At 62.8% G+C, this 113304-nt stretch carries 102 protein-coding genes, 1 tRNA gene and 3 pseudogenes (2 of these 106 only partly in view); 39 read left to right on the forward strand and 67 right to left on the reverse strand.

Annotated features, from left to right (window positions below):
- The 9 genes from QAZ47_RS27685 to QAZ47_RS27725 form a co-directional block, all read right to left on the reverse strand.
- Positions 1 to 245, reverse strand: the 5' portion of a protein-coding gene (locus tag QAZ47_RS27685; protein WP_278231477.1) for a hypothetical protein. 85 nt of this gene lie to the left of the window's left edge; only the first 245 of its 330 coding nucleotides appear in the window; its start codon is at positions 243 to 245; the stop codon falls past the left edge of the window.
- 2 nt (positions 246 to 247) lie between these two features.
- Positions 248 to 607: a hypothetical protein gene (locus tag QAZ47_RS27690; RefSeq protein ID WP_278204020.1), complete on the reverse strand. Its 360-nt coding sequence runs from the start codon at positions 605 to 607 to the stop codon at positions 248 to 250.
- Entirely contained in the window at positions 607 to 1827 is a 1221-nt protein-coding gene (locus tag QAZ47_RS27695) for a divalent metal cation transporter (RefSeq protein ID WP_278231478.1), read from the reverse strand. Before QAZ47_RS27695 ends, QAZ47_RS27690 begins: the two co-directional genes overlap by 1 nt.
- Positions 1824 to 2255, reverse strand: a complete 432-nt coding sequence (locus QAZ47_RS27700) for a hypothetical protein (RefSeq protein ID WP_278231479.1) — start codon at positions 2253 to 2255, stop codon at positions 1824 to 1826. Before QAZ47_RS27700 ends, QAZ47_RS27695 begins: the two co-directional genes overlap by 4 nt.
- A 116-nt stretch (positions 2256 to 2371) precedes the next feature.
- A complete protein-coding gene (locus QAZ47_RS27705) occupies positions 2372 to 3346 on the reverse strand; it encodes an alpha/beta hydrolase (protein WP_278231480.1) in 975 nt (324 codons plus the stop codon).
- 318 nt (positions 3347 to 3664) lie between these two features.
- Positions 3665 to 3919 (reverse strand): hypothetical protein, encoded by a 255-nt coding sequence (locus QAZ47_RS27710; protein WP_278231481.1) that lies wholly within the window; start codon positions 3917 to 3919, stop codon positions 3665 to 3667.
- Positions 3920 to 4030: 111 nt separating this feature from the next.
- A complete protein-coding gene (locus tag QAZ47_RS27715) occupies positions 4031 to 4270 on the reverse strand; it encodes a hypothetical protein (protein WP_278204026.1) in 240 nt (79 codons plus the stop codon).
- A gap of 800 nt (positions 4271 to 5070) precedes the next feature.
- The gene (locus tag QAZ47_RS27720) at positions 5071 to 5307 is read right to left on the reverse strand and encodes a hypothetical protein (protein ID WP_278231482.1); all 237 of its coding nucleotides are present in this window, start codon (positions 5305 to 5307) and stop codon (positions 5071 to 5073) included.
- Entirely contained in the window at positions 5307 to 5474 is a 168-nt protein-coding gene (locus QAZ47_RS27725) for a hypothetical protein (RefSeq protein WP_278204028.1), read from the reverse strand. Before QAZ47_RS27725 ends, QAZ47_RS27720 begins: the two co-directional genes overlap by 1 nt.
- Before the next feature lie 1124 nt (positions 5475 to 6598).
- Here QAZ47_RS27725 and QAZ47_RS27730 point away from each other — a divergent pair.
- The gene (locus QAZ47_RS27730) at positions 6599 to 6949 is read left to right on the forward strand and encodes a hypothetical protein (RefSeq protein WP_278231483.1); all 351 of its coding nucleotides are present in this window, start codon (positions 6599 to 6601) and stop codon (positions 6947 to 6949) included.
- Between the two features lie 463 nt (positions 6950 to 7412).
- Positions 7413 to 7748, forward strand: a complete 336-nt coding sequence (locus tag QAZ47_RS27735; RefSeq protein ID WP_278231484.1) for a hypothetical protein — start codon at positions 7413 to 7415, stop codon at positions 7746 to 7748.
- A gap of 27 nt (positions 7749 to 7775) precedes the next feature.
- On the opposite strand, the gene QAZ47_RS27740 is transcribed toward QAZ47_RS27735, so the two are convergent.
- The 4 genes from QAZ47_RS27740 to QAZ47_RS27755 all read right to left on the reverse strand — a co-directional run bounded on the left by QAZ47_RS27740 (position 7776) and on the right by QAZ47_RS27755 (position 13213).
- Positions 7776 to 9392 (reverse strand): ABC transporter ATP-binding protein, encoded by a 1617-nt coding sequence (locus QAZ47_RS27740; RefSeq protein WP_278231485.1) that lies wholly within the window; start codon positions 9390 to 9392, stop codon positions 7776 to 7778.
- A 12-nt stretch (positions 9393 to 9404) separates the two neighbouring features.
- On the reverse strand, positions 9405 to 10529 hold the full coding sequence (locus tag QAZ47_RS27745) for an ABC transporter permease subunit (RefSeq protein ID WP_278231486.1): 1125 nt from the start codon (positions 10527 to 10529) through the stop codon (positions 9405 to 9407).
- Positions 10522 to 11445, reverse strand: a complete 924-nt coding sequence (locus QAZ47_RS27750; RefSeq protein WP_095813150.1) for an ABC transporter permease subunit — start codon at positions 11443 to 11445, stop codon at positions 10522 to 10524. The genes QAZ47_RS27745 and QAZ47_RS27750 overlap by 8 nt, the downstream gene beginning before the upstream one ends.
- Before the next feature lie 175 nt (positions 11446 to 11620).
- Entirely contained in the window at positions 11621 to 13213 is a 1593-nt protein-coding gene (locus QAZ47_RS27755) for a peptide ABC transporter substrate-binding protein (RefSeq protein ID WP_278231487.1), read from the reverse strand.
- Between the two features lie 168 nt (positions 13214 to 13381).
- On the opposite strand from QAZ47_RS27755, the gene QAZ47_RS27760 reads away from it, so the two are divergent.
- Together QAZ47_RS27760 and QAZ47_RS27765 are read left to right on the forward strand one after the other, a co-directional pair.
- Positions 13382 to 13951 (forward strand): TadE/TadG family type IV pilus assembly protein, encoded by a 570-nt coding sequence (locus tag QAZ47_RS27760; protein WP_278231488.1) that lies wholly within the window; start codon positions 13382 to 13384, stop codon positions 13949 to 13951.
- A complete protein-coding gene (locus QAZ47_RS27765) occupies positions 13948 to 15717 on the forward strand; it encodes a pilus assembly protein TadG-related protein (protein ID WP_278231489.1) in 1770 nt (589 codons plus the stop codon). Before QAZ47_RS27760 ends, QAZ47_RS27765 begins: the two co-directional genes overlap by 4 nt.
- 8 nt (positions 15718 to 15725) lie before the next feature.
- Here QAZ47_RS27765 and QAZ47_RS27770 read toward each other — a convergent pair whose 3' ends face one another.
- The 10 genes from QAZ47_RS27770 to QAZ47_RS27815 form a co-directional block, all read right to left on the reverse strand.
- Positions 15726 to 17369: an alpha-glucosidase family protein gene (locus QAZ47_RS27770; RefSeq protein WP_278233891.1), complete on the reverse strand. Its 1644-nt coding sequence runs from the start codon at positions 17367 to 17369 to the stop codon at positions 15726 to 15728.
- Complete coding sequence (glgX, locus tag QAZ47_RS27775; RefSeq protein WP_278231490.1) at positions 17369 to 19369, reverse strand: glycogen debranching protein GlgX; 2001 nt, start codon at positions 19367 to 19369, stop codon at positions 17369 to 17371. The genes QAZ47_RS27770 and glgX overlap by 1 nt, the downstream gene beginning before the upstream one ends.
- A gap of 367 nt (positions 19370 to 19736) precedes the next feature.
- Complete coding sequence (locus QAZ47_RS27780) at positions 19737 to 21365, reverse strand: alpha-D-glucose phosphate-specific phosphoglucomutase (RefSeq protein WP_278231491.1); 1629 nt, start codon at positions 21363 to 21365, stop codon at positions 19737 to 19739.
- Positions 21366 to 21368: 3 nt separating this feature from the next.
- Positions 21369 to 22814: a glycogen synthase GlgA gene (gene glgA / locus QAZ47_RS27785; RefSeq protein ID WP_278231492.1), complete on the reverse strand. Its 1446-nt coding sequence runs from the start codon at positions 22812 to 22814 to the stop codon at positions 21369 to 21371.
- 117 nt (positions 22815 to 22931) lie between these two features.
- Entirely contained in the window at positions 22932 to 24197 is a 1266-nt protein-coding gene (gene glgC, locus QAZ47_RS27790) for a glucose-1-phosphate adenylyltransferase (protein WP_278073157.1), read from the reverse strand.
- Positions 24198 to 24247: 50 nt separating this feature from the next.
- A complete protein-coding gene (gene glgB, locus QAZ47_RS27795; RefSeq protein ID WP_278231493.1) occupies positions 24248 to 26470 on the reverse strand; it encodes a 1,4-alpha-glucan branching protein GlgB in 2223 nt (740 codons plus the stop codon).
- A gap of 306 nt (positions 26471 to 26776) precedes the next feature.
- The gene (locus QAZ47_RS27800) at positions 26777 to 29239 is read right to left on the reverse strand and encodes a glycogen/starch/alpha-glucan phosphorylase (RefSeq protein ID WP_278231494.1); all 2463 of its coding nucleotides are present in this window, start codon (positions 29237 to 29239) and stop codon (positions 26777 to 26779) included.
- 145 nt (positions 29240 to 29384) lie between these two features.
- Complete coding sequence (locus QAZ47_RS27805; protein WP_278204054.1) at positions 29385 to 30167, reverse strand: ATP-binding cassette domain-containing protein; 783 nt, start codon at positions 30165 to 30167, stop codon at positions 29385 to 29387.
- 2 nt (positions 30168 to 30169) lie between these two features.
- Positions 30170 to 31234, reverse strand: a complete 1065-nt coding sequence (locus QAZ47_RS27810; RefSeq protein ID WP_278231495.1) for an ABC transporter permease — start codon at positions 31232 to 31234, stop codon at positions 30170 to 30172.
- Between the two features lie 163 nt (positions 31235 to 31397).
- Positions 31398 to 32414: a sugar ABC transporter substrate-binding protein gene (locus QAZ47_RS27815; protein WP_278233892.1), complete on the reverse strand. Its 1017-nt coding sequence runs from the start codon at positions 32412 to 32414 to the stop codon at positions 31398 to 31400.
- Positions 32415 to 32643: 229 nt separating this feature from the next.
- On the opposite strand from QAZ47_RS27815, the gene QAZ47_RS27820 reads away from it, so the two are divergent.
- The 4 genes from QAZ47_RS27820 (at position 32644) to QAZ47_RS27835 (ending at position 36705) form a co-directional block, all read left to right on the forward strand.
- Positions 32644 to 33870, forward strand: a complete 1227-nt coding sequence (locus tag QAZ47_RS27820) for an ROK family transcriptional regulator (protein WP_278231496.1) — start codon at positions 32644 to 32646, stop codon at positions 33868 to 33870.
- A gap of 2 nt (positions 33871 to 33872) precedes the next feature.
- Positions 33873 to 34319, forward strand: a complete 447-nt coding sequence (locus QAZ47_RS27825) for an RbsD/FucU domain-containing protein (protein ID WP_278073163.1) — start codon at positions 33873 to 33875, stop codon at positions 34317 to 34319.
- Positions 34316 to 35239: a carbohydrate kinase gene (locus QAZ47_RS27830; protein ID WP_278204063.1), complete on the forward strand. Its 924-nt coding sequence runs from the start codon at positions 34316 to 34318 to the stop codon at positions 35237 to 35239. Before QAZ47_RS27825 ends, QAZ47_RS27830 begins: the two co-directional genes overlap by 4 nt.
- A 296-nt stretch (positions 35240 to 35535) precedes the next feature.
- Positions 35536 to 36705: a DegT/DnrJ/EryC1/StrS aminotransferase family protein gene (locus QAZ47_RS27835; protein WP_278204065.1), complete on the forward strand. Its 1170-nt coding sequence runs from the start codon at positions 35536 to 35538 to the stop codon at positions 36703 to 36705.
- A 223-nt stretch (positions 36706 to 36928) separates the two neighbouring features.
- Here the strand turns inward: QAZ47_RS27835 and cysQ are convergent, their stop codons facing one another.
- From cysQ to cysD, 3 genes are read right to left on the reverse strand one after another with little or no spacing between them, the layout of a single operon-like run.
- Positions 36929 to 37711, reverse strand: a complete 783-nt coding sequence (cysQ, locus tag QAZ47_RS27840; protein WP_278233893.1) for a 3'(2'),5'-bisphosphate nucleotidase CysQ — start codon at positions 37709 to 37711, stop codon at positions 36929 to 36931.
- Positions 37712 to 37721: 10 nt separating this feature from the next.
- Positions 37722 to 39659, reverse strand: coding sequence for a sulfate adenylyltransferase subunit CysN (gene cysN / locus QAZ47_RS27845; protein WP_278231497.1), 1938 nt, complete (start codon positions 39657 to 39659; stop codon positions 37722 to 37724).
- Positions 39660 to 39661: 2 nt separating this feature from the next.
- Positions 39662 to 40567 (reverse strand): sulfate adenylyltransferase subunit CysD, encoded by a 906-nt coding sequence (gene cysD, locus QAZ47_RS27850; RefSeq protein WP_278073167.1) that lies wholly within the window; start codon positions 40565 to 40567, stop codon positions 39662 to 39664.
- Positions 40568 to 41013: 446 nt separating this feature from the next.
- On the opposite strand from cysD, the gene QAZ47_RS27855 reads away from it, so the two are divergent.
- On the forward strand, positions 41014 to 42306 hold the full coding sequence (locus QAZ47_RS27855) for an O-antigen ligase (RefSeq protein ID WP_278231498.1): 1293 nt from the start codon (positions 41014 to 41016) through the stop codon (positions 42304 to 42306).
- Positions 42303 to 43235 carry an NAD-dependent epimerase/dehydratase family protein gene (locus tag QAZ47_RS27860; protein WP_278231499.1) on the forward strand — a complete coding sequence of 311 codons (933 nt, stop codon included), beginning with the start codon at positions 42303 to 42305 and terminating at the stop codon, positions 43233 to 43235. The genes QAZ47_RS27855 and QAZ47_RS27860 overlap by 4 nt, the downstream gene beginning before the upstream one ends.
- On the opposite strand, the gene QAZ47_RS27865 is transcribed toward QAZ47_RS27860, so the two are convergent.
- The 3 genes from QAZ47_RS27865 to QAZ47_RS27875 form a co-directional block, all read right to left on the reverse strand.
- The gene (locus QAZ47_RS27865) at positions 43214 to 43717 is read right to left on the reverse strand and encodes a sugar transferase (protein ID WP_278233894.1); all 504 of its coding nucleotides are present in this window, start codon (positions 43715 to 43717) and stop codon (positions 43214 to 43216) included. The genes QAZ47_RS27860 and QAZ47_RS27865 overlap by 22 nt on opposite strands.
- 45 nt (positions 43718 to 43762) lie before the next feature.
- Positions 43763 to 44623: a glycosyltransferase family 2 protein gene (locus tag QAZ47_RS27870; RefSeq protein ID WP_278231500.1), complete on the reverse strand. Its 861-nt coding sequence runs from the start codon at positions 44621 to 44623 to the stop codon at positions 43763 to 43765.
- 137 nt (positions 44624 to 44760) lie between these two features.
- On the reverse strand, positions 44761 to 46809 hold the full coding sequence (locus QAZ47_RS27875) for a nucleoside-diphosphate sugar epimerase/dehydratase (RefSeq protein WP_278231501.1): 2049 nt from the start codon (positions 46807 to 46809) through the stop codon (positions 44761 to 44763).
- 287 nt (positions 46810 to 47096) lie between these two features.
- On the opposite strand from QAZ47_RS27875, the gene QAZ47_RS27880 reads away from it, so the two are divergent.
- The gene (locus QAZ47_RS27880) at positions 47097 to 48890 is read left to right on the forward strand and encodes a capsular polysaccharide synthesis protein (protein WP_278231502.1); all 1794 of its coding nucleotides are present in this window, start codon (positions 47097 to 47099) and stop codon (positions 48888 to 48890) included.
- Here the strand turns inward: QAZ47_RS27880 and QAZ47_RS27885 are convergent.
- The 8 genes from QAZ47_RS27885 to QAZ47_RS27920 form a co-directional block, all read right to left on the reverse strand.
- A complete protein-coding gene (locus QAZ47_RS27885; protein ID WP_278231503.1) occupies positions 48787 to 50340 on the reverse strand; it encodes an ABC transporter ATP-binding protein in 1554 nt (517 codons plus the stop codon). The genes QAZ47_RS27880 and QAZ47_RS27885 overlap by 104 nt on opposite strands.
- A complete protein-coding gene (locus tag QAZ47_RS27890; protein ID WP_278231504.1) occupies positions 50330 to 51112 on the reverse strand; it encodes an ABC transporter permease in 783 nt (260 codons plus the stop codon). The genes QAZ47_RS27885 and QAZ47_RS27890 overlap by 11 nt, the downstream gene beginning before the upstream one ends.
- Positions 51113 to 51224: 112 nt before the next feature.
- A complete protein-coding gene (locus tag QAZ47_RS27895) occupies positions 51225 to 54872 on the reverse strand; it encodes a rhamnan synthesis F family protein (protein ID WP_278231505.1) in 3648 nt (1215 codons plus the stop codon).
- Positions 54869 to 55777 (reverse strand): dTDP-4-dehydrorhamnose reductase, encoded by a 909-nt coding sequence (gene rfbD, locus QAZ47_RS27900; RefSeq protein ID WP_278231506.1) that lies wholly within the window; start codon positions 55775 to 55777, stop codon positions 54869 to 54871. The genes QAZ47_RS27895 and rfbD overlap by 4 nt, the downstream gene beginning before the upstream one ends.
- Positions 55774 to 56916: a dTDP-glucose 4,6-dehydratase gene (rfbB, locus tag QAZ47_RS27905; RefSeq protein ID WP_278231507.1), complete on the reverse strand. Its 1143-nt coding sequence runs from the start codon at positions 56914 to 56916 to the stop codon at positions 55774 to 55776. The genes rfbD and rfbB overlap by 4 nt, the downstream gene beginning before the upstream one ends.
- Positions 56917 to 56930: 14 nt before the next feature.
- Positions 56931 to 57485, reverse strand: coding sequence for a dTDP-4-dehydrorhamnose 3,5-epimerase (rfbC, locus tag QAZ47_RS27910; RefSeq protein ID WP_278231508.1), 555 nt, complete (start codon positions 57483 to 57485; stop codon positions 56931 to 56933).
- On the reverse strand, positions 57478 to 58368 hold the full coding sequence (gene rfbA, locus QAZ47_RS27915; protein ID WP_278231509.1) for a glucose-1-phosphate thymidylyltransferase RfbA: 891 nt from the start codon (positions 58366 to 58368) through the stop codon (positions 57478 to 57480). The genes rfbC and rfbA overlap by 8 nt, the downstream gene beginning before the upstream one ends.
- 218 nt (positions 58369 to 58586) lie before the next feature.
- Positions 58587 to 59180: a biotin transporter BioY gene (locus QAZ47_RS27920; protein WP_278231510.1), complete on the reverse strand. Its 594-nt coding sequence runs from the start codon at positions 59178 to 59180 to the stop codon at positions 58587 to 58589.
- A 201-nt stretch (positions 59181 to 59381) separates the two neighbouring features.
- On the opposite strand from QAZ47_RS27920, the gene QAZ47_RS27925 reads away from it, so the two are divergent.
- Positions 59382 to 60287, forward strand: coding sequence for an MBL fold metallo-hydrolase (locus QAZ47_RS27925; protein ID WP_278231511.1), 906 nt, complete (start codon positions 59382 to 59384; stop codon positions 60285 to 60287).
- Positions 60288 to 60343: 56 nt separating this feature from the next.
- On the opposite strand, the gene QAZ47_RS27930 is transcribed toward QAZ47_RS27925, so the two are convergent.
- The gene (locus tag QAZ47_RS27930; RefSeq protein ID WP_278231512.1) at positions 60344 to 61129 is read right to left on the reverse strand and encodes a DUF1499 domain-containing protein; all 786 of its coding nucleotides are present in this window, start codon (positions 61127 to 61129) and stop codon (positions 60344 to 60346) included.
- An 80-nt stretch (positions 61130 to 61209) separates the two neighbouring features.
- On the reverse strand, positions 61210 to 62838 hold the full coding sequence (locus tag QAZ47_RS27935) for a fatty-acid--CoA ligase (protein WP_278231513.1): 1629 nt from the start codon (positions 62836 to 62838) through the stop codon (positions 61210 to 61212).
- Between the two features lie 194 nt (positions 62839 to 63032).
- Here QAZ47_RS27935 and QAZ47_RS27940 point away from each other — a divergent pair, with 194 nt between their 5' ends.
- Both QAZ47_RS27940 and QAZ47_RS27945 read left to right on the forward strand, forming a co-directional pair.
- A complete protein-coding gene (locus QAZ47_RS27940; RefSeq protein WP_278073191.1) occupies positions 63033 to 63389 on the forward strand; it encodes a hypothetical protein in 357 nt (118 codons plus the stop codon).
- Positions 63390 to 63639: 250 nt separating this feature from the next.
- Positions 63640 to 64029: a DUF427 domain-containing protein gene (locus QAZ47_RS27945; RefSeq protein WP_278204098.1), complete on the forward strand. Its 390-nt coding sequence runs from the start codon at positions 63640 to 63642 to the stop codon at positions 64027 to 64029.
- A 163-nt stretch (positions 64030 to 64192) separates the two neighbouring features.
- Here the strand turns inward: QAZ47_RS27945 and QAZ47_RS27950 are convergent, their stop codons facing one another.
- The 3 genes from QAZ47_RS27950 to ppdK form a co-directional block, all read right to left on the reverse strand.
- Positions 64193 to 64927, reverse strand: a complete 735-nt coding sequence (locus tag QAZ47_RS27950; protein ID WP_278231514.1) for a polysaccharide deacetylase family protein — start codon at positions 64925 to 64927, stop codon at positions 64193 to 64195.
- 122 nt (positions 64928 to 65049) lie between these two features.
- Positions 65050 to 66153 (reverse strand): glycosyltransferase family 9 protein, encoded by a 1104-nt coding sequence (locus QAZ47_RS27955; RefSeq protein WP_278231515.1) that lies wholly within the window; start codon positions 66151 to 66153, stop codon positions 65050 to 65052.
- Positions 66154 to 66275: 122 nt separating this feature from the next.
- The gene (gene ppdK / locus QAZ47_RS27960; RefSeq protein WP_278231516.1) at positions 66276 to 68960 is read right to left on the reverse strand and encodes a pyruvate, phosphate dikinase; all 2685 of its coding nucleotides are present in this window, start codon (positions 68958 to 68960) and stop codon (positions 66276 to 66278) included.
- Positions 68961 to 69177: 217 nt separating this feature from the next.
- Here ppdK and QAZ47_RS27965 point away from each other — a divergent pair, with 217 nt between their 5' ends.
- The 11 genes and pseudogenes from QAZ47_RS27965 (at position 69178) to arcC (ending at position 78077) form a co-directional block, all read left to right on the forward strand.
- Complete coding sequence (locus QAZ47_RS27965) at positions 69178 to 69522, forward strand: VOC family protein (RefSeq protein WP_278231517.1); 345 nt, start codon at positions 69178 to 69180, stop codon at positions 69520 to 69522.
- A 175-nt stretch (positions 69523 to 69697) separates the two neighbouring features.
- Positions 69698 to 69772: transfer RNA gene (locus QAZ47_RS27970), tRNA-Gln, on the forward strand.
- A 442-nt stretch (positions 69773 to 70214) separates the two neighbouring features.
- Positions 70215 to 70754 (forward strand): Hsp20/alpha crystallin family protein, encoded by a 540-nt coding sequence (locus tag QAZ47_RS27975; RefSeq protein WP_278233895.1) that lies wholly within the window; start codon positions 70215 to 70217, stop codon positions 70752 to 70754.
- A gap of 497 nt (positions 70755 to 71251) precedes the next feature.
- Complete coding sequence (locus QAZ47_RS27980; RefSeq protein WP_278231518.1) at positions 71252 to 71680, forward strand: DUF2267 domain-containing protein; 429 nt, start codon at positions 71252 to 71254, stop codon at positions 71678 to 71680.
- 3 nt (positions 71681 to 71683) lie between these two features.
- The gene (locus QAZ47_RS27985; RefSeq protein ID WP_278231519.1) at positions 71684 to 72409 is read left to right on the forward strand and encodes a phosphoribosyltransferase; all 726 of its coding nucleotides are present in this window, start codon (positions 71684 to 71686) and stop codon (positions 72407 to 72409) included.
- 9 nt (positions 72410 to 72418) lie between these two features.
- On the forward strand, positions 72419 to 72871 hold the full coding sequence (locus tag QAZ47_RS27990; RefSeq protein WP_278231520.1) for a pyridoxamine 5'-phosphate oxidase family protein: 453 nt from the start codon (positions 72419 to 72421) through the stop codon (positions 72869 to 72871).
- A gap of 188 nt (positions 72872 to 73059) precedes the next feature.
- Positions 73060 to 73338, forward strand: a pseudogene (locus QAZ47_RS27995) (DUF4010 domain-containing protein); the annotation flags it as partial.
- A gap of 125 nt (positions 73339 to 73463) precedes the next feature.
- Positions 73464 to 74930, forward strand: coding sequence for an arginine-ornithine antiporter (gene arcD, locus QAZ47_RS28000; RefSeq protein WP_278231521.1), 1467 nt, complete (start codon positions 73464 to 73466; stop codon positions 74928 to 74930).
- Between the two features lie 11 nt (positions 74931 to 74941).
- Complete coding sequence (locus tag QAZ47_RS28005; protein WP_278231522.1) at positions 74942 to 76156, forward strand: arginine deiminase; 1215 nt, start codon at positions 74942 to 74944, stop codon at positions 76154 to 76156.
- Between the two features lie 12 nt (positions 76157 to 76168).
- Positions 76169 to 77170: an ornithine carbamoyltransferase gene (argF, locus tag QAZ47_RS28010; RefSeq protein WP_278204121.1), complete on the forward strand. Its 1002-nt coding sequence runs from the start codon at positions 76169 to 76171 to the stop codon at positions 77168 to 77170.
- 1 nt (position 77171) lies between these two features.
- Complete coding sequence (gene arcC / locus QAZ47_RS28015; protein WP_278231523.1) at positions 77172 to 78077, forward strand: carbamate kinase; 906 nt, start codon at positions 77172 to 77174, stop codon at positions 78075 to 78077.
- 170 nt (positions 78078 to 78247) lie between these two features.
- Here arcC and QAZ47_RS28020 read toward each other — a convergent pair whose 3' ends face one another.
- A complete protein-coding gene (locus tag QAZ47_RS28020; RefSeq protein ID WP_278231524.1) occupies positions 78248 to 78610 on the reverse strand; it encodes an SHOCT domain-containing protein in 363 nt (120 codons plus the stop codon).
- A 193-nt stretch (positions 78611 to 78803) separates the two neighbouring features.
- On the opposite strand from QAZ47_RS28020, the gene QAZ47_RS28025 reads away from it, so the two are divergent.
- Complete coding sequence (locus tag QAZ47_RS28025; protein ID WP_278231525.1) at positions 78804 to 80054, forward strand: MFS transporter; 1251 nt, start codon at positions 78804 to 78806, stop codon at positions 80052 to 80054.
- A gap of 40 nt (positions 80055 to 80094) precedes the next feature.
- Here QAZ47_RS28025 and QAZ47_RS28030 read toward each other — a convergent pair whose 3' ends face one another.
- Complete coding sequence (locus QAZ47_RS28030; protein WP_278231526.1) at positions 80095 to 81057, reverse strand: alpha/beta hydrolase; 963 nt, start codon at positions 81055 to 81057, stop codon at positions 80095 to 80097.
- Positions 81058 to 81136: 79 nt separating this feature from the next.
- A complete protein-coding gene (locus tag QAZ47_RS28035; protein WP_278231527.1) occupies positions 81137 to 81700 on the reverse strand; it encodes a hydrolase in 564 nt (187 codons plus the stop codon).
- 103 nt (positions 81701 to 81803) lie between these two features.
- Between QAZ47_RS28035 and groL the strand changes: the two genes are divergently transcribed.
- Complete coding sequence (gene groL, locus QAZ47_RS28040) at positions 81804 to 83426, forward strand: chaperonin GroEL (RefSeq protein WP_278231528.1); 1623 nt, start codon at positions 81804 to 81806, stop codon at positions 83424 to 83426.
- A 26-nt stretch (positions 83427 to 83452) separates the two neighbouring features.
- Here the strand turns inward: groL and QAZ47_RS28045 are convergent, their stop codons facing one another.
- The 6 genes from QAZ47_RS28045 to QAZ47_RS28070 all read right to left on the reverse strand — a co-directional run bounded on the left by QAZ47_RS28045 (position 83453) and on the right by QAZ47_RS28070 (position 88415).
- Complete coding sequence (locus QAZ47_RS28045) at positions 83453 to 84289, reverse strand: universal stress protein (protein ID WP_278231529.1); 837 nt, start codon at positions 84287 to 84289, stop codon at positions 83453 to 83455.
- A 53-nt stretch (positions 84290 to 84342) separates the two neighbouring features.
- Positions 84343 to 85170 carry a universal stress protein gene (locus QAZ47_RS28050; RefSeq protein ID WP_278231530.1) on the reverse strand — a complete coding sequence of 276 codons (828 nt, stop codon included), beginning with the start codon at positions 85168 to 85170 and terminating at the stop codon, positions 84343 to 84345.
- 73 nt (positions 85171 to 85243) lie between these two features.
- The gene (locus tag QAZ47_RS28055; protein WP_278231531.1) at positions 85244 to 85669 is read right to left on the reverse strand and encodes a DUF3775 domain-containing protein; all 426 of its coding nucleotides are present in this window, start codon (positions 85667 to 85669) and stop codon (positions 85244 to 85246) included.
- Between the two features lie 87 nt (positions 85670 to 85756).
- A complete protein-coding gene (locus QAZ47_RS28060; protein WP_278233896.1) occupies positions 85757 to 86083 on the reverse strand; it encodes a cytochrome c in 327 nt (108 codons plus the stop codon).
- Positions 86084 to 86146: 63 nt separating this feature from the next.
- The gene (locus tag QAZ47_RS28065) at positions 86147 to 87913 is read right to left on the reverse strand and encodes an alpha/beta fold hydrolase (protein WP_278231532.1); all 1767 of its coding nucleotides are present in this window, start codon (positions 87911 to 87913) and stop codon (positions 86147 to 86149) included.
- 118 nt (positions 87914 to 88031) lie between these two features.
- Positions 88032 to 88415, reverse strand: a complete 384-nt coding sequence (locus tag QAZ47_RS28070; protein ID WP_278231533.1) for a phasin family protein — start codon at positions 88413 to 88415, stop codon at positions 88032 to 88034.
- Positions 88416 to 88815: 400 nt separating this feature from the next.
- On the opposite strand from QAZ47_RS28070, the gene QAZ47_RS28075 reads away from it, so the two are divergent.
- The 4 genes from QAZ47_RS28075 to QAZ47_RS28090 all read left to right on the forward strand — a co-directional run bounded on the left by QAZ47_RS28075 (position 88816) and on the right by QAZ47_RS28090 (position 91603).
- On the forward strand, positions 88816 to 89349 hold the full coding sequence (locus QAZ47_RS28075) for a flavin reductase family protein (RefSeq protein ID WP_278231534.1): 534 nt from the start codon (positions 88816 to 88818) through the stop codon (positions 89347 to 89349).
- A gap of 97 nt (positions 89350 to 89446) precedes the next feature.
- On the forward strand, positions 89447 to 90274 hold the full coding sequence (locus QAZ47_RS28080; RefSeq protein WP_278231535.1) for a universal stress protein: 828 nt from the start codon (positions 89447 to 89449) through the stop codon (positions 90272 to 90274).
- A gap of 388 nt (positions 90275 to 90662) precedes the next feature.
- Positions 90663 to 90878 carry a hypothetical protein gene (locus tag QAZ47_RS28085; RefSeq protein WP_278073224.1) on the forward strand — a complete coding sequence of 72 codons (216 nt, stop codon included), beginning with the start codon at positions 90663 to 90665 and terminating at the stop codon, positions 90876 to 90878.
- A 104-nt stretch (positions 90879 to 90982) separates the two neighbouring features.
- A complete protein-coding gene (locus QAZ47_RS28090; RefSeq protein ID WP_278231536.1) occupies positions 90983 to 91603 on the forward strand; it encodes a hypothetical protein in 621 nt (206 codons plus the stop codon).
- Between the two features lie 45 nt (positions 91604 to 91648).
- Here the strand turns inward: QAZ47_RS28090 and QAZ47_RS28095 are convergent, their stop codons facing one another.
- Positions 91649 to 91855, reverse strand: coding sequence for a hypothetical protein (locus tag QAZ47_RS28095; protein ID WP_278231537.1), 207 nt, complete (start codon positions 91853 to 91855; stop codon positions 91649 to 91651).
- Here QAZ47_RS28095 and QAZ47_RS28100 point away from each other — a divergent pair.
- Both QAZ47_RS28100 and QAZ47_RS28105 read left to right on the forward strand, forming a co-directional pair.
- Positions 91845 to 92471 (forward strand): cation-transporting P-type ATPase, encoded by a 627-nt coding sequence (locus QAZ47_RS28100; protein ID WP_278231538.1) that lies wholly within the window; start codon positions 91845 to 91847, stop codon positions 92469 to 92471. The genes QAZ47_RS28095 and QAZ47_RS28100 overlap by 11 nt on opposite strands.
- Positions 92468 to 93490, forward strand: coding sequence for an ABC transporter ATP-binding protein (locus QAZ47_RS28105; RefSeq protein ID WP_278231539.1), 1023 nt, complete (start codon positions 92468 to 92470; stop codon positions 93488 to 93490). The genes QAZ47_RS28100 and QAZ47_RS28105 overlap by 4 nt, the downstream gene beginning before the upstream one ends.
- A gap of 177 nt (positions 93491 to 93667) precedes the next feature.
- Here QAZ47_RS28105 and QAZ47_RS28110 read toward each other — a convergent pair.
- Positions 93668 to 93843 (reverse strand): annotated as a pseudogene (locus QAZ47_RS28110) (integrase); the annotation flags it as partial.
- 293 nt (positions 93844 to 94136) lie between these two features.
- Here QAZ47_RS28110 and QAZ47_RS28115 point away from each other — a divergent pair.
- Complete coding sequence (locus QAZ47_RS28115) at positions 94137 to 96080, forward strand: DUF47 family protein (protein WP_278231540.1); 1944 nt, start codon at positions 94137 to 94139, stop codon at positions 96078 to 96080.
- Positions 96077 to 97741: a PEP/pyruvate-binding domain-containing protein gene (locus tag QAZ47_RS28120; RefSeq protein ID WP_278231541.1), complete on the forward strand. Its 1665-nt coding sequence runs from the start codon at positions 96077 to 96079 to the stop codon at positions 97739 to 97741. Before QAZ47_RS28115 ends, QAZ47_RS28120 begins: the two co-directional genes overlap by 4 nt.
- A gap of 92 nt (positions 97742 to 97833) precedes the next feature.
- On the opposite strand, the gene QAZ47_RS28125 is transcribed toward QAZ47_RS28120, so the two are convergent.
- From QAZ47_RS28125 to QAZ47_RS28165, 9 genes and pseudogenes are all read right to left on the reverse strand, one after another.
- Positions 97834 to 97974, reverse strand: coding sequence for a host attachment protein (locus tag QAZ47_RS28125; RefSeq protein ID WP_278233897.1), 141 nt, complete (start codon positions 97972 to 97974; stop codon positions 97834 to 97836).
- A 346-nt stretch (positions 97975 to 98320) separates the two neighbouring features.
- Positions 98321 to 99550 (reverse strand): HlyD family efflux transporter periplasmic adaptor subunit, encoded by a 1230-nt coding sequence (locus QAZ47_RS28130; RefSeq protein ID WP_278231542.1) that lies wholly within the window; start codon positions 99548 to 99550, stop codon positions 98321 to 98323.
- A 5-nt stretch (positions 99551 to 99555) separates the two neighbouring features.
- A complete protein-coding gene (locus tag QAZ47_RS28135) occupies positions 99556 to 101919 on the reverse strand; it encodes an ABC transporter permease (protein ID WP_278233898.1) in 2364 nt (787 codons plus the stop codon).
- A gap of 4 nt (positions 101920 to 101923) precedes the next feature.
- Positions 101924 to 102632, reverse strand: a pseudogene (locus tag QAZ47_RS28140) (ABC transporter ATP-binding protein).
- A gap of 3 nt (positions 102633 to 102635) precedes the next feature.
- Positions 102636 to 103100, reverse strand: a complete 465-nt coding sequence (locus QAZ47_RS28145; RefSeq protein ID WP_278204161.1) for a hypothetical protein — start codon at positions 103098 to 103100, stop codon at positions 102636 to 102638.
- A gap of 4 nt (positions 103101 to 103104) precedes the next feature.
- Positions 103105 to 103785, reverse strand: coding sequence for an isoprenylcysteine carboxylmethyltransferase family protein (locus QAZ47_RS28150; RefSeq protein ID WP_278204163.1), 681 nt, complete (start codon positions 103783 to 103785; stop codon positions 103105 to 103107).
- A complete protein-coding gene (locus QAZ47_RS28155) occupies positions 103782 to 104039 on the reverse strand; it encodes a DUF2933 domain-containing protein (RefSeq protein WP_278204165.1) in 258 nt (85 codons plus the stop codon). The genes QAZ47_RS28150 and QAZ47_RS28155 overlap by 4 nt, the downstream gene beginning before the upstream one ends.
- A 169-nt stretch (positions 104040 to 104208) precedes the next feature.
- Positions 104209 to 104613 carry a host attachment protein gene (locus QAZ47_RS28160; RefSeq protein ID WP_278204167.1) on the reverse strand — a complete coding sequence of 135 codons (405 nt, stop codon included), beginning with the start codon at positions 104611 to 104613 and terminating at the stop codon, positions 104209 to 104211.
- A gap of 155 nt (positions 104614 to 104768) precedes the next feature.
- Positions 104769 to 105065 (reverse strand): metalloregulator ArsR/SmtB family transcription factor, encoded by a 297-nt coding sequence (locus tag QAZ47_RS28165; protein ID WP_278073240.1) that lies wholly within the window; start codon positions 105063 to 105065, stop codon positions 104769 to 104771.
- A gap of 169 nt (positions 105066 to 105234) precedes the next feature.
- Here QAZ47_RS28165 and QAZ47_RS28170 point away from each other — a divergent pair, with 169 nt between their 5' ends.
- From QAZ47_RS28170 to QAZ47_RS28185, 4 genes are all read left to right on the forward strand, one after another.
- Complete coding sequence (locus QAZ47_RS28170; RefSeq protein ID WP_278204169.1) at positions 105235 to 106527, forward strand: FAD/NAD(P)-binding oxidoreductase; 1293 nt, start codon at positions 105235 to 105237, stop codon at positions 106525 to 106527.
- A gap of 28 nt (positions 106528 to 106555) precedes the next feature.
- The gene (locus QAZ47_RS28175; RefSeq protein WP_127248327.1) at positions 106556 to 106759 is read left to right on the forward strand and encodes a DUF2892 domain-containing protein; all 204 of its coding nucleotides are present in this window, start codon (positions 106556 to 106558) and stop codon (positions 106757 to 106759) included.
- 83 nt (positions 106760 to 106842) lie between these two features.
- On the forward strand, positions 106843 to 107853 hold the full coding sequence (locus QAZ47_RS28180; protein WP_278204172.1) for an efflux RND transporter periplasmic adaptor subunit: 1011 nt from the start codon (positions 106843 to 106845) through the stop codon (positions 107851 to 107853).
- Positions 107850 to 111074: an efflux RND transporter permease subunit gene (locus QAZ47_RS28185; RefSeq protein WP_278231543.1), complete on the forward strand. Its 3225-nt coding sequence runs from the start codon at positions 107850 to 107852 to the stop codon at positions 111072 to 111074. The genes QAZ47_RS28180 and QAZ47_RS28185 overlap by 4 nt, the downstream gene beginning before the upstream one ends.
- Positions 111075 to 111096: 22 nt before the next feature.
- Here QAZ47_RS28185 and QAZ47_RS28190 read toward each other — a convergent pair whose 3' ends face one another.
- From QAZ47_RS28190 to narI, 5 genes are all read right to left on the reverse strand, one after another.
- Complete coding sequence (locus QAZ47_RS28190) at positions 111097 to 111258, reverse strand: hypothetical protein (protein ID WP_278231544.1); 162 nt, start codon at positions 111256 to 111258, stop codon at positions 111097 to 111099.
- Positions 111242 to 111835, reverse strand: a complete 594-nt coding sequence (locus QAZ47_RS28195) for a DUF2478 domain-containing protein (RefSeq protein ID WP_278231545.1) — start codon at positions 111833 to 111835, stop codon at positions 111242 to 111244. Before QAZ47_RS28195 ends, QAZ47_RS28190 begins: the two co-directional genes overlap by 17 nt.
- 169 nt (positions 111836 to 112004) lie before the next feature.
- The gene (locus tag QAZ47_RS28200; RefSeq protein WP_278231546.1) at positions 112005 to 112286 is read right to left on the reverse strand and encodes a hypothetical protein; all 282 of its coding nucleotides are present in this window, start codon (positions 112284 to 112286) and stop codon (positions 112005 to 112007) included.
- A gap of 10 nt (positions 112287 to 112296) precedes the next feature.
- Entirely contained in the window at positions 112297 to 113196 is a 900-nt protein-coding gene (locus tag QAZ47_RS28205) for a peptidylprolyl isomerase (protein WP_278231547.1), read from the reverse strand.
- A gap of 3 nt (positions 113197 to 113199) precedes the next feature.
- Positions 113200 to 113304: the 3' end of a respiratory nitrate reductase subunit gamma gene (gene narI, locus QAZ47_RS28210; protein ID WP_278204181.1), read on the reverse strand. It continues 675 nt past the right edge of the window; only the last 105 of its 780 coding nucleotides appear in the window; its start codon lies off the right edge, out of view; it ends in the stop codon at positions 113200 to 113202.

A 113304-nucleotide genomic window follows, 5' to 3' on the forward strand; every position in this document is an offset into this window, starting at 1 on the left:
AGCTTGTCCCAAGATATGCGGTAGAGGCCTTCGCGGCGGCGCAGCCCGAAGACATCGAGCAACGCGGTGCCGACGGTCGATGCGGATAGGCGTTCGAACGCCGCGAAAATGCCTACATGAAATTCAGTAACGACGAGCTCGTCACCGTCCTGCTCGGCGATGATCTCCTCGAGATAGCCGATGGTCTTGCCGCTTTCCGAGCACACGCGCCGGCCGGCCAGATGTTCGAGGTTCACATTCGCCATCCTCAGGCTCCCGGGATGCGGCCGACGGCGTGATCGCGCAGCCAGTGCTGCCAGGCAAGGATCTTCGTCCTACGCACGTCGATATCGAATTCGATGTCGACGCCGATATCGCGCACCTTGTTCCAGGCGATCCGGTGCGGCCGTGCCTGCCGCTTCCCGCTGAGCTTTGCCGCGAGGCGCGCCGTCCATCGACCAAGTCGGGTGCCAAGCCTTCGGGCCAGGGCAATCGAGCCGAGCTCGACCGCAATGACCCTCGGCGGCTTGCCCTGCCTCAGCTCGGCAACCAGTCCATCCACCTTGCCGACCTTGACCTGCTCGCGGTCGACCACCTGCTTATCCAGGATGTCGCGCAGCAACTGCATCAGCTGCCTCCTAATATCTGAAGGGGAATGGTAACAACGGCCAACACGAAGCCGAGAGCGATGACGAAGATGACGGCGGCATTTGAGATAAGGCCGTTGCGGTGCTGGTCGACGTAGCGTTCATCATTGAGCAGGAAGAGAAAAGGAACCACCGTCAGCGGAAGACTGGCCGCGGTCAACGCCATCGAGAAGATGGTGAGCCTCAGCGGATCGACACCAAGGGCTATCGGAACGGCGGCAAGGAAGAGCGTAACAGTGTAGACGAGGCTGAAACCGGGATCGTCCCGCGGCCTCAGGTTCTCGCCCCACGTCCAGCCGAAACCCTGCGCGACGAGATAGGCCTGTTGCAGGGCCACTTCGAGAGCGGCTCCAAAACAGGCGATGCCCAGCGAAGCGACGAAAAGCACAAAACCCCAGAAACCGAATGTCTGAATAAGCATCAGCGGGAGCTGGTTGTAATCGTCCACCTGGTTCACGCCATGGGCGCCGAGCACAAGCGCGGCCACGATCAGCACGGCCACGGAAATTGTTCCTCCGAAGCTCATGCCGAGACCGGCAATCGCGCGATTGGTACCGAGATAGCTCTTGTCCCATTGATCCTCGATCGCGCCCGAGGAATAGAACATGAAAAGGTAGGGTGAAATGGAAGCGCCGAGGATGCTGACGGCCATGAACCAGTAGTTTGCCGTATCGTGCTGCGGCAAACTGGGCACGGCACCAATAGCCACTTGCTTCCATTCGGGCTGGAGCATCACCGCCGCGGCGATGAAGCAGAGCGTGACCAGGCCAAGCATCGATACCCCTTTCTCGATGAGACCGAACGTGCCTTTCCACAGCAGCAGCCAGGCGAGGAACGCCGCCGGCAGCGCCCACCATTGAAAGCTGATACCCGTGGCAAGCTCGGCGGCGACGGCAATCCCGCCTATTTCGGCTGAGAGCACCATGAAATTGACCAGCAAGACTGCAAGCAACGGCCAAAGGAAAGCGCTGAAACCGAAGCGTTCGCGAATTCCGTCAGCGATGGTGTGATGGCTGACGGCGGCGAAGCGGCCGGCCATCTCGACCAGGAAGATGATGCAGATTGTGCCAAGTACGACCGACCATATCAACTGGAAGCCGAACAACGCGCCGGCCTGGGCCGACGTTGCCATCGAGCCAACCTCCAGGAAGCCGCCGACGCTGGTCACCACACCGAGTGAAATTTCCAGCAGCTTCTTCATTGCTGCGACGCGAGATATTGGCGATAGGCTGTGACGAGATCCGCCTGCGCGGCGCGAAGGTCTTGCCGCGCCTGGCTGGCTTGGGCCTGCTGTTCAGCCTTAACCGCGCGCTCGACCCCGGCCGCTGCAATCGACAGCCGGCCGACCGCCGCCTTCACCGCGTCCCGCCTCCCGGTGTCGGACGAGGAGGCCGATTGAACTTGCCGGCCGGCGTCGCCGAGTGTGCCGGCAAAGGATTGCAAGGCCGCCGACGCGTAGTGCGACGGTGCGGCGCCGGAGAGCCAGGAGTCGGTCACCAATACCGCCGCTTCCGCCGTCGAGGCGGCAAGCTTCGATTGCTGTTCGACGGTATCCGACGAGGAGCAGGAAGCAAGTGCCAGTGCAAGCACCTGCAAGGAAGTCAGATTCCGCCAGGCAATGCTGCCCAATGCTTTCCCCTCGCTGCTGCCGTTCGAACATGAAGATAAGGCAGCGCCAATCGGAAAGTTCCGCAGCGAAGTCCAGTTGCGCGACCCAGCCCGTCGCCGGTTCGATATAGGGCCGCCTAGCGGTCGCTCAGTTCGGCATCACCGGTGGACGACAGCGCAGCGATCTTGTCGATCATGGCAAGCACCACCTGCGGTGCCGTCTGATGCACCATATGACCGGCATCGGGAACGATATCGACCAGCGAGTTCGGAAGCTCGGCGTGCAGGCGTAACGCCTCGGCCGGCGCGTCGAAAAGCTTGTCCCCAGCGCCAGCGATGATGCCGACGGGGGTGGGAATGTCGTCGTAGCGGGGTCTCGCGACCAGCGCCGCGACCCACATCAGATACGATTCCGCCGCGATGGATCGCAGCTGCGACGGACGGCTCGCCAACTCCTTCATCGCGGCCGCGAATGTCGCCGAGATCGCGGCCGGGCCAAATATCTTCCGCATCGACCAAGCCCAGCCAAGCCTGACCAGCGGCGGTAGCAGGGTGTGGCGGAACGCCGTTCCGATCAAAGCCATGGCCGGCAGCGCCGAAAGGGCGAGTTCGTATCTCGGCGGCGGATAATGGTAGCCCGAGACAAGCACGACACCGGCAACCGTTCCCGGATGCCGGCGCGCCATCTCGAGCGCCACCGTGGCGCCCCATGAGTGGCCAAGAACCAGATAGCGCCCGATCCCGAGTTTCGCCGCGGCGGCATCGATCAGATCGGCCTGCGCGGTGGCCGACCAGACCCTGCCGATCGGGCGCGAGCTCCCGCCGAAGCCTGGTCTGTCGAATGCCACAACACGATAGCTGGCGGCCGCCTTGCCGAAGATGCCGCTCGTCGTGAAGTCTTCGGCCGAAGCGCCATTGCCGTGCAGCAGCAGAAGCGGCGCGCCCAGGCCGTCCTCGATGACGTGCAGCCGCGCTCCCCCCACTTCCACGAAGCGGCCGAAACGGCGCCCGCGCAAAGCCCGCCGTGACCGCAACCCATTATGGAGGGCAAGCGCTGCCGCTGCTGCGGCTAGGAGCAGGATTGCACGGTTCAGCGTCGTGATGTCAGGCATGATCCCGTGCTGCTAATTCCGTGCTGCTAACGACCGGTTGATATAAGTCTGAATGACTGCTGCAGCACCGACAGCTGTCCAGAAGCACAGCTCCGAAAGTGAAGATCGCGTCCTCGCGGAGCTTGGCCCGTCGCAGCGGCCTGCGGTCCGTGCGACGGGCCAAGTGGCCGGCCTTTGCCCGCCAGCTCAAGGCGACCTCCCATACTCCGCTTCGAGGGCTAGCGGAGAACTTGTACAATGACCGGGATGTTTGATTGATGGCCATAAATTTTGTTAGTCACAACTGAAATGGCCGAGTTCGGCCTTGTAGATTGGTTCCTAGCTGCCGAGAGAGGAGCCGACCGGAAGCGGCTGACAGATGGTGAGAGTGGCGGAATAGACGGGGCTGCCGACTTCATCATGAACGATGACCGTCAGGGTCTTATCCAAATCGCTTGAAGACACTTCGTCGAGCGCGATGTCGTGTAGGGCCTTAAGCGCTTCCCACCGCATGTCACAGAGGGTGTCCAGATCGACGGCAGCGTCGCCCAGAGTTCGCCCATTACGAAGGACGTGAAAAAGATATGTCGGCATGTGCCATTGTGAGACGCCCGGGTCGCGCTCGCATTTTTAAATTTGAGTGTTCGCAGCCGGCTCAGGGTGAACGCGCCCAGGGCCGCTTGGTCCTCCCGCTCAACATCGCCACTATCGGCGTTGCGATGCTCGCCACCGCGGTGTGGCTATGTCGGCAAGGATGGTGATTTCGGCTTCGGTCAGCATGATCTGATAGCGCTGGGTGGAGTTTTTCGAGTAGATGTCGTCAGCAACAACTGAGATGGTGACGTCGCCGTTCTCACCGATCTGCAGGTCGTCAATCTGCAGTGGCTCTGAGTAAATGTGCTTCGGTGACCCCGCCTTCCGTCCCGGCTGAACGATCAAACGCAAAGTGTACTCCAATCCCGTGTCTGGTGTCGGCAACATCGCCAACGCAAGACCCGTGCCACACCCCTGCCGGTCACGGCCCGGCGGGCAACTGAGCCACCCGTCGCGACCGAACCGGGGGCACGGTCGAAAGGTTCCACTAGCCCACGCTTGTGAACCGATGCGCCCGCGTCGGGCATCCATAACGGCAAGCTGTGGCCCAAATCTCAGGCCGGCCTGCAGTCTGATGGCGCGCTAGCGCCATTGCTGGGAGTACGCATTAACAAATGTTTCCGACCGTCGTCGGGCGTTCGTGAGCATTGGTCCGTGTGGTGAAACATTTTTCGGCGACGCGGATTGGTAGTGGCTGCCGGCGCAAACCCCTTTCGTCGGTGGTTTTGGAAAGTGCGATGCCCGCCATTTTACGCCGATGGCGGGCATCAATCAGACTTCACAACAGGGCCTTCCCTCTTGACCTGTGCAGGAACATTGTGTCCCCCGCATTATTTAAGCAGAGCCGGCGAGAGTCGCTTCATCGTCGGCAGGAGAGAGGTGGATGCCCGCCGCTACCCCATCTGGCGGGCATCTGTTTGCACGCCCGGATGTGCCGGTTTCGCAAAAGCTTAGCAAGCCACCCGCCGCGCCTTCGCAGAATTCAAAAAGCCCGCCGGCCGAAGCCAGCGGGAATCTGGGGACAGCCAGGTGTGGGGGTGGGGACTTTCACCTGGCATAGGGGCAACGGTGCGGCGCGGCTTTTGTTTCAGGAATTGCTAAACGGCGGGACGATGTCGAATCGCTTTGACCCCCTTCGAAACACGCCCTGCTCAGTTGGATTTGCCTCCGCGATCCATGATCTCGCGACCCATGATCGCGGTCAGGATTGCTTCGTAGGCGCTTCCGACCTCCTCTTCGATTTCATCCTCGGAAACGCCCGCCGCCTTGGCGTCGGAAAACAACTTGTCGGTCAGTTCGGCGACCGAAATGATGTCTGCGCCAACGCTGCCACGCATCACGTTATGGGTGATCCATTGGCTGAAGAATTCAGCACCGCGCTCACTCATCAGTGTCGCCCTTTGAGGAAGTGAGCCTCTCGCAGCAGCGAGCTCCAGTCTGTCCCGATGAGGTGTATCAATTCGCGCGCTTCGTCGACGGTGACGCCGCTTTCGCGTGCCAGGCGCCTGGCCAGCAATTCTGTCTCGGCTGAGACCTTTTCCTGATCGTCTGTCATGGGGAACTCTCCATGGACGACAACCGCCGAAATAGACCTTTGTTTCAGTTACTCCTCGCGAAAATCCTTCAGCGAGGCATGGCGAAGCTTCTCCTCGCCCTTGAAGAACTTCATCCGGCCAAGCCCCGGCGTCAACATTCGGCCTTTTCCTTCCCCAGGCCCTTGGGCGCCGGTGCGCCGACCTTGACTTGCAGCGGTCTCGATCACCCCTCTCGAAAAGGTGTCGAAGGTTCTCGAACATCACGTGTCCGAGCTGTTCACAATCCCGCCGAAAAACAATGCGCCGATTGCTACGCTAAAGTCCGGCGCCGGAAGGACTGAGGGACGGAAACCACCACTGGCAGCTCGATGGTTCTGCCTCCAAATCGGCCTCAACCCTTTGTTATGATGGATATTCCTGTCGCGACGCCATCAGATGCAGCCGAAGCTATCGTCTCCAAGGCGCGCTCGCGAAACCTTACAAATAATGTCGTGAGAATGCCCGGGGACAGAAGGCGAACGCTCCCGCCATTCCCCACAGAAACCCCACAGTTAAGTCGGAAACAAAGGCGAACAGAAGCACCCAAGCGTGACAAGAAATGGCGGAAATCCGGGCTTTTGCTGGCAAACCCCGTCGTTCGGGACGATGGGGTCGCAGATTCAAATCCTGCCACTCCGACCAGAAAAAACAATGGGTTAGGCTCTCAGCCCTTCCATCTCCTTCCCGATATCCGCCTGAAACCATGCGCGCAGGCCGGCCATCCCGATCGTGATCGCCGCATTCCTGCTTTCAGGTTCTGCCATTGCTCTCGACTGTGACGCCGTCATCCTTGACGGCCCGCATATCCGCACGCCAAGCAGCGGGGGACGCCGATCGACCCTACGGCGGGACTCGATCGAAGACCGGATCGGCGATCGACGCCGGCAGCAGGCAGCCGCGATCCATTTTCCAGCTTTGAGGCGTGCAAGACATGCCTTCCACATGACGTTGGTCACCACTGACCGTGACCTTCGTCAGATGTTTCCGCCCCTCGAGCCACGATAGAAAGCCATATGCGCTCCTGTCGCGACTACCATCGACAGAGGTCCGCACGTCGCTCTCAGGTCGCGCTGCCGCTCTTGCCGCGGCGACGAGTCGAGCGCGCTTGGCTGCGATCTTCAATCGCCCAAAGATCAGCGGACGATCCGCATTTGTTGCAGACGAGAGCGCAGCCCCTGGAATTCGTTCTCGAAAATTCTCTGGACCGGCGGGCTACATTCGAAGGGAAAGTGCCATGCAGGATTTGCCTAGAAACATCGATGCCGACGTCGTTATCGAAATCGGCCGCATACTCGATGATGCGCCCGCAGAGGCTGGGATTTCGGTGTCCGAGACGATCACCGAATGCCGCCGGCATATTTCGACCAAGATGACGGACGAAGAGCTCGAGACGCTGATCGTGCGGATGAGCGGTCCGCGGGGCCGCGCCGTGATCTTTGATGGTGAGGCAGACTAGGTAGACTGGGTGGCCACGGCGGCCAGTCCCGCCCGGAAGATCCGCCTGAGAGCTTCTATTTTGGTCGAAGCGCCAGCGGCGTTGCCGACGTCTTCGGATCGAATGGATACGGCAAGATCCAGGACGGCGGCCCAGTCACGTCATATCAAAACCGCTCCGGTCCCGCGCTTGGCGTCTCGGTCTCTTAAGGAAGATAGGATGCTTGTGTTTCCGTCTCCCACCTAACCTTTCAGCAGCGAATAGCGAGCCTGAACAGTTGCTGCCGGCCATTGTGCTCGACAGCGCGCTCTTACTTTGACCTAAAGCGCGTCGCGAACGTTCAGATTCGCTCCGTGCGCTTTAGGTTTTTGATTTTACGCATGTCTTTGTCCCGAAACCGGTTCCCACTTTCGGGAGACATGCTTTAATGGCACCCTGTCCCAGTTCGACGGAATCCAAACCATCGGAGCGGCCCGGTAAGAAAATGAAGTTCATGCCGACAGCTATTTTGCCGGTAATCGCGACGCTGCTTTTCGCCGCGGGCTGCTCATCTACGGCCGCGTCGATCGATCCGGCGAAATACGACAGGATGAGTTGTGCCGAGCTCAACAGCGCGCTCGGCGACACCGCCACCGATATCTCACGGACTGCCATCGGCCGCGGCAAGGTCGCCAATACCAGCGTGCCGAGCTGGCTGCTCGGCGGCGAGCGGGTCAAGACGGTTGTGGCCAATCGCGATACCGCCCGAATCGAAAAGCTGCAGCAACAGCAGCAGGCCATCGTCGCGGCAAGGAAGCAAAGATGCCCGTCCTCGCAATAAGCCGCCTGCCGGCAAGCGGCGGTGAGTTCAGGCGCTGATCCTAAACCGCGCGGTATCGATCGCCGCGTTCATCAGCGTCCGGGTGTAGGCCTCGCGCGGATTGCCGAAGATTTCCTCCGTCGGCCCCTCCTCGACAATCTTTCCCTGCTTCATGACGATGATGTAGTCGGCCATGGCGCGCACCACCGCCAGGTCGTGGCTGATGAAGAGATAGGACAGCTCGTGGTCGGCCTGCAGCTTGCGCAGCAGCTCGACGATCTGCTTCTGCACCGAGCGGTCGAGCGCCGATGTCGGCTCGTCCAGCACCACCACTTTCGGCTTCAGGATCATGGCGCGGGCAATCGCGATGCGCTGGCGCTGGCCGCCGGAGAACTCATGCGGGTAGCGGTTGCGCGCATTGGGATCGAGGCCGACCTCGCGCAGCGCCTCAACGGCGCGATGGTCGCGCTGCTTGCCGGTCAGCGACGGCTCGTGCACCAAAAGTCCCTCGGTGATGACCTGGCCGACCGTCATGCGTGGCGACAGCGAACCGAACGGATCCTGGAAGACGAGCTGCAATTCGCGCCTGAGCGGCCGCATCGCCTGGCGATCCGCCTCGGAGATGTCGCGGTCGCCGAAGCGGATGACGCCGTCGCTGGGCAAAAGCCTCAGCAGCGCGCGGCCGAGCGTCGACTTGCCGGAGCCGGACTCGCCGACGATGCCGATGGTCTGGTTTCGCTTCAGCCGCACCGAGATCTTGTCCACCGCGCGCAGCATCAGAGGCTCGCCGCCGAGGAAGCCGCCGCCGATCTTGAAGACGACTTCGACATTGCGGCCTTCGAGCAGCACCGGCGAATTGGCTGGCGGCGCCGCCTTGGTGCCGGTCGGCTCGGCCGCGAGCAGCATCTTGGTATAGGCGTGCTGCGGATTGGCGAAGAGCGCTTGCGCATCGCCCTCCTCCACCACCTCGCCCTGGCGCATGACATAGACGCGGTCGGCGAAGCGCCGCACGATGCCGAGATCGTGGGTGATGAAGACGATCGCCATGCCGAGCTTGCGCTGCAGCTCTGCAAGCAGCATCAGGATCTGCGCCTGGATGGTGACGTCGAGCGCCGTCGTCGGCTCGTCGGCGATCAGAATGTCGGGATCGTTGGCCAAGGCCATGGCGATCATGACGCGCTGGCGCTGGCCGCCCGACATTTCGTGCGGATAGGATTTCATCCGCCGTTCGGGATCGGGAATGTGCACCAGCCTCAGGAGCTTCAGCGCTTCCTCGCGCGCCGCCTGCGCGTTGAGGCCGCGGTGCCGGCGGATCGGCTCGATGAGCTGGTTGCCGATCGTGTAGAGCGGATCGAGCGAGGTCATCGGCTCCTGAAAGATCATGCTGATCTTGCGCCCACGCACCTTGTTGAGCTCGCTCTTGGTCATCTCCAGAAGATTGCGGCCGCGATAGTCGACCTGGCCGGTCGCCTCGCCATTGGAGGAAAGCAGGCTCATCGCCGCCATCATCGTCTGGCTCTTGCCGGAGCCGGATTCGCCGACCACGGCGACGGTCTCGCCGGCATTGACGCTGATGTTGATGCCCTTGACCGCCTCGACTGTGCCGTCGAGGGTCTGGAAGCGGACGCGCAGGTCCTTGACGCTGAGGATCGTTTCGGAAGCCATGTCAGCGATCCCCTATCGATCTTTCGGGTCGAGCGCGTCGCGCAGGCCGTCGCCGACGAAATTCAACGCAAACAACGTCGAGACGAGAAAGAAGGCCGGGAACAGAAGCAGCCAGTTGGCATAGCCGATGTTCTTGGCGCCGACGGAAATCAGCACGCCCCAGCTGGTCATCGGCTCCTGCACGCCGAGGCCAAGGAAGGAAAGAAAACTCTCCAGGATGATTACCTGCGGCACGAGCAGCGTCATGTAGATGACCACCGGTCCGAGCAGATTCGGGATGACATGGCGCACGAGGATGCCGCGATGGCCGACACCCATCGCTTCGGCCGCCTGGACATATTCCTGCCTGCGGATCGACAGCGCCTGGCCGCGCACGATGCGCGCCATGTCGAGCCACAGCACCGCTCCGACCGCCAGGAACATCAGCACGAAGTTGCGGCCGAAGAACACCACCAGCATGATGACGAAGAAGATGAACGGCAACGAGTAAAGCACGTCGACGACGCGCATCATCACCTCGTCGACCCTGCCGCCGGCAAAGCCGGCCGTCGCGCCGTAAATGACGCCGATGACGCCGGCGACGACGCCGGCAAGCAGGCCGATGGCCAGCGAAATGCGCCCCGCCATCAACGTGCGCGAGAGCAGGTCGCGCCCGGTGTTGTCGGTGCCGAAGAAGAAATATTGCTGCTTGACGGCCGAGCTCATCGTGACTTCAAGGCCGTCGGGCGACTTGCTCTCGATCCTGGTGTCGTCGAAGGCATCGGAGCGGTCGAGATAGCGGATGTTGCGGTCGTCGATCGGCTTGGTCGAGGTGACGGTGACGATGACGCGGCTGCCGTCCTGATGCCATTCCTTGATGTCGACGCGCATGCGCTTGATCGCATCGCTCAGAGCGCCCTGGATCATGTCCGGCTTGGGATAGGCCGAAAGGCTCGGCGGCGTGCGGACATAGTCGCCATAGATGGTCGTGTATTCATGCGGCACGACCATTGGGCCGAACACGCTGATGATGGCGATGAACGCCAAGTAGTAGAGGCTGAACATGGCGGCGCGGTTGCGCTTCAGCCGCGCCCAGGCATTGCCCCAGAGCGAGCGGCCGACGATCGGCTCCGGAACGGCGACTGCAAGCTCAGTCATAGCGCACCCTCGGATCAACGACCGCGTAGAGGAGATCGACGATCAGGTTGAAGACGATTGTGAAGAGCGCGATCACCACCACGGTTCCCATGACCAGCGTGTAGTCGCGGTTGAGCGCGGCATCGACGAAGTAGCGGCCGACTCCCGGGATGGAGAAAATGGTCTCGACGATGATCGAGCCGGTAAGCAGCGCCGCCGCCGCCGGGCCGGTGAAGGAGACGATCGGCAGGACGGCGCCGCGCAATGCGTGCTTGACCACCACCGACCAGTCGGAGAGGCCGAGCGCGCGGGCGGTGCGGATATGGTGCGAGCGCAGGCTCTCGATCATCGAGCCGCGCATCAGGCGGGCGACGATGGCGATCTGCGGCAAGGCGAGCGTCAGCACCGGCCCGACCTTGTTGATCAGGGCGCCGTCACCCCAGCCGCCGATCGGCAACAGCTTCCAGGAAAGCCCGAAGACGAGCTGGATCACCGGCGCGGTGACGAAGGTGGGGATGGTGCTGCCGGCGGTAGCCAAAGCGATCACCGAATAGTCGGCTATCTTATTCTGGTTGAGCGCCGCGATCGTGCCGAGGATCGAGCCCAACAGCAGCGCCAGCACCAGCGCCGAGGTACCGATCTGCACCGAGATCGGCAGGCCCTTGGCGAAGAGCTCGGTGACGGTGAAATCCGGCAGGTTGTAGCTCGGGCCGAAACTGCCGCGCAGAAGATTGCCGAGATAGTGGACATATTGCAGCCAGAGCGGATCGTCGAGGCCGAACTGGGCTTCGAGATTGGCCCTGATCTCGGGGCTCAGGCCCCGCTCCTGGTTGAACGGGCCGCCTGGCGCGACGCGGATCAGGAAGAACGCCACCGTCACGATGACGAATAGCGTCGGGATGGCGGTCAAAAGCCGCCGGAAGACATAACGCAGCATCGGCGCCCCGCTTCAGCCAGGGCGACAGCTCTCCAGACGAGACCGTGGCGCGCTGGCATCTCTAATCTTCGCACCGGGCAGCCTGAAAATCCAATCCGACTTTCGGCCCGGCACGACGACAGACCGCGACCGCCACTCCCAAAAAAGAGAGCGGCGGCGCGGCCAAGGTTTCTTGTCAGTCCTTGGAGATGAAGCGGGACGGATGAATGTCCATCACATTGTCGTCGAAGCCATGCACCTTCGAGGAAACGATGTCGTGGTAGCTGTAGTAGAGAAGCGGGATCTCGCCGACGTCGTCGACGAGGATGCGCTCGGCTGCGGCAAGCTCCTTCATGCGCTCCTCGGGCTTGCCGCCGGCGGCGGCCGCCTTGTCCATGGCAGCCTCATAGGCCGGGCTGTTGTAGTTCGAGTAGTTGTTGCCGCTGGCCTTGCGCGAGATGCCGAGGAAGGTCTCGGGATCCTTGTAGTCGGCGATCCAGGCGGCGCGGGCGACGTCGTAGTTGCCCTTCTGCTCGAGGAAGGCATAGTGGGTCTTGGTGTCGGTGTTGAGCAGCGTCACCTCGACGCCGAGCGGCTTCAGCTGTTCCTGGATGGCGACCGCCGTGTTCTTATGGTTCTCCGAGGTGTTGTAGCGGATCTCCATCTTCAGCGGATGCTCGGGCGTATAGCCGAGCTTCTCCAGGATCTTCTTGGCCTCGTCCTCGCGGTCGATCTGCGGCATGTCGGCGTATTTGGCCAGTGCCGGCGTGTAGCCTTCGATGCCCGGAGGCACCATCGAATAGCCGGGCAACATCGAGTTCTGCCAGACCTTCTCGGCGAGGAAGTCGCGGTCGATCGCCATCGAGATGGCGTTGCGCAGCTCGACATTGTCCCACGGCGCCTTGTCGGTCTTGATCGCAAAATAATAGGTGCCGAGATATGGCCCCACACGGACCTGGTCGCCGAATTTGGTTTTGAGATCGGCGAGCTGTTCGGTCGGCAGGTCGCCATAGCTGTCGAGCTCGCCGGCCTCGAAGCGCTTCATCGCCGACGAGCGATCCTCGGTCGGGATGTAGTTGACCACGTCGAGCTTGACGCTCGCGGCGTCCCAGAACTTAGGGTTCTTGACCAATTTCATATGGTCGTTGGGAACCCACTCCGCCAGCGTGTAGGCGCCGTTCGAGACCAGCTTGCCCGGCTTGATCCAGTCGGCGCCGAGCTTGTCCATGGAAGCCTTGTTGACCGGATAGGTCGCCTGGTGGGTCAGCATCTCCAGGAAGTAGGGCGTCGGAGCCTTCAGCGTGACTTCAAGCGTGTTGGCGTCGATCGCCTTCACGCCCATGTCCTCGGCCTTGCCTTTCTTGGTGTTGAAGTCCTCGGCGCCCTTCACCGGATAGAGCATCGAGGCGTATTCCGCAGCGGTGGCGGGATCTTCCAGCCGATGGAACGAATAGACGAAGTCGTCCGCCGTCACCGGGCTGCCGTCCGACCAGAGGCCGTCCTTGCGCAGCTTGAAGGTGTAGACGGTGCCGTCGTCGGACACCGTCCAGCTTTCGGCGGCGCCCGGAATGAGGTTCGTCTTCTGGTCATGCATCACGAGGCCCTGGAACAGGTCGCGTATGATATCGGCCTCGTAGGTCGTCGACGTCTTGTGCGGATCGACCGTCTCCGCCTCCGCGGCGGCGCCGCGGTTGTAGACGGTTTCGGCGAAGGCTGGCGTGTAGAAGGTCCCGGTCGCCAAGGCCATGGTGGTGGCGAACACGGTCGCCTTCAGCAGATTTTTCAGCATGAAGTCTCTCCCTTTGGACGCGGCCCCTCAACCACGCCATGAGTGTTGACGCCCCGGAACCGTTCGACGGGTTCCTTTTGAGCGTGCCGCCGGTCCCTTCCGGCGGCTGGTGGCGGCGAGACTAGACAGAGCGAAATCTTATTTCAACTGCCCACTGCTTGACGTTGAGTGAGCCGCGCCTCGCTAAAACAGCGAAATCTAAAGCTTAAGCATTCCGTTCAACTTGGTGCACCTTTCGGTTGTTCCAGCCGTTTTCTGTTTTTGCAGGCACGCTTTGGCATTCTCCGGACCATGCTGAAGAACCGAAAATTCCTTGCTCCTTGGTCTTGTTTCCGGGCTGACGCCGCTGGCACGTCGGCGGTCGAATTCGCCATGCTGGCGCCGATCTTCATCCTGCTTTTGCTCGGAATGGTTGCATACGGAATCTATTTCGGCGCCAGCCATTCGGTCCAGCAAATCGCCGCCGACGCGGCACGAACGGCGATTGCCGGCCTCAACCAGACGGAGCGACAGGCGCTGGTCACAGATTTCATCGCCCACGACGTCGCAGGTTATCCCTTTGTCGACCCGAACAAGCTGACGGTCGACGCCAGGGACAGCGTCGTCGACGGCAGCCAGTTCGTCGTCTCGGTCAGCTATGACGCGCGCAACCTGCCGATCTGGAACCTGTTCCATGACCTGCCGCTGCCGGGCACCACGATCCAGCGTCAATCGACGATCCGGGTCGGAGGCATATGATGCGCAATTCGGGCGGGGGCCTGATGGACGCGGCGCGACGGCTGATCGCCGACCGGCGCGCCAACTTCGCGGTCATGACGGCGCTCTGCACGCCGGTCGCGCTGGCGCTGACCGCATTCGCGGTCGACGAGGGCTCACTCTACAATGAACGCCGCGCCGCGCAGTCGATCGTCGACCTCGCTGCGATCACCGCCGCCGCCCACATCAACAATGCCCAGCAAGCGGTGCTGACGACGCTGAAGGACAACGGGATCACGTCGGTCGCCGTGCAGCAACAGGGCGCCAACGTCGCGCCGACCGGCAGCAAGGCGGTCGTGCAGGTCGTGCCCGGGCGCTATTCCGGGGTCAGCTCCATAGCGGCCGGCAGCCGCTTCGAGGCCGGCAAGCTGCCCTACAATGCCGTACAGGTGTCGCTGAAGAAGCAGGGCACGCTCTATTTCGCCGCCTCGATGATGGCGCCGCCGGTGATCGGCACGACGGCCACCGCCAGCGCCCAGCCCGAAGCGGCGTTCTCGGTCGGGTCGCGCCTCGCCAGCGTCAACGGCGGCATTCTCAACGCGCTGCTCGGCGCCCTTCTCGGCGGCAACATCTCGCTCAGCGTGATGGACTACAATTCGCTGATCTCGGCCGATGTCGACGTTCTTTCCTTCACCGACGCCTTGGCGACGCAATTGCATCTGACCGGCGTGACCTACTCGGACGTGCTCGCCTCGAAGGCGACCGTCGGGCAGATCGCCACGGCCATGGCTAACGTGCCCGGGCTCGACCGGACGGCCAAGCTTGCGCTGCAGACCATGGCCTCAAGCGCCACCAATACGGTCAAGATCCCGCTCAGCCAGCTCATCGACCTCGGCTCGGTGGGCAGCCTCGGTCTTGGCGAGAAGCCCGCCGGGCTTTCGGTCGACGCAAGCGCCATGAGCATGCTGACCGCGGCCGCGGCATTAGCCAACGGCACGAACCAGATTGCCGTCAGTCTCGGCGCCACCATACCAGGGCTGACATCGACGACGCTCCAGATCGCCATCGGCGAGCCGATGCAGAACTCGCCCTGGCTGGCGGTGGGAGAACTGGGCACCGTGGTGCGCACGGCGCAGACCCGCATCAAACTAAACGCCAGCGTCACGGTCGGCACACCGAACCTTGGCGGCGGCATCAAGCTGCTCGCCGTCAACCTGCCGCTCAATGTCGAGGTCGCCTATGCCGAAGCCAAGCTGACCGACATCAGCTGCCCGACCGGCCCATCCAGCATCAAGGTTTCCATTGCCGCGCAGCCCGGCGTCGTCTCGGCGCATCTCGCCGACGGCAGCGCCAGCGGCTTTGCCGATTTCACCAGGCCGCAATCCTTCAGCGACGCCGATATCGCCGATGTCAAGGCCAAGCTGCTGCTGATCAACCTCAACCTTTTGCAGATCAAGGGATCTTCGGCCTTCTCGGTCACCAACATGACGCCTACGACCCTCACCTTCAGCGCCACCGATATCGCCAACAAGGCAATCAAAACGGTGTCGACGAAGAATCTCACGCAGTCGCTCACTACCTCGCTGGTGAACAACCTGTCGCTGTCGGTCAATGCGCTCGGCCTCGGCATCGACGTGACTTCGCTGCTCGGCACGGTGAAACCGGCGGTGACAACGCTGCTCAACGGCGTGACCGCGCCGGTCGACGATCTCGTCTACACCGTGCTTGCGGCGCTTGGCGTGCATGTCGGCGAGGCCGATGTGCGCGTCACCGGCGCGGTCTGCGGACGCTCGGTGCTGGTGCAGTAGGCGGGCCGTCAGCCAATTCTCCCGGCGAAGCAACCCACACGCGGCAGCGCCAGCGCAATCTCTTCGAGAACACCGCCAAGGACGCCGGCGACGTCAACGGCAAGAGCCGTTATCTCGACATCCCTGATCTCGGCCGGCAGCGTCCAGCTCGCCGGTTCACCGGCGAAGTTGAAGACGCATAACAACCTCTCGTCTTGATGCTCGCGGACAAAGGCCAGCACATCGCCCTCGGCTTCGAGAAAACGGATCGAGCCGGCAATCAGCGCCGGATGACGCTTGCGCAGGGCCAGGATCGAGCGATAGGCGGCAAGCACCGAACCGTCTTCGCCGTTTTGTACATCGACTGCCCGGGCGCGATGCGCCTGCGGCACCGGCAGCCAGGGCTTTGCCGTGGAGAAGCCGCCATTTTCAGCGCCGGCTTCCCAGACCATCGGCGTGCGGCAGCCGTCCCTGCCCTTCACGCCCGGCCAGAAGCGGATGCCCAGCGGATCGCGCAGATCCTCATAGGCAAGCTCGGCTTCCTCGAGCCCAAGCTCCTCGCCCTGATAGAGGCAGATCGAGCCGCGCAGGCAAGAAAGCAGCGCGATCGAGAATTTCGCCACGATGTCCGGGTTCTCGCCGGGCCGCGTCCAGCGGCTGACATGGCGCATGACGTCGTGGTTGGAGAAGGCCCAGCAGACCCAGCCGTCTGCAACGGCATTCTCGAACGCCTCGACGCAGCCGCGCACATGGGCGGCGGAGAATTGCTGACCGAGCAGGTCGAAGGTGTAGCACATCTGCAGCTTGTCGCCGCCGGAGGTGTAGGCGGCGAGCGTCTGCAGCGAACGGTCCTCGTCGCCCACCTCGCCGACCGCGGCGCGGTCCGGATACTCGTCGAGCAGCGCGCGGAACCGCTTCAGGAAGTCGAGATTCTCTGGCCGCGTCTTGTCGAAGAGATGCTCCTGAAAGGCGTAGGTGGTGGTGGCGCCATTGGTGCCGGCGACGCTTGACGCCAATGGCGGGTTGTCGCGGAGCCAACGGTCGTGGACATAGTAGTTGACCGTATCCAACCGGAAGCCGTCGACGCCGCGCTCCAGCCAGAAGCGCACGGTGTCGAGGACCGCGTCCTGCACCTCCGGGGTATGGAAATTGAGGTCCGGCTGCGCGGTCAGGAAATTGTGCATGTAGTACTGCCGGCGGGTGGCGTCCCACTCCCAGGCGGGACCGCCGAACAGCGATTGCCAGTTGTTGGGCGCGCTGCCATCCGGCTTGGCATCGGCCCAGACATACCAGTCGGCCTTGGCATTGTCGCGGCTGGCGCGGCTTTCGACGAACCATTCGTGCCTGTCGGACGAATGCGAGATCACCTGGTCGATGATGAGCTTCAGGCCGAGCCTATGCGCCTCGGCGACCAGCGCGTCGAAATCCTCTATGCGGCCGAACATCGGATCGACATCGCGATAGTCCGACACGTCGTAGCCCATGTCGGCCATCGGCGACTTGAAGAAGGGCGAGAGCCAGACGGCATCGACGCCGAGCGAGGCGACATGGGCGAGCCGTGACGTGATGCCCTTGAGATCGCCGCTGCCGTCGCCGCTCGTGTCCTGGAAGGAGCGCGGATAGATCTGGTAGATCACGCAGCCGCGCCACCATTCCGAATCGCCATCAGCCATCATGAAGCCTTTCCGGCGCGGGTCTTGCCAGCCCTGCGCTCGATCATGAAATTGACGTTGCGGCCCGGCAACGGCCGCGCCGGGTCGACCGCCTGCGTCTCGATCGCCGGACGCCACTCGTAGCCGTCTCGCACCGGCAAGGTGAAGACGCATTGGCGGCGGTCGCCATTGACCATGACGGCAAGGCGACCGCCTTCGCTATTCCCCAGCATCATGACGAGGCGATGTCGACCGGGATCGTTCCATTCGGCCTCGCCGAGCGGCGCGCCGGTTTCGGTCAGCCAGACGACGTCGGGGATTTCGGATCCATCGGCGGCTTCCCCGGTCAGGAAATTCGTGTCGGACAACGGCGGAAAGGCGCGACGCAGTGCCGAGAGTGACGAGGCGAATCGCTCCAGCGCCTCGTCGCGGCCGGCCCAGTCGAGCCAGGTGATGGCGTTGTCCTGCGCGTAGGCATTGTTGTTGCCCTGCTGGGTTCTGCCGAATTCGTCGCCGGCGGTCAGCATGATGGTGCCGCGCGAGGCAAAGAGCGTCGCAAGCAGCGCGCATTGGTCACCGAAGCGGACCTCGGCGATCTCCGCGTCGTCCGTCTCGCCCTCGACGCCGTTGTTCCACGACAGATTGTCGTTGTGGCCGTCGCGATTCTGCTCGCCATTGGCCGCATTGTGCTTCTTCTCATAGGCGACGAGGTCGGCCAGCGTCATGCCGTCATGCGCGGCGATGAAGTTGACGCTGCGGCTCACCGGCTGCCCTGCCCTGCCGAACACGTCGGAGGAGCCGGCAAGCCGCGTGGCCAAAGCGCCGACCATGCCGGCATCGCCGCGCCAGAAGCGCCTGACATCGTCGCGATAGCGGTCGTTCCATTCCAGATATGGCGGCTGGAAGTTGCCGAGCTGATAACCGTTCGGCCCGATGTCCCACGGCTCGGCGATCAGGAAGCGATCGGCAAGCACCGGATCGCCCGCGATGGCCTGGAGCAGCGGCGCTTGCGGATCGAACGCACCGTCGACGCGGCCGAGCACCGGCGCCAGGTCGAAGCGGAAGCCATCGACGCCTGCGAAGCGGGCGAAATGGCGGAGCGTGTCGAGCACCATATCCCGCACGACCGGATGATCGCATGCGACCGTGTTGCCCGTACCGGTGTCGTTGGCCAGCCGGCCGTCCGGCAGGCGACTGTAATAGGCCTGCGCGTCGAGGCCGCGCAGCGACAGCGTCGGACCAAGCCTGTCGCTCTCCCCGGTATGGTTGAATACGAGGTCCAGGATGGTGCCGATGCCTGCCTCGCGCAACGCCGCGACGGTGTCGCGCAATTCCCTGAGACCGCCGGGCGCCAGGCGCGGATCGAGCGCCATGAAGGTGACGGGGTTGTAGCCCCAAGCGTTGCTCAGGCCCAGCGGTGGCAAATGGCGCTCGTCGATCGACGCGGTGATCGGCATCAGTTCGACGGCGGAGACGCCGAGGCGCTTCAGATGATCGAGGACGGCGGGGTGGGCGAGCGCCGCAACGGTGCCGCGCCGCGCTTCCGGGACATCCGGATGCAGTTTGGTGAAGGAGCGGACGTTGAGCTCGTAGATCAGGCCGCCGGGCTGGAACAGCGGCGGCTTCAAGGGCACAGGCTCCGGCAAAGCACGCGCCACGGCCTTCGGCATCAGCCGAGCGGTGTCGGCGCCTTCGTTACGTTTGGCGGCAAGCCGCCAATGGTATTGATAGGGCCGATCGATCTCGACGGCGTAGGGATCGATGAGAAGCTTGTCCGGATCGAACCAGAGGCCGCGCTCGGGCGCATAGCCGCCATCGGCGCGAAGGCCGTAGCGCGTGCCCTCAGCGAGGCCGGAGACGAGGAGCGCATGCACGCCCTCGCCTTCCGGCTTCAGTTCCAGCCGGTCGAGTTCGCGCGTGCCGCTGTCATCGAAGAGCGAGACCCAAAGGCGTCTCGCAGCTGACGACCAGACGGCGAAGCGGATGCCTTGGGGGGTAACGGTGGCGCCAAAATCGCTCACGCCCGCCAGCCTCGTAGCGTGTTGCAAACGTTGGAGATGGGCCGAAGCCTCCGCGACGTCGTCATCCCAGGGCGAAGCAGGAGCGAAGCTCCGTCGCGAAGACCCTGGGATCCATGCCGTGACCTCGACCGAAGGGCACAGCGGAGCAGGAATCTGGACCGCAGCGCCGCCTCGACGTCACGGCATGGATCCTCGGGACTGCGCTGCGTCGCTACGCTCCTTGCTGCGCCCGTGGATGACGAAGCGGTGGGCGTTTCGGCCAATCGCCAATATGTGCACTCCGGCCCACACCCCTTATCCGTCTCGGCGCTGCGCGCCGATCCACCTTCTCCCACAAGGGGAGAAGGGGAAGCCTTCGCCTCCACCCTCAAGTAATCACGCTCGGCTTGTCGCGGCCGGTGTGGCTCTTGATGCCGGCGATGTCGTCGGCGGCTGCGATCAGGTCGGCGAGCGCCTCCTGCGTGTCGAGGTCGTGCCTCGCCTTGTCCGGCTCGTAGCGTTCGATATAGACGCGCAGCGTCGCACCGGAGGTGCCGGTGCCGGAGAGGCGGAAGACGACGCGCGAGCCGCCTTCGAACAGGATCCGGATGCCCTGATTCTTGCTCACCGAGCCGTCGACCGGATCGTGGTAGGCGAAGTCGTCGGCGCTGGCGATTGTCATGCCGCGCAGGGTGGTGCCGGGCAGCGAGCCGAGCTTGGCACGCAATTCGTCGACCAGCCTGTTCGCCCGCTCGGTCTCGACCTCCTCGTAGTCATGACGCGAATAATAGTTGCGGCCGTAAGTCTCCCAATGCTTGGTGACGATGTCCTTGCAGCTCTCGCCGCGCACGGCGAGGATGTTGAGCCACAAAAGCACGGCCCATAGGCCGTCCTTCTCGCGCACATGGTTGGAGCCGGTGCCGGCGCTCTCCTCGCCGCAGATCGTCGCCATGCCGGCGTCGAGCAGATTGCCGAAGAACTTCCAGCCGGTCGGGGTCTCGTAAATGCCGATGCCGAGCTTTTCGGCGACGCGGTCGGCAGCGCCGCTTGTCGGCATCGAGCGGGCGATGCCCTTCAGGCCTTCCTTGTAGCCGGGCGCCAGATGCGCGTTGGCGGCAAGCATCGCCACCGAATCCGACGGGGTGACGAAGATGCCCTTGCCGATGATAAGGTTGCGGTCGCCGTCGCCATCCGAGGCGGCGCCGAAATCCGGCGCGTCCGGGCCCATCATCTCGTCATAGAGATGCTTGGCGTGCACCAGGTTCGGATCGGGGTGATGACCGCCGAAATCCGGCAGCGGCTTGAAGTTGCGACAGGTGCCGTTGGGGGCGCCGAGCCGGCGCTCGAGAATCTCCTTGGCATAGGGACCGGTCACCGCATGCATGGCGTCGAAGCGCATGCGGAAACCGTATCTGAAGTTGGCACGGATGGCGTCGAAGTCGAACAGGCTCTCCATCAGCTCGGCATAGTCCTTGACCGGGTCGAAGACCTCGACCGTCAGGCCGCCGGCGTCGACCGTACCGATCGTGTCGATGTCAACGGTGCCGATGTCGGCGATCTTGAAGCTCGAGATCGTCTTGGTCTTTTCGAAGATCGCGTCAGTGATCTTCTCCGGCGCCGGGCCGCCATTGCCGGCATTGTACTTGATGCCGAAATCCTCGTGCGGGCCGCCCGGATTGTGGCTGGCCGACAGGATAATGCCGCCAAAGGTCTTGTATTTGCGGATGATGTTGGAAGCTGCAGGCGTCGACAGAATCCCACCCTGCCCGACCATCACCTTGCCGAAGCCGTTGGCCGCGGCCATGGCGATCGCCTTCTGGATGACCTCGCGGTTGTAGAAGCGGCCGTCGCCGCCGATCACCAGCGTCTTGCCCTCGAAACCTTCCAGCGCGTCGAAGATCGACTGGATGAAGTTCTCCGCATAGTGCTCCTGCTGGAAGACGGGCACCTTCTTGCGCAGGCCGGAGGTGCCGGGCTTCTGGTCGGTATAGGGTTTGGTGGGAACGGTTTTGATCATGCCTCAGGCAGCCCTTTTCGAAAGCAGCAAGCGATAGAGTTCGACATATTTCTCGGCGCTCTTGTCCCAGGAGACATCGGCCTTCATGCCCTGGCGCTGGATCGAGGCCCAGGCGGCGGGCCTGGCATGCGCTTCGACCAGCCGGCGGATGGCATGCAGCATCGCGCCGCCATTGTTCGGCGCGAACTGGAAACCGGTAGCGACGCCGGCCGAAAGGGCCGCCTCGTTGGCGTCGATGATGGTGTCGGCGAGGCCGCCGGTGCGGGCGACGACCGGCACGCAACCATAGCGCAGGCCGTAGAGCTGGGTCAGCCCGCAGGGCTCGAAGCGCGACGGGATGACGATTGCGTCGCAGCCGCCCTGCATGATGTGGGAAAGCGCTTCGTCATAGCCGATGACGACGCCGACGCGGCCGCGATGCCGCGCGGCGGCAGCAAGCAGCGAGCCTTCGAGGCCGGCATCGCCCGAGCCCAGGACCACCAGTCGTGCCCCACGCTGAACGACGCCATCGACGACCGCGGCCAAGATGTCCATGCCCTTCTGCCAGGTCAGCCGGCTGACGACGCAGACGATCGGGCTGTCGTCGTTCTCGAGATTGAAGCGTTCCTCGACGGCCTTGCGGTTGAGGCCGCGGGCTTCCAATGTCTCGGCCGAGTAGTTGGCGACCAGATGCTTGTCGGTCGCGGGGTTCCAGATGTCGACATCGATGCCGTTGACGATGCCGTAGAGATCGACGGCGCGCATGTTGATGAGGCCGTCGAGGCCCATGCCGAATTCCGGGGAGCGGATCTCCTGCGCATAGGTCGGGCTCACGGTGGTGATCGCCCAGGCGGCCTGCAGGCCCGCCTTGAGAAAGCCGACGCCGCCATAATATTCGACGCCGTCGAGCTGCATGGCCACGCCCGGCAGGCCGAGCTCGCCGAAGATGCCGGCGCCGAACTGGCCCTGGAAGGCAAGATTGTGCACGGTGATCAGAGACGGCACTCCGACCGCCTTGCCATAGCGCATGTAAGCCAGCGTCATCGCCGACTGCCAGTCATGGGCATGCACGATGTCGGGCTGGTAGCCCGAGATCGCGCCGCCGGCTATGTCGCCGCCGACCTGGCTCAGCGCCGCGAAGCGCCGCCAGTTGTCGGGCCAGTCGGCGCCGGAAGCGTTGCCATAAGGCCCGCCCACGCGGTCGAAGAGATGTGGCGCGTCGAGCACGAAAAGGTCGAGCTCGCCGATCTTGACGGCATGGACCGAAGCCTTGCCGCCCTGCAGCAGCGGGTACTGGTAGACGGCCTTCTTTTTCTTGAAGGCCTCCATCACCACCGGATAGCCGGGAACCAGCGTGCGCATCGCCACGCCCTTGGCGGCGAGCGCGATCGGCAGCGCGCCAGCCACGTCGGCAAGCCCGCCGGTCTTGATCAGCGGGAAGATTTCGGGCGTGACCGACAGAACCTGCATGCGATTCACATTCCGAGTTTAAAGTGACAGCTTGTTGATCAAACCGACAACTTGTTGATCAGACCGACAGCTTGGTGACCAACCCTATCAGGTTGACAGCTTGCTTGATCGACCTGGTCAGGTCGACAACTTGTTGATCATGTCCTGCGTGATCAGGCAGATGCCCTTTTCCGAGACACGGAAGCGCTTGGCGTCGAGCTCCGGATCCTCGCCGACCACCAGCCCTTCCGGAATGCGGACGCCATGGTCGATGACGACGCGCTTGAGGCGCGCGTTGCGCCCGACAAAGCAGTCGGGAAGCATCACCACCTCCTCGAGCTTGGAATAGGAATTGATGCGGGCGCCGGTGAAGATCAGGCTGCGGCGCAGCGAGGCGCCGGAGACGATGCAGTCGCCCGAGACCAGCGAGGAGATCGCCTCGCCGCGGCGGCCGTCCTCGTCGTGCACGAACTTGGCCGGCGGCTTCAATTCCGCATAGGTCCAGATCGGCCAGTCGCGATCGTAGAGATCGAGCTCGGGCGTGACGTCGGTCAGGTCGATATTGGCTTCCCAATAGGCGTCGACGGTGCCGACATCGCGCCAATAGGGCTCGGCCTCATGCGAGGAGCGCACGCAGGACTTGGCGAAACGGTGCGCGATCGCCTTACCGTGCTGGACGATGTAGGGGATGATGTCCTTGCCGAAGTCGCGGCTGGACCCGGGCTCGGCCGCGTCGCGGCGAAGTTGCTCCATCAGGAACTTGGTCTTGAAGACATAGATGCCCATCGAGGCCAGCGCATAGTCCGGCTTGTCCGGGATGCCTGGCGGATCTGCGGGCTTCTCGATGAAGGAGATGATGGTGTCCTTCTTGTCGACATGCATGACGCCGAAGCCGGTCGCCTCCATGCGCGGCACTTCCAGGCAACCGACGGTGACGTCTGCGCCGGCGTCGACATGCTGGCGCAGCATGAGCTCGTAATCCATCTTGTAGATGTGGTCGCCGGCGAGGATGACCATGTATTCTGGGCCGTAGGCCTCGATGATGTCGATGTTCTGGTAGACGGCGTCCGCCGTGCCTTCATACCACTGCGTTTCCGACACGCGCTGGCTGGCAGGCAGGATATCGAAGCTTTCGTTTCGCTCCGGCCTAAGGAAATTCCAGCCGCGCTGCAGGTGACGGATCAAAGAGTGCGCCTTGTACTGGGTGGCGACGCCGAGGCGGCGGATGCCGGAGTTGAGCGCATTGGACAGCGCAAAATCGATGATGCGCGTCTTGCCGCCGAAATAGACGGCGGGCTTGGCGCGCCGGTCGGTCAGCTCCTTGAGGCGGCTGCCCCGGCCGCCGGCCAGAACATAGGCCATGGCATCGCGCGCCAGCGGCTGGGTTCTCTTGATCTCTGCCATTGCTTGCCTCCCTCCTCCTAAGCTGTCCGGACCATTGCTTCAGCCAGATATCATCTGCTTTCGTCCGCGACGAATTCCAGCATAATCGTCGACAGCGGCGGCAGCAGCATCGTCGCCGACGTGCTGCCCCCTTCCTCACTCGCCGCGACCATGCCGCCATTACCCATGCCGGAGCCGCCATAATCGGCGGCGTCGGTGTTGATGATCTCGCGCCATTCTCCCGCCTTCGGCAGCGGCACACGATAGTTCTCGCGCGGCACCGGCGTGAAATTGGAGATGACGGCGATCGGGTTGCCGTCCGGCGCGCTGCGCAGCCAGGCAAAGACGGAGTTGTCGCGATCGTCGACGATCAGCCAGGAGAAGCCTTCGGGCTCGCAGTCGCGCGCATGCAGCGCCGGGCGCGAGCGGTAGAGGTAGTTCAGGTCGCGCACCACCTGCCAGACGCCTCGATGCGGGGCATATTCGAGCAGGTTCCAGTCGAGGGCGCGCTCCTCGCTCCACTCGCGGCGCTGGGCGAATTCCTGTCCCATGAACAAGAGCTTCTTGCCGGGGTAGCCCCACATGAAGGCGTAGTAGGCGCGCAGCGTGGCGAATTTCTGCCAGTCGTCGCCGGCCATCTTGTGGAGCAGCGTACCCTTGCCGTGAACGACCTCGTCATGGGAGAGCGGCAGCACGAAATTTTCCGAGAAGGCGTAGACGAGGCCGAAGGTGATGTCGTTGTGGTGGTGCTTGCGAAAGATCGGCTCCTTGGAGAGATATTCCAGCGTGTCGTGCATGAAGCCCATGTTCCACTTGAAGCCGAAGCCGAGCCCGCCTTCATGCACCGGGCGAGAGACCTTCGGCCATGAGGTGGATTCCTCGGCGATTGTCATCACGCCGGGATGGTGGCCGTAGAGCTCCTTGTTCATCTTCTGCAAGAAGCTGACGGCCTGCAGGTTCTCGCGCCCGCCCTTCTCGTTGGGGATCCACTCGCCTGCCTTGCGCGAATAGTCGAGGTAGAGCATCGAGGCGACCGCGTCGACGCGCAGGCCGTCGACATGGTATTTTTCGGCCCAGAACAGCGCGTTGTTGACGAGGAACGACACAACCTCGCGGCGACCGAAATTGTAGATCGCGGTGTTCCAGTCGGGATGAAAACCCTGGCGCGGATCGGCATGCTCGTAGAGCGCGGTACCGTCGAACTGCACCAGCCCATGCTCGTCGACCGGGAAATGCGCCGGCACCCAGTCGAGGATGACGCCGACGCCGGCGCGATGCGCGCCGTCGACGAAGCGGGCGAAGCCGTCAGGATCGCCGAAACGGGCGGTCGGCGCATAGAGACCGGTCGTCTGGTAGCCCCAGGACGGGTCGTAGGGGTGCTCGGAGATCGGCAGGAATTCGATATGGGTGAAGCCGGTGTCGACCACGTAAGGGATCAGCCGCGCGGCAAGCTCGTCCCAGGTGAGGAACGTGCCGTCGTCGCGGCGCTGCCACGAGCCGGCATGGACCTCGTAGATCGAGATCGCCTCGCGCCGCGGGTCGGCCTTCTGCCAGAAGCCGCGATGCGCCTCGTCGCCCCATTGATGCGCCATCGGCGGCGCCGTCACCGAAGCGGTCGCCGGGCGCAGCTCGGATTCGAAGGCGAAGGGATCGGCTTTGAGCGGCAGCCGCACGCCGTCGGGGCCGATGATCTCGAACTTGTAGGGCCGGCCGGCGCCGAGGTCGGGAATGAACAGCTCCCAGATGCCGGTGTCCTTGCGGTCGCGCATGGTGTGCCGGCGGCCGTCCCAGTCGTTGAAGGCGCCAACCACCGAGACGCGCCGGGCATTGGGCGCCCATACCGCGAAATGCACGCCGGTCGCGCCTTCATGGTCGATGATATGGGCGCCGAGCTTGTCGAAGAGCCTGAGGTGCGAGCCCTCGGCCATGTAGTAGTCGTCCATCGGCCCCAGCACCGGCCCGAACGAATAAGGATCGGTCAGCCACCAGTCGCCACCGGCATTCCTCGCGTGATAGCGCAGCGGCTGGCGCTTGCGGATCGAAAGCCTGCCCTCGAAGAAGCCGGCATCGTTGCTGCGGACGAGTTCCCCGACCTCCTTGCCGGTCAGCGTGTAGGCAGTGACGAACTCGGCATTGGGGACGAAGCAGCGGGCGACGAAGCCCTTGCCGGCCTCATGCACGCCCAGAACGGAAAAGGGATCGCCATGCGTTCCGGCGACAATCGCCGCGACATCTCCGGCTGGCGCCAGTCCGTCCGGCCCGCTTGTCGCAGCGGTCGCGCGCGGTTTCCTCATCAGGCGGTCGCCCTCCCCGGGCACCTTTTTGTTTGGGTGCATGCCGTAGTCCCAAAACCGCTTCGCACTTTTGGGCGGCATGCACCTTTCTAGTCTTGGTGCATGCCGTAGTCCCAAAACCGCTTCGCACGTTTGGGCGGCATGCACCGTTCTAGTCTTGGTGCATGCCGTGATCCCAAAACCGCTTCGCACTTTTGGGCGGCATGCACCGTTCTAGTTTTGGTGCATGCCGTGATCCCAAAACCGCTTCGCACTTTTGAGCGGCATGCACCGGGGCCACATCGTTCGTGACCTCATGCAATCACATCAGACAGGCACGTTCCAGATTTCTTTCGCGTATTGGCGGATGGTGCGATCGGACGAGAACCAGCCGACGCGGGCGACGTTGCGGATGGCGCGCGCGTACCAGTCGGGACTGTTGCGCCAGACGTCGTCGACTTCGCGCTGGCAGGCGGCGTAGGAGTCGAAGTCGGCCGCCACCATGAACCAGTCGCTCTGATAGAGGCCATTCATGAGGTCGCGGTAGCGGTTGGGATCGTCGGGCGAGAAGACGCCGGACGAGATCGCCGACACCGCCTGCGACAGCTCCGGCGAGGACTCGATCACGCCGCGCGGGTTGTAGCCGTTGCTGCGCCGCTCGGCGACCTCGGCGGTGGTGAGGCCGAAGATGAAGATGTTGTTGTCGCCGACACGCTCCTTGATCTCGACATTGGCGCCGTCGAGCGTGCCGATGGTCAAGGCGCCGTTCAGCGCGAACTTCATGTTGCCGGTGCCCGACGCTTCCATGCCGGCGGTCGAAATCTGCTCGGAGAGGTCGGCGGCCGGCATCATCACCTCGGCCAGGCTGACATTGTAGTTCGGCACAAACACCATTTTCAGCAGGCCGCGCACCGACGGATCGCCGTTGATGACCCTGGCGACGTCATTGGCCAGTTTGATGATCAGCTTGGCATTGTGGTAGCTGGGCGCCGCCTTGCCGCCGAAGAATTTCACCCGCGGCATCCAGTCCCGCTCGGGGTGCGAGCGGATCTGGTCGTAAAGCGCGATCGCCTCCAGGATGTTGAGGAGCTGGCGCTTGTATTCGTGGATGCGCTTGACCTGGATGTCGAACAGCGCCGACGGATCGAGCCTGATGCCGAGCCGATCGGCGACAAGGCTTGCAAGCCTTGCCTTGTTCTGCCGCTTCACGGCGGCGAACTTCTCGCGGAAGGCGGCATCGTCGGCAAGAGGATCGAGATCCTTGATCGCCTCGATGTCCTCCATGAAGCGGTCGCCGATCGCCTCGCGCGCCAGCGCGGTGAGGCCCGGATTGCACTGGATCAGCCAGCGCCGCGGCGTGATGCCGTTGGTCTTGTTGTTGATGCGGTCCGGATAGAGCCTGTGGAGATCGGCGAACACCGTCTCCTTCATCAGCTCGGTGTGCAGCGCCGAGACGCCGTTGATCGAATGCGAGCCGACGAAGGCAAGATTGCCCATGCGCACGCGGCGATCGCCATTTTCCTGGATCAGCGAAATGCGGGCGATCTGCTCGCCCGAGAATTTTCCGGTGGCGCGCGCTTCCAACAGCACCTGGGCGTTGATGGCGTAGACGATCTGCATGTGGCGCGGCAGCAGGCGCTCGAACAGCGGCACCGGCCAGCTTTCCAGCGCCTCGGGAAGAAGCGTGTGATTGGTGTAAGCGAAGGTGCGCCTGGTGGTGTCCCAGGCGAGGTCGAAATCCATGCCGTGGACGTCCATCAACAGCCGCATCAGCTCAGCTACGGCGACGGCGGGATGGGTGTCGTTCAGATGGATCGCAGCCTTGTCGGGCAGCGACTTCAGGTCACCATATTGGCTCAGATGGCGCTGGACGATGTCCTGCAGCGAGGCGGTGGAGAAAAAATACTCCTGCCTTAGCCTGAGTTCCTGCCCGGCCATGTGGGAATCGGCGGGATAGAGCACGCGCGACAGCGCGTCGGCCTTGTTGCTCTCGGCGAGCGCGCCGATGTGGTCGCCGGCGTTGAACTTGTCGAGCAGGATCGGGTCGATCGGCATGCCGGACCAGAGCCGCAGCGTGTTGACGCGCCTGGCGCGCCAGCCGGCCACCGGCGTGTCATAGGCAACGGCCAGCACATGCTCGGTCGGCTTCCAGACATGGCGCTCCAGCCGGCCGTCCTTGGAGGTGATCGATTCCACCGAGCCGCCGAAGCCGACCTCGAACGAACGCTCGCGCCGCTCGAATTCCCATGGATTGCCATGATCGAGCCAGGTCTCCGGCAGTTCAACTTGCCAGCCGTCATGGATCTCCTGGCGGAACATGCCGTTGGCATAGCGGATGCCGTAACCATGAGCGGGAATATCGACTGTCGCCATGCTCTCCATGAAGCAGGCGGCGAGCCGGCCGAGGCCGCCATTGCCGAGGGCTGCGTCCGGCTCGAGGCCGGCGATGAGATCGAGGTCCACGCCGAGCGAGGCCAGCGCTTCGCGCATGTTCTCCATCAGGCCGAGATTGGAGAAGGCGTCACGCATCAGGCGCCCGATCAGGAATTCGAGCGACAGGTAATAGACGCGCTTTTCCTGCTGGTCATAGGCTTCCTTGGTCGCCTGGATCCAGTGGTCGACGATGCGGTCGCGCACGACCTTTATCGATGCGGTCAGCCAGTCATACGGCGTGGCGACGGTGATGTCCTTGCCGAGCCTGTACTTGAGCGACATCAAGACTTCTTCGGCGAGCGTCTTGGGGTCTGGGTTGTCAAGAGCGGGAGCTTCGATGGTCATGGCGGATGTCATATCGCCTCTCGTTCGGTTGGCCTGATCATAGCGGCTTTCACCGTTTCTCCTACCCCGCTTTGCCGCGCTGCAGCATATGTTAAATCGATTTAGGCTGCGATGTCCATTCGATACTCCTGCGGCTATTCATCGTGGCGAGTAGGGATCAGGCCGCCAGCGCGTCCTCAGGCGGCTTCTTGGCGCCGGTCATGAGCGCGACGGCATCCGACATCGAGATCTGCTTCGGGTCGACGACGCACAGACGCCGTCCAAGCCGATGGATGTGGATGCGGTCAGCCACCTCGAAAACGTGCGGCATGTTGTGCGAGATGAGCACGATCGGCAGGCCGCGCTTCTTGACGTCGAGGATCAACTCCAGGACGCGCCGGCTTTCCTTGACGCCGAGCGCCGCCGTCGGCTCGTCCATGATCACCACCTTCGATCCGAAGGCGGCGGCGCGCGCCACGGCGACGCCCTGACGCTGACCGCCCGAGAGCGTCTCCACCGCCTGGCTGATGTTCTGGATGGTCATCAGGCCGAGTTCGGTTAGCTTGTCGCGGGCGCGCTTCTCCATCGCCGGCCGGTCGAGCATGCGGAACCAGCTGCCGAGCGGGCCGGGCTTTCGGATCTCGCGGCCGAGGAACATGTTGTCGGCGATCGACAGCGCCGGCGACAATGCGAGGTTCTGGTAGACGGTTTCGATGCCCGCTTCGCGGGCCTCGATGGGGGATTTGAACTGGACCTGCTTGCCGTCCAGCTCGATCACCCCTTCGTCGGGATGCACGGCGCCGGAGATCGCCTTGATGAGCGTCGACTTGCCGGCGCCGTTGTCGCCGATCACCGCCAGGATTTCGCCCGGATAGAGATCGAAGTCGCAATTGTTGAGCGCGGTCACGCGGCCATAGCGCTTGGTAAGACCGCGCGCGGTGAGGACAGGTTGCTGGGTCATGGTTATACCGAAACCTTTCTGATCCACTGGTCGATCGCCACGGCGCCGATAATCAGGACGCCGGTGAGCAGCACTTTCCATTGCGGATCGGCGCCCAGCATGTTGAGGCCCATCGAGACGACACCGACGATCATGGCGCCGAACAGCGTGCCGAGGATCGAGCCGCGGCCGCCGAAGAGCGAGATGCCGCCGATCACCGTCGCGGTGATCGCCTGCAGATTGTAGTCGGTGACGGCGGCAGACGGTGAAATCGAGCCGTTGCGGCCGATCGAGACCCAGGCCGCGAAGGCGGCGATCAGGCCGGCTAGCGTATAGACAGCCATCAGCACCGTCTTGGTCTGGATGCCTGAGAGCTTGGCCGCTTCCGGGTCGTCGCCGACGGCATAGACATGGCGGCCCCAGGCCGTGTGGTTGAGCACATACCACAAGAGCAGCACCAACAGGACCATGGCGATGACGCCGGCCGTGAGCACGGCGGAGCCGACCCTGAAGCTCAGCGCGAAGAGATGCAGCAGCGGCGCCTGGGCGTCGACGTCGGCGTCGCGGATCGTCTCATTGGCCGAGTAGATGAAATTGGTGGCCATGACGATATTCCAGGTGCCCAGCGTGACGATGAAGGGCGGCAATTTCATGTAGGCGACCAGCAAGCCGTTGAGCAGGCCGCAAACCGCGCCGGCGGCAAGCCCTATCGCCACTGCGAGAATGGTCGGCACGCCGTAGGTGATCGCGCAGTTGCCCATGATCACGGCCGAAATCACCATGATCACGCCGATCGATAGATCGATGCCGGCGGTCAGGATGACCAGTGTCTGGGCAGCGCCGAGAATACCGACGATGGCGATCTGCTGCAGGATCAGCGTCAGCGTGTAGGACGAAAAGAAGCGCCCGCCGAGGGCAATGCCGAAGATGATGATCGACAGCACCAGCACGATCAACGGCACCGCAGCAGGCGTGGAATGCAGAAAATGCTGGGCGCGCTTGACGAACGACTTGCCGTGCTCCTCGAAGGCGGCGACGCTGGTGTCGCTGCCGGTGAGCACCTTCTCGAATTCCTGCATCTGAGACATGTATCCTCCCGTCTGCGCGGAGCTTGCTCATTGCCCCACGCGCCGTTCACGCATTCCGGTCTGTTGCCGGGATTTATCAGCGCTTACGAAAGCGCATCGTCCACCCGATGCGGCCGGGGATCAAGCCCCCAGCCGCAAGGTTTATGCGCCCGTCAGTCCGGCATCAGCCCCAGCATTTGGCGAGGCCTTCCTTGGTGTCGATGGACTTGACGCCGTTCGCGGGCTTGTCGGTGACGAGATTGACGCCGGTGTCGAAGAAGTTCTTGCCTTCGGTCGGCTTCGGCTTGGTGCCGTCCTTGGCGTATTTGGCGATCGCCTCGATGCCGAGCGCCGCCATCTGCAGCGGGTATTGCTGCGAGGTGGCGCCGATCACGCCTTCGGTCACCGACTTCACACCGGGGCAGCCGCCGTCGACGGAGACGATCAGCACCTGCTTTTCGAGGCCGACGGCCTTGAGCGCCTGGTAGGCGCCGACGGCGGCGGGCTCGTTGATGGTGTGGATGACGTTGATGGTGTTGTCCTTCTGAAGAAGGTTCTCCATCGCCTTGCGGCCGCCCTCCTCGTTGCCGTTGGTCACATCATGACCGACGATGCGCGGATCGTTCTCGTCGCCGATCTTGTTCGGATCCTTCACGTCGATGCCATAGCCCATCATGAAGCCCTGGTCGCGCAGAACGTCGACGGTCGGCTGCGAGGGGGTGAGATCGAGGAAGCCGATCTTGGCGTCCTTGGCCTTGTCGCCGAGCGTGGCGGCGGCCCAGGCGCCGATCAGCTTGCCGGCCTCCAGATTGTCGGTGGCGAAGGTCGCATCGGCGGCGTCGATCGGATCGAGCGGCGTGTCGAGCGCGATCACCAGCAGGCCGGCGTCACGCGCCTTCTTCACCGACGGCACGATGCCTTTGGTGTCGGAGGCGGTGATCAGGATGCCCTTGGCGCCGTCGGCGATGCAGCTCTCGATCGCCGCGACCTGGCTCTCGCTGTCGCCGTCGATCTTGCCGGCATAGGTCTTGAGGTCGACGCCGAGTTCCTTGGCCTTGGCGGTCGCGCCCTCCTTCATCTTGACGAAGAAGGGATTGGTGTCGGTCTTGGTGATCAGGCAGGCGCCGACTCCGGCGGCCGACGCGGACGAAGCGAATGCGAGCAGGCCCAGCCCGGCCGCCGCGAACACTGTGGACTTCAGCAGCGATTTCTTGGTCACGATTTCCTCCCAATGGAACCATTCCGGACGCCGGCCAACCCGGCGTCTCAAGCGCATCCAACCATTTCTCCCAGCGTGGACGCCACCTCAAAAGACACCAGTCCGAGACATCTGTCAATAATTAAATCACTCTTATTTATTATTGACAGACTTGCGCCGTTCACTCATTCTGAACGAAAAGCAGCGTGGGGAAACCAACGGGAGGAACAGGGTGGAAACCGGCATTGCGAGGCACGGTTCGCCCGAAGCTCGGGAGAGCCGCTTGCATCGCGGCACGAACCAGAGCGGCATGCGCGACCACAACGAGCGGCTCGTGCTGTCCTTGGTGCGCCAGCATGGCAGCCTGGCCAAATCCGACATCGCCCGCATGACCGGGCTGTCGGCGCAGACGGTATCGGTCATCATGCGCGAGCTCGAAGAGGACAAGCTGCTCGTCCGCCAGGCGCCGCAGCGCGGCAAGATCGGCCAGCCCTCGATCCCGATGGCGCTCAACCCGGAAGGCGCCTTCTTCATCGGTCTCAAGATCGGCCGCCGCAGCGCGGAGCTGGTGCTGATCGACTTCCTCGGCAACGTGCGCGCGATGCTGCGGAACTCCTATCGCTATCCGGCGCCGCGCGAGACGGTGGAGTTCGTCAGCGCAGGCATCAAGAAGATGCGCGGCGAACTGACGCCGGCGCAGGACAAGCGCATCGCCGGCCTCGGCATCGCCATGCCGTTCGAACTGTGGAGCTGGGCCGACACGGCGGGCGCGCCGCGCGAGATCATGGACGAGTGGCGCCACCGCGACATCCGGGCCGACATCCAGGCGCAGTGCGACTTTCCGGTCTATCTGCAGAACGACGCCACTTCCGCCTGCGGGGCGGAGCTCGTCTTCGGCCAGTCGGGGGGCGCGCGCGACTTCGTCTATTTCTATATCGGCGCCTTTGCCGGCGGCGGCATCGTGCTCAACGGCCGCCTGTTCGGCGGGCCGACCGGCAATGCCGGCGCGCTGGGCTCCATGCCGGTGCCGGGGCCTGACGGCAAGCCGACGCAGCTCATCGACATCGCCTCGATCGCCACGCTGGAAAAGGCGCTCAGCGCCAAGGGCATCGACGGCTCCTATCTTTGGACCTCGCCGCAGGAATGGGGCGACATCGGCGCCGAGCTCGACGAGTGGATCGCCAACGCATCGCAGGCACTGGCCTATGCCATCGTCGCTGCCTCCTCTGTCATCGATTTCGAGGCGGCGGTGATCGACGGCTGGATGCCGCTCGAGGTGCGGCGGCGGCTTGTCGATGCGGTCACGGACGCGATCGCCGGCATCGACGCCGAGGGCCTGAAGCTGCCTATCGTGCGCGAGGGAACCGTGGGCATCCATGCGCGGGCGCTCGGCGGCGCAAGCCTGCCGTTGTCCGAGCGGTTCCTGATCGGACCGACCACGATTTCCAGGAGCGCCTGACCATGCTGATCGGCATCCCGCCGTTGCTCGGCCCGCAGCTTCTGGCGACGTTGAGAGCCATGGGCCATGGCGACGAGATCGCCATCGTCGATGGCAATTATCCCGCTGAGGAGCAGGCGCGCAGGCTGATCCGCGCCGATGGCCACCCCATTATTCCGGTGCTCGATGCCGTTTTGAGCGTGCTGCCCGTGGACGAGGCGGTGCCGGAGGCTTTGTTCCGCGCCTCGGTCAAAGGCGATCCGGCGCTTACCGATCCCGTGCATCACGAGATGGAAGCGGTCTGCGCCAAGCGCGCGCCGGGCCATAAGGTGATTGCGCTGGCCGGCGCCGACTTCTATGCACGCGTCAAGGCCGCGCATGCGATCGTCGCGACCAGCGAGCCCAGGCTTTACGCCAACATCATCATCCGCAAGGGCGTGATTTATCCGCCGGAGACCAAGACACAATGATCCTTTGCTGTGGCGAAGCCCTGATCGACATGCTGCCGCGCACCACGACGGAAGGCGAAGCTGCATTTGCGCCTTACGTCGGCGGCGCGGTGTTCAACACGGCGATCGCGCTCGGCCGGCTGGGCGCCCCGGCAGGCTTCTTCTCCGGCCTCTCCTCCGACCTGTTCGGCGGCCAGCTCCGCGAGTCGCTCGGGGCGAGCAAGGTGAGCTCCACCTACGCGCACACCTCGCCAAGGCCGACGACGCTCGCCTTCGTGCGGCTAAACAACGGCCAGGCGACCTACACTTTCTACGACGAGAACACCGCCGGGCGCATGCTCACCATCGAGGATTTGCCGAAGCTCGGCGCAGAGATCGAGGCGATGCTGTTCGGCGCCATCAGCCTGATCTCGGAACCTGCGGGATCCGCCTATGAAGAGTTCATGCGGCGCGAGCACGAGAGCCGGGTGATGATGCTCGACCCCAACATCAGGCCGAACTTCATTCCTGACAAGGCCAAGCACCTCAGACGCATCCGCGAGATGATGGCGATGGCCGACATCGTCAAGCTGTCGGACGAGGACCTCAACTGGTTCGACGAGGCGGGCTCGCATGAGGACGTCGTACGCAACTGGCTGGACCGCGGGCCGAAGTTGATCGTCGTCACCCATGGCAGCGAAGGTGCCGTCGGTTACAGCAAGGAGCACAAGGTGACGGTGGTGCCGCAAAAGGTGAAGGTGGTCGACACGGTGGGCGCCGGCGACACCTTCAATGCCGGCATCCTCGCCTCGCTGCACGAGCAGGGCCTGCTCACCAAGGCGGCGATCGGCGGCCTCTCGGAGGAGGCCATCCGCAAGGCGCTGGAGCTTGGCGCCAGGGCGGCCGCGGTGACGGTATCGCGGGCCGGCGCCAACCCGCCCTGGCGGCACGAAATCGCCTGATTGACCGTCCGGCAGGCGCTGCCGACCGATCACTTTATGTTTCCAAGGGCCAAAACAGCGCGATAAAGGGTGCCGACAATACGCCTGGAACCCCGGATTCCGGGCTTCCTCGGGCAATACGCCGGCAAAAGACGGTAACAGGCTGCGACACTTGCGCAATTTGCCCTGCCCACGGTCGACTTTCTCAGCCGCGCCAAGTCTGGTACCAGCGGGCCGGTTTACCGATTGGAGCGACGTGCGTCCATCCGGACGCACAAAGTACGCTCCAACACTTTCTGAAGCCATTTGAGGCCAACATGCAGTTCATCGATCTTGGCGCGCAGCGCGAACGAATCCGCGACCGGCTGAAGGCCGCGATCGACAAGGTGGTCGAAGACGGCCGTTACATCCTTGGCCCCCAGGTCACCGAGTTCGAGAACAAGCTCGCAGCTTATGTCGGCGTCAAGCATGTGGTGGCCTGCGCCAACGGCACCGATGCGCTGCTCCTGCCGCTGTTTGCCGCCGGTATCGGCCCTGGCGACGCGGTGTTCGTGCCGAGCTTCACCTTCGCCGCGACGGCCGAAGTGGTGGCGCTCGCCAAGGCGGAGCCTGTCTTCGTCGACGTCGATCCCGACACCTACAACATCGACATCGCCAGCCTCGAGGCGGCGATCGACATGATCAAGAAGGAAGGAAGGCTGAAGCCGAAGGCGATCATCCCGGTCGACCTGTTCGGGCTCTCCGCCGACTATGGGGCGATCATGGCGATCGCCAAGCGCGAGAACCTGCTGGTGATCGAGGACGCTGCCCAGTCGATGGGCGGTTCGGCCGACGTCCAGGCGATCGGCGGCTCCGCCGACGCCAAGATGTGCGGCGCCTTCGGCCATGTCGGCTCGACCAGCTTCTATCCGGCAAAGCCGCTCGGCTGCTACGGCGACGGCGGCGCGATGTTCACCAATGACGCTGCACTGGCCGACAAGCTCAGATCCTTCGCCTTCCACGGCAAGGGCGAAACGCAATACGACAACGTCCGCGTCGGCATCAATTCGCGCCTCGACACGCTGCAGGCGGCGATCCTGATCGAAAAGCTCGCCATCCTCGAAGAGGAGATGGTGGCCCGCCAGGTAGTGGCGCAGCGCTATGCGGAAGGCCTCGGCGACATCGTCAAGGCGTCGCGCAACCTGGGCCACGGCCGCTCGGCCTGGGCGCAGTATGCCATCGAGACGACGAAGCGCGACGGGCTGAAAGCCCATCTTGGCGAGAAGGGCATCCCGTCGGTCATCTATTATGTGAAGCCGCTGCACGAGCAGGTCGCCTACAAGGATTATCCGCGCACGCCGACCGGCCTCGCCGTCTCGGAGGATCTGCCGAAGCGAATCCTCTGCCTGCCGATGCACGCTTATCTCAGTGAAGCCGACCAGGACCGCATCATCGAGACGATCCGCAACTACATCGGCTCGAACTCGGCGCATGTAGCGGCGGCTTAAACAGCACCTTCGTCATCCTCGGGCGGAGCGACGCGAAGCGGAGCGCAGACCCTAGGATCCTGTGACCTTCGACGTCGAGCGCAACGGTGCAGATTCTGTAACCGCTGCAACGCTTTAGCGTAACGGCATGGATTCTAGGGTCTGCGCGCGTCGCTGCGCTCCTTGCTCCGCCCTAGGATGACGACGTGATGGATTGGCGGCTGCCAATCGCCAACCCATCATGTTATGCCGCGCCCTTCCCCATTGCAATAAAATGCGGGTTGGCGAAATCGGCATCGCTCACCTGATTGCGCTTGCCGTAGACGAGCGGCTGACCGTCCAGCGTGCGGGTCATGCCGCCGGCGGCGCGAAGCACGGCGTCGCCAGCCGCCGTGTCCCATTCCATGGTGCGGCCGAAGCGCGGATAGACGTCTGCCTCGGCGGCGGCGAGCAGGCAGAATTTCAGCGACGAGCCGATCGAGACGATCTCGGCGGCGCCGAGATCGCGGATGAAGGCATCCGTTTCCGGCGTGTTGTGCGAGCGGCTGGCGACGACGGCGAGCGGGGAGCCCCCTGCCCGAACCGTGATCTGCCGGCGGCCGGTGATGCGATAGTCGCTGTCGATTTCGAGCGCTTCCGCCCTGCCCGGCCGTCCACTGAAGAAACGCCCGGTGCAAGGCGCGAAGACGATTCCAACCTCCGGCACGCCGTGGCGCACCAGCGCGATGTTGACGGTGAAATCGGTGCGGCGGTTGACGAATTCCTTGGTGCCGTCGAGAGGATCGATCAGGAAGAAGGCGCCGTCGAGCTCGGGCGTGGCGACGCCCGCCGCGACCTCTTCCTCGGCCACGCAAGGGATATCCGGATAGGCGGCGCGCAATCCGGCCAGGATGATCTTCTCGCTTTCGCGATCGGCTTCGGTCACCGGCGAAGAGTCGGACTTGCTGTCGACGGCGCAGCCCTCGTGGAACACCCGCATGACCTCGCGCCCGGCATCGAGCGCCAAGCGCTCGAAGACGCCGAGCATCGCCTCGTCGTCAGATACCGCCGCCATTGTCATACTGCTCTTCGGCAATGTCTCGCTCGGTCAGCCAGTGTTCCAGGGCTTCCGCCATCTCCTGAGGACTCTTGCCGAGCGTCTTCAGGTGGATTTCGGGATTTTCCGGCGCCTCGTAGGGTGAATCGACGCCGGTGAAGTTCTTTATCTCGCCGCTCAACGCGCGTGCGTAAAGGCCCTTCGGGTCGCGGCGGGCGCATTCCTCGAACGGCGTGTCGACAAAGACCTCGACGAATTCACCCTCAGCCATCAGCTCGCGAGCCATGCGCCGCTCGGCGCTGAAGGGCGAGATGAAGGAGACGATGACGATCAGGCCGGCATCGGCCATCAGCTTCGCCACCTCGGCGACGCGGCGGATGTTTTCCACGCGGTCGGCATCTGTGAAGCCGAGATCGCGGTTGAGGCCGTGGCGGACATTGTCGCCGTCGAGGATATAGGTGTGGCGGCCCGATGCGAACAGCTTCTTCTCGAACAGGTTGGCAATGGTCGACTTGCCCGAGCCGGAGAGGCCGGTGAACCAGAACACCGCCGGGCGCTGGTTCTTCAGGTCGGAGCGGCCGCGCTTGCCGACGTCGAGCGACTGCCAGTGGATGTTTTCGGCGCGGCGCAGCGAGTGCAGGATCATGCCGGCGCCAACGGTGGCGTTTGTAATGCGGTCGATGAGGATGAAGGCGCCGGTCGCGCGGTTCTCGGCAAAGGGATCGAAGGCGATCGGCGCTCGCGTCGAGAGGTTGCAGACGCCGACCTCGTTGAGGTCGAGCGACTTCGCCGCCTCGTGCGCGAAATCGTTGACATTGATCCGATATTTGAGGTCGGTGACGGTCGCGCTCACCTGATCGGTCTCCGTGCGCAAAATGTAGGACCGGCCGGGCAGCAGCGCCTGCTCATCGAACCAAACGATGTTGGCGGTGAACTGATCGGCGACCTGCGGACGCGCGGCCGGCGACACCAACATGTTGCCGCGCGACACTTCGACCTCGTCCTCGAGCACGAGCGTGACGGCCTGGCCGGCGACGGCCTGCTCGAGGTCGCCGCCATGCGCGACGATGCGCTTGACATGCGAGGCCCTGCCGGACTTGGCGACCACGACCTCGTCGCCCTGCGAAACCGTGCCCGAGGCGATGGTGCCGGCAAAGCCGCGGAAATCGAGGTTCGGGCGGTTCACATACTGGACGGGAAAGCGGAACGGCAGCTCGACGGCGGCCTCGTCGACCGACACGTTCTCCAGATGCTCGATCAGCGACGGCCCGGAATACCAGGGCGTGCGCTCGGAACGGCTGGTGACATTGTCGCCAAAACGCGCCGACATCGGGATCGGCACGACGCTGGCGAAGCCGAGTCCCCGCGCAAACTCGCCGTAGTCGGCGACGATCCGGTCGAAGACAGTCTCGTCGAAGCCGACGAGGTCGATCTTGTTGACGGCAAGCACGATGTGGCGGATGCCGAGCAGCGAGGCGATGATGGAATGACGCCGCGTCTGGCGCAGCACACCCTGGCGCGCATCGATGAGCACGATGGCGAGGTCGGCGGTCGACGCGCCGGTCGCCATGTTGCGCGTATACTGCTCGTGGCCGGGCGTGTCGGCGACGATGAACTTGCGCTTCGGGGTGGCGAAGAAGCGGTAGGCGACGTCGATGGTGATGCCCTGCTCGCGCTCGGCTTCAAGCCCGTCGACGAGAAGCGCGAAGTCAACGTCGTCGCCGGTGGTGCCGTGCTTGCGCGAATCGCGCTCGAGCGCCGCGAGCTGGTCCTCGAATATCTGCTTGGTGTCGGAAAGCAGCCGGCCGATCAGCGTCGACTTGCCGTCGTCGACCGAGCCGCAGGTGAGGAAACGCAACAGCGACTTCTTTTCCTGCGCGGCCATGTAGTCGCGGATCGAGTCGGTCTGGGCGAGGCTCTTGGCCATGATGTGGCGCATGCTCAGAAGTACCCCTCGCGCTTCTTTTTTTCCATGGAGCCTGCCTCGTCGCGATCGATGAGCCGGCCCTGGCGCTCGGAGGTGCGGGCGGTCAGCATCTCGCCGACGATTGCTTCGAGCGTGTCGGCATCCGATTCGATGGCGCCAGTCAGCGGGTAGCAGCCCAGCGTGCGGAAGCGCACGAGACGGTTCTCCACCGTCTCGCCGGGACGCAGTTGCATGCGGTCGTCGTCCTTGAGGATGAGCATGCCGTCGCGCTCGACCACCGGCCGCGCTTTAGCGAAATAGAGCGGCACGATCGGGATATTCTCCTGCAAAATGTACTGCCAGATGTCGAGTTCGGTCCAGTTCGACAGCGGGAAGACGCGGATCGACTCGCCCGGCGCGATGCGGGTGTTGAAGATCTTCCACATTTCCGGCCGCTGGTTCTTCGGATCCCAGGCGTGCTGGGCGTTGCGGAAGGAGAAGATGCGCTCCTTGGCGCGCGACTTCTCCTCGTCGCGACGGGCACCGCCAAAGGCAGCGTCGAAGCCGTATTTGTCGAGCGCCTGGCGCAGCGCCACCGTCTTCATCACATGGGTGTGCGTATTGGAGCCGTGGTCGAAGGGATTGATGTTGTCGCGCACGCCGTCCTCGTTGACATGGACGAGCAGGTCGAAGCCAAGCTTCTGCGCCATCTGGTCACGAAAGGCGATCATCTCGCGGAACTTCCAGGTCGTGTCGACATGGAGGAACGGAAATGGTGGCTTGGCCGGATAGAAGGCCTTCATCGCCAGATGCATCAGCACCGAGGAATCCTTGCCGACCGAATAGAGCATCACCGGCTTGGAGAAAGAGGCCGCGACCTCACGGAAGATGTGGATGGATTCGGCCTCGAGCCGCTGCAGATGGGTGAGCGCGATGTTCATGGGCTGTTGTGCGTTCTTTCGTGCCGGCCAGAACCTTGCAGCAGGCGATTGGCGCGGTTCCCTCGAACAGCCCGTCAAGTCCTGGACACTTCTCGCCGGCGTTCTAGCAGATCGCCATCGTCGATAACAATGCAAGACACGCGCAGCGCGGCGCGGTTCGCGAATGAATTTTCCAAGAGAACCCAATAAAGCAAAAAATCCTCCCACGCATATAGGCCAATTGAAAGGCGATGAAAAAGCTATTGCCTCGACCAGACAGGCTGACCTTCAAGGGCTTCATCCGCGCCGACGATTTTTGGCTGAACATCCTTCGGCCGCCCTATCGGAGATGAAGGCCAACCGCTATACCGGCGCGGGAGACGGGGCGAGGCGCGACAAAACGGGGTCGAGGGCAACTGCCACCGCCCTGAATCCGCGCACAACCTGGAAGATTGCGAAGCAAGGCATTGAACCCGTTTACATCGCTCAGGCGCCACCTCACGCCGACACAGATCAACATCTACTTCTCGATCGTCTGCTTCTTCTCGCCGCCCGTGCTGGGATCGGTGGTGAGCTTCGTCTTCAATGGCGGCGCGCTATGGTCGGTGTTTCTGCTCGCCACCGGACGGCGGCGGTTCAACATCGACCGGCCTATGCTTGCCATGACGATTGCGATCTGTGCCTATTGCGCGGCCGTGGTGCTGGCTTCGATCGTCAACGGCGCGCTCGGAGCGGATCTGAAATACTTCCTGCCGCTGATCACCTTTCTGTTCTTCCCGATCTCCTATTCGACCTGGAGCATCACGCAGAAGATCACCCTTGCTCGCATAGCCGTGCTGGCAAGTGCCGCGGCATGTTGCGGCGCGCTGGCCATTGCCATCGTCCAGTACCACTGGATCGGCACCAGAGCCGAAGGCGGCGCCGGGAATGCGATCGTGTTCGCGACGGTGACCTGCCTTGCCGCCATGATGTGCCTTGCCGGCGCGCTCTCGGGGATCGTGAAGGGCTGGAAGCCGCTGGCAGGCTCGGCGCTCGCCGGAGTGGTGGCGATCCTTCTTTCGGGGTCGCGCATCATCTGGCTTGCCCTGCCGATCGCCGCCATCGCCGTCGTCCTGATCAACCGGCGCAGGTTCGCCGACGCCAATCTGATGCGTCTGGCGCTGATCGCGGGCGCGGCCTGCCTGCTGGTTGCGGCCATCGGCTTCCCCGTCATCATGGAACGCACCGACTTCCTATTCAGCGACTGGGACGCGCTCGCCACCAAGGGCGATCACTCGACGGCGATCGGCCTGCGCGTTGCAATGTGGGAGATCGGCGTCGGCGCATTTCGCGAGATGCCGATTTTCGGCCACGGCATCTCGGGCAGCCGGGTGCTGATGAAACAGGGTTTCCACGATCAATTCGGCATGACCGCAGGTTACAACCACTATCACGACGGCTTTCTGACCGCGGCGGTGCAGGCCGGTTTGTTGGGGGCGCTGTCCCTCGCGGCCATATTCGTGGTCGCAGCCCGGAATGCGGCAAAAACGCTGCGCCTCAGTGCCGACCCGGCGGAACGGTTCGGCGCAACGATGATCGTCGTCACGGTCATCACCTATCTCATCGGTGGACTGACCGGCATCCTGGTCGGCCAGGACCTTCTCGATTCGACGCTGATGGTGTTCCTGGTTTCCGGAACCTACCTTGCTTGCGGACGAACGGTGTCGCCGATCGGCGAGAGCGCCGCCGCTATTCCATCGGCCGCCGGCCAGCGATCATGAAGGTGCTGGTCACCGGCGCGACCGGGCTGATCGGACGCCAAGTGATCGACCGGCTGCGCCAGGCCAGATTCGACATACGCATCGTTTCCCGCCAGCCAGCAAGACTGCCGGTTGCCGGCGATGCGCTTCCGCTGCCCGGAACGGACGCACCGGGCGCGGCCTTCCTGGCGCTGATGCGCGATGTGAGCCACGTCGTCCACTGCGCGGCGCTGAACAGCGACCGGGACGCCAGCGAAGCCGACTACCGTGCCGCCAATGCGACGCTGACCGGGCGGCTGGCCAAGGCAGCGGCCGCATCAACCGGCGTGCGCTTCATCTATCTTTCCTCGATCAGGGCCGCAGCCGGTCCCGGCTTCAGCGGCACGATCGATGAGGCGACGCCTCCTGCCCCGCAATGCGCCTATGGCCGCTCCAAGCGCGAAGGCGAGATCAGGATGCTCGAGGCCTACGCCGGACGCCCCGATGCCACGGCGCTGCGCCTGCCGCCCGTCTACGGCGAAGGCATGAGAGGCAACATGTCGGCGCTGATGCGGCTTGCGGACACGGGCCTGCCGCTGCCGGCCGGCGCGCTTGCGGGTGTGCGTTCGCTGATCGCGTCCGAAACGGCCGCGGGCGCGGTGCTGCATCTTCTGAACCATCGGGGACCGCTGCGCCCTGCCTATGTCGCGGGCAACGCTGCCCCTCTGGCGATGGCTGAGATCATCACCGCGTTCCGGCAGGGTTTCGGCCGCCCAAGGCGCCTTGTTCCGGTGCCGGCGCTGCCGCTGCGGCTGGCTGCAACGCTGCTTGGCAGGCGGGCGTCGTGGCAGGCCTTGACTGCGACCCAGATCTGCGATCCGTCGCTGTTGATGTCGGAAGGCTGGGCGCCGGAGACCGACACGCCGGCCCGGCTTCGCGACCTAGCGCGTCAGACCTCTCGAGCACGGTAGAACGTCCCCGCCAGTATGCGCAGATCGAGGCCGATCGAAGCGGCCTTCAGATAGGCCGCGTCGGTTTCGGCGCAGAGTTTTGGGTCGGACATGTCGATGCCCTTGATCTGCGCCAGCCCGGTGATGCCCGGAGGTGCCGCCAGCACGCCCAGCCGCTGCCGGTGTCCGATCAGCTCCGCCTGCGTCGGCAGGCATGGCCGGGGGCCGACAAGGCTCATCTCGCCCTTGAGCACGTTCCAGAGCTGCGGCAGTTCGTCGATCTTGGTCCGGCGCAGCAGCTTGCCGACCGCGGTGACCGAACTGGCCGGCGCCTCATGCGTGGGCAAGGACGGGGTATCGCGATGCATGGTGCGCAGCTTGTGGCAGGCAAAGACGGCGCCCGCCCGCCCCACGCGCGGCTGCGAGAAGATGGCCGGCCCCGGCGAAGTCGCCTTGATCGCCAGCATGGCGATGAGCACGATTGGCGACGTCGCCGCCAGCATCACGGCAGCGATCGTCACGTCGAAGGCCCGCTTCGCCGTCACGGCTCAGATCCGGCGCCAAAGGAAGGCGAGGTATAGCCCGAGCGTTCCCATGAGGGTCTGCCGGTAGACACCGCTTTTGCCGAGCAGGCTGAAGCGCCTGAAAGTGCTGCCCTTGCGCGCCCTGATGAACAGGCGAAGGCAAAGCGCCGCATCGCGCGCGATGAGGTCGCGGTTGACGGCAAGGCCCCTGAGATTGCTGTCGGTCCAGGTGGCGAACTGGCCCTTGAACAGACGTCCGAGCCTTGAAAGCCTCGCCTTCCACGAGACATTGGCGCCGACCAGGTTTGTTGCGTGCTGGCGGTATCTGACCAGAGGCCGCGGCTCGTAGCGGACCTTGCCGGCGGCGGCGGTGACGATGAGATAGGCCCACCAGTCGTGGCTGACGAATTCGGTTCTTGCCGACGCCTTGGCCAGAAGGTCGCGTGCCGCGCGGTTGAACAGCATGGTGTTGCCGCCGGCGATGCTTTGCACCAAAGCATTGGGGAAAGACGGCGGGCGGCGGAACAGCGGCGAATGGCCGACCGCGACGCCGGCCTCCGAAATGGTCACCGTCCGCGAGCAGAACAGGAGCGGCGTCCTCATGTCCTGCGCCTCCATCCAGCGGATGGCGCACTCCAGCCGGTCCGGCTCCCAGACGTCGTCCTGATCGCAAAAGGCGTAATAGTCGGCATCGATGCGCGGATCGATGATCATCGAGCGGAAATTGGCGGCGAAGCCCTTTCGCGGGCCCTCCACCACGGTGAGGGAACCCTTGTTCCAGCGGGATCGCCACGCCTCGATGATCGCGGTCGTGCCGTCCGTCGAGCCGTCGTCGGAAATCCAGAGATCGACGCGAGGCCAGGATTGCGCGAGCAAGGAATCCAACTGCTCTCCGATATATGCCGCGCCATCCCTCGTGCCCATGAGAACGGCCACGCGCTGATTTTTTCCGGTCACGGCCTCAAAACCTGCAGGGCATTCGAATGGGCTTCAATAGCCAATCATGAGCGGACAGCACAGGTCTAACCGACCTGTCCGGCCGTCTTCGGCACAGCGTGATCGCGCGGCGCGCCGCCGATGTCTTCCTCCGCCCGGTAGAGCCCGGCCAGGATCGCAAGCGCCGCGGCCTTGTCCCGGTCGTGCATCGCGGCCACCAGCGCCGGCAGCGCGGCCTCGATCCTTGCCCATTCCACGACGTCGGTCCTGAGGCCGAAGATCTTGGCGGTGTCGAGCTTGACGACCTCCTCGTTCTCGCCATGCAGCGTCTCGTGCAGCTTCTCGCCGGGCCTGATGCCGGTGAAGCGGATCGGAATGTCGGTGTAGGGGCTTTTGCCGGCCATGCGGATCATGGTCTCGGCGACTTCGAGGATCGGCACGGGCTTGCCCATGTCGAGCATGTAGATGGCGTAGTCGTCCCTGCCCTGGCGCTGCTCGGCATCGGCGGCCGACATGATGACGAGGTCGACCGCCTCGGCAACGGTCATGAAATAGCGTGTCATGCGCCGGTCGGTGATGGTGACCGGCCCGCCGGCCTCGATCTGCGCCTGGAAGATGGTCGCCACCGAACCGTTGGAGCCGAAGACATTGCCGAAGCGCACGGCGATGAATTTGGTGCCGGGACGATGCGCGCCGATGTGATGGGCGTGATGCACGCCGGCCTGGTGGCCGTTCAGCCCGCCGGCATGGAACGGCGCGGCGTGGGTTTCATGCAGCGAGGAAACGATCTGCTCGGCCGCCCGCTTGGTGACGCCGAGCACCGAGGTCGGGTCGACGGCCTTGTCGCTGGAAATCAGCAGGAATTGCGGCACGCCGCATTCGGCGGCGACCTCGGCACAGGCGAGCGTGCCGAAGACATTGGTCTCGATCGCCGCTTCCCAGTTCTCCTCCAAGAGCGGCACGTGTTTCAGCGCTGCGGCGTGAAAGATGATCGCGGGTTTGAACTCGCTGACGAGGCGCATCATGTGCGGCCTGTCGGTGACGTCGACGATGCGGCTGGTCAGCCGGTCGCGGTCGTTCTCGTCGATCAGCTGATCGAGCTGGAAAATGCCGAACTCGGAATTGTCGGCCACCAGCACCGCCTCGGCGCCGAGTTCCAGCGCGCGCTTGACCAGGATGCGGCCGATGGAGCCGGCGCCGCCGGTGACCAGCACGCGCTTGCCGCCGACGAAGGCGCCGATGCGCGCCGTGTCGGTGGCGACCGCCGAGCGGCGCATGATGGTTTCCATCTCGACGGCATCGAGAACCAGTCTGCCGCCCTGCCCCAGTTCCGAAAGGCCGGAGAACTGGACAACGGCGATGCCGCTGTGGCGGGCGACGCGCACCAGCTCGGCATAGTCCTCGATCTCGCGCTCGACCCCGTTGCCGAAGATCAGGAGGTCGAGGTTTTCCGTGCCCTTGACATATTCCTCCAGCACCTCGACCAGGCGCGGCCGCAGCGCCACGACCGGAACGCCCTGGATCTGGGTGCCGAGCGGCGCGTCGCTCTCGGTCGCCATGATGCCGGCGATGGCGTATTCGGCAGGCACGGAAGTGCGCGTGAAGCGCACGATCACGTCGGCCTCGCTCAACCGGCCGATGAACAGCGCCTGCTTGATCGAAGGGTCGCTGGCGGCGCGGCGCAGGATACGCCAGGACGCGCCGTCGCGCAGGAAGCGATAGTAGAGCCTGGGTGCCGAAATGATGGTGAAGGACACCAGGAAGAAGACGATGAACTGGCGCTCGTTGAGGCCGGAGACCGGCTGATAGAAGGAACGGAAAGCGACCGCGGCCAGATAGAGGACCACCGTCAGGCTGCCGCAACCCTTCAGGATGTTGAAGAAGTCGGGCGTGGAGGCAAAGCGCCAGACGGTGCTGTAGAGGCCGCTAGCGCGGAACAACAGATGGGCGGCGAGCACGATGACCGCCCAGCAGACCAGCCCGCCGGTGGAGAACGCATCGAACGAAAGCCGCGACTGCGAAAGCGTAAGGCTGAGCGCCACCGCGATCAGGACCATGACGAGGTCCTGAACCATGATGATGGCGCGCCGCATCTTCGGTCGGATTCCCGATACGGCTTCTACATAGGCGGTCATTGGGTAGTACTGAACTCCAGGCGCAGAGATACTATCAGAACGGCGCAGGACAAGACACCGTCCCCCGCCACTCCAGATTGCAAATCCCCAACCCTGTCACCCGGTTATCGCATTAGCGCGGAGCGGGCGAGAGGGATAGGGGTTTTTTGCTCAATGAGTTTCTGACGCCTAGTTGCTTTGTGAATGCCGTTCTTATGAACACCATCTAATGTGTATTGGCGGACATTGTGGTCTAGCCACGTTCGCGGGGTTAGGACATAAGGGGTCGATTCGCAGCGAGACCAACGATGCCTCCCAAAATTATCTGGACACTATGGCTGCAAGGCATTGAAGCCGCGCCACCAATCGTCAAAGCCTGCGTTAGCTCTTGGCAGAGAGTCAATTCAGATTGGACTATTCAAGTTCTGACTAAAGAAAGTCTGGCAGACTTTTTGCCGGAAGTGCGTGATCCAAGTTCCATTCTCTCCATGTCGCTTCCGGACGCAACGTACAGTGATATCGTCCGCATCGAATTGCTGTCGAGATACGGTGGAGTTTGGGTAGACGCTACCTGCTATTGCCTCCAGGCACTTGACGAATGGCTTGATGACGTCATGTCCGAAGGGTTCTTTGCCTTCGAGCGCCCCGCTCCCACCCGAATGCTATCTTCATGGTTTCTGGCAGCCAACCAGTCGTCGTATATTGTTCACGAATGGCGGAGGCGAGTTCACCAGCACTGGGACGGGCGAACAGACGATCCAGATTACTTCTGGTTTCACCATCTGTTTGACGACGCTTATCAAAAAAGTAAAAAATTTCGCACGTTGTGGGATCGGATCCCGAAGATATCGGCGAACGATCCACATATGTTTGCACCGTATGAGACGCGATTGCTTGGTCCAATTTCGAAAGAGGATCGAGAGGCTGTTTCTTTTGCTAAGATTCCGTTGCTAAAGCTCACGCACAAGGTGGATCATATCGCGACTCGCGACGGAAGCGCTTACCAATTCCTTTGCGGCTTCGGCGGGCGCAGCTCTCGCCAAGGTGTCAAATATTCGAGCGGTCGATACACTTCGGTTGCCGATCGATTCAACAAAGCTGCGCCGATCCTTTTGTGCTGGTATGGGTCTCTAAAAGACAACGGAACTGTCGGAGATTTGTACGCCCTGCAGAGTGTTGCAGCTCGTCTCAAAGCGTTAGGAGTGAATTTCAGGCACCTAACCGCCAGTTCTGAATTCGAAATCTCTGGCGAAAGAGTAGCGCCGGACACGGTCGTCCATAGTGACTATGCCACGCTAGTCTTCGTTTGCGGACCGGTTATCAAGCATCACCCGATAGTGGAGACGGTAATCCGTCGATTTCCATCCGCAAAGAAAATCGGTATCAGCGTCAGCCTTTTTCCAGCTAATCACGTAAGCTACACTCAACCATTCGATGTCGTATTGGCACGAGAAGGGGGGCCTCGACGTTTTGAGGATGTGGCTATTCTTGCTCCTTCGCTGGTCACACAAAAACGGGCACGCGCATCAAACGAACCGCTTGTTGTAGGACTAGTGCTTCGCGGGGAGCAAAGTGAATATGGTCCCGACAGCTCACTCCATGACCGCACCAGTGCCCTGGTATCGCACGTGCTCAGCACCCTAGGCACAAAGTATCAGGTCAAAACGGTAGAGATCGAACACCACTTGACGCGCTCCGGTCAGACCCCGCTCGAGATGGAGAGGCTATATTCATCCTGTGACCTGGTACTCACGTCCCGGTTTCACGGAGCGATTTTGGCGATGCGCAACGAAATTCCTTTCATCGCTGTTGATCAAATTCGTAGGGGCGGGAAGCTGACAAGCCTCCTTTCAACCTCTGGGTGGCCCTTTGTTTATCGTGCTGAGCACATAGACGGAGACCATGTGGCCCGCGCTGCGCTGGAGCTAGTCGAGGGCGACAAAAGTGATCTGTTGCTGGACGTTGCGGAGTCCACGAGGTTAAAGGCTGCAGAAACCCTCAATGCCCTAGAGGCTTTGCTGGGGACAAGGCCACCTGAGGCATTGCGTCCAAGTTTGCGTAGCCGATTGCAACAAGGTCTGGCTCGCTGGCGACGCGGATGAGAACTCCTTCAACAACCTTGTGAAGCATACGGAAGTCGTCATCGACCATGCCTCGCACGCCCGCACTTGCCAGATAGACTCCCGGCAGCATTATGCAATTGAAGGTGAAACTTATTCGCAGTGAGGTCCCACTGCTGACGAATTGGGTCCGTTCCCTCCGAGCTCTGTGCGTATCTGAGCCCGCCAGAACAAGGCCGGTTACACTTTTGAATAGAAATTCGAATCCGACACCCGTTGCGTCAGCGTTGAAGTCAACCATGTATTCGAAAACATAGCGCCTCCCCATCTGCAGCACGTTTACTTGCTCGCCACTAAGCGTCGTGATGCGCATATCGCGAATACGGGCGCCGCGTTCTTCAAGGTAAACTGTAGACTTCGACGACAGGTTGGGATCGTAGTAGTCTGCATACAGCGCACTTGCGTTGATCGGCTCTGACTCGGTCTCGGCAGCCGACACAGTCAAAGCGTCAGGCTCGGCTCCATCTAGGCTGGAAGAAGCTGACGAAATGTCTGCTGGAGAGTCCGTCGCGAGAGGCGCCAATTTTGGATCTGCTGCGGAATGTCCCTCACTGAAGTCGCCAATCACTGTTACCTGTGGGGCGGACATAGCTATGTTAAGCTCCGCGATTCCCGCGCGAATTTCTGTCACCGTTTCGGCGCTTGCATTCACTAGCCGCTGATACTGTCCCACGATCGTTTTCGGCCTACCCTCCAGAATAAGTTCACCAGCGTCGATCAGCATCGCTCGCGTGCACAATTGGACAATGGTTTGCGCGCCGTGGCTGACGAAAAGAATGGTGCCCCCCCTATCTTTAATGTCTTCGATGCGGGCGAAGCACTTGCGTTGGAAGGCCTCGTCCCCGACGGCAAGCGCTTCGTCCACCACAAGGATGTCCGGATCGACGTTAATCGCAGTGGCGAAGGCGAGGCGCACATACATGCCTGACGAATAGGTCTTCACGGGCTGATCGATGAAAGGCCCGATATCGGCGAAGCGAGCTATGTCGTCGAAACGCCACTCCATTTCCTTGCGCGGGATGCCTAAGATCGAAGCATTGAGGAACACATTCTCACGACCAGTGAATTCCGGGTTGAAGCCGGCACCAAGTTCCAGCAACGCGGCGATACGTCCATTGACCTCGACCGAGCCGCTGGTCGGTTGGAGTGTCCCGCAAATGATTTGCAGCAATGTCGACTTGCCGGAACCGTTTCGGCCAATGATACCGACGGTTTCGCCGCGCCCAATCTCGAAAGAAACACCCGACAAAGCGGCAAAATCGCGGAAATAGCGGCGGGGCTGACGACCAAATAAACGCTCTAGCCGCGGCACCACCATCTGCTTGAAGCGGTCTTCAGGCCGCTCGAACATCACATAGTGCTTTGACACGTCACGCACACGGATGGCGACATCCGATCCCGTGCGGTTGACCAAGGAGACGCTAGAGGACATCGGCAAATCCTCTGCGGGTCTTTTGAAAAAACTGATATCCGAGAAATGCTATTCCAAGCGCTATCAACGAATAATAACCAAGCGCTAACCAGTCCGGCTGGACGCCGAAGAGAACCACATTGCGAAAACCCTCGACAGGAATCGCAAGTGGGTTAAGCGAGAGCCATGGCTGCAGCCATGTAGGCAAAGATGCCCGTTGGAAGAACACCGGCGACAAGAACATCGTCGCGGTCACCAACGGCGTCACGATCTGACTGCTGTCCCGAAAGTAGACGCCGATCGAAGCCAACGTCCAGGCGATCCCGACCACGAGCACGATCAATGGCGCGAAAACCACCGGCGCCAGAACCACCGTAAGTGGTACACCGCCAAACACGACATAGGCAAAGACCAGAAGGACCAACAGGCTGACTGCCGCATGAAACAAGGCAGCACCCGCTGAAACCACGGGAAGTATTTGAATCGGAAAGACAATCTTCTTGACGTAGTTCGAATTGGCCACGATCAGACCTGGCGACAACGAAACTACCTCGGCAAAGAATTGAAAGATGATCAATCCGCAGAAGAGGATGACGGCGAACTCACCAGTCGAATGCGTTGCGTTCTGTTGGTCCGGGATCGTCCAACGCGCCTTCATCACCACGCCGAAAACGAAGGTGTATACAGCCAACATGAATAGCGGATTGAGGAGTGACCAAAACAACCCAAGTGCAGAGCCGCGATAACGGCCAGCGATCTCTCGGCGGATGAGAGAGAATATCAATTCCCGCAAGCGCAACTCCAATAGCATTCTTCAGTCGATAATACGCAAAATCCAACGAGCGGAGCCCAGTACGACTCAACGTAGGGATTTCCAGACATTAGGCGGCCCACATACGCTGCGTTCATGTCGTCGAGTGTAACCTGGCCGCAAGCGCGCCAGGATCGTACCTAGTTCCCACGAATGGAATGTTCCGAATTTCTTTTCGATTCACGAGGCGACCAATATTCTCCTCCGCCAGTTTGATGCTCTCTTCTAAAGCCGCAGCGACTTCATCCGGTGTTACCCGATCAATCCCAATCAAGTTCTCACTTCTTTCCGAGATGTTCTTTGAATCATAGTTATTGGAAATAGTAATAAGGCCCGCATGAGCCATTTCCAATGGTGGATAGCTGGGGTGCGGAGAAATCATTAAAGAAATTCCGACACTCGCTCGGCTTAAATATCCCGCGTATTCTTCAAGGCTCACCTTACCAGGAACGGTACAATTTTGCACAGGCCAAGTTTTTGTCGGATCGAAGTTCTCCCCCAGGAATACCACTTGCCATTTGATGGCATTGACGGGATCTCTCTGCTGCCACAACGACAGTCCGTCAACGATTATCTCAAAGCAATTCCTGGCGGCGGTAGGTCTCCCGTAACACAGAATAATCCTTTCCTTGGGAACCCTTTCGATTGCCCGCTCAATTGTCCTGTTAACTTGATAAGGAACTACATGTTGACCAGCAATATCAAATCGGTCTTTCAAGAACGTCGAAAGCTCTTCTGAATTCACGAGCGGGATTACACCTTGGCCCAGGTCATAAGTTGACTCCGCGATTGCCCATCGCGAGGACCACTGCACGAAATTCGACTCATAATCTTGTATAAAATAGACCGCGCTCGAACTGCGGCCGAATGCCTTCTCTTGAAAACGGGCGATCGACCTTCGCAGGTACTCCGACCACCAGGCCGTCGAGATGTAGACGTCGTCCTCCCGTACGTCCAAACCGTGCGTTCGATTAAATGCCTCGAAAACTACAGCATGGCCCGTGTGTGGGTTCAAAACGTATCCAGGAAAGTTCTGCAGGTGGCTGCGCTCTACGGGAGAATCGAGCACAACAATTCTCTTGTCAAAGTCGGGCAACTCAGCAGCTATTTCGTCGAAGACCTTTATCGCAGTTGATATTCCTCCAAAAATCCAAAGCGGGTCTATCGTCGGAAGAAGTAGGTTGATCCTTGGCTTCCTACTGTTCGACCTGGTCATTTTTAGAGGGCGAAGTTCGCCATAGTCTCGACTAAGCGAAAGCTCTAAGCGTCCCGGCTCCTCAAAAAGCGGCGCATAAGCCTGCTCCATCAACCTGGCGTCGCTTGGTTGCTCCAAAGCCAGCAACGTTGGCGATGGAGGCTCGGTACTCTTTTGAATCTTGAGCCAAGAAAACCCGGCACATTCTGCAAAATGCAGATAGCTGCGCTCGATGGCGTGGGCCAAGGTACCGTCAACCTGGCCGACCTCATCCGGGAAGTCATCGAACGACAATTCCAGGTCGAGCAGAGGCTTCAGCGCAGCCGACCGCCCCCAGAACATCGAGCCGGACGGGAATTCCAGAACACTGTCTTTGCTGAGATCCCAGTTGGCGCGCCGCAGCAGGCCCTTAGCCATATTGAAATCAAACCCCCAATTCAGCATAGGTTGAATGGGGGCGTAGTGCTGCGGATAAATTATACCGATCTTTGGATTCGACATAAAAATCGAAAATACTGATTTAACGATCTCTTTCGATCCAATCAGGTTGTCGATCAAATATGACCTCCAACCCTCAAGAGCAGACAAATGAGGAGATTTTTTTGTGTGAAGGTGCAGAAAGAATTCGTGCCTATCGTATATATCACGAAACCCTACAATCTTCGGCGCGATATCCCGCCCTCTATTCTCGAATATGCGGATATCGATGCGCTCGAAACCGTTCTCCTCGCACATTCTTCTTACAGCAGCAGCCTTACTATTGTCGACTGTTGAGACGTATAGGCTGAAATCCTTTCCGACGTTCCTAAGCGCTGCAAGTATTTCAGGGAATACTTCCGTGTAGAAAACATGGACAATTACCGCAATGTCTCCGGGTAACGCTACCTTTGAGACTCGAGGTAACGGTATACGAACGGCCACGTCATGCTCCGGCGACAGGCGCCTTGCATTCGTCGCACCGTCGTCACGAACAAGGGAAAACGAGGAAGAATCTGTACGACTATTCAGCACAAGCCCTGGGAGGGCATGCCGTTTTCTGACGGCAAAGCGCTTCGCTCTTTCGAATGTTACATAAAATCCTTCGCTTCTAATAAGCTTCAATGCGTGGCCTGTGCGATATATAACCCTCTTTGCAGCATATTTTCCTACCGAAACACCACGGAAAGCCGAACGGACCAGCGTTCGAGCAAGCCTAAAGGGAGGGAAACTCCGAGCGACCGTCGTCGCGGCGCGTAGAGGGCGTGTAATTTTCCAAGATCTACTGCTCTTTATGGCAGATAACGTCTCCAAGGCATGAAGAAATCTATTTTTTTCTTCTTCGACAGCGGCGTCTTTTTCATTCAATTGGGCACGCAACGTGGCGATCGTTGTTTCTTGAATCCCAGCTTCCGCTGCTCGCCTGTCCATATCCGCCTGAAATTTTCGCTTCGTCTTCGCTAGATCACTTGCGAATTTGGCGGCGCGCTCGTCACGTTCAGCCGCCTCTGCGCGCATCTTGGCAACCGTGACTTCAAGCTCCTTCAATTCGACGGAACGGCTTTCAGCCACCCTCGCGGTTTCGGCTTGAACTTCCGACATGGCCCTGATGCGAGCATCCAATTCGGGGAAGCAGGCGTCACCGAAGATTGAACTCGCCCCCTCGAAAGCCAAACTCACCGCATCAATCTGCTTCAAAGCACGTTCGTCACGAGCGTTTTTTTCAAGCGCCGTCAGGGCCGCATAAGCATCCTTAATCCAGCCGGCGATGCGCGGGTCCGCGTCGAGCAAATCGGCGCTGGCCGTAAAATGCCGATTGTCGGCAGAAAAATGCGTGGCCAACAAAGACTGCCACTCCATTTTCGGCCGCGGCCAATCGATTCCGAGAGTGTTCGTAATGCCTTCGATACCCTGTCGCCAATCGTCGAGCAGGCCTTCATAGGACAAGAAGATGCGTGACTGGCCCCGCGTCGCATGCTCGGCATCCAGTTCATGTCTAAGCCAAAGAAGAGAACTGAAGCCTGCCGTAAATCCGTCCCGGTTCTTCAGTGAAGCGATCACTGCCAACGGGTTACGCGAGACCAGCGTGTAGCGAACATCGATATGCATTCGTTCGAGAATTTCCGCATAAAGCGGCACGAAACGCGAAATACGGGGTTCCTTCAGGACAAAAAGCGAGGCACTGCCATACTCCTCATCGATCACTTTGGCGATCTCGGCCTTGTAGAATTGCAGACGCGCGGTTCCAAGGTCGTTGAGGTCAAACGAGCGCCAATCATCCCAACGGCTGCCGGCCTCGGCAAGCATCTGGTCGTGTAGTTCGATGAGACGCTGTGGTTCCCAATGTCCGGTCGGATTTGAAGGATTGGCCCCCAGCAAATTCTTCGGCAGCTCCGCGCCAAGCAGGCTGATTGCCCTCGTCAGTGCGCTGGTTCCCGAGCGATGCATGCCGAGCACCATGATACAGGTACGCTTCGCGGGCTTGGCCTTGGCGCGTCTCTTCGGCGCCGCTTGATCGGCCGGCTGCGGCGTCGCGTCGTGCAATTGCTCAGGGGACGGATGCTTGTTCATGCACTCAATGCCTGTTTCGCCTCTTCACCCCCCAGCCGGCGCACAACTGCCTCCGCCGACTCCCGCCACTCCGGCGCCGTCCACCCGAACACGCCTGCAAACCTCGCACTCGACAGCCGCGAATTGGCCGGCCGCCGCGCCTTGGTCGGATAATCCGCGGTCGCGATATCGCGCACGCTCGCGTGCGGGCCACCAGACGCCCGGCTTGTGTCGAGGATGTGACGGGCAAAGCCGCTCCAGTTGGTCTCGCCCTCGCCCGCCAAGTGATAGATGCCAAACGCGGCAAAATTCTTGTCGTCCCTCAGCCTTGCCGCCACGTGCAGGATGGCGTCGGCGATGTCGAGCGCGGACGTCGGGTTGCCCCATTGATCGGCAACGACCGAAATCTCGCCGCGGTCGCCAGCCAGCCTCAGCATCGTCTTGACGAAGTTCTTGCCGAAGGGGCTGTAGACCCAGGCGGTGCGCAGGATGAGGTGGCGCGGGTTGGCGGCGGCCACAGCCTGCTCGCCGGCAAGCTTGGAGGCGCCGTAGACGCCGAGCGGCGCTGTCGCGTCGGTTTCGACATAGGCGCCGTCCTTGGTGCCGTCGAAGACATAGTCGGTCGACAGATGGATCACGGGAACGCCGAGCCTTGCTGCCGCCTCGGCCACCTTGCCGGCGCCGGTTGCGTTCACCGCGAAGGCCAGGTCCTTCTCGTCCTCGGCCTGGTCGACGGCGGTGTAGGCGGCCGCCGAAACGACGATGTCCGGCCTTGCCGCTTCCAGCGCTGCAAACACCGTGTCGGGCCGCGCCAGGTCGAGCGCCGGCCGGCCGACGGCGACGACTTCCACGTCGTCGCGGCCCCGTGCTGTCTCGATAAGGCTGGCGGCGACCTGGCCCTCGCGTCCGGTGACGGCAAGCCTCACGTGGCCACCTCCCTGCCCTCGATCGGGCTGCTTCCGACCGGGCCGTTTTCGATCCTGCCGCTTTCGAACTTTCTGCTTTCGATTGAACCTTGGCCCAGGCGCTCGCCGTTGTAGCGCTGCTCGCGGATCGGCCCCCACCACCATTTGTTGTCGAGATACCAGTCGACCGTCCTTGCCAGGCCGCTGTCGAAATTCTCGCGCGGCGCCCAGCCGAGGTCGCGGGCGATCTTGGAGGCGTCGATCGCGTAGCGGCGGTCATGGCCGGGGCGGTCGGCGACGAAGGTGATCAGGTCGCGATAGCTCGCGCCACCGGCGCGCGGCCGCCTCACGTCCAGAAGATCGCAGATCGTCTGGACGACGCCGAGATTGGTGCGCTCGGAATTGCCGCCGACATTGTAGCTCTCGCCCGGCCGCCCCTTCGTCGCCACCAGCTCCAGCGCGCGCGCGTGGTCCTCGACGAACAGCCAGTCGCGCACATTGGCGCCGGCGCCATAGACCGGCAGCGGCTTCTCGTCGAGCGCGTTGAGGATGACCAGCGGGATGAGCTTTTCGGGGAAATGATAGGGGCCGTAATTGTTCGAGCAATTGGAAAGCACGACCGGCAGGCCGTAGGTCTCGTGCCAGGCCCGCACCAGATGGTCCGACGCCGCCTTCGAAGCCGAATAGGGCGAGGACGGGGCATAGGGAGTCTCCTCGACGAACATGCCGCCGTCGAAGGGCAGATCGCCGAAGACCTCGTCGGTCGAGACATGGTGGAAGCGGAAGCCGTTCTTGCGCTCGTCGGGCAGGCCGCGCCAGTAGTCGAGCGCGGCGTTCAGGATGCGGTAGGTGCCGACGATGTTGGTCTCGATGAAGGCGCCGGGGCCATCGATCGAACGATCGACATGGCTCTCGGCGGCGAGGTTCATGACGATGTCGATGTCGTCGCGGCGCAATATCTCCAGCACCGCACGCTCATCGCAGATGTCGGCCTGCTCGAAACGGTAATTGTGCGCGTTCTCGATCGGCCTCAGCGATGCGAGGTTGCCCGCATAAGTAAGCTTGTCGAGATTGGTGACGCGATAGGCCGGGTTGGCGCACAGATGCCGGCAGACGGCGGAGCCGATGAAGCCGGCGCCGCCGGTGACCAGGAAATTCATGCCGCCGTCCCTCCTCACGCGAACACCTCGGCCATGGCAAGCGATGGCGCCTTGCGATCCTTGTCCGAAAGCTGGAATCCGCCGGCAATTTCCGGCCATTCTATGCCGATTGCCGGATCGTCGAAACGGATCGACCGGTCATGCTCGGGCGAATAGGTGTCGGTCACCTTGTACAGCACCTCGGTATCCGGCACGAGCGTGACGAAGCCGTGCGCGAAGCCTTTCGGCACCAGGATCTGGTTGCCCTTTTCCGCCGATATCTCCAGCGCGACCCATTTGCCGAAGGTCGGCGAGGAACGGCGGATGTCGACCGCGACATCGAGCACGCTGCCCCTGATGACGCGCAGCAGCTTGGCTTGCGCGCGCGGCGGCAGCTGGTAGTGCAGCCCGCGCAGCACGCCTGCCGCCGCGGAATAGGAATGGTTGTCCTGCACGAAGACGAGATGGATGCCGGCCGCGGCGAAACGGGCGGCGTTCCAGGTCTCGCTGAAAAAACCGCGCGCGTCGCCATGCCGCTTCGGCACGATCTCCAGCGCGCCTTCGAGGCCGAGTGGCCTGACCTCAAGCACCACGTTCCTCCATAAGATCGGCAACGCGCTTGCGCAGATAGGCGGCATACTCATTCTTGCCCAGGCGCGCCGCGCGCTCCAGAACCTTTTCGGCGCCGAGCCAGCCTTGCTCGAAGGCGATTTCCTCCGGGCAGGCGACCTTGATGCCCTGGCGGTGCTCGATCGTGCGCACGAAGGATGACGCTTCATGCAGGCTGTCATGCGTGCCGGTGTCGAGCCAGGCATAGCCGCGGCCAAGCTGATGCACCTGCAGCTCGCCGCGTTCGAGATAGACGTTGTTCACAGCCGTGATCTCGAGCTCGCCGCGCGCCGAAGGGCGGATCGTCGAGGCGATGTCGACGACGTCGTTGTCGTAGAAATAGAGACCCGTGACGGCCCAATTGGACTTCGGCTTCTGAGGCTTTTCCTCGATCGTCAAAGCCCTGCCGGTAACCTTATCAAAGGAGACGACACCGTACCGCTCGGGATCATCGACATGGTAAGCGAACACCGAGGCGCCGCTTTCACGTGCCGCCGCTGCGCGGCAGAGAAGCGACAGGCCCTCGCCGAAATAGATGTTGTCGCCGAGAATCATCGACACGTTGTCCTTGCCGATGAAGTCGCGGCCGATGACGAAAGCCTCGGCGAGGCCGTTGGGTTGCGGCTGCTCGGCATAGGAGAGCTCGACGCCGAATTCGGAGCCGTCGCCCAGCAGAGCCTGAAAAGCCGGCAAATCGCGCGGCGTTGAAATAACCAGGATCTCGCGGATCCCCGCAAGCATCAGCACGCTCAGCGGGTAGTAGATCATCGGCTTGTCGTAGATCGGCAGGATTTGCTTAGATATTGCTAATGTAAGCGGATAAAGACGTGTCCCGCTGCCGCCCGCGAGGATAATTCCTTTCAACAAGCTCTCCTTGAACTGCCGAGGCCCCCGCCCAGACGCCAAGTTTGCCCGTGCTTAGGTTTCGGGCACCGGCTTGTCAATTGTCGCCTTAAGTTCTTTGCGATGCTATTTGCCTTCCTGTCATCTCCATGCCGCAGTCTCGCGGTCATTCCCGTCTGCATCATAAAAAAGGGCCGGCAGGCTAAGCGCATGCCGGCCTATACTAATTTTTGCCCGGATCACGTCCGCTTCGGCAGCAGCGCCCAGACGGCCGGCACCAGGCTGGCGGCCAGCGCCACCTTGATCAGGTCGCCGGCGATGAACGGGACGACGCCGAACTGCCACGACTTTTCCGGACCGATGAGGACCGCCAGCCAGGCAAAACCCATCGCCATCATGACGACCTCGGCCACGAGCATGGCGCCGAAGAGCCTGAAAGGATGCCGGTCCCAGCCGCGGTCGGCGGCCCAGCCGGCGATCGCCGCCATCACCACGAAGCCGGCGAGGTAGCCGCCGGTGGAGCCCAGCATATAGGCGATGCCGAGGCCCTTTTCCGGCGTGCCCTGGAAGACCGGCAGGCCGATCGCGCCTTCGGCGAGATAGAGGATGAGCGTCGCGACTGCGAGGCGCATGCCGAAGGCTGAGGCAATCAAGAGGACGGCAAGTGTCTGCAGTGAGATGTCGACGGGGCCAAGCACCACTTTCGTCTTCGCCGACAGGGTAAGCAGGAGGGTTCCGGCAAGCGCCAGAAAGAACTGCGTCGCCAGCCGTGCCGCGCCCTGGTCGGGCAGAGCGAGAGAAACGAGCGGACGCATCGTGGTTGCAGTTGCCATGGTCTTCCCCGTTGTGGCTGATTTGCTGGCTTTAAAGCGCATCGCGCAGAAACGGATCAGGCGACGCGCTTTAAAATTCTGTCTTGATGCCTGTCGTTCTCCCAAAACCGCTGCGCAGTTTTGGGCGACATGCACGATTTTCCTATATTGGCTTCCGGGGGAAGCGGCAATCGTTTTGCCGCCTGAGCAGCAGGACCGGGCATGACGCTAGAATTCGACACACGTTTTGATCCCGTCTACAGCCAGGCGGTCACCGTCGCGCCGGACGTCCAGCGCATCACAGCCCGCAACCCGAGCCCGTTCACCTTTCATGGCACCAACAGCTATCTCGTCGGCCGCGACACGCTTGCCGTGATCGATCCGGGACCGGATGACGATGAGCATCTGGCGACGCTGCTCGCGGCGATCGGCGGCAGGCCGGTCAGCCACATCTTCGTCAGCCACACCCACCGCGACCATTCGCCGCTCGCGGCGCGGTTGAAAGAGCGCACGGGCGCGATCGTGCTTGCCGAAGGCCCGCATCGGCCGGCGCGACCGTTGCGCATCGGCGAGGTCAACCCGCTCGACGCCAGCGCGGATGTGACTTTCGTGCCCGATGTCGCGCTGGCCGACGGCAGCCTTACGCATGGCGACGGCTGGACGATGCGGACGGTGCTGACGCCCGGTCACACCGCCAACCACGCGGCCTTCGCGCTCGAAGGCACCGGCATCTTGTTTTCGGCCGACCACGTCATGGCCTGGGCGACGTCCATCGTGGCGCCGCCGGACGGCGCGATGGCCGATTTTATGCAATCGCTCGACAGGCTGATCGAGCGCGGCGACCGCCTGCTGCTGCCCGGCCATGGCGGACCGGTGACAGCGCCGCGCAGCTTCATGCGCGGGCTGAAGACGCACCGCAAGATGCGCGAGCGGGCGATCCTGGAACGCATCCGTGGCGGCGACCGGACGATCAAGGACATGGTCGCGACGATCTATCGCGACACCGATCCGCGGCTCCACGGCGCCGCCGGGCTGTCGGTGCTTGCCCATCTCGAGGATCTTGTAGCCCGCGGCCTCGTCGCCACCGACGGCGACCCGGCGATCGACGGTATGTTCAGGCCGGCGTGAGCTGGTTTACGCATTCCGGACGGTAAAAACCGCTAGACACTGTTCCTGGAATTGCCCTATTCGGCCGGCGCCGAGCCGACCTGGCCGGCTACCTCCTGATCGAGCTCGCCTAGGAAATCGGTGACGCGGGCGGCGTTGTCGCCCAAGTCGTAGCGGCCGTAGCGGGAGGCCGAGCGCATGTCGACGATGACCGAATCGCCGTCGTCGGTGACGCGGATGGCGACGTCGGCCGGCAGCCCGAGCACGAAGCCCCTGGCGACCGCATTGATCGTCGCCTCGCTCTGCCCGTTGATGTCCGGATAGGGCGCGGTCAGCTGCCAGTCACGCCGGTCGAGCACGGTTTCGACCGCGTCGACTACGGTTTCGAAGGGCAGATTGTAGCTACGCCCGGTGACCAATGGATAGGCCTGCGCCTGCAGGCTCTGCTCGCCCGGTGTGGGCGGCGACAGCGCATTCATGTCGCTTGTCCGGTCGCCGGTGTCGAGCAGCGGCGGGTCGTCGAGGTCTGTCGAGATGTCGCGCAAGGGCGGGTAGATCGTCGCCCAGTAGACGGCGATGCCGAAAGGGGCAAGCACCAGCAGCGCCAGCAGCGCGCCGAGGCTGAGATCGCGGCCGCCGCGGTCGCCGAAATTCCACAGCCTCGACAAGGCAAGCCCGGCAAGCAGCAGCGCGAGCGCCGCAAGCAACGCGGCGATCGCCAGCACCCACAGGAAGGGCGGCGTCTCGACAAGGTCCAGGCGGTAGCCGGCAAGGGCCGTCAGCAAAAGGACGAGCGAGAACGCTCCGATCCGCCGCGACCAGCCGGCCGCCCTCGACGTCTGCCGTTCAGGAATTGTAACCATCGCCTGCCGCATTTACCCCAGCCCGGGCTGAGACTTAGATGTTTTTGGCGCGGGCTTGAAGCCGAAAGATCGAACAATCCTCAATCCGTCGGCAGCCGGTACTCCTTGAATTGCTGGCGCAAGGTGGTCTTCTGGATCTTGCCGGTGGCGGTGTGGGGGATCTCGCCGACGAAGGCGACATCGTCGGGCATCCACCATTTGGCGACCTTGCCGCTCATGAAGGTCAGGATGTCGCTCTTGCTCGGCTCCTTGCCCGGCTTGCGCACGACGACCAGCAGAGGCCGCTCGCCCCATTTGGAGTGCGGCACGCCTATGGCCGCAGCCTCCGCGACATCGGGATGGCCGACGGCAAGGTTCTCGAGGTCGATGGTGGAGATCCACTCGCCGCCCGACTTGATGACATCCTTGGCGCGGTCGGTGATCTGCATATAGCCGCTGGCGTCGATATGTGCGACGTCGCCGGTGTCGAACCAGCCGTCGGTATCGAACTGCTCGGAGCCGACACCGCCGTAATAGGCGCGCGCGATGGCCGGGCCGCGCACCTTGAGGCGTCCGAAAGTCTTGCCGTCCCAGGGCAGCGCGTTGTTCTCGTCGTCGGTCACCTTCATTTCGACACCGAAGGGCGGATGGCCCTGCTTGCCCTGGATATCGAGCCGGGCATCGCCCGTCAGCCCCTCATATTCCGGCTTCATGGTGCACAGCGTGCCGAGCGGCGACATCTCGGTCATGCCCCAGGCATGCACGACCTGAACCTCATATTTGTCCTGGAATTTGGCCGTGATGGCGCGCGGACAGGACGAACCGCCGATGACGACCTTGTTCAGATAAGGCAATTTCTTGCCGGTCTCCTCCAGATATTGCAGCAGCATCATCCACACCGTCGGCACCGCGGCGCTGAACGTGACCTTTTCGGTGTCGAGCAATTCATAGATCGAGGCGCCGTCCATCTTGCAGCCTGGCATGACCAGCTTGGCGCCGATCATCGGCGCGGTCTGGCCGAGCCCCCAGGCATTGGCATGGAACATCGGCACGACCGGCAGGACGACGTCACGCGTCGAAACGCCCATGGCATCGGGCATGGCGGCGATCATGGCGTGCAGGACGTTCGAGCGGTGGCTGTAGAGAACGCCTTTCGGGTCGCCCGTCGTGCCGGAGGTATAGCACATGCCGGCGGCGGTGTTCTCGTCGAAGGTCTTCCAGGCGAAGGCGCCGTCGGCCTCTGCAAGCCATTCCTCATAGGCAACCGCATTCGGCAACGACGTTTGCGGCATATGCGCCCGATCCGTCAGTACAATCACCTGCTTCAGCGAATTGACTTGGCCGGCGATCTTTTCCAGCAGCGGCACGAAGGTCAGGTCGACGAAGATCGCCCGATCCTCGGCATTGTTCATGATCCAGGCGATCTGCTCGGGAAAGAGGCGCGGATTGAGCGTGTGATAGATCGCGCCAATGCCCATGATCCCGTACCAAGCCTCGATGTGGCGGGCGGTGTTCCAGGCAAGCGTGGCGATGCGGTCGCCGAGCCCGAAGCCGTCACGCTCCAGCCGCTGCGCCACTTTAAGCGCCCGATGACGGATGTCGGCAAAGGTCGTGCGCACGATCGGGCCTTCGATCGAACGCGTCACGATCTCCCGGCCGCCGTGCTGGCGTTCGGCGTGATCGATCAACTTGTGGCAGAGCAGTGGCCATTCCTGCATCAGTCCGAGCATCTCGGCTCCTCCCCTTTTTGCGCTTTCGCGTCATTGTTTCACGCATTGTGGAATGATCCGGCGGATTGTCCAGCGGCCATAAGTCCAAGGCGGTGGATGGATCGAACAAGCCGTGAACCCCGCCACAATACGGCCATCGTCGGCGTTAAGTTTTACTAACGGGCTGGGTGAGATTGGCGAATGGAGAGGTTCGCATGGACGCGCAGCTCGACGAAAAAGCCCTCGAAAGCACCCTTGCCGAAAGTCTGGACGATCTGACGCCGGACTCCAAAACCGTTTCCGACGACGAGTTTGCCGAAGTCGTCGGCGGCGCGCTGGAGGCTGTCGGCGGAACGCTGCTGTTCAAGATGTGCGTCGAAAACGACGGCGAAGGCCAGCATGTTGCTGCCGCATGCGTCGGCGACGGCGGCAACCGCCAGTTCCTGCTGCTCACACTGCCGACCACGGGCGGAGCGCTGAAGGTCGAGACCGCGGCGAGAAGCACCAATCCGGTCGCCGGCATCGCCGCAGCCTATGCGGGCCTCATGGACGCGTTCAAGGCAGCCGCCTGACCGTCGGCATCGGCTGGAACAATATTTCGTTTGGGCGCGATTTCGCGCCATGGCGCGCTCTTGCGCGAGGCGCTTGTCGGACACACCTTTGAGGGACAACAGCGGCTCAACTTTCGCAGATCCGCCCTGAGCTTCTGTTCACGCGATTCCATCCGGAAAGCCACTTTCCTGGAATTGCTCCCTTTGTCTTGTCGCAATTCCACGCGGAAACCCAACGCATTTTTCCTGGAATTGCTTAAGGAGAACCGTCATGGACAAGCGCGCCAACCCCGCCCCCGGCTTTCAACGCAATCCAGGCAAGGTGATAACGATCGAACCTTACCGCGGCACCGTCACGGTCAGCGCCGGCAACGCCGTCATTGCCAGGTCGACCCGGGCCAGGCTCTTGTCGGAACCGCCCTACCCTGCGGTTTTCTACATTCCCTTCGACGACATCGATTTCGGCAAGCTCGCCAGGACCGAGCATTCGACGCATTGCCCCTACAAGGGCGATGCGAGCTACTGGAGCGTCCTGCCGGCCGGCGAAAGCGGCAAGGACGCGATGTGGGCCTATGAGCAGCCTTTCGACGAAATGACCGAGATCCGCGATCACGGCGCGTTCTATACGAGCAAGGTTGCGGTCGAGGCTAAGCCGGACTGAGAGCTTCGAACCGGCGCGCCGAGGTGCGTTGAGATTCAGGTCAGGCCGAGTCGAGAATGGCGGTTTCCGAGAACCGGAGCGGAGCGTACTTAAGTACGTGAGCACCGGAAGCGCAGGAAACCGCCCTTCGCAGACCGGCATCACCTGAATATCAGCGCACCGGTCAGTCCGTGGTGCCGTCGTTGCCCACACCCTCGGCATCGTCCAGCCGAACGAAGGTCATGCCTTTCTGCTTCAGGGTCAGCAGACCCTGGACAACGCCCTCGCCCGCCGCATGGGTCGGCTGGTTGATGTGAGCGATGATGACGTCGCCGTCCTTGGCGGCGGCGATACGCCGGGCGGTTTGCTTGGCGCCGAGCAGCGAGCCGCCGTCACCGTTGACGGAGAAGCCGGCGATCTTGAAGCCCAGCTTGCGGATCATCGCGATCGCCGACGGGCTGTATTCGGCGGTGGCGCCGCGGAACCATTTCGGCGCCGGGCCGCCGGCGCTTGCGAGCGCGGCGGCGCCGGACTCGACTTCGGCCTGAACGGCATCAGGGCTGCCGGCGCTGCTGATGCCGTAGATCTTGCGCGGCGTATCGACCGCCGGGATGTGACGGCCGCCGTGATTTTCCAGTTCGAACAGGTCCGGATGCGCCCGCATAATCTCGACAGCGGCGGCGTTGTGCTTCAGCCAGATGCCGGTAACGAAAATGGTCGCGGGGATCCTGTTCTCGACCAGCGCCGAAAGAATGCGCGTATCGGTCTTCCCGCCACAGGCATCCAGCGTGAGGGCCACACGCCCGCCGCCGCCCCTCAGATGCAACGTCGGCTCGACCAGCGTCGCGGCATTGCCGGCCGAGGCCAGCGCGACCGACAGAGCGAGCGCGCAAAGCGATTTCCGAAGCAAATCCGTCATTCTTTCCAAGCCCAGCATGCCCAGCCGTTCAACCGCAAGATGGCGTCAACAAGACCCGCATCTAGGCGAAAATCGGGACGGTTCGTATCCGAAAAGCAACCGCGCAACAATTTGCGTGATCGTCAGACCGCCTGCTCCAGCGAAACCTCGGTCCGCGCCAGAAGTTCGCGCACTGCCTCGACGACGGAAGCCACTTCCAGGCGCCAGACACAGCATGCCTTGCTCGGATCGGTCCGGCGGCACAGGTCGCCGCCGACGCAATCGCAAGGCATCGGCGGCCGCAACGAGATGCTGGGAACGCCGACAGGTCCCCACTGCGCCGGGTTGGTCAGGCCGAACAGGCCGACCACGGGAGTGCCGGCGGCAGCCGCCATATGCATCGGACCGCTCTCATTGCCGAGGAACAGCCTGGCCTCCTTGAGCAGCGCCAAAAGCGTTTCGAGCGAGAGCGCGCCGACCAGATTGACGACCGGTGCCTTCGCAGTCGCCACGAGCTTGTCCGTTGCCTCGTTTTCATCGGGACCGCCCACTAGAACGACGTCCAGGCCGGTTTCGGTCGATATCCGTTCGATCGCGGCGGCAAAGCGCTCGGGCTGCCAGCGGCGCCCGGGGAAGCTCGCTCCGGCATGCACCGCCACGAAGGCATTGGGCCGCAGGCGATATTTGCCCAGCAAAGCGAGGGCCAGCGTCGTTTCGAAAGGCAGCGGGCGGATCGCCGGCACCCTGACGCGCAGGTCCACACCAAGCGCCTCGAGCGGCGATAGATAACGGTAGAGATAATGCTGTTCGCCGAAGGCGTAGGGCTTCATCCTGACATTGGCGGGCTGGCGCTCATACCAGCGCATCGGCCGCTCGGTTGGGTAGTGCCCTATCCGGACCGGAGCGTTGACCACACCGGAAAGGATTCGCGAGGTTTTTGAGTCTGTTATGTCGATGGTCATGTCGAAGCGCTGTTGCCGCAACTCGCGCATCATCCGGAACAGCTCGCGCCCGCGCTGCAGCGGCGTGCCGCGCATATGGGCGCGGCGGAAGGTGATGACTTCGGACGCGATGCCATGCGCGGTGAGGAAGCCGCCGAAACGAGCGTCGCAAAGAAAGACGATCCTGGCGCCCGGATATTCCAGTTGCAGATTCTTCGCCAATGCCGAGGCAAGCACGACGTCGCCGACAAACTTGGTCTGCAGGACCAGGATCGACCGGAAGGAGGTGGGCGAAATCTGCAACATCTGTTTCTCGCACCGAGGAATTCGGAATCAGAAACTGCTCTGAGACGATGTCGAGATTCGGAACCATAACACGCACGTTCGCGTGAGTTTCCATACAAAATCGTAAGGTGCCGGCGCGCCTGTCAGGCGCGCTTTGCCTTGCTCTTCGCGGCTTCCACGGCGGCCTGCGCGGCGGCCAGCCGCGCGATCGGCACGCGGTAGGGGGAGCACGACACGTAGTCGAGGCCGACCTCTTCGCAAAAGCGGATGGAGGCTGGATCGCCGCCATGCTCGCCGCAGATGCCGAGCTTGATCTTTGGCCGCGTCGCCTTGCCCTTTTCCGCCGCGATCCGAACCAGCTCGCCGACACCGTCGACGTCGAGCGATACGAACGGATCCTGCTCGATGATGCCCTTCTGCCGGTAAGTCTCGAGGAAGGAGGCCGCGTCGTCGCGCGAGATGCCGAAAGTCGTCTGCGTCAGGTCGTTGGTGCCGAAGGAGAAGAATTCGGCCGCTTCGGCTATCACATGGGCGCGGATCGCCGCGCGCGGCAATTCGATCATGGTGCCGGTGAGATAATCGATCTTCGTGCCTGTCTCCTGCATGACGCTCTTGGCCACCGCATCGATGCGTGCCTTGACGTATTCCAGCTCCTTCACCAGGCCGACCAGCGGCACCATGATTTCGGGCACCACCAGAGCGCCGGCCTTGCGGCCTGCCTCGACCGCCGCCTCGAAGATGGCGCGCGCCTGCATCTCGGCGATCTCCGGATAGGAGACGGCGAGCCGGCAGCCGCGATGCCCGAGCATCGGATTGAACTCATGCAGCGCCTCGGTGCGCTGCCTGAGCTTGTCTGCCGATACGTTCATCGCTGCCGCGACCTCGGCGAGCTCGGTTTCGGTCTTGGGCAGGAATTCGTGCAGCGGCGGGTCGAGCAGGCGGATCGTCACCGGCAGGCCGGCCATGATCTCGAACAGCTCGAGGAAGTCCGAACGCTGCATCGGCAGGAGCTTGTCGAGCGCCGAGCGCCTGTCCTTCTCGGTGTCGGCGAGGATCATCTCGCGCATGGCGACGATGCGGTCGCCGTCGAAGAACATGTGCTCCGTGCGGCAAAGGCCGATGCCTTCGGCGCCGAAGGAGCGCGCCATGCGCGCATCGAGCGGCGTTTCGGCATTGGTGCGCACCTTCATGCGGCGCGCGGCATCCGCCCACTCCATGATGGCGGCGAAATCGCCGGAAAGCTCGGGCTGCAGCATGGCGGCCGCGCCCTTCAGCACCTGGCCGTTACCGCCGTCGATGGTGATGATATCGCCCTTGCGGAAGGTCTGGCCCATCGAGATCAGCGTGCCGGCCTTGTAGTCGACGCGCAGCGAGCCGGCGCCCGACACGCAGGGCTTGCCCATGCCGCGCGCCACCACCGCGGCATGGCTGGTCATGCCGCCGCGCGTGGTGAGGATGCCTTCGGCGGCATGCATGCCGTGGATGTCCTCGGGGCTGGTTTCGATGCGCACGAGGATCGCCTTGCGACCTTGTGCCTTGGCGTCCTCGGCATCGCCGGACGAAAAGACGATCTCGCCGGTGGCGGCGCCCGGCGAGGCCGGCAGGCCCATGCCTATCACATCACGCGCGGCCTTCGGATCGATGGTCGGGTGCAGAAGCTGGTCGAGCGAGGCGGGATCGATGCGGGCGACCGCCTCCTCCTTCGTGATCAGCCCGTCCCTCGCCATCTCGACGGCAATCTTGAGCGCCGCCCTGGCGGTGCGCTTGCCGGAGCGGGTCTGCAGCATCCACAATTTGCCGCGCTCGATGGTGAATTCGAGGTCCTGCATATCGCGGTAGTGCTTCTCCAGCCGGTCGGAGATGTCGACGAAGGCCTGGAAGGCGTCCGGCATCAGCTTCTGCAGGGAAGGCTTGTCGGAGCCCGCGGCGATGCGCGCCGCCTCGGTGATGTTCTGCGGCGTGCGGATGCCGGCCACCACGTCCTCGCCCTGAGCATTGACCAGGAATTCGCCGTAGAGCTGCTTTTCGCCGGTCGAGGGATTGCGGGTGAAGGCGACGCCGGTGGCGGAGGTTTCGCCCATATTGCCGAACACCATGGCCTGGACGTTGACCGCTGTGCCCCAGCTTTCCGGGATGTCGTGCAGGCGCCGGTAGGTGATGGCGCGGTTGTTCATCCAGCTCGAAAACACCGCGCCGATGGCGCCCCAGAGCTGCTCGCGGGGGTCCTGCGGGAACGGCTTGCCGAGCTCCTCCTCGACCTTGGCCTTGTAGAGCGCGATCACGCCTTGCCATTCGATGGCCGAAAGCTCGGTGTCGAGTTCATGGCCGAGGCTCGCCTTCTGGTCCTCGAGGATTTCCTCGAAAACCTCGTGGTCGAGGCCCATGACGACGTCGGAATACATCTGGATGAAGCGGCGATAGCTGTCATAAGCAAAGCGCGCATCGCCGGAATCGGCGGCTAGAGCCTCAACCGTCTCGTCGTTGAGGCCGAGATTGAGCACGGTATCCATCATTCCGGGCATCGAGGCGCGGGCGCCGGAGCGGACCGAGACCAGGAGCAGCTTCGACGGGTCGCCGAAACGGCGGCCGGTGAGCCTGCCGATATGGTCGAGCGCCGCAAGGACATCCGCTTCGAGCGCCGCCGGATAGGTGCGGCCGTTGGCGTAGTAGGCGTTGCAGACATCGGTGGTGATGGTGAAGCCCGGCGGCACCGGCAGGCCGAGGCTGCACATCTCGGCCAGATTGGCGCCTTTGCCGCCGAGAAGATTGCGGTCGCCGGCACGGCCTTCCGCGGCGCCATCGCCGAAGGTGTAAACCCACTTGGTCATGCATGCCCTCCAGGTCCTTGGAAGATGGACAACACCCGGACCAAGGCCCGGTTCCCCGCCCTTCCGATCCGAGCGATAGGATGCTGCAGTGCGAAAGGCAAGCGTCGGCAAAGCGAGCGCCGCCACTACAATCGATTAAGCAAAAGCTGCGTCAAAAAGACTTGCCGATATCGGCCACGCGATATAGAACATAACAAGAACGAAGTGGAGTAGCGTGATGAAACTCAACGGAAAACTCGACTATCTGGAACTGCCGGCCACCGGCGGCACGCTGGACAGCGTCAAATCCTTCTACAGCGCGGCGTTTTCCTGGTCGTTCACCGACTACGGGCCAACCTACTCCGCTTTTGCCGAAGGGCTCGACGGCGGTTTCCAGGCCGATGCCGGCGAGGCGCCCGCCAGACCGCTGCCCGTGCTCTATTCCGAAAACCTTGAGGGCACACTCGAAGCGATCGAGAATGCCGGCGGCAGCATCGTCAAGCCGATCTTTTCCTTCCCCAGCGGCAGGCGGTTCCATTTCACCGACCCAGCCGGCAACGAACTGGCCGTGTGGGGCGAATAGCCCGCAGCTCCCGTCGTCGGATTTGATCTTTCCCCTTGGATTCCGCGGAAAAACGCGGCGGCAATCCGCCGACGCAAGCATGCGGCAAGATTACCTTGGATGTCGGCGGTCCAAGCATTGAGCTTTCCACCGGCTCGTCCTATAAGGCCGCGCGCAGCGGGCACCGCCCGGCTGCTGGGGCGTCGCCAAGTGGTAAGGCATCGGTTTTTGGTACCGACATTCCCAGGTTCGAATCCTGGCGCCCCAGCCATCCCCCACCGCGGCTTCGGCCGCGAGCCACTCGTCGCGCCGTGTAGCCACCGTCCACCAAGCGATAGCTACCGGTTGTGAAGCTCGCTTCGCCGCAAAGCAGAAAGCAAGCCGGAGCCGACACAATCGCCGGAGCGCCGCGTGCTGAGCCTTGACCCTGCTCAAATCCACAACCGGTTCTTCTTCGAGCTCGTTTGACACGGATCAACGATGGCTGCTCGGACCAGTGCTTTGATGCCAAGCCTCGATAGGTCGTGCATGAACTGGCGATGCGGGCGCGACGATCCGCGCCAAACGCGGAAATCGCGAAGCAACGAACCGGTTCGGCGGGGACGCCTGTCGGGCGGGTCCGCTGGCCTCCAGCTCTGGCGCCTTTGGGGAAGCCTGAGGTGGAGAGCGGAGGCAGCGGCACTTGTCGATCAACTTGTCCGATGGAGAGAACCATGGCTGAAGCCGCCACCAAACTGCCTGTGAAAACCGAGAAGAACGCGCCCGCCGCCAGGTCGGATCACTGGACGGGGTCGTTCGAAAACCTGCGTCGCGAAATCGACCGGCTCTTCGATGATTTCCATCCTTTCGATTTTCGCCTGCCTTCCACCCGTTCGTTTTTCGGCCGCGAACTGCCCGCGCTGCAAAGCGTTGGGTGGACCGTCGCGCCGGCGATGGACCTGATCGAAAAGGCCCACGATTATGAAATCACGGCCGAACTGCCGGGCATCGACGAAAAGAACGTCGAGATCAAGCTCGCCAACAACGTGCTGACGATCAAGGGCGAGAAGAAGGAAGAGAAGGAGGAAAAGGAGAAGGACTACTACCTCTCGGAGCGCCGCTACGGCTCCTTCCAGCGGTCGTTCCAGTTGCCTGAGGGGGTCGACGCCGACAAGATAGACGCCAGCTTCGCCAAGGGTGTTCTGACCGTGAAGCTGCCCAAGACGGCCGAAGCCCAGAAGGCCGAGAAGAAGATCACCGTCAAGGCCGCATAGCGGCACAAATGACCGCTTCCTCAGTGCGCCGAGGCGGTGCACTGAGGAAGAAACCTTCCTGAGGGCACTGGCTCGCTTACACCGCTGGATCGTCTGCCTTGGAAGAAGCAGCCGGCTTCTGGGCTGTCTCCGCCTGGCGTTCCGCGATCTCGAGCTTCTGCTTCTCGCCCGCAAGCAAATCCTGAATCATGCGCCGCTTTTCCGGGTCGGTTTCCCGGCGAGCAAGTCTTCAAAATAGGCGATGTTGGCCCGCGCAATGAACCGGTCCACGACAGTCCCTCGATTGTCGACAAGACGCATTGCTTGGAGACTATCCCTAATGACCTAGGTATCCCACCCATGCTTGTTCACATCTGCGGTAACCGGCACCAAACCGAGTTCGGGTGCCGGCGCCCCCGAAGCACCTCCCTCGCAACGCCAGTCGGCGTCAAATTGACCTAACGCAATGCGCGCGGGTCTGAATGGCGGAGAAAGGAACAGGTTGGAGGATCACGACGATGACACACTCCGTCTCGCACACGTCCATCACACATGCTGCCGAGCAGGCACAGCAATGGGTGAACGAACTCGCCAAGGATTTGGACTGGAACGAGCAGAGCGCGTTCCGCCTGTTGAAGTCGGTGCTGCACGCTTTGCGCGATTGGCTCTCGCCGGAGGAAATGGCCGACCTGTCGGCCCAGTTGCCAACGCTGATCAGAGGTATCTACTTCGAAGGGTGGAATCCGGCCGAGCCGACATGGGAAAGGAAGAAGCGCGACTTCGTGATCTGCGTACGCGACAGTTTCGGCTACGAGCCGATGATCGACGTCGACAACGCAATCAGAGCGGTGTTCAGGCTCCTCGATCGTCACATCTCGCATGGCGAGATCGTCCAAGTCCGCAATTCGATGAAGAAATCGCTCCGTGAATTGTGGCCGGAGGGATGATCGATGTTTCGCGATCGCCATGAGGCTGGACAGAGACTCGCGCTCGAGCTCGCCAAACTGACCCTGCAGGATCCGGTCGTCCTGGCATTGCCGCGAGGCGGCGTTCCCGTCGCCGCGGAAGTGGCCAAGGCTCTCAAGGCGCCGCTGGATTTGATCCTCGTCCGCAAGGTCGGGGCCCCAGGCAATCCGGAACTGGCCGTTGCCGCCATCGTGGACGGAGATCCTCCGGACGTCGTTCTCAACCGGGAAATCGTGGAAACCTATGGCCTGCGCGACGACGCGCTGCGTGTCCTGATCGCAGGGGAGCGTCCGGAGCTGGAGCGCCGTCGCACGACATATCGCGGCGAGCTCGCGCCCTTGTCGGTTGCCGGCAAAACGGTGATTATCGTCGACGACGGGGCTGCCACCGGGACGACGATGAAGGTCGCCATCCGTGCGATGAAGCGACGCTCGCCGCGTAAGATCGTTGTCGCGCTTCCGGTCGCGCCGGCGGAAACTGTGACCGATCTTGCCCAAGAAGCCGATTTGGTCATCTGTCTCAGCCAGCCGGCCCGCTTCCCTGCACTCAGCTATTACTACGTCAACTTCCCGCAGCTCTCCGATGGCGAGGTTCTCGACATCATGGATGAGGTTGCCCGGGCACGGGCCGGCAGCCGCGGCAACGCCAGAAGACGGCCGGCCGCGCATGCCGCAAACAAATCACGGCAGAAAGCTCGCGCCAAAGAATAGGAGTTCCAGATGCACATCCGCACGCTTTCCGTCCTGGAATGCACAAAGATCCTAACGGCCAGTCGCGTCGGCCGCCTGGCCTGCGCCAAGGATGGGCAACCCTATATCGTTCCGTTCTACTTCGCCCATGCGGACAATCACCTTTATGCCTTTTCCATGCCGGGCAAGAAGATCGACTGGATGCGCACCAATCCTCTCGTGTCCGTCCAGGTCGACGAACGCGGCACGGGACGAGGTTGGAAAAGCGTGATCGTCAACGGTCACTATGAGGAGCTCCCCGATCGGATTGGACACAAGGTCCAGCGTGATCACGCCTGGTCCGTCTTGAGCAACAAGCATGCCGACTGGTGGGAGCCAGGCGCGCTCAAGCCGGCGACGTCCTCGGAGGCGGAGCATATTCCCCACGTGTTCTTCAGGATCTTCATCGCGGAAGTTTCGGGCCGCGAGGCGATGGAAATCTGATCCCTATGGCGAGCCCCGGCGGAAGCCGCGCCGGGCCGACCGTTGGTCGAAGCGGTTGACGACACACGCCGTCCATCCAAAGCGCATCGCGACGAAACGCATTCCGGCGACGCGCTTTAAGTCTTTGTTTTGATGCATGTCGTCTTCCCAAAACCGCTGCGCACTTTTGGGCGACATGCATTAAGGTGGCTCTGGCCTCCCGGTTTCAGGAACAGGGCCTGCTGGCGAGTTCCGCGATCGCGGGCGCGTTCGATGTCGATGCTTCAGTGCTCAGCGCCCTACGCCTGGTCAAGAATTCAATCCCGATCGAAACGGTCGGACATGCGGTGCTGACGGCGCTGATGGCCAACGCGGTCGGACGCCTTTCGCTGGCGGCATTCGCAGGTCCGGTGAGATTCTGGCTGCCCCTGGCCGGCATGACTTTGATCGCCGCGGCGGCGGGCTACGGCGCCATGCTACTCCTGTAGCGATCCGCACCGGCTTCGTCTCCGCGCGGCGGCTCCCGCAGGGAAACCGGATTTGACCCGCGTCAAGGCTGCCGCTCTCTCTTTCCTGTTGGATCCTCCCACTGTTTGCAATTCGGGAGCGCATCATGTCCACGACGGAAATCAATGTCCCAATCCGGGAAGCCGCGGCCACGGCATCGACGAAGCTACGACTGGGATCTCTGACAGCCCTCGTCATCGGCTCGATGGTGGGTTCGGGCGTGTTCAGCCTGCCGCAGAACATGGCGGCCGGCGCTGGCCCTCTGGCCATCCTGATCGGCTGGGCGATCACCGCCGTCGGCATGCTCGCGCTGGTGTTCGTCTACCAGTCGCTGGCGGTACGTCGACCCGAACTCGACGCAGGTCCGTACGCCTATGCCAAGGCAGGCTTCGGTCCCTTCGTCGGGTTCAACAGCGCCTGGGGCTACTGGATCAGCGCGTGGGTCGGCAACGTCTCCTACGCCGTGATCGTCTTCAGCGCCTTGTCCTATTTCTTCCCTGCCTTCGGTGACGGGAATACATGGCAGGCGGTGCTCGGCGCGTCGATCCTGTTGTGGATCATCCACTTCCTCATTCTTGCAGGCATTCGCCAGGCTGCGATCGTCAACACCATCGTGACCGTGGCCAAGATTGCGCCAGTCGTCCTTTTCGTCGGGATCGTCGCCGTCGCCTTCAAGCTCAATGTCTGGACACTCGACTTCACCGGGCTCGGCAACGCCTCGCTCGGCACCATCGCCGCCCAGGTCAAGAGCACCATGCTGGTAACGCTATGGGTCTTCATCGGCATCGAAGGCGCCAGTGTCTTCTCCGCTCGGGCGGAACGCCGCAAGGACATCGCGACCGCGACCGTGCTCGGCTTCTTCACCTGCCTCGCGCTCTATGCGCTGGTCTCGCTCCTTTCGCTCGGCATCCTCAGCCAACCTGAACTTGCCGCCCTGAAGAACCCGTCGATGGCGGGCTTGCTGGAGGCGGTCGTCGGGCCCTGGGGCGCCGTGCTCATCAATCTCGCGCTCGTGGTCTCGGTCGTCGGCGCCTTCTTGAGTTGGACGCTGCTCGCCGCGGAAGTTCCCCATGTCGCAGGCAAGGACGGGACGATGCCGAAGTTCTTCGGCCGGGAAAGCGAACGCGGCGTTCCCTCGACGTCGCTGCTGATCACCAACCTGCTCGTCCAAGCCTTCCTGGTGATCACGCTCTTTGCGCAGAGCACCTACCAGGCGCTCTTCTACATCGCCTCGGCCGCCATCCTCGTGCCCTACATCTTCTCCGGAGCTTTCGCCGCCAAGCTGGCTTGGACCGGGGAAAGCTATGAGAGCGGCGAGCGGCGCACCGGAGCTCTCTTTGCCGGCGTGCTGGCGACGATCTACGGGCTGTGGCTGGTCTACGCAGCCGGGCCCGCGTATCTCTTCATGTGCGCGATCCTCTATGCACCGGGCATCATCTTCTATGTCTGGGCCCGTCGCGAAGGCAATCAGCGCATCTTCCATCCGGTGGAGGCCGTCATGGCAGTCGCGCTCGTCGCCGTAGCTCTCCTTGCCGTCTACGAGATGTGGACCGGCGCCGTCAGCGCGCTTTGAGAGGTGATCCCATGGCAAATCTGGGGGTCCACTCGGAAGTCGGTCGCCTGCGCGAGGTGATGGTGCACAGGCCGGATCTCAGCCTGCGCAGGCTGACGCCGGAGAACTGCAAGGCGCTGCTGTTCGACGACGTGCTGTGGGTCAAGCGAGCGCGCCAGGAACACGACATTTTCGTCGATGCCTTGCGCGAACGCGGCGTGGTGGTTCATTCGTTCGGCGAGCTCCTTGCCGAGACCATGGCCATCGGCAAGGCGCGCGACTGGCTTCTCGATCGCCGCGTGCATGCCGGCTTCGTCGGCCTGGACATGGTCGACGAGATGCGGGGATGGCTGAACGAGATGCCGGCCGATCAGCTGGCGAGCTGTCTCGTCGGCGGCATTGCCCGCGCCGAGCTGCCGTTCGAACCCAAGGGACTGACCGGGAGAACGCTCGCGCCGCAAGACTTCGTGCTGCCGCCGCTGCCGAACCAGCTCTTCACCCGCGACAGTTCCTGCTGGATTTATCGCTCGGTCTCAGTCAACGCCATGCATTGGCCCGCCAGGCGGCCCGAAGCGGCCAATGTCGAGGCTGTCTATCGCTTCCATCCGCGGTTTCGCGACGGCGGCATCCCGTTCGTATCGCCCGCAGGGGGATCGGGCGTCAGCCTGGAGGGCGGAGACGTCATGCCGGTCGGCGGCGGCATCGTGCTCGTAGGCATGGGCGAACGCACCACGCCGCAGGCGGTGGGTGACCTTGCCCGCAGCCTGTTTGCCGCCGGAGAGGCCACGCGCGTCATCGCGGCGCTGATGCCGCGCGACCGTTCCTTCATGCATCTCGACACCGTCTTCACCTTCTGCGACCGGGACCTCGCCACCATGTATCCGCCCGTGGTCGAACGGCTGCGCAGCTTCTCGATCCGGCCTGGAGACGGCGATGCGGCGGTCGAGGTCAGGGAAGAAAATGCCCCCTTCACCACGGTCGTCGCGGAGGCGCTTGGGCTGAAATCACTGCGGATCATCGCCACCGGCGGCGACCGCTACGAGGCCGAGCGCGAGCAATGGGACGACGGCAACAACGTCGTCGCGGTCGAGCCGGGCGTCGTCATCGGCTACGACCGCAACGTCTACACCAACACGCTTCTGCGCCGCGCGGGAATCGAGGTGATCACCGTCGAGGGCGCCGAGCTCAGCCGCGGCCGCGGCGGTGGCCACTGCATGACCTGCCCCATCGCACGCGACCCGCTCTGAAAGGACCCCAGAATGTCGATCAACCTGCATGGCCGCTCGGTGCTTTCGCTGGACGATCTTTCGGCCGAGGAGATCCGCTTTCTCCTGAAGCTGGCCGCCGACCTCAAGGCCGCCAAGCAGGCCGGGCACGAGACGCCGCGTCTCGTCCGCAAAAACATCGCGCTGATCTTCGAAAAGGACTCCACCCGCACGCGGACGGGGTTCGAGGTCGCCGCCTACGATCAGGGTGCCCACGTCACCTATTTCGGCCCCACCGGCAGTCATATCGGGCACAAGGAGTCCATGAAGGATACCGCGCGCGTGCTCGGCCGGATGTATGACGCAATCGAGTATCGCGGCTTTGCGCAGCATCAGGCCGAGTTGCTTGCCGCGCATGCCGGCGTGCCTGTGTACAACGGCCTGACGGACGAGGCGCATCCGACGCAGATCCTCGCCGATTTCATGACCATGCGCGAGTTCACGCACAAGCATCTTTCGGACATGACCGTCGCTTTCGTCGGCGAGGGTCGGGACAATGTCGCCCAGTCCCTGGCGGTAGGCGCCGCCAAGGTCGGCATCGACATACGCATTGCTTCACCGAGGGAGCTTTGGCCGGACGAGGAATTCTGCGCCCATGTCAGAAACCTGGCGGAACGCAGCGGCGGCCGCTTCAGACTGGACGAGGACGTCAAGAGCTGCGTCGAAGGTGCCGACTTCATATACACGGATGTCTGGCTCTCGATGGGCGAGGACAAGTCCGGCTGGCCTGAGCGCATTCGTCAGCTGACTCCCTATCGGGTGACGAGCGAAGTGATGTCGGCCAGCGGCAATCCGCACGTGAAATTCATGCATTGCCTGCCGGCATTCCACGACACCGAGACCGAAGTCGGCGCCCACGTCGCGCGCGAATATGGGATCGACTGCATGGAGGTTTCCGACGAGGTGTTCGAGTCCGGCGCGTCGGTCGTCTTCGACCAGGCGGAAAACCGCATGCACACGATCAAGGCGCTGCTCGTCGCCACGATCGGCAACTGACATGCTGATCGTCGCCGCGCTCGGCGGGAACGCGCTGCTGCGGCGCGGTGAGCCGATGACCGCCGAGAACCAACGCAGCAACGTCAAGCGCGCCGCGTCCGTTCTGGCGGCGCTCATCGGCGAAGGCCATTCGCTCGTCATCACGCACGGCAACGGCCCGCAGGTCGGCCTGCTCGCGCTCCAATCGGCCGCCGCTTCGAAGGAAGGGGCGTTCCCGCTCGATGTTCTCGGCGCCGAGAGCGCCGGCATGATCGGTTACATGATCGAACAGGAGCTCGCCAACCTCGCCAGCCAGAGGCTGTTCGCGACGCTGCTGACGCAGGTGAAAGTCGACCCGCAGGATCCGGCCTTTGCGCATCCGACGAAACCGATTGGCCCCGTCTATGACGAGGCGACCGCGCGACGGCTCGCAAGCGAGCGTGGCTGGGCAGTTGCGCCCGACGGCGACAAATGGCGCCGCGTCGTGCCCTCGCCGCGACCTGTCGAGATCCTGGAAGTGTCCGTGATCTCCTATCTGGTCGAGCACGACGTCGTCGTCATCTGCACGGGCGGCGGCGGTGTCCCCGTCATCGCTCGCGATGACGGCAGCATGATCGGCGTCGAAGCCGTCATCGACAAGGATCTGGCGAGCTCTCTCCTGGCGCGTCAGTTGAAGGCCGACATGCTGCTCATGCTGACCGATGTCGATGCGGTCTATGTCGACTACGGCACGCCGGACGCTCGCGCGCTTCGCAAAGTCGGGGCAACGGAATTGTCCGGGCGCGATTTCCCGGCCGGCTCGATGGGACCCAAGATCAGCGCCGCGATCGAATTCGCCCAAGCCACCGGCAAGCCGTCGGCGATCGGGAGGCTCCAGGACGCAGTGGAGATCGTCAAAGGCCAGCGAGGCACTCGGTTCGAAGCCTAAAGCGATTCCAGGAAAGGCGTGCGCGGCTTTCCGCCCGGAATTGTGTAAAAACAAAGAGATAGAGCGGTTCATCGTTTCCGTGAAATGGTGAAACGCTCTAGCCTCGTTTCGGGCACTTATCCGACGCGCGCCTTCAAGAGGCGATCGATTGCCTTGGGCGCTGGCGCCGGCTATTCGCCGAGCACACGGCGCCTTTCTTCGAACTCTTCCTTGTCGATCTCGCCGCGCGCAAATCGCTCCCGAAGAATGTCGAGCGGTGCGCGGCCGGCGACCGAGTGGTGCGGTGACACTGGCCCCGACCACGGTCCACCCAGTCCGCGGACGAGAAGGATCGCGGCAACCACCAATATCGCGAGGAAGAGGATCATGAACAGCGGGCCGAAAATCATGGCATACCAACCTCCGCCCCACATCATGTGAGGTCCCCAATCGTACCTTCCGATGTCGGACGGCGCCTGCGCCCATGCCGCACCGGGGACAAGGGTCATAGCAGCGCTCGCTGCCGCGACGGACTTCATCAAAGCCTTCTGCATTGGCTTGCTCCATCTTGAATGGGCAGCATTCTAGGCCGTCGATCGGGTTCCACTTTGCGCGAGATCAACCGCGTTCGCGGCGTGCTCGCATAGCGGAGCAACGGCCTTCCCATTGCGCGGTCGATCTCGATGGACAGCGCCACCGCCGGTTCGCTACGCTGAGCATGATCGGGTACCGACAGGGCGAAGGGGCATGGAACAGTTCAAGGAAACCACCTCCGTCCGCCTGAGGACCATTCCCGCGGGGATTTGGGCGCTGGGCTTGGTCTCGCTGCTGATGGACGTCTCGTCGGAGATGATTCACGCCTTGCTGCCGATCTATCTGGTCACCGTCATGGGAGCATCGATGGTGACGGTCGGCACCATCGAGGGCATTGCCGAAGCGACGGCCGCCATCACCAAGGTCTTTTCGGGCGCGCTGTCGGATTGGCTGGGAAAACGCAAGCTGCTGGCGGTCATCGGTTACGGCCTCGCCGCCCTCACCAAACCGGTATTCCCGCTGGCTTCGTCGGTCGGCTGGCTTGTGGCGGCCCGCTTTGTCGACCGTGTCGGCAAGGGCATTCGCGGCGCTCCGCGCGATGCCCTGGTCGCCGACATCGCCCCCGCCCATGCGCGCGGCGCCAGTTTCGGACTTCGCCAGGCGCTCGACACGGTCGGCGCGTTTGTCGGACCGCTGCTCGCGATCGGCCTCATGTGGCTGGCCGCCAATCAGTTCCGGACCGTGTTCTGGGCCGCGGTCGTTCCCGGCCTCCTGGCGGTCGCGCTGCTGGTCGCAGCCGTCCATGAGCCGGCCCGGCCCGCCGGCCTGCGTGAAGTGCGTGCTCCCTTGAGCTTGGCCGAGCTGAGGCGGCTGGGGTCGCCCTTCTGGCTGGTCGTCTGCGTCGCCACCGTGTTCACATTGGCGAGGTTCAGCGAGGCATTCCTCATTCTGCGCGCACAGGCCATGGATTTGCCGATCGTGCTCGCTCCGCTGGTGCTCGTGGTCATGAACGTGGTCTACTCGCTTGCAGCCTACCCGGCCGGCGTGCTCTCGGATCGGGTCAATCGCCTGACGATGCTCATTCTCGGCTTCCTGATCCTGATCGCCGCGGACATCGTGCTGGCGTTTCCCGGAAACCTGGCCGGCGTTGCGCTCGGCGTGGCTCTCTGGGGCCTGCATCTGGGGTTCACGCAAGGGCTTCTGGCAACGCTCGTCGCCGATACCGCCCCGGCGGAACTGAGAGGCACCGCCTTCGGAATGTTCAATCTGTCGGGCGGCCTCGCGCTGCTGGCCGCCAGCCTGCTGGCCGGCATGCTCTGGGATCTTTTCGGACCGCGCATGACCTTCCTGGCGGGCGCCGGCTTCACGGCGCTGGCGCTCCTTGGCCTAGGCCTGGTCCGTTGGCGAATGCCGACCCTTGGACGTAACGGGAAGGCCGAGGAACGCGCGGCGTCCGGCTCCTGACGCCAAAACTGAGCGGCGTGTCGCCGTCCGAACTATCGGATCACGGGATCACGCCCGCTCCCTCTAGGAACGCGCGGACTGCTTTGCGAACCTCCTGCTCCCGTCCGACCAAAAGATGTCCGCCAGTGTCGTAGACGACCAGTTTGGCATCGGGGATCCTGGCGGCTGCGAATTCGGCTGACGGCAGCGTGTTGAACAGGTCGTCACGCGCGGAGACGACTATTGTCGGTGCGGTGATTTCTGCCAACGGCAGCTCATGCAGCTCAGGGGCGCTGTCGATATTGATTCCGGGGAAGCGCAGCGACAGGGGTTCGACGCTCCTGACGAAGCTCATGACGCGGGCTCTCTCGGCCTCGGGCGCGGCCGCCACCAGCGCCGGTCGAACGCCGAGAAAGCGAATGAGTATCGACGGTGCGATGGTCTCGGCGGCCCACCAGGCGAAATTGCCGCCGGCACTGACGGCCCAGAATGCGAACCTGTTGCCGAAGCTCACATTGACCGCGACGGGACTGGTGGGTGAGTAAAGGGCCGGGACGATCAGAATGAGAGCGGCGACCTTGTCAGGGTGCCGCAGTGCCAGCTCGACCGCTGAACGGGCGCCGGCCGAAACACCGACGACCACCACTTTGGGAACGTTCAGCTTGGAAAGCAACGCCGCATGCGCGTCGCCCTGCGCGGCTGGAGAGGGGTCTCGCGGCACGGGTGTGCGCAGATAGCCGAAGCGCGACGGCGCGATGACCCGAAAGCCCTCACCCACGAGATCGGCAGCGAGAGCAAGGCCTTGGTCAAAGCCGCCGCCGGCGCCGTGGATCGACAGCAGCGGAATGCCCGCACCGCTGTCGGCGTATTCGATCGGGCCGATGTCGAGGGTGGCGACCAGACTGCCTCGGCCGACGGCGTCGCGCAACCGACCAAGCTCGTTCCCGTAAAGCAAGAAGGTCACACCGGCCGCGGCCGCCAGGGCGATGAGCGTGACCAGCAGGAAACCGCCAATTCGACCCATCGCGAAAGCTCCTGCAAGGGACGAGCGAAAACTGACCCGCGTCTCCCGGACGCGACGGCAACGCGACGACGTGCGGGTGCTAAGCTACGGCCGTGACGCCAACGACATAGTTCTTTCCATAGGCCTTGGCGCATTTCGGGCACGTCGTATAGAAGAAATAAACGTCGCCCGGCTCCGATTCTCGATTGCGCGCGATCTGCCGCATCTCCTCGTGCCACTGCCTTGCCTGACTGTAGGGACCCTCGAACACTTTCGTCAGAAAGTCGCCGCTCAGCGTCGTCATTTCTTCCCCGGGAACCGACTTCGCAACCGAAAACAGATGCTCGCTGCTCCAGGGCGAAATATCCCGGCTGAGCACGATGAATTGATCCGTGTCCGAGGCTCCCGCGTCGTCGATATGCTTGCTGACGCGCGAGAACACGTTGCCCATGTTCAGCGGGATATGCATGACGCCGCGGGTGGTCGCTCTCAGAAATCGCTTGTCCTTGAAATGCAGTTCTTGCCCGTCCCAGCCTTCAGGATTGAACCTGGGGCAGCAGCCGGTGGTGTTTACGCTGGAATCGTATCGAGGCGTTTCATTCGTCTGCATGTTCGTTTCCCGGATCGGATCGGCACCATCCAACGGATGACGCGCCACCGTCATTGATCCTCGTCAACAAGGAACGGAAACGCATTTGATGCGCATCAAGGCCGATCGAAGGAATGGCTGTTAGCGGGAAAGAGCTGGCAGACTTCGGGAGATGGTCATGGCTCACAAACAGGTGTTGTTCCGCTCAGCGGCACGCGAAAAGATTCTTCGCGGCGCCACCCAACTTGCCGACGCTGTGCGGGTGACGCTCGGTCCGCGCTCGAAGTCGGTGCTGATCGAGAAGAAATGGGGCGCGCCTATCGTCTGCAACGACGGCGTGACGATCGCCAAGGAGTTCGACCTGAAGGACGCGGAGGAAAATCTCGGCGCGCGGATGCTGAGGCAGGCGGCCGAGAAGACCGGCGACATGGTCGGCGACGGAACCAGCACGTCGACTATCCTCGCCCATGCGATGTTCGCCGATGGCGTTCGCAACGTCGTCGCGGGCGCGAGCGCTATCGACATCAAGCGCGGTCTCGACCGTGCGACAAAGCGTGCGATCGAGACGCTCAAGCAGATATCGCGGCCGGTCTCGACCAGGCGCGAGAAGGAACAGGTGGCGACGATTTCCGCGCACAATGATCCGCTCATCGGCGAACTGATCGGCGAGGCGATGGAGAAAGTCGGTGGTGAAGGCGTCATCACTGTAGAGGAATCGAAGACCACCGAGACGGTGCTCGACGTGGTCGAAGGCATGCAATTCGACCGCGGCTTCCTGTCCCCCTACTTCGTCACCGACACCGACAAGATGGAAGCAGTGCTGGAAGACGCACTCGTGCTCATCGTCGAAAAGAAAATCTCCTCGCTCAACGACCTCATCAAGCTGCTCGAGGCCGTGGCGAAATCAGGTTCGCCTTTGCTTGTGATCGCGGAGGACGTCGAGGGCGAGGCACTGGCCACGCTGATCGTCAATCAGATTCGCGGTACGTTCAAGAATTGCGCCGTGAAGGCGCCGGGCTTCGGCGACCGCCGCAAGGCCATGCTGCAGGACATCGCCATCCTGACCGGCGGGCAGGTCATTTCAGAGGACATCGGCCTCAAGCTCGAGAACGTCACGATGGCTCAGCTGGGGCGCGCGAAGCGTGTGGTCGTCGACAAGGACAACACCACGATCATCGGCGGCAGCGGCGACCAGAAGACCATCAAAGGGCGCGTCGAGCAAATTCGGCGAGAGATCAGCGATACGACCAGCGACTATGATCGCGAGAAGCTTCAGGAGCGACTTGCCAAGCTTGCCGGCGGCGTGGCCGTGATCAAGGTTGGCGCGCCGACCGAGGCCGAGATGAAGTCGAAGAAGGAGGCTCTCGACGATGCAATCAGCGCCACCAAGGCGGCTGTCGCCGAGGGTATAGTACCTGGCGGCGGACTGGCTTTGCTGCGCTGCATCGGTGCGGTCACGGAGGAAGAGGCGCGTTGCGAAGGCGACGAGCGAACCGGTGTCCAGATCCTCAAGCGCGCGCTCGAAATGCCTGTGCGCCAGATCGCCGAGAATTCGGCAGTCGACGGCGGCGTCGTCGTCGCCAGGATGACCGAAGGCAAGGGAAATTTCGGCTTCGACGCCGGCCGCAAGGAATATGTCGACCTGGTCGAGGCCGGCATCATCGACCCGACGAAGGTCGTGCGGATCGCGCTGGAGAATGCGGTCTCAGTCGCCAGCGTGCTGCTCCTGACGGAAGCGACCATGACCGAGATTGCGGAGCCGGCGAAGGAGCGCGCGCTCGAACCGGAAATGTCGATGTAAGGCCCCGACACTCCGGGACTACACACTTAGTGCGACATCAACACCGGCAAGCGCAAATCCGACAGAATGCCTTCCGTCGCCCCGCCGAGCACAAAGTCTCTCAGGCGAGAATGGCCCCATCCGCCCATGACGAGCAGACTGCCGCCGATCTTCAGGGCATGTTCCTGGAGGGCAATCCCGATTTCAGCCTTGCCGGTTTGGATAGACACTGCTTTCGCCCGAAAGCCGCGCGCCCCAAGCCCCTGTGCAAGCCGTTCACCGATATCCTGGCTCGGCAGCGTCTTCTCATCCGTCACGGTAACGATCGATATCGCCGACGCCCGCTCAAGGAACGGCCTGGCGTCGGCGACCGCACGAGCGGCTACGCGGCTGCCATCCCAGGCTATCACGACATGGCCAAGCACCCCGATGTCCTTCGCATCCGGAAGGATCAAAGCCGGCCGGCCGGAGCTGAACACGATCGCCTCGGCCGTCATCCGAGCCGCGTCATTGTCCGGCGACCAGTCTACCATGCAAAGATCGAAGTAGCGTGCTTCAGCGGCGGCGGCCTCTCCCATCAGCGCCGGCTGTGCTTTCAACTGCTGCCTGGTCAAGGTCACGTTGCATCGCGAAGCCTCGGCCGCCGCCGCCTCCAGCAATGCCTTGCCGCGATTCCGGCTGGCAGCCTCGATCTCTCGGATCTTGGCCGGGAGGTCGAGCAGAAAGCCGGACAACGCGTTCGAAACATCCGGAATGTCGACGTTGATGACTGCCGCATCCAGCGTGGCGTCGAGCTGCCTGGCGACCGCCACCGCGTTGGACGCTGCCTTGGGTCCGGGCGGGTCCGGATAAGTCGGTAAGAACAAAGACGCCAAGAGCTGCATTGGCCTCGTCTCCTTCCATGATATACCGGCGGGCACATCGGTGCCATTGCCGTTCAGTTCGACAGCAGCCTGTGGAATGAGCCAGATCTGAGCAGGGACCGCGTTGCGCCTCCGAATGCCCATTCCCGGAACCGGCTATGGCCATAGCCACCGGCCACGATGAGATCAGCTCCGATTTGATCGGCCGCAGCGATAATGGAGTCGCCGGCCGATGATCCGTCGCTTTCCAGAAACTCGGAGCGGGCCTGTACACCGTGCTTCATCAGGAAGCGCACCACATCGGCCGTGCCATCTCGCGCGACGAGCGCCCCCTCCTCCGCAGCGCTGAAAACCGTCACCTCCTTTGCATTGCGCAGGAAAGGCATCGCATCGACCAATGCCCGCCGCGATTCGCGGCAATCCTTCCAGGCGACCATCACCTTGTCACCCTTAAGGAGGCTGAGATCGTCGGCGGCAAACAGAACCGGCCTGCCCGTGGAGACAATCAATGCGCCCGGATCGATCGTCCTTTGGAAGTCGCCCGCGGCGGCGGCAGGCGGCGCGCCGGTGATCACCAGATCGGCCGCTCGCGCATGCAGGGCGACGGCGCGCGTGGGATCGTCGAGTTCGGCACGCCATGATGCGCGCTCGTTGTTGCCGACGACGGCGAGGAACTCCTCCTTGAGCTTCTTGATACGCTCCTCGAGTTCAAGGGTCCGACGACGCAAAACCTCCGCCACCTCCGGCGAGGACTCGCTCGGCGACACCAGCGTGGAGGGCTCGCCCGCCGTCATGGCGATAAGATCGGCCTCGAATTTCCTCGCTATCTCCTGCGCGAAAACGAGACGTGGCGTCGCCGGTGCATCGATGTCGAGCTGGACCAGTATTGTCGTATAGATCATGTCCGGACTCCATGACAGGCCGGTAGATCAGCACGGCCGAAATCGTCTTGCTTTGATGCGCATCAAGTTCGGCTCAGCCGGAGCAAGACAGGCCGAGGGCATCCAGCCCGGCCTCAAGGTGATCGCCCAGGAGCGGATTGCCGCACAGATAGCGGGCCGTGCGTTTGTTGTGAGCGTAGGCGGCCTGCTGGCGGACCTCTTCCCAATCAGTCGCCTGCCCATCATCCCTGCCGAGCCACGTCAATGCCACGAGGTCGACCTGCTCGTCGATGGAAAGCTCCGAGATCAGCGAGCCAAGCTCTTCACGCACAGGATCGTCATCATGGTCCTGAAGCACCGCAACCTCGTTGTCGTCCGTGGGATTGGATCCCGTGTCAGGCTCGGTAACGGCAACCTTGACGTCGAACTCATGTGCCTTGGCGATTATGAAGCAGACTTTCCGGACGGGAATTGCCAACTCGGGCGTCTCGGCGTCCTCACTTCCGATCCCGCGTTTCATCCGACATCTCCTTTTCGTCTTAAGCGCTTTCTCTTCCACCGATCGCGGGTCGCCCAAGCCCTGGAATGCCGGTCTGAATGGCCCCGATCATCGATCGAGGCTGCCGATATAGGCGATGATCGCCTCGATCTGATCAGGGCTGGCCACGAACTCGGGCATGTCCGGGTGACCAGTGGAAATTCCCTCCGCCAGGGCTTCCTGCAGGTCTTCGATCGGATAGCGCAGGTGCAATGAACGAAAAGGCGGAGCATCAGGGTGGGTGCTCGCGCCGGCCGGGCCAATTGCATGGCAGCGCGCGCAGTTCGTTTCGACCAGCCTCTTGCCATAGGCAATCTGCGAACTATCGCCCGCCCAGGCAGGCAATGCGAAGGCGATTGCCAGCGGCAGGATCTCGAACGCTGTTCGACGTTTCATGGCATACCAATACGCGACGAATGGACGCCGCGCCTTGACCTGGCTCAAACTGTCGAAAAAGCTCTATCGCTCAAGGACATACGTACCGGGTGCCGCGCAAATCGCCTTCAAGCCAGCTGCGGCGTCGAACCGGTCGGCCGCGACCTCACGGCTGGAGTAGCGCGTCAACCATTCGACCCAGGCCGGCCACCAGGAGCCATGTGTCACGGTCGCGTTCTTCGCCCATTCATCCGCGTCCGGACGGATATCCGCGTGGCGGCAACTGAGCCGCCGGTAGGAGCGACCGGGGTGGCCAGGCTCGGAAACGATGCCCGCATTGTGCCCACTGCTGGTCAGGACGAAGTCGATGTCGGTGTCGAGGAGATAAGTCAGCTTGAATACCGAGCGCCACGGCGCGACGTGATCCGTCTCGGTACCGACCGCGAACACCGGCGATCCAATGTCTTCCAGATGAACAGGTCTGCCGCCGACGCGAAAGCGCCCCTCGACAAGATCGTTGTCCAGGTAAAGCTGCCGCAAATATTGCGACTGCATGCGGAACGGCATCCGGGTCGAGTCGGCATTCCAGGCCATCAGGTCGGTCATCGGAGCGCGCTCGCCGAGCAGATATTCGCGCACGATGCGTGACCAGATAAGGTCCTGCGAGCGAAGCATCTGGAAAGCGCCAGCCATGCGGCGCTGATCGAGGGTGCCCTCGACCCACATCATGTCCTCGAGCAGGGCGATCTGGCTTTCGTCTATGAAGAGGCCGAGTTCGCCTGGTTCTTCGAAATCGACCTGCGCCGCGAAAAGCGACAGGCTGGCGAACCGATGATCGCCATCGCGCGCCATTGCCGACGCGGCAATCGACAGCAGCGTCCCGCCAAGGCAGTAGCCCGCCCCGTGGATCCGGCTGCTCCCGGTCGCCTTCCCGACTGCATCCATGGCCGCCATCACGCCGAGACGCCGGTAGTCGTCCAATGAGAGTCCGCTCTGATCGGTGCCCGGATTGCGCCAGGATATGCAGAAGACGGTGAAGCCGCTCTGGACGAGATAGCGAACCAGCGAATTGCGCGGCGAAAGATCGAGAATATAGTATTTCATGATCCAGGCCGGGACGATGAGGATCGGCTCCTCCTTCACCGCGCCCGTCATGGGAGCAAAGCGAATGAGCTCGATCAGCTCATTGCGGAAGACGACCTCACCGGGCGTGACGGCGACCTCCATGCCGGGCCGAAAGCTCTCCGCGCCGGTCGGCGGCCTACCGTCGATCAGGCGAAGCAGGTCGTCGACCAGGTTATTGGCACCGCTGACGAAATTGGTGCCGTTTTCCCGAACGGTCCTGTCGATGATCTCGGGATTGAGCGCGGGGAAGTTCGAGGGTGAAACCGTGTCCAGGATTTGCCGGCTGTAGAACTCGACCAACCGCTCATGCTTCCTGGTGACGCCGGGGAGACCGGTGGTCGCATTGTGCCACCATTGCTGGGAAAGCAGGAAGGCTTGCTGCATGGCGTTGAAGGGGAAGGCCTGCCACGACTGGTGCTGGAACCTCCTGTCTTGCGGCAGGGGCATGATCGTCGGCGCGGCGGCTCCCATTCCGAGCCCGCAGCGGAAAAGAAAGTCACTCAGCCGCGCAACCTTTTCGACCGCTTTGGCGCAGACCTCCCCTTGCTTGCCTGGTGATGCGGACATGTGCAGCAGCCAGTCTTGCCAGGCTTGCAGGAGGCTGATCGGCGAAATGCCTGCGGTGAAGGCCGCCAGCAAGGCATGCGAGAGCCGATCGACATCGCGATAGATGCTCCCGGCTTCATCGTCCGGCAGTGGCAGCGCGGGGTCGCCGACCGCGGTCACGGCCTCATCATGCCCGGATTTCCGCAGCGTCCGCCGCTTCTCCGCCTTGGCGTGAGCGTTCAAGACGAAGGACCGATCAGCGGTCGGGCTCCGCTTGCTCTTCCCTGATCGCAACATCTCAGGTCGCAAGGGTTGCCGCCGCCATGTCGTCGACGGTCGTTTCCGCCTCCTTCCGAACTCGCCCGGCTGTTTCCGAGGCAAACTTGGCGCCGATGGAAGCGAACTTGCCGACCTCGTTCGCATAGTCGGAAGTGGCGTTCTGGACAAAGTTCGCGAACACGTCGAAGGCATCGACGAATTCGTCGCCGCCGGTCAGTTTATCGAGGAGTTTCAGGTCATCCTCGAACCGCCGCTTGAGGAAGGATGCGCCTTCGATCTGGCAGCGCAGGAGGGCACGGACAGAATGCGCCTGCAGAGCGGCGGTGGCTCGCATGAATTTCTGTCCGGTTTTGGCGAAGGGGAGCAACTCCGGCGCGCGAAATTCTTCTGCATTCCAGATCATGACGTTTTTCCTTTCGCTCTTGGATTCAATGTCTTGTTTTCGGCTGGCGAAGACCGCGAGCGGCGTTCGAAGCGATAGCCGAACGACGGGCGCCCGCCTCTCTTGGACGAAGGCGGCTCGAAATAGATCGCGGCTCCGGCGAGAAAGGCGAAGCAGAGCACGGCGCCCCAAAGGAGAACGTCTTCCGCTGACACTATGAGCCCCTTGTTGGTCCTGTTCGAAAATCGCAGGACCGGTTCAAACCGGCATTGATCGTGATCAATCGGAAATCACTTGCCATGCCGCTTCGAGCGCCGCCCCGCCCCGCTTCGCAGCTTTTGACCGTGATCAAGGCGAAGAAGGGCATTGGCGGCGACAAGTCGACCAGAACAAGTGTTGCGGATGCGCAGCGAGGAACGGAATGAAGGAACTGTCGCTTGCCGACGTATATCGGCTCATCGAACCCGGTCCGGTCGTTCTGCTGACGACCAGGTCCAGGCAGGGCCGCGCGAATGTGATGACCATGTCCTGGCACATGATGATGGAGTTTACGCCACCGACGCTCGCCTGCGTCGTGTCGAGCGACGACTTCTCGTTCGCCGCGTTGCGGGAAACGAAGGAATGCGTGATCGCGATCCCCGCTGTCGAGCTCGCGGAGAAGGTCGTCAAGGTCGGCAACTGCTCCGGTCGCGACACGGACAAATTCGCGACGACCTGGCTGACGCCTCTACGAGCCGAGCAGGTGTCGGCGCCGCTGGTGGCCGAATGCTTCGCCAATCTCGAATGCCGCGTCGTCGATACGCGCTTGATCAACAGATACAATCTGTTCGTCCTGGAGGTTGTCAAAGCCTGGATCGATCCGGGGCGGCCGAAGCCGAGGACAATCCATCACATCGGCAACGGCGCCTTCATCGTGGATGGCGAAGTGATCCATTTCGAATCCCGCATGCCTTGACGGCTTGGGGGCACTTTTTTGATCGGCATCAAGGTAAGGTCCTGCTCATAAGCTAGCTTCCGGCGCGTCGAAGACATTCAGATCGAAAGCGCGTCCGATGAGCTACAAATCCATTCTCCTGAACTTGGGCACAGATGGGTCGATCGAACCGCTGACGCGGGTAGCCATCGACCTTGCCAAACGTTTTGACGCACGCCTGATCGGCTTCTGCGCCGCCGACGCTCCATTGCCGGTGACGATGGCGCCCGAGGGCGCGGCCGTTGCGGCGGAGATTTGGGAGCAGTCGAGGGATGAAATCCGGCAACGGCTGAAGGATCGGCGCAGCGAGTTCGACAGTCTGGTCGCCGGAGCGGTCAAGACCGATTGGCGCGGCGCGATCGAGAACCCCGATCGTGCCCTCGCCAGGAATTCACGCCTCGCCGACCTGATCGTCACCAGCGCCCCGCAGGGCGCATCCACGGGCGACTCCTACCGCATGGCCGATCCTGGCAGCCTGGTGTTGCGCGCCGGCAGACCGGTGCTGGTCGCGGCCGATGGAGCCGCGGCTCTGCCGACAGGCAAGGTCGTAATCGCCTGGAAGGACACGCGCGAAGCGAGGCGCGCAGTGGCAGACGCCGTGCCGCTGATGGCCATGGCCAACGAGATCACCATCGTGGCGGTCGATCACAATCCGGACGATTGGATCAGGGACGGCGTCAAGGACGCGGCGAGCTTCCTGGCGGGCCACGGCATCATGGCGCGGACCGAAATCATCAAGACGGACGATGACGAGGCCAGCCGCCTCATCGATTTCCTCGCCTCGGTCAACGCCGAATTGGTCGTGTCGGGCGCCTACGGACACAGCCGTGTGAGGGAATGGGTGTTCGGCGGCGTTACCCGTTCGCTGCTCGACGAGGTCTGGCTCAACCGGCTGATGTCGAGCTGATGCCGGTTGATCGAGGCGCCGGCACCTTGGCTCGAGGATGACGGGAGACAGACGCGTGTCCCCTCATCAGCCGATGGTGATCCGGTCTTCGGCGATCTTCAACTCTGCTGCCGACCAGCTGCGCGCTCGGCGGCTCTGGGTCCTGACCAGGCATGCACCTGGCCTTCGAGCCCACCGCGCCGTTGTCGAGGACATTGATCTCTCGTGAGGCGCGAGGAGATCGCTCACCGGGTCGCATGGGCCGCGGTGAAGCGCCGTTACCGCAAGCAGGGGGGCGTGTGGGTGCCATTGTGAGGGACTGCGCCCGACGTTTTTGATCGAAATCAAACCTCTTGCCGGAATTCTCGGTCATATGTTTTCGAATCAGGCGCTTAGGTAATTCCGATCAATGATCAACACCATTGCGAGGCTCGTCGATGCGTGCAACGCCGAAAGGAAGAAGGGATCGGACTTTCCAACGATCTGGAGGGAGGTCCTGAAGACGCATCCGTGCGTGCGCGGACTGCCGATTCAAGACAGCGGCGAGGACGGCCCTGTCCTGAAGATTCCTCTGATCACCGGCCAGTTTCTCGTGTTCCTGGGCTCGCATTTCTCTCTCTTGTAGCTCAGCGCCGAGGCGACCCTTCGGTTGTCGGACTTGATGCCGGTCAAGGTCATTGCGTTCGCAAGCTGTCTTGATGCCGTGAGCAACCAACGGGAGACGCTGCGATGGTCGGCATTACCTTGAGCCCCGAACAGATCCGAACCGCCCCGCCGGAAGTCCGGCAATGGCTGGAACATGAGATCGCGCATTCACTGGGGCTTGGTCCCGCGGCGGAACCAGGTCCGCCGGAGGCGCCGCATCTTGCCGCCTGCAGCCCGCAGGAAGCCATGGCAATCTACGCTTCGATCCGCAGCATGCTGCCTGTCGTCGGCGTCTTCTTCGAACTGGGCCGCGAGGGAACGAGCATCGCCGAGCGAGGCCTGGAGGCTTTCCGGCTTTCCGACATGCTGCGTAACACGCGTCTCCCAAACGCTCGGCAATTGGCCGCCTGCCTGGACGTGATCGACCGAGCCTTCCGCCTGGCACGCAATGACGATCATGCCGTGCTTTCGATCCTCGACCCCAGAGGCTACTGCATCGTTGCCGAGGCGACCCAGCAGAGCGTCCTCGCTGTATGGACGCAGGAAATGGCTGCACAGCAATTCCCGGATCATGCCATGCCCGCAGACGAGGAGGTTTCGCCGGCGGAGCCCTTTTCGACCTCCGGCGCGCTGCCGCCCCAGTCCATTCACCTTGGCCAGTCCTTCACGGAACCGTCTGGGCTGCCGGACGGCCAACGAAACTAGGCACGTTACCGTTTCGCAGGCGCGACACAGCTGGGAGCATGAAATTCAACCCAGCTGCGCGACGCCATGAATAGTTGAATTGGGCCGGTCGGCGGTCAGCCGGCCGTCGACCAGATCGATGATGCGAACGCATTGTGCGGCAAGTCGTGACTGTGGGAACAGGACCGTGTTCCTCTGAGCTCTCCAGCCACCTGTCGTGCAGCCCGCCTGCTCCCGCTCGGATCGTGAATTCTCCCCCTTGATGTCGATCAAGGGGGCTCTCGGCCTTCTTCGCTATCAAACCGCGATGATCGAGAACTCGGCCTTCCCAACGCGGCGCGGCTTGTGTGAGCCCCGCAGGTCGCGACCGGTTATCGAGGTGCTGCAGGAATGCCGCTCTCGGCCTACCGGGCTGACTTCGACCGAGGCGCGCGACGGACTTTCACGCCACGGGCCAAACACGTTCGCCGATCATCGGCGAGGACAAGCGCTGGCGGTCCTGTTGCGGCAGTATCGCAATCCGCTGGTTCTGATCCTGATTGTCGTGGCGATCGTTTCCGGTGCTGTTGGTGAAGGCCGCGAGACCGTCGTCATCAAAGCAATCATCCTAGCGGGCTGCGGTCTCGGCTTCAGTCAGGTATACAGCGCGTCTCGCGCGCTCGACGCGATGAAGCGCATCACGATCGCCTATGCCTTGGTCTCGCAATGGTCGAAGAGGCTCTTCTTCGAGCACGATGGGCACCACCCGGGACCATGCCGGAGCGCGAGGCATCGCCGAGCGACAGTTCCCAGCCTGATTGAGGATTCCCGTTCAGCTGGTCACCGACAGGGTGCGTTGCCCTTATCGGCTGAACCGGAAATGGAGGCGACGGAGGCGCACCCAAGGTGAGCGGAATTTTCGCGACAATTGCGCGGCGTGTCACTCCGTTCGAGCCGACGGCCAATGTGATGCGCCCTGGCGAGAAGTTTCCAAGTTTTGTCCGGCGCGCCAGCGGCATGCATCAGGTCTATGTCAGCGCGATCGCAATTACGGTTGCCTTGGCCAACTTTATCCCCATCGACCTGCAGAGACGCGTCGTCGATGTGGCGGTAGCCGACAAGAACGTACGGGCGCTCCTGATGCTCGCCGGTCTGTATCTTGCGGCTATACTCCTGCATGCGGGGCTGAAATACGCGCTAATCGTCTATCAGGGCTGGGTCGGAGAGAGCGTGGTGAAGACGGCCCGCGACCAACTCGCGCTGGTCGCCACGCAAAGGTCCGCGCGCGAGCACGCAAGGAGTGGTCAGACCGCCAGCATCATCGGCAACGAGATCGACTATGTTGGCGGGTTTGTCGGCACCAGCGTCTCTGAATGCGTAGTCAACGTCACGGTGATGATCTCCGTCGTATCTTACATGATCTACATGCAGCCGGTAATCGCTCTGGTCAGCGGCGTGTCACTCATGCCGCAGATCCTGCTTGCGCTTTACATGCAGAAGGACTTGAACACACTCGTGGAACGGCAGGTCGCACTGGTCCGCAAGCTAGGCAACCAAGCAGTCAATTCCTTCGGCAGCCACTCGACGAAGCGCCGAACAGCCTTTCGCACCATACGCATGATCTTCAGCAACCGCATTGAATTCTATTTGTTGAAACTCGGGCTGAAGACGCTGCTGAATATAGCCAACGCGGTGGGGTCGCTAATGGTCCTGATCGTTGGCGGCTATCTTGTGATCCGCGGGCAGACAACGATCGGCGCGGTCGTCGCCTTCATTTCGGGCTTCCAACGCTTGTCGGAACCCACGGGAGAACTTCTCGACTTCTATCGCACGTATTCGGAAGCGAAGGTGCAATTCCGGATGATCGTCCAGTGGATCGACGGCGATCATCCCGCGCAAACCGGACATTCCGCGCACTGCGAGAATTGATGGATGACCGTACCAGCCAGCCTGTTGCCGGAACTGGTGCTCCGCTTGGGACAGCCACAAGGACAGCTTCAGGCGGAGCTGTCCCCTTGAGCACCGCTTCGCATTGCACCGCCGGCTGAAGCCGCCCTAGTTGAGGGCACGGCGGGCCTTCGCCTTGCGGCTCGAGCCGCTTGAGCAAAGCGAGCGGCCTTTCGGCACGAAGGTTGCTATTGATGCCGGCCCCGACGTCGTCCCCAGGATTGGCAATCTTCTCTCCTTGCTGGGATCGATAACACATAGGCCTGCTTCAGAATGTCTCGCACATGGATAGCCGTCGCTGCAGCTCCGCGGTCAATGATCTTGCCACAGTGTGCCTCAGATCGTCCGGTGTGATTTTCCGCCAGGAGGCGGTTGCGGCATAAAGCGAGACTTGGACGGCAGGAGGGAAAAATGATAAATCCATCCGAAATTCATGTCTCTAAGTCATAAATATATTAGTCGATTAATTATTTTAGATAATCGTTCAAATCACCCGAGCGAAACTTATCCACGTGCCTCGATAGCTGCTTTTGATCCACATCAAGGCCGAAGGCGACCCACGAATGTTTATTTCCATTACAACACATCAACATTTGAAGCCCGCACAAATCATCCCGGAGTTTCGAACATGGAGAAGACCGGTGTCGTCGCCGCGCTCGGGCAGACCGAGCTTTTGCGCCCGGCTTGGATCAAGGCGGCGCTGGCGGCCAATGACCGGCTCAAATTCTATCTCACCGTGCTGCAGGCAGCCCGTGCCCAGGCCGACCATCCGGGAACGGCGCAACTCGACCTTCACCGGGAATATTCCTCGGCGCATATCGATGCGCCATGGATCATCGAACTCCCTGCTTCCGCTTATCTCGAGGCTTCGACGCTCCATCTCGCCAATCTGCCCAAGCTGGCGCAGAAGCTGCGCGATGATCTGCGCATCATGGCGCGCCCGATCCAGGGCAGCGCCGAAGATCCGGATCTCACCCTTTCCGCGCGCGTCGACCAGTGGTGCCGGTGGGTCGACCGTCTTGGAACAGAGCTCGACGCGGCGCAATTGAAGGCGCTGACCAGCGGCAGACGCGGCGACGAAGACAGCTTCCATCTGCTGGTCATGGATTTGCACAAGGCGCTCAACCATTTCGCGGCGCAACTCTCCGGCGAGACGATCGACGGTGCCCATGTCTGGCAATTGTCGCAACAGGATGGGCCGAGGATTTCCGCTTTCATGCGGGGGCTCAATCGCACACGGGCGCTGAAGCTCGATCACCCAGGCCTCGATACCGCTGCAACGCGCGACGGCGAACGCCTGCTTATCCAGAACGACATCGGCACCAACGATGCGCATGTGCTCGTCGCGCAGGTGGAAGGCCTGGTGCTGACGCTGACCTATTCGGATCTGCATCGGCAGCGCTTCGCATTCTTTCAGGACATGCTTTCGCAGATCGGCGCGAAATGGTCGGCGGTCGGTTCGCGCATGACCGACGGCCTTAATTCAGGAGATGCCTACTGCATCGGCACCGCGACGTTTGAATGTTCGGACGAAGCCGCCTTGCTCAAGGCGCTGGAAGGACTGGGGGCGCGCATCGTCTTCCTGATCGATTGGAATCGCGCCCGCAAGCGGCTGCGCCAGATCGTCGGCAAGGCTGGTTCCGTCGCCGTCCTGAACGAATGCGCGCGGCGGGAAATCGGTCACAGGGGCTGGCTGGAGGCGGGAGGCGAAGCATTGATATTCGCCGCGATGGAGGCTGTCGGCAGCGACTACTTCCGCATCGGCGACACACTCGATGCGGTGATGGGCGCCGCCCCGGCGCAGGAATTCCTGATCGAGGCGATGGCAATGGCGTCGCAGGCGATGCAGCAGCGTCAGCCGGTATCGCGCATCGCGGACTCGATCCGCCTTCTGCTCATTCGCCATGTCGGACGCCATCATGATGAATTCGCTCTGCTGAGCGAGCACGCTTCGTTCTGCCATGCGCTGGCCGAGGGAATCCGCGATGCCATCGCCCACGGCCACGAGCGTTCCGCCAAGGATGCCGAAAAGCTGGCCAAGCGGGCGAAGGCATGGGAGCGCAAGGCGGACTTGCTCGTCATGCGCTCGCGCGAACGGGCCGAACGCAATCCGCGCTGGTTGCCTTTTACACGGCTGATCGAACGCGCCGACGACATTGCCGACGCGATGGAGGAAGCTGCCTTTCTTTTCTCACTGATCGCCGAGAACCACGACAAGGCCTGGCCCGCCGATGTGCGCGAAGGCATGCGGCAGCTTGCCGAAAAAACCCTCCAGGCCACGCAGGATCATGTCAAGCTGCTGTTGATTGCCAGCGCGCTTGGCGAAGGCAGCGACGCCAGCGACCATGAGGAATTCATCGCCATCTCCTGGCGCGTGGTCAACGCCGAGCAGCAGTGCGATCAATTGCTGCGCGACGTGCGACGACTTTTGGTGCGCAACATCGACGACGCTGCGACGCTCGGCTTGGGCACCGATTTCGCCGCGGCCTTGGAATCGGCGACAGACGCGCTGCTTGCAACCGCCTATGGCATACGTGATCTGGCCTTCAGCCGGCTGGGAGTCGAGGCATGAGCGCATCTGTCAAGTCGGCCGGGCAGCCTGAAACCAAGGACGATCTCAAACGCATATACTTCATCGGCGGCAAGAAGCCGCCGCAGGACGCGGCCACCACGGCTGCCCTCGGATTCAAGGCCTATAACCTCGCCAAACTGGCCGCGCTCGGCCTCGAGGTGCCGCCCGCCTTCGTGATCGGGACCGGCTATTGCGCCGATCCGCAAGCGGTCGTTCCGCAACTTTGGCGGCCTGCCCTGGCCGAGCTCGAAGCGTTCACCGGACTGAAGCTGGGGGACGTCCGCAGGCCGCTGATGCTTTCGGTGCGTTCAGGTGCGCCGGTCTCGATGCCGGGCATGATGGAGACGCTGCTGAACATCGGACTTACGGACGCGACCATCCCAGGCCTGATACGCCTGACCGGTCATCCCCGGCTTGCCTGGGACGCCTACCGCCGGCTCATCGCCGGCTATGGCGAGGTGGTCGCCGGTATCGATCTTCATCATTTCGAGGCCGATCTTGCCGCAGTCCGGCAGGACGAGGATGAACGATCTCTCGACTTCACCAGCCTCCGGCAGATCGCCCAACTGCATCTCGAGACTTTTCACCGGCAAACCGGGGCGCCGTTCCCGCAGAATCCGGAAACCCAGTTGAGCGAAGCGATCAATGCCGTTTTCCGGTCGTGGGGAAGCGAAAAGGCGATGGCCTATCGCAACCTCCATGGCCTGTCGCATGAGATGGGCACGGCCGTGACCGTCCAGCGAATGGTGTTCGGCAACGCCGGCGGCCTCTCCGGGGCCGGCGTCGGCTTCACGCGCAATCCCATCACCGGCGACCACAAACCTTGGGTGGACTTCCTTTTCAATGCGCAGGGCGAGGATGTCGTGAGCGGGCGCCGCACCGCTCGCGGCCATGACGAGCTCGCCGCCGTGGCGCCGCGGGTCTGGGAGGAGCTGGTCGACGCGGCGGCCCTGCTCGAACGCCGCTTCGGGGATATGCAGGACTTCGAGTTCACCGTCCAGGAAGGGGTGCTGTTCCTGCTGCAGACCCGCAACGGAAAACGCACTCCCATGGCGACCGCCCGCATTGCGCTGGATCTTCTGGCCGAGGGCGTGATCGACGCGGAGACAGCGCGGGAGCGGACGCGCGGCCTCGACCAGCATGCGCTGACCGTCCGCGGCATCGGGAGCGACGACGGCGTCGCTTTGTCTCCCATCGCCTCGGCGGCATCCGCATCGAGCGGTGTCGTCTGCGGCGAGATCGCGCTCGCGGAGGCAAGGGTGCGCGAGCGCAAGGCCGCTGGTATCAGCGTCATCCTCGTCCGCAGCGATGCCGAAACCCGCGACATTGCCGCGCTCGACGTCGCCGACGGATTGTTGACGCAGCATGGCGCCAGGACATCCCATGCCGCGGTCGTCGCACGGCAGCTCGGCAAGGTCTGTCTGGTCGGTTGCGAGACAATGACGATCGACGCCGCGCGAAACGAGGTCAATATCGGCGGCGCCATCTTTCCGGAAGGCGCGGTGATCACGTTGGATGGCAATAACGGCAGCATCTATTCGGGTGCGGCGCGTATCGTCGAGAACGTGCAGACCGAGCTCTTGGCCCGACTGGACATGTTGCATGGCCGCTCGGCAGAACCGGCGGAGAGATCGGCGACACCATTCGCCGAAGTGGGCTGACTGCCGCAATCACGAACACCGGCCGCTATCGTGACCTGATCCGCTCGCGTAAGCGTGCGTCGCCATTCATGATGGCGACGCACAAACTTCGCTCACGCCGTCGCGACGGCGTATTTGATCGATTCCACCGAATGTTTGACGAAATCCTTGCCGATCTCGCCCACCAGCTTCGCATTCAACGACGGCTGGTAGTGTCTGCGCATTTCGCCAAGCGTACGCGGATCGGCGATCACCAATATGTGCTCGTGCCTCGCTCCATGTCGAAGCGCCGCATCAACTCGAAAAACCCTTGGGCCGAAGCCATGCCGAGGTTCCAGTCGGCTCGCTCGCCCGCATTAGAAGCGGGTTCACGCCCGATATTTGCGCGCCTGAAATAGTATTGAAAACTGCCAGAACGAATGACTTTAAGCTGCGGAAGCCGGCGCTTTCAGTCGAGAGCTTTCCGTTGAGAAAGGCAGCTACAGGCCAATTGCGGAAACCTTTCCGGCCATTCGAACTCACGTTGTGGAACGACCGGACGCGCTCAAAAGTACAGCCTATCCTGCGGGATTATTGGTCCAGGCTCGAAAAACCATTGATCTATTCCGTGTTCCGTTCGCGCACGGCCACCCCGTCGTCCACCCGGTCGCTCGGGTGCAGCACGACCCGATCGCCTTCCGAGAGGCCCGACTCGACCTCGGCCACCTTGTTGTCCCGGTGGCCGATCTTGACCACGGTCGTACGCGCTCGTCCGTCCTTGGCGAGATAGACTGCCCAGTCATCACCCTTTCGAAACAGTGCCGCCACCGGGACTGTGAGGACATTGTCGTCTCGCCAACTCGTCACGTGGACAATGACACGATAGTCGTGCCCGAGCTGCGACCATTTTTCGGGAGGGTCGACCAAGTCGATCTCGGTGTGGACACGCTGCTCCTCGATCCCGAGCGCAGAGACTTTGACGAAGCCGGCTGGATCGATACGCGTCACCTTGCCCCGAAGTGTAGGCCCACCCCAGTCGTCGATCCGCACTGCAGCACCGGCCCTGATCTGGACTGCATCTGTCGAAAGCAGGTCCGCCACCACCTGCAGGTCGAGCGGGTCGCCGATCTCGACAAGCGGCGCGCCGGGCTGGACCATGCCTTCGCTCTCCTGGACGATCTTCAGGATGCGGCCGCTCACCGGCGCGCGAAGTTGGATGCAGCAGGCCGGATCCGATTGTGCGGCGTCGTCGGCAGGCTGGCCGAGCCGCGCCTGGATCACCGCCTGCTCGTTGCCCCGGACTTCGACCTGCGCCTTTGCGCTCGCCAGGGCCGCTTCGTTGGTATCGACTTCGAACCTCGCCTTGTCGAGAGCCCCCTGCGATATCGCCCCGGTCTTGGCAAGCTTCTCCGCCCGCTCGAGTTCCGTGCGAGAATACCCGAGCGCCGCTTCGAGCCGCTTTACTTCCGCTTGCGCGAACGTCACGGCCGCTTCGGCCGCACCAAACGCCGCCACCAACTCCTCATGTGTGCGGACATCATGAAAGCTGGGGGTGGCCGGCTGCATCACCGCCACCACGGTTTCGTCCTTGATGACCGCGTCGCCGACATGATGCGGCGGCGAAATCCTGAGAACCTTGCCGGCGATCGGCACCGACATCGTATAGACGTGCCGAACCTGGGTCTTGGCTTGATCGTCGACCGTGACCTCCATCGGGCCCTTGGCCACCGTCGCCAGGTCGACTGGGATGGGCTGTGGCCATGCGAACCAGACCGCAGCCGCGGCGATCAAGCCAAGGGCCGCAATACCGGCGATTCTCTTCATCCAGTTGATCATCGAGTTGGCACGCATGGTTTTCAATCCCGCGTCTTGAGAACGGCTACGAGGTCGAGTTGATTGACGCGTCTGCGGACGATCAGCGCCGAGAGCACAGCCGCAGCAATGACAATCACGCTGGCGAAAACATAGGTTGCAGGCTCGACGACCAGGCGCACCCGCATCAGTTCCCCGGCCAAGTTCGTCTTCATGATCCAGGCAAGACCGTAACCGATAGCCCAGCCCGGCAGCTGCGCGACCAGGGTCAACAGCGCGAGTTCAAGCAGCAGCATGCGCAGCACCTCGCCGTCTGTGAAGCCCAGGACCCGCAGGCTCGCCAGCTCTCTGGCTCGCTCCGACAGGGATACACGAGCGTTGTTGTAAACCACGCCGAACGCGATGACGGCCGCGAGGCCCGTGTAGATGCTGGACATCGTCGTGACCAGAATTGCCACGGCATCGCGGAAAGTGGCGAGGGACGCCGTCTGCAGAGCCAGGCTGCTCACGACCGGCATGGCCTTGACCGCGGTGTAGAACTCATCCTGTCTGTTCTTGTCCAGGCTGACGCTGACGCCGTTCGCCATCGGTGCTTCGCGAAGCAACTTGGCGAGCGCTTCCTGATCCATCATGCCGCGCATGCCGAGATAGTCCTCGATCAGCGCCGCCACAGGAAGCGAGACCGTCCGGCGCTCACCGTCGAGCAGATCGACCTCGACGGTGTCGCCAACCCGCACCTTCAGAATGCTGGCAAGCATGTCCGAGATCGCGAAGCCCGATTCCGGCAGAACTACAGGCTTCAGGTCAGCATCGATGATGCGGTTGAGCTCCGCTCCGCGTGGCCTGGCGCGGATCATGACCCGGCGCTCGACATGGCCGTTGCGGACACGGACCTGGACTTCTCGATAAGGCTCCGCGTTCAGGACGCCGGGAAGTCTCACGATCTGGAAGGCCACTTCCTGAGGACGCTTCTCGATGAAGCTCACGGTCGCGTCCTGACGATCCGCAAGGAAGTACGTGACATCGATAAGCTGTTCCATCGTGCCTCCCGTGAAGAGCGACACGATCAGGATCGCCGTCGCCAGCGACATGCCGAGCGCGGTGAAAGAGGATCGAACTGGATGGCGCGCGATATTGCGCAGCATCATTCTCGTCGGCTGCGAGACAAGGCCTGCCAGACTGATGCTCAACGGCAGCGTTCGATGGAAAACCGGCGGAGCCGGCGGCTGCATGGCGACGGCAGGAGCCAGATTTACGACTTCGCGCAAGGCGCGCAGTGCGCCGATCGTCGCGGCAAAAAAACTCAAGCCAGCCGCTGCGACGTAGAGATCGAGGCTCTTGGTGAACAGAAGAAAAGGGAAGCGGAAAAAGTCTGCGAATATTCCGGTCACATAGCTGCCGAGCCACGTGCCGATCACGCTGCCGATGACGATGCCGACCACCGTGATGATGCCCACGAATTTCAGGTAGTGCAGGACGACGCTGGCGTTGCGGTAGCCGAGCGCCTTCAGCAGGCCGATCTGTTCGCGCTCGAGTGAAACAAGGCGGCTGAGCGTAAGGTTCACCAGGAACGCCGAGACCAGCAGGAAGATCGGCGGCAGCGTGCGGCTCATGTTGTTGAGCATGTCGAGCTCGTGATCGAGCCAGGCATGCGATGTCTGGTCCTTGCGTCCGTAGGCAGCGCGCCCGCCATAGCGGTCCAGCAGGTCGTCAAGACGCGTCGTCGCCTCCCGCTCCGACGTTCCCGGCAGCAGCTTCAGCGACACGGACGAAAAGGCGTCCTCCAGATCGTAGGCGCTGGCGAGGGTCCGTTCGGACATCCAGATGACACCGAAGCGGCGGCCGTCCGGCATGATGTCGCCAGGGCCGACCGCATAGACGTACTCGGGAGAAAGGGCGATGCCGACGATCCTCAGGTCGCGCTTGCGGCCGTTGAGGATTGCAGCGAAGCCTGAGCCCAGGGCGAACCGATGCGCTTCGGCGAAGTTTTCATTGACGACGACTTCGTCTTCCCGGCCGGGATCGGGAGTTCGGCCGGCACGCATATAGAGGCGATTGAGCTTCGGCTCGCCGACCTCGGGCAGCGAGACGACCACGCCGGTGGCCGGTGCGGTCTGGCCCGGTATGTCGAGGAGCGCGAATTGCGCGATCCGCGCATCGACGGCCGCGACGCCTGGAATTTCCGCGATCCGGCGGATGAGCGCTTTCGGGGCCCGCCGCGCCGTGGCGAAGACATCGGCGAAACCGTAGCGCTCGTAATAGGCAGCCCTCGTCTCGTCGAGAGAACGGTAGGAACCGACGGCGAGCAGAAGCGTCGCCACCCCGCCACCGACCACGAGCGCGATGGCGAGAGCCTGCGCCCAAAGGCGGACGAGGTCGCGGAAGAGCTTTCTGTCCAGGGCGCGCATGTCTTCACCACTGCAACTCGGCGACGGCGCGCCGGGCTTCGTTGGTGACGGCCTTCGATATCTGCCCGTCGCTGAAGAACAGGACCCGGTGCGCGACCTCCTGAATGACGGCGTTGTGGGTGATGATGACGGTGGTCGTGCCGAGTTCGGCATTGACCTTCATCAGCGCGTCGATCACCCGAACGCCCGTCCTGGAGTCGAGCGCGCCTGTCGGCTCGTCGCAGAGCAGCACCTCCGGACGCTTGGCGATCGCGCGGGCGAGTGGCGACGCGCTGCTGTTCGCCGCCCGACAGCTGCGCCGGAAAATGATGCATGCGCAGCTCCAGCCCGACGAGAGCGAGGGCGTCCTCGGGACGCATCGGATCGTCGGATATCTCTGTGACCAGCGCGACGTTCTCGTAGGCCGTCAGGCTGGGGATCAGATTGTAGAACTGGAACACGAAGCCGACGTGGCGGCGGCGATAGGATGTCAGTTCCCGGTCATCGAGGTCGGTCAGCCGCAGGTCCTTGAACGACAGCTCGCCGCTGGTCGCGTGATCGAGCCCGCCCATGATGTTGAGCAGTGTCGATTTCCCGCTGCCCGAGGGGCCGAGCAAGACGATCACTTCCCCTGCCGAAATCTGCAGGTTCACGCCGCGCAAGGCGTGCACTTGCGTCTCGCCCGACACATAGGTCTTGGCGAGATCCTTCGCGGTGAAGACAAGGTCGGACATGCGTCACTCCGCCCTGCTTGCCCGCATGGCGGCTTGCTTGAGCTCGACCAGAAACATGCCCACGCTCGCGGCCCATGGGATCGCGATAGCCAGCAAGGCCCACCGGAAATCGGATCCTATGACGAAGTTGACGACAACCATCCATCCGATTGAGGCGACGCCGGCGGCGAGCACGCCCGGAAGAGCCCACCGCTCGTGCCACCGGAACGACGTCGCGGCGATCGTGACGGTCAGAATGCCCGAGGCGATGGCATACCCGCCAAGCACCTGAAACACGCGCTCGACCCATGATGCCATGCGTGGCTGCTCGGCCTGAAGCTGTTCAAGGGACAGGCCGACGAAACGCGCGTCCTCCGGCAGGAGCGGCGGCCGAAGGAAGATGAAGAAGGCGCCAATGCAGATTAGCGCCGCACCGAAGACGGCGAGAAGGATTGCCGAGAACGGCCAGGATCGGCGGTGCTCAGCCATGGCGCTAGGTCTCATCCGGCTCAGCGGAGCCGCCGACCGAACCGCCAGACAGTCGGTCCCACCTCGGAATGAATGCCGGAACCTGTGCCATGTATTTGCGGTAGGCGTCGCCGAATTCGGCAATCGCTTCGCGCTCCTCGGCCCGCGCCAGCCTCACATACATAACGACCAGCACAGGGAACATCGCCAGCGTCAGCAGCGTCGGCCACTGAACGAGGAAGCCGAGCATCACAAGGATGAAGCCAACATATTGCGGGTGGCGGACGTAGCTGTACGGTCCGCTGGTCGCGAGCGAGCGGTGCTGCTGCGCGTCGTAGAGAACCCGCCATGCGACCGCGATCACCCAAAACCCGCCGCCGATCAGGATGAAGCTCAGCAGATGGAACGGCCCGAAATGCGGATTGACCCGCCAGCCGAACATCATTTCGAGCAGATGCCCGGCGTCGTGCGAGAACCAGTCGATCCCCGGATAGCGGGACTGCAGCCAGCCCGACAGCAAGTAGATGGTCAGCGGAAAGCCGTACATCTCCGCGAACAGCGCGACCAGGAATGCACTGAACGCGCCGAACGAGCGCCAGTCACGGGTCGTCGTCGGCTTGAAGAAGCTGTAGGCGAACAGAATGAAGACGGCGGAATTGACGATGACCAGGCTCCAAAGGCCGTAGGCTTGTGTTTCGGCGCTCATGGCAGATTCCTTTCGTCTGGCTGATTGCGGTGACCGCCGTGTCCGCCATGGCCATGTCCTCCATGCATGAAGAAGTGCATGAAGACGCAGCCGAACGGCAGCAGATAGAACAGCGCGCCAAGCACATGGGCGCGGTGCTCGGTGAAGAGCAGGAACGCGCCGATCGCGAGGAAGCCGAGCAGGACGAGCCCTGCTCGGGACGTCAGAAAAGAACCTTGCGGGTGTTCGTGGTCCGAATGGTCATGTGTCGACATTGCGGGTCTCCTATTCGACGACGAGGCGGCCGCGGAACATGAAGAGATCGGCGACACCATTCGCCGAAGTGGGCTGACTGCCGCAATCACGAATACCGGCCGCTATCGTGACCTGATCCGCTCGCGTAAGCGTGCGTCGCCATTCATGATGGCGACGCACAAACTTCGTTCACGCCGTCGCGACGGCGTATTTGATCGATTCCACCGAATGTTTGACGAAATCCTTGCCGATCTCGCCCACCAGCTTCGCATTCAACGACGGCTGGTAGTGTCTGCGCATTTCGCCAAGCGTACGCGGATCGGCGATCACCAGTATGTGCTCGTACGCTTCCTCGAGCGCCTGGTGGTTGAGATAGGCCGCAACCGACCCGGCAAAATCATCCTCACGCAGCCGGGAGTCGTCCGGGTTGGCGGTAGAGCTGCGGTGCCTGCCGCCGGATCCGGCGCGGGCTACTTCAAGGACGGGATCCTCGATCTCGATCAAATCGAGATGCGGCTCGTGGCCCTTGTTGTGGAACAGCCGCAACTTCTCGCCATCCGTAACCGCGACAAGGGTGTCATTATTCAGGATCATGTGTCTTCTCCACAATCGGATCGCGTGGGCGTTCGTCCGCCTGATGCATCAATGCGAAAAGGAGATTGCAGATCCGGTTGCGCTGCCTTGACGTGGATCAAGCGAAGAACGGGCGGTGAGCAAGAAGCTCTCCCCAGCCTCAAAGCTGCGGTCACCTACTTCGGGCAGAAAGCCGAATGCAGCGCTTCGATGACCGTCAGCACTTCCGGCCTGGTGATGCGGTAATAGACGGTGGTCCCGTCGCGGCGGGCCTCGACCAGCCCGTCGGCCCTCAGCCGCATAAGCTGTTGCGACATCGGCACCTGGTCGATGTCGAGCAGTTCGCGCAGCTCGGCCACCGAGCGCTCCTCGTCGCCGAGGGCGCACAGAACGAGCAAACGCTGTGGATGGGACAGGCTGCGGAGGAGTTCCGCCGCCTTGCCCGAGGCCGGGATCAATTCTCGTACATTCATTTTCTTGAATTTATAATCTTTGAATGTTACATGCAAGCTTGCCGTTCGGGCTCACCGACGCCGTCACCTTACAATCGTGCCGCCCCGTTTGGAAATTGAGCCCGATCAACGCAGAACGCTGCCTTCCCGCGCAGAATGCTGCGGAAGGTCGAACCAACGGGAGGATATCATGTCCCACATCGTCGTCCTCGGAGCAGGTCTCGGCGGCACGATCATGGCGTATGAAATGCGCGACAAGCTGCGCGGCGAGGATCGGCTGACCGTCGTCACCCTCGGCACGTCCTATTCCTTTGTGCCTTCCAATCCCTGGGTGGCCGTCGGCTGGCGGGAGCGCAAGGACGTCACCGTCGATCTGGCGGACACCTTCAAAAGGCGCGGCATCGCGCTACGTCCCGAGGGCGCGAAGAAGGTGCATGCGAAGGAAAACCGCGTCGAGCTCAACGACGGCTCCTTCGTCGATTACGACTATCTGATCATCGCGACCGGCCCGGATCTTGCCTTCGACGAGGTGCCAGGTCTCGGACCTGCCGGACACACCCAATCCATTTGCCAGATCGATCATGCCGTCGCCGCGCGGGCGAGGTTCGACGAATTGGTCCGCAAGCCAGGTCCTATAGTCGTGGGCGCGGTCCAGGGCGCATCCTGCTACGGCCCGGCCTATGAATTCGCCTTCATCCTGGACACCGCGCTGCGCAAGGCCAGGGTGCGCGACCGCGTGCCGATGACCTTCGTGACGCCGGAACCCTATATCGGCCATCTCGGCCTCGACGGAGTCGGCGACACCAAGGGCCTGCTCGAGAGCGCCATGCGCGATCGCCACATCAAGTGGGTCACCAACGCCAAGGTGGCTTCGGTCGACGCCGGCGTGATGCATGTCGAGGAAGTCAACGACGATGGGACGACCAAGGCCAAGCATGACCTTCCCTTCGCCTTCTCGATGATGCTGCCGGCTTTCCGCGGCGTGCCGGCGGTGATGGGTGTCGAGGGCATGGTCAATCCACGCGGCTTCGTCACCATCGACAAGCATCAGCGCAACCAGACCTATCCGAACGTCTTCGCCATCGGCGTCTGCGTCGCCATTCCGCCGGTCGGCAAGACACCGCTTCCCGTGGGCGTGCCGAAGACGGGTTTCATGATCGAATCCATGGTCACGGCCACCGCCGAGAACATCGGCGCGCTTCTGCGCGGCGAGGAGCCGAGGGCCGTCGCGACATGGAATGCGGTCTGCCTCGCCGATTTCGGCGATGAAGGCATAGCCTTCGTCGCGCAGCCGCAGATCCCTCCCCGCAACGTCAACTGGTCCTCGCAGGGCAAGTGGGTTCACGCGGCGAAGGTCGGGTTCGAGAAATACTTCCTCCACAAGGTGCGGCAGGGAAAGAGCGAGACCTTCTATGAGGGGCTGGCGCTCGACGTTCTCGGCATCAAGAAACTCAAGGCCATCCACATCGAGCCGGCCGAATAGGCACGGCGGTTTCCAGGAGAAAAAGGTCATGACGATAGACAGGGCAGTTCTCATGTTCGCGGGCTTCATGGTGCTGATATCGCTCGCGCTCGGCATCTACTATTCGCCCTACTGGTTCCTGCTGACCGCATTCGCCGGGCTCAACATGGTGCAGGCCTCGGTCACGGGCTTCTGCCCGGCGGCGATGGTCTTCAAGAAGCTCGGCTGCAAGCCGGGCGTGGCGTTCAAATAGCGGCACGTCATTGCGAGCAATTGGCCGCTGTCGGGAGGCGGCCCAGTCGCTCCCGACCCATTTCAATCGACGAGACAAGCATAATGACAACCATACGATCGGCCCTCGCGAGCATTGTTCTGATCGGCGCCGCCGGCCTTGTCGCGGTCGATGCACGCGCCGCCGATTTCACAGTCAAGGCCGCGGCCGTCACCGAGATGAAGGCTGTGTATGGACAGGTGGAGAGCCGCACCATCCTGCCGGCCAGGGCGAGGATTTCGGGAACCGTCGCGTCCGTCCGCGTCTCGGAGGGCGCTGAGGTAAGCAAGGGCGACGTGATTGCCACGGTCGTCGACGACAAGCTCGCACTGCAGCTCAGAGCCGCCGACGCCAAGATCGCGGCGCTGAATTCGCAACTCGACAGCGCCCGCACCGATCTGCAGCGCGCGCAGGACCTGCTCGCCAAGGGTGCCGCCGCTCAAAGCCGGGTCGACGCCGCCAAGACGCAGTTCGATGTCGTCACGAACCAGCTGGCGGCTGCGATTGCCGAGAAGGCGGTCATCGAGCAAAGCACCAGGGAAGGCGATGTCCTGGCTCCGGCCGACGGCCGGGTGCTGACGGTACCGGTGGCCGCCGGCTCGGTGGTCATGGCGGGCGAACCCGTCGCACGGGTGGCGTCGGGCCAATACTATCTGCGACTGTCCTTGCCGGAACGGCACGCCGTCGAAATAACGGAAGGCGCCCGCGTCGACATCGGCGAACGCGGCACGGGTACCAATGCCGGCTTCGTCAAGGCCAGCGAGGGACGGATCGCCAAGGTCTACCCCGAGATCGAGAATGGCCGCGTGATTGCCGACGTCGAAGTCGTCGATATCGGGACCTATTTCGTCAATGAGCGCACGCTCGTTTCCATACCGGTTGCCAAACGGACCATGCTGGGTGTCCCGCCGGAGGCACTCAGGACCATCCACGGCATAGACTACGTCACGGTCGAGACGGCGGACGGCCCGCTCGAGGTCGCGGTCGTGCTGGGCGGGGAATTCCAGGACGCCGGCCAGCCTCGCGTCGAGATCCTGAGTGGTCTTGCCGATGGCGACAAGGTCGTCCTGCCATGAAACTCGGCATCGCCGGCTGGCTTACCCGTTCCTTCATCGCATCGCCGCTGACGCCTCTGTTCCTGCTGGCCGCGCTGGCGCTCGGGCTTGTGGCCCTGGTCACTCTGCCGCGTGAGGAGGAACCGCAGATCTCCGTACCCATGGTCGACATCCACGTGTCCGCCAACGGCCTGAAGGCCGAGGATGCCGTCAAGCTCGTGACCGAGCCGCTGGAGACGATCATCAAGGGCATAGACGGCGTGGAGCACGTCTACTCGCAGACCACGGATGACGGCGCGCTGGTGACCGCGCGCTTCAAGGTCGGCACCAGCTCGGATGCCGCGATCCTGCGTGTCCACGACAAGGTCCGCGCCAACATGGATCGCATCCCCGTCGGGATCCCGGAGCCGCTGATCGTCGGGCGCGGCATTGATGACGTCGCCATCGTGGTGGTGACGCTGACGCCGGCGCGACAGGCAGCGACGCGCTACTCCTCTGCGGATCTGACGCGCCTTGCGCATGAACTGCAGGTCGAGGTCGCAAAGCTTCCCGATATCGGCCTCACCTACATAGTCGGGGAGCAGCCGGAAGAGATCCAGGTCGAACCGGATCCGGAAAAGCTCTCGCTCTACGGCATCACGCTGCAGCAGTTGACGGGCAAGATCGCGGGCGCCAACCGTTCCTTCCAGATCGGCACGGTGCGCGACCAGAGCAACCAGCGGGTGCTGGTGGCCGGCCAGACGCTGCAGGCTTTATCCGATATCGGCAACCTTTTGCTGACCGCTCGCGACGGCCGGCCGGTCTATATCCGCGACGTCGCCAGCATCGTGCTCGCGACGTCGCCGGCGGAGAACCGCGTCACCGACATCGTCAAGTCCGACAAAGGTCTCGAACGCACGCCGGCCGTGTCGGTGGCGATCGCGAAGCGACCGGGTACCAATGCGGTCGTCATCGCCGATACGATCGTCAAGCGCCTAGATCAGGTGCGCGGCCAGATTTTCCCCAAGGACGTCGAGATGGCCGTGACGCGCAACTATGGCGAAACGGCCAATGAGAAGGCCAACGAATTGCTCTTCCATCTCGGCTTGGCGACCGTCTCCATCGTTCTCCTGGTCGCCGTCGCAATCGGTTGGCGGGAAGCTCTGGTGGTGGCCGTGGTGATACCCACGACGATCCTGCTGACCATGTTCGCATCGCGCGTCATGGGCTACACGCTGAACCGCGTCAGCCTGTTCGCGCTGATCTTCTCCATCGGCATCCTCGTCGACGACGCGATCGTGATCATCGAGAACATCGCGCGCCACTGGGCGATGGACGATGGACGTTCGCGCACCCAGGCGGCGATCGACGCGGTCGGCGAGGTCGGCAATCCCACCATCGTCGCGACGCTGACCGTGGTGGCGGCGCTGCTTCCCATGCTGTTCGTTTCCGGCCTCATGGGTCCCTATATGAGCCCGATCCCGGCCAACGCCTCGGCCGCGATGCTGTTCTCCTTCTTCGTCGCGGTGATGCTGACGCCATGGCTGATGATGAAGCTCGGCGGCAAGGATCAGGCCGGCACGCATGGCCGTGCCGGCAGCGCGCATGGCGGCGTGCTGGGGCGCATCTATGTCGCGGTGGCGCGGCCGATCTTGAAGTCGCGGTTCCGGGCGTGGGCCTTCCTTTTGCTCGTGGGCGTCGCCACGATCGGGTCCATGGCGCTGATCTACACCAAGCATGTGACGGTCAAGCTTCTGCCCTTCGACAACAAGACCGAGCTCCAGATCGTGGCGGACCTGCCCAAGGGCTCATCGGTCGAGGATACCGACCGGCTGCTGCAGGCAGCCGTGAACCGGCTGGCCTCGGTGCCGGAAGTGGTTTCGTTCCAGACCTACGCAGGCGCCGCCGCGCCTTTCAACTTCAACGGCCTGGTGCGCCACTACTACCTGCGATCGAGCCCCGAACAGGGCGACATTGCCGTCAACCTGCTTCCCAAGGGCGAGCGCAGCCGCGCCAGCCATGCCGTTGCGCTCGACTTGCGCGATCGCTTGAAGGGAATGGCGATGCCGGCGGGCACGGTGCTGAAGGTGGTCGAGCCGCCGCCGGGGCCGCCGGTGCTCGGCACGCTGCTGGCCGAAATCTACGGCCCGGACGCCGAGACCCGCCGTGCGGTCGCGGCCAAGGTGCGCGAGACCTTCGCCAGCGTCCCGTTCATCGTCGACGTCGACGACAGCTTCCACAACCAGCCGGAACGGCTGCGGCTTTCGATCGACCAGGACAACCTCGAATACTACAAGGTCGAGCAAGCGGACGTGTACGACACGCTGAGCTATCTCTACGGCGGCACCACGGTCGGCTACTCGCACCGGGGCGGCGGACGCCTGCCGATCCCGATCCGCACGGCCTTGTCCAAGACAAACGGCGTGGTCGACCAGCGCGCCCTGGCAACGCCGGTGGCAGCAAACGCGCTGCCCGGCGCGCGCGACGTTGTCGAGCTTGGCGACGTCGTGCGGGTGAGCCGGGAGCCGGCCTCCTACCCGATCTTCCGCCACAACGGGCGGCCGGCCGAGATGGTGATGGGCGAACTGGCCGGCGCGTTCGAGGCGCCGGTCTATGGCATGCTCGCGGTGGACGATGCGATCGCCAAGGCGGACTGGGGCAACGTGCCCAAACCGGCGATCGCGCTGCACGGCCAGCCGGACGACGAATCCAAGCCCACTTTATTGTGGGACGGCGAGTGGGAGGTGACCTGGGTGACGTTCCGCGACATGGGTGCCGCCTTCATGGTGGCTATCCTCGGCATCTACATCCTGGTCGTCGGGCAGTTCGGATCGTTCAAGCTGCCGCTGGTCATCCTGACTCCGATCCCGCTGACGCTGATCGGCATCATGCTCGGCCACTGGGCCTTCGCCGCGCCCTTCACGGCAACCTCGATGATCGGCTTCATCGCGCTCGCCGGCATCATCGTGCGCAACTCGATCCTGCTGGTGGACTTCATCCGGCACGCCAGGGGGACCGACGACCCGCTCGTCGGCGTGCTGCTCAAGGCCGGCGCGATCCGCTTCAAGCCGATCCTGCTCACCGCGCTCGCCGCGATGATCGGCGCCGCGGTGATCCTGACCGATCCGATCTTCCAGGGCCTCGCCATATCCCTGCTGTTCGGCCTCGCCTCCTCGACGCTGCTGACCGTGCTCGTCATCCCGGCGATCTACGTAGCGCTGCGTGGTGGCCCACCCGCCGGTGAAGCACCGCAGGCTGGGTAACCTGAGCAAGCCAGCGAAGTGTTTAGCCCTGGCGGAAATCGCCGGAGACGCCGAACACTATCAGGATCGCGGCCAAAGAAATCAAAACCGACGGGCCGCCGGTCAAATTGACGACGGCCGCACAAGCGCCCGCAGCTCCGCCGGCAACGATGGAGCGCAGAATGATCTCAAGCCACCTCGGCACCGGCCATTCTCCCATCCTGGGATTGGTTGGGGTCACGCATCGAGCTACCGCGGAGCAGACGCTCCATGGCCGCGAACCGATCGGACGAAAGATGAGACAGTTCGATTTCCCGGGCGAGGTCGGCTGCAAATTCGCGGAACGGCGCAAGATTGACGACAGGAACGCCGATCAGCACGGGTACGGAAAGCTCGAGCGCCTTGGCGATCAGAGCCCTGAAGCCACCTCCTTCGGCCTCGGTCTTTCCGAATTTGCAGAGAACCAGCAGATCGGTCTGACCGCACAATCCCGCTGCCGCGGCTTCACAGGCGCCGAGCAGCCGATCGATATTCAAAACACAGCCTCGGGCATGGGGACCTCGATCGTCGGATATGCCGTGGAGCTGGCCTGTCGCGAGATCCCGCAGATGCATGTCGCATTTCACGCGATCCGGTTTCGGTTCGCTTAGCTGGACAAGGCCAGCCAAGCGCATGCCCCGCTCGGCCATGATGGCAGTAACTTCCCGCAGGAATGCCTCGAACTCCGAACCGTTCGAATAGACGATCGCGGTGATGGGACAGTCGGGACGAATGCCCTGCATGGGGTTCTCCTTCAGTTTGAATTTGTCTGCCGTGCAGCAGACACGACCGGATCGGTCTTATGCGCTGAGACCAGCGAGGCGGCGCCCAAGGCCACGCTTCGCGCCGTCTCGAAGGGCACCGCACCTGCGCCCGCGCAGAAGCAACTGTCGGGCAGTATTGCCGGCACGGTCATGCCTCGGCGCCCGGCAGCGTCTTTTCGAGAATCGCGCGCATGGCCGCAAGACCCGGATCCTGCGCACGGTTCATGATCCCGATGAGTTGCGTCCAAAGATCGTCGGATGCGGTGTCCACGAAATTGCGAACGGCCGAGCCCACGATATCGGCCGGCGAACGACCGGACTGATCGGCAGCGGCGGTCAGCCGCGCAGCCAAGGCCGGCTCTTCGAAAGCGGCAACGATTGCCATGGCCGCTTTCGGGTCCTCCAGCGAGGCAATGATATCTCCGAGCATCGCATCCGCCTCACTGCACCAGCGGCGAGGAAGCGCCGTCTATGACAATGCCGCCGATGTCCGCCCGGCCGACAAGGAGGGAGACGTATTGCGCCGTCGCCTGCCGGCTGACGTGCTCGGCCAGGTAGGACGCGATGCGTTCCCGCACGGCCTCGAACGGAAGCTGGCGGCCATCGATGCGCCGCGTCAGGCGGATGAGGTGGACGCCGTAACGCGTCTCCACCGGCGAAGAAATCTCACCCGGTGCGAGATCGCCGAGAGCGGCCTCGAATTCCGGCGTCGTGTCGCCCGGCCCGATCTGGCCGAGGCTGCCGCCAAGGGCTCCCGACGGACAATCCGAACAGTCGCGCGCCAGCACCGCGAAACGCTCGGGTGCCGCCGCAAGGCTGGACCTGAGCGACATCGCCTTTTCACGCGCGGCGGCAAAGGCCTCGCGATCATCGCGGCGGGCAGCTACGAGAATATGGTCGGCCTCATAAAGCGGCGGCGTCACGAAGCGGCGAAGATTGTTCTCGTAGAAGCGCCGCAGCATCTCCTCGTCCGCCTCGGGAACGCGAACCTCGCGCTCGATCAGGCCGCGCACCAGCGCGTCTTCGATGGTCTCCCTGCGCCCATCCTGGTCGGTCCTCTGCTCGGCGGCGATGCCGAGACGCCGCGCCTCCTGCAGGAGCAACTCGCGGATGACGAGCGCACGGGTCGCGGCACGCCAGCCCTCGCCGGGATTGCGGGCGGGAAAGTTCTGCACCTCGGCGGCGATCGCCTTGCGCGATATCGCCACTCCGTTGACGGTCACCAGCGGCATCGCCACGCGCTCGCGGGACGGCGCCGTGTCGGGAGCCGCAGGTCGGTGTTCGTGCGGATGTTCGGACGATTTGCGGCCGGCCGAGTGATCGATGACGAGCGCGGCCATGGTCTACTCCGCAGGCTGGTGGGAGGGAGCGGCAGCGGGTCGCCGCACCGGCGCGGACGACCGCACCGCAGGCGCCGGTGCGGGCTGCCGGCGGGTCGCGAAGCGTGT

The sequence above is a fragment of the Mesorhizobium sp. WSM4904 genome (assembly GCF_029674545.1).
GTDB lineage: Bacteria > Pseudomonadota > Alphaproteobacteria > Rhizobiales > Rhizobiaceae > Mesorhizobium.

What these genes read in the sequence shown, in the direction of transcription:
- QAZ47_RS27690 (WP_278204020.1), bottom strand. Translation starts at nt 607, where the DNA reads ATGCAGTTGCTGCGCGACATCCTGGATAAGCAGGTGGTCGACCGCGAG.
- QAZ47_RS27695 (WP_278231478.1), bottom strand. Translation starts at nt 1,827, where the DNA reads ATGAAGAAGCTGCTGGAAATTTCACTCGGTGTGGTGACCAGCGTCGGC.
- QAZ47_RS27705 (WP_278231480.1), bottom strand. Translation starts at nt 3,346, where the DNA reads ATGCCTGACATCACGACGCTGAACCGTGCAATCCTGCTCCTAGCCGCA.
- QAZ47_RS27710 (WP_278231481.1), bottom strand. Translation starts at nt 3,919, where the DNA reads ATGCCGACATATCTTTTTCACGTCCTTCGTAATGGGCGAACTCTGGGC.
- QAZ47_RS27720 (WP_278231482.1), bottom strand. Translation starts at nt 5,307, where the DNA reads ATGAGTGAGCGCGGTGCTGAATTCTTCAGCCAATGGATCACCCATAAC.
- QAZ47_RS27725 (WP_278204028.1), bottom strand. Translation starts at nt 5,474, where the DNA reads ATGACAGACGATCAGGAAAAGGTCTCAGCCGAGACAGAATTGCTGGCC.
- QAZ47_RS27735 (WP_278231484.1), top strand. Translation starts at nt 7,413, where the DNA reads ATGAAGTTCATGCCGACAGCTATTTTGCCGGTAATCGCGACGCTGCTT.
- QAZ47_RS27740 (WP_278231485.1), bottom strand. Translation starts at nt 9,392, where the DNA reads ATGGCTTCCGAAACGATCCTCAGCGTCAAGGACCTGCGCGTCCGCTTC.
- QAZ47_RS27745 (WP_278231486.1), bottom strand. Translation starts at nt 10,529, where the DNA reads ATGACTGAGCTTGCAGTCGCCGTTCCGGAGCCGATCGTCGGCCGCTCG.
- QAZ47_RS27750 (WP_095813150.1), bottom strand. Translation starts at nt 11,445, where the DNA reads ATGCTGCGTTATGTCTTCCGGCGGCTTTTGACCGCCATCCCGACGCTA.
- QAZ47_RS27755 (WP_278231487.1), bottom strand. Translation starts at nt 13,213, where the DNA reads ATGCTGAAAAATCTGCTGAAGGCGACCGTGTTCGCCACCACCATGGCC.
- QAZ47_RS27765 (WP_278231489.1), top strand. Translation starts at nt 13,948, where the DNA reads ATGATGCGCAATTCGGGCGGGGGCCTGATGGACGCGGCGCGACGGCTG.
- QAZ47_RS27770 (WP_278233891.1), bottom strand. Translation starts at nt 17,369, where the DNA reads ATGGCTGATGGCGATTCGGAATGGTGGCGCGGCTGCGTGATCTACCAG.
- QAZ47_RS27780 (WP_278231491.1), bottom strand. Translation starts at nt 21,365, where the DNA reads ATGATCAAAACCGTTCCCACCAAACCCTATACCGACCAGAAGCCCGGC.
- glgA (WP_278231492.1), bottom strand. Translation starts at nt 22,814, where the DNA reads ATGCAGGTTCTGTCGGTCACGCCCGAAATCTTCCCGCTGATCAAGACC.
- glgC (WP_278073157.1), bottom strand. Translation starts at nt 24,197, where the DNA reads ATGGCAGAGATCAAGAGAACCCAGCCGCTGGCGCGCGATGCCATGGCC.
- glgB (WP_278231493.1), bottom strand. Translation starts at nt 26,470, where the DNA reads ATGAGGAAACCGCGCGCGACCGCTGCGACAAGCGGGCCGGACGGACTG.
- QAZ47_RS27800 (WP_278231494.1), bottom strand. Translation starts at nt 29,239, where the DNA reads ATGACATCCGCCATGACCATCGAAGCTCCCGCTCTTGACAACCCAGAC.
- QAZ47_RS27805 (WP_278204054.1), bottom strand. Translation starts at nt 30,167, where the DNA reads ATGACCCAGCAACCTGTCCTCACCGCGCGCGGTCTTACCAAGCGCTAT.
- QAZ47_RS27810 (WP_278231495.1), bottom strand. Translation starts at nt 31,234, where the DNA reads ATGTCTCAGATGCAGGAATTCGAGAAGGTGCTCACCGGCAGCGACACC.
- QAZ47_RS27825 (WP_278073163.1), top strand. Translation starts at nt 33,873, where the DNA reads ATGCTGATCGGCATCCCGCCGTTGCTCGGCCCGCAGCTTCTGGCGACG.
- QAZ47_RS27830 (WP_278204063.1), top strand. Translation starts at nt 34,316, where the DNA reads ATGATCCTTTGCTGTGGCGAAGCCCTGATCGACATGCTGCCGCGCACC.
- QAZ47_RS27835 (WP_278204065.1), top strand. Translation starts at nt 35,536, where the DNA reads ATGCAGTTCATCGATCTTGGCGCGCAGCGCGAACGAATCCGCGACCGG.
- cysQ (WP_278233893.1), bottom strand. Translation starts at nt 37,711, where the DNA reads ATGCTCGGCGTCTTCGAGCGCTTGGCGCTCGATGCCGGGCGCGAGGTC.
- cysN (WP_278231497.1), bottom strand. Translation starts at nt 39,659, where the DNA reads ATGCGCCACATCATGGCCAAGAGCCTCGCCCAGACCGACTCGATCCGC.
- cysD (WP_278073167.1), bottom strand. Translation starts at nt 40,567, where the DNA reads ATGAACATCGCGCTCACCCATCTGCAGCGGCTCGAGGCCGAATCCATC.
- QAZ47_RS27860 (WP_278231499.1), top strand. Translation starts at nt 42,303, where the DNA reads ATGAAGGTGCTGGTCACCGGCGCGACCGGGCTGATCGGACGCCAAGTG.
- QAZ47_RS27865 (WP_278233894.1), bottom strand. Translation starts at nt 43,717, where the DNA reads ATGCTGGCGGCGACGTCGCCAATCGTGCTCATCGCCATGCTGGCGATC.
- QAZ47_RS27875 (WP_278231501.1), bottom strand. Translation starts at nt 46,809, where the DNA reads ATGACCGCCTATGTAGAAGCCGTATCGGGAATCCGACCGAAGATGCGG.
- QAZ47_RS27880 (WP_278231502.1), top strand. Translation starts at nt 47,097, where the DNA reads ATGCCTCCCAAAATTATCTGGACACTATGGCTGCAAGGCATTGAAGCC.
- QAZ47_RS27885 (WP_278231503.1), bottom strand. Translation starts at nt 50,340, where the DNA reads ATGTCCTCTAGCGTCTCCTTGGTCAACCGCACGGGATCGGATGTCGCC.
- QAZ47_RS27895 (WP_278231505.1), bottom strand. Translation starts at nt 54,872, where the DNA reads ATGAACAAGCATCCGTCCCCTGAGCAATTGCACGACGCGACGCCGCAG.
- rfbB (WP_278231507.1), bottom strand. Translation starts at nt 56,916, where the DNA reads ATGAATTTCCTGGTCACCGGCGGCGCCGGCTTCATCGGCTCCGCCGTC.
- QAZ47_RS27920 (WP_278231510.1), bottom strand. Translation starts at nt 59,180, where the DNA reads ATGGCAACTGCAACCACGATGCGTCCGCTCGTTTCTCTCGCTCTGCCC.
- QAZ47_RS27925 (WP_278231511.1), top strand. Translation starts at nt 59,382, where the DNA reads ATGACGCTAGAATTCGACACACGTTTTGATCCCGTCTACAGCCAGGCG.
- QAZ47_RS27930 (WP_278231512.1), bottom strand. Translation starts at nt 61,129, where the DNA reads ATGGTTACAATTCCTGAACGGCAGACGTCGAGGGCGGCCGGCTGGTCG.
- QAZ47_RS27935 (WP_278231513.1), bottom strand. Translation starts at nt 62,838, where the DNA reads ATGCTCGGACTGATGCAGGAATGGCCACTGCTCTGCCACAAGTTGATC.
- QAZ47_RS27940 (WP_278073191.1), top strand. Translation starts at nt 63,033, where the DNA reads ATGGACGCGCAGCTCGACGAAAAAGCCCTCGAAAGCACCCTTGCCGAA.
- QAZ47_RS27945 (WP_278204098.1), top strand. Translation starts at nt 63,640, where the DNA reads ATGGACAAGCGCGCCAACCCCGCCCCCGGCTTTCAACGCAATCCAGGC.
- QAZ47_RS27950 (WP_278231514.1), bottom strand. Translation starts at nt 64,927, where the DNA reads ATGACGGATTTGCTTCGGAAATCGCTTTGCGCGCTCGCTCTGTCGGTC.
- QAZ47_RS27955 (WP_278231515.1), bottom strand. Translation starts at nt 66,153, where the DNA reads ATGTTGCAGATTTCGCCCACCTCCTTCCGGTCGATCCTGGTCCTGCAG.
- ppdK (WP_278231516.1), bottom strand. Translation starts at nt 68,960, where the DNA reads ATGACCAAGTGGGTTTACACCTTCGGCGATGGCGCCGCGGAAGGCCGT.
- QAZ47_RS27965 (WP_278231517.1), top strand. Translation starts at nt 69,178, where the DNA reads ATGAAACTCAACGGAAAACTCGACTATCTGGAACTGCCGGCCACCGGC.
- QAZ47_RS27975 (WP_278233895.1), top strand. Translation starts at nt 70,215, where the DNA reads ATGGCTGAAGCCGCCACCAAACTGCCTGTGAAAACCGAGAAGAACGCG.
- QAZ47_RS27980 (WP_278231518.1), top strand. Translation starts at nt 71,252, where the DNA reads ATGACACACTCCGTCTCGCACACGTCCATCACACATGCTGCCGAGCAG.
- QAZ47_RS27985 (WP_278231519.1), top strand. Translation starts at nt 71,684, where the DNA reads ATGTTTCGCGATCGCCATGAGGCTGGACAGAGACTCGCGCTCGAGCTC.
- QAZ47_RS27990 (WP_278231520.1), top strand. Translation starts at nt 72,419, where the DNA reads ATGCACATCCGCACGCTTTCCGTCCTGGAATGCACAAAGATCCTAACG.
- arcD (WP_278231521.1), top strand. Translation starts at nt 73,464, where the DNA reads ATGTCCACGACGGAAATCAATGTCCCAATCCGGGAAGCCGCGGCCACG.
- QAZ47_RS28005 (WP_278231522.1), top strand. Translation starts at nt 74,942, where the DNA reads ATGGCAAATCTGGGGGTCCACTCGGAAGTCGGTCGCCTGCGCGAGGTG.
- argF (WP_278204121.1), top strand. Translation starts at nt 76,169, where the DNA reads ATGTCGATCAACCTGCATGGCCGCTCGGTGCTTTCGCTGGACGATCTT.
- arcC (WP_278231523.1), top strand. Translation starts at nt 77,172, where the DNA reads ATGCTGATCGTCGCCGCGCTCGGCGGGAACGCGCTGCTGCGGCGCGGT.
- QAZ47_RS28020 (WP_278231524.1), bottom strand. Translation starts at nt 78,610, where the DNA reads ATGCAGAAGGCTTTGATGAAGTCCGTCGCGGCAGCGAGCGCTGCTATG.
- QAZ47_RS28025 (WP_278231525.1), top strand. Translation starts at nt 78,804, where the DNA reads ATGGAACAGTTCAAGGAAACCACCTCCGTCCGCCTGAGGACCATTCCC.
- QAZ47_RS28030 (WP_278231526.1), bottom strand. Translation starts at nt 81,057, where the DNA reads ATGGGTCGAATTGGCGGTTTCCTGCTGGTCACGCTCATCGCCCTGGCG.
- QAZ47_RS28035 (WP_278231527.1), bottom strand. Translation starts at nt 81,700, where the DNA reads ATGACGGTGGCGCGTCATCCGTTGGATGGTGCCGATCCGATCCGGGAA.
- groL (WP_278231528.1), top strand. Translation starts at nt 81,804, where the DNA reads ATGGCTCACAAACAGGTGTTGTTCCGCTCAGCGGCACGCGAAAAGATT.
- QAZ47_RS28045 (WP_278231529.1), bottom strand. Translation starts at nt 84,289, where the DNA reads ATGCAGCTCTTGGCGTCTTTGTTCTTACCGACTTATCCGGACCCGCCC.
- QAZ47_RS28050 (WP_278231530.1), bottom strand. Translation starts at nt 85,170, where the DNA reads ATGATCTATACGACAATACTGGTCCAGCTCGACATCGATGCACCGGCG.
- QAZ47_RS28055 (WP_278231531.1), bottom strand. Translation starts at nt 85,669, where the DNA reads ATGAAACGCGGGATCGGAAGTGAGGACGCCGAGACGCCCGAGTTGGCA.
- QAZ47_RS28060 (WP_278233896.1), bottom strand. Translation starts at nt 86,083, where the DNA reads ATGAAACGTCGAACAGCGTTCGAGATCCTGCCGCTGGCAATCGCCTTC.
- QAZ47_RS28070 (WP_278231533.1), bottom strand. Translation starts at nt 88,415, where the DNA reads ATGATCTGGAATGCAGAAGAATTTCGCGCGCCGGAGTTGCTCCCCTTC.
- QAZ47_RS28075 (WP_278231534.1), top strand. Translation starts at nt 88,816, where the DNA reads ATGAAGGAACTGTCGCTTGCCGACGTATATCGGCTCATCGAACCCGGT.
- QAZ47_RS28080 (WP_278231535.1), top strand. Translation starts at nt 89,447, where the DNA reads ATGAGCTACAAATCCATTCTCCTGAACTTGGGCACAGATGGGTCGATC.
- QAZ47_RS28085 (WP_278073224.1), top strand. Translation starts at nt 90,663, where the DNA reads ATGATCAACACCATTGCGAGGCTCGTCGATGCGTGCAACGCCGAAAGG.
- QAZ47_RS28090 (WP_278231536.1), top strand. Translation starts at nt 90,983, where the DNA reads ATGGTCGGCATTACCTTGAGCCCCGAACAGATCCGAACCGCCCCGCCG.
- QAZ47_RS28100 (WP_278231538.1), top strand. Translation starts at nt 91,845, where the DNA reads ATGTCGATCAAGGGGGCTCTCGGCCTTCTTCGCTATCAAACCGCGATG.
- QAZ47_RS28115 (WP_278231540.1), top strand. Translation starts at nt 94,137, where the DNA reads ATGGAGAAGACCGGTGTCGTCGCCGCGCTCGGGCAGACCGAGCTTTTG.
- QAZ47_RS28120 (WP_278231541.1), top strand. Translation starts at nt 96,077, where the DNA reads ATGAGCGCATCTGTCAAGTCGGCCGGGCAGCCTGAAACCAAGGACGAT.
- QAZ47_RS28130 (WP_278231542.1), bottom strand. Translation starts at nt 99,550, where the DNA reads ATGCGTGCCAACTCGATGATCAACTGGATGAAGAGAATCGCCGGTATT.
- QAZ47_RS28135 (WP_278233898.1), bottom strand. Translation starts at nt 101,919, where the DNA reads ATGCGCGCCCTGGACAGAAAGCTCTTCCGCGACCTCGTCCGCCTTTGG.
- QAZ47_RS28145 (WP_278204161.1), bottom strand. Translation starts at nt 103,100, where the DNA reads ATGGCTGAGCACCGCCGATCCTGGCCGTTCTCGGCAATCCTTCTCGCC.
- QAZ47_RS28150 (WP_278204163.1), bottom strand. Translation starts at nt 103,785, where the DNA reads ATGAGCGCCGAAACACAAGCCTACGGCCTTTGGAGCCTGGTCATCGTC.
- QAZ47_RS28155 (WP_278204165.1), bottom strand. Translation starts at nt 104,039, where the DNA reads ATGTCGACACATGACCATTCGGACCACGAACACCCGCAAGGTTCTTTT.
- QAZ47_RS28160 (WP_278204167.1), bottom strand. Translation starts at nt 104,613, where the DNA reads ATGATCCTGAATAATGACACCCTTGTCGCGGTTACGGATGGCGAGAAG.
- QAZ47_RS28165 (WP_278073240.1), bottom strand. Translation starts at nt 105,065, where the DNA reads ATGAATGTACGAGAATTGATCCCGGCCTCGGGCAAGGCGGCGGAACTC.
- QAZ47_RS28170 (WP_278204169.1), top strand. Translation starts at nt 105,235, where the DNA reads ATGTCCCACATCGTCGTCCTCGGAGCAGGTCTCGGCGGCACGATCATG.
- QAZ47_RS28175 (WP_127248327.1), top strand. Translation starts at nt 106,556, where the DNA reads ATGACGATAGACAGGGCAGTTCTCATGTTCGCGGGCTTCATGGTGCTG.
- QAZ47_RS28180 (WP_278204172.1), top strand. Translation starts at nt 106,843, where the DNA reads ATGACAACCATACGATCGGCCCTCGCGAGCATTGTTCTGATCGGCGCC.
- QAZ47_RS28185 (WP_278231543.1), top strand. Translation starts at nt 107,850, where the DNA reads ATGAAACTCGGCATCGCCGGCTGGCTTACCCGTTCCTTCATCGCATCG.
- QAZ47_RS28195 (WP_278231545.1), bottom strand. Translation starts at nt 111,835, where the DNA reads ATGCAGGGCATTCGTCCCGACTGTCCCATCACCGCGATCGTCTATTCG.
- QAZ47_RS28200 (WP_278231546.1), bottom strand. Translation starts at nt 112,286, where the DNA reads ATGCTCGGAGATATCATTGCCTCGCTGGAGGACCCGAAAGCGGCCATG.
- QAZ47_RS28205 (WP_278231547.1), bottom strand. Translation starts at nt 113,196, where the DNA reads ATGGCCGCGCTCGTCATCGATCACTCGGCCGGCCGCAAATCGTCCGAA.